The sequence below is a fragment of the Novosphingobium sp. AAP1 genome, from assembly GCF_001295765.1.
GTDB lineage: Bacteria > Pseudomonadota > Alphaproteobacteria > Sphingomonadales > Sphingomonadaceae > Novosphingobium > Novosphingobium capsulatum.
Genome location: NZ_LJHO01000009.1, coordinates 1 through 108,663 on the forward strand (window position 1 = coordinate 1; position 108,663 = coordinate 108,663).

The 108,663-nt window shown below is 65.2% G+C and carries 103 protein-coding genes, 1 tRNA gene and 3 pseudogenes; 38 read left to right on the forward strand and 69 right to left on the reverse strand.

Translation table 11 applies throughout. From position 1 onward, the window contains the following. Positions 1-504 precede the first annotated feature (504 nt). From IP65_RS15480 to IP65_RS15505, 6 genes are all read right to left on the reverse strand, one after another. Positions 505-1,164: a response regulator transcription factor gene (locus IP65_RS15480; RefSeq protein ID WP_022678114.1), complete on the reverse strand. Its 660-nt coding sequence runs from the start codon at positions 1,162-1,164 to the stop codon at positions 505-507. A 260-nt stretch (positions 1,165-1,424) separates the two neighbouring features. Continuing rightward, the gene (locus IP65_RS15485; RefSeq protein ID WP_022678113.1) at positions 1,425-2,162 is read right to left on the reverse strand and encodes a proteasome-type protease; all 738 of its coding nucleotides are present in this window, start codon (positions 2,160-2,162) and stop codon (positions 1,425-1,427) included. A 106-nt stretch (positions 2,163-2,268) separates the two neighbouring features. Next, positions 2,269-3,084, reverse strand: coding sequence for a transglutaminase family protein (locus IP65_RS15490; protein WP_054132255.1), 816 nt, complete (start codon positions 3,082-3,084; stop codon positions 2,269-2,271). A 19-nt stretch (positions 3,085-3,103) separates the two neighbouring features. Then, entirely contained in the window at positions 3,104-4,051 is a 948-nt protein-coding gene (locus tag IP65_RS15495; protein WP_054132256.1) for an alpha-E domain-containing protein, read from the reverse strand. Positions 4,052-4,072: 21 nt separating this feature from the next. After that, the gene (locus IP65_RS15500; RefSeq protein ID WP_054132257.1) at positions 4,073-5,506 is read right to left on the reverse strand and encodes a circularly permuted type 2 ATP-grasp protein; all 1,434 of its coding nucleotides are present in this window, start codon (positions 5,504-5,506) and stop codon (positions 4,073-4,075) included. A gap of 222 nt (positions 5,507-5,728) precedes the next feature. After that, a complete protein-coding gene (locus tag IP65_RS15505) occupies positions 5,729-6,517 on the reverse strand; it encodes a triacylglycerol lipase (protein ID WP_156306639.1) in 789 nt (262 codons plus the stop codon). A 143-nt stretch (positions 6,518-6,660) separates the two neighbouring features. Here IP65_RS15505 and IP65_RS15510 point away from each other — a divergent pair, with 143 nt between their 5' ends. Further along, positions 6,661-7,284 carry a glutathione S-transferase family protein gene (locus tag IP65_RS15510; RefSeq protein WP_054132258.1) on the forward strand — a complete coding sequence of 208 codons (624 nt, stop codon included), beginning with the start codon at positions 6,661-6,663 and terminating at the stop codon, positions 7,282-7,284. Between the two features lie 312 nt (positions 7,285-7,596). Here the strand turns inward: IP65_RS15510 and IP65_RS15515 are convergent, their stop codons facing one another. The 3 genes from IP65_RS15515 to IP65_RS15525 all read right to left on the reverse strand — a co-directional run bounded on the left by IP65_RS15515 (position 7,597) and on the right by IP65_RS15525 (position 9,549). After that, positions 7,597-7,941, reverse strand: coding sequence for a GFA family protein (locus IP65_RS15515; RefSeq protein ID WP_054132259.1), 345 nt, complete (start codon positions 7,939-7,941; stop codon positions 7,597-7,599). Positions 7,942-8,052: 111 nt separating this feature from the next. Then, positions 8,053-8,810, reverse strand: a protein-coding gene (locus tag IP65_RS20930; RefSeq protein ID WP_156306641.1) for an IS5 family transposase whose coding sequence is annotated in 2 segments (ribosomal slippage) — positions 8,053-8,471 and positions 8,471-8,810 — 759 coding nt in all. Because the reading frame shifts where the segments join, the coding sequence is not laid out codon by codon here. A 145-nt stretch (positions 8,811-8,955) separates the two neighbouring features. Further along, on the reverse strand, positions 8,956-9,549 hold the full coding sequence (locus tag IP65_RS15525) for a DUF3617 domain-containing protein (RefSeq protein ID WP_022678108.1): 594 nt from the start codon (positions 9,547-9,549) through the stop codon (positions 8,956-8,958). A gap of 116 nt (positions 9,550-9,665) precedes the next feature. On the opposite strand from IP65_RS15525, the gene uvrB reads away from it, so the two are divergent. The 4 genes from uvrB to IP65_RS15540 all read left to right on the forward strand — a co-directional run bounded on the left by uvrB (position 9,666) and on the right by IP65_RS15540 (position 13,201). Then, the gene (uvrB, locus tag IP65_RS15530; RefSeq protein WP_028658340.1) at positions 9,666-11,852 is read left to right on the forward strand and encodes an excinuclease ABC subunit UvrB; all 2,187 of its coding nucleotides are present in this window, start codon (positions 9,666-9,668) and stop codon (positions 11,850-11,852) included. A gap of 176 nt (positions 11,853-12,028) precedes the next feature. Beyond that, on the forward strand, positions 12,029-12,334 hold the full coding sequence (locus IP65_RS20935; protein WP_082209289.1) for a type II toxin-antitoxin system RelE/ParE family toxin: 306 nt from the start codon (positions 12,029-12,031) through the stop codon (positions 12,332-12,334). Beyond that, positions 12,300-12,626: a HigA family addiction module antitoxin gene (locus tag IP65_RS15535; protein ID WP_022678106.1), complete on the forward strand. Its 327-nt coding sequence runs from the start codon at positions 12,300-12,302 to the stop codon at positions 12,624-12,626. Before IP65_RS20935 ends, IP65_RS15535 begins: the two co-directional genes overlap by 35 nt. After that, entirely contained in the window at positions 12,623-13,201 is a 579-nt protein-coding gene (locus IP65_RS15540; protein ID WP_054132261.1) for a hypothetical protein, read from the forward strand. The genes IP65_RS15535 and IP65_RS15540 overlap by 4 nt, the downstream gene beginning before the upstream one ends. Before the next feature lie 4 nt (positions 13,202-13,205). On the opposite strand, the gene IP65_RS15545 is transcribed toward IP65_RS15540, so the two are convergent. Both IP65_RS15545 and IP65_RS15550 read right to left on the reverse strand, forming a co-directional pair. Further along, complete coding sequence (locus IP65_RS15545; RefSeq protein ID WP_022678105.1) at positions 13,206-13,691, reverse strand: hypothetical protein; 486 nt, start codon at positions 13,689-13,691, stop codon at positions 13,206-13,208. A 105-nt stretch (positions 13,692-13,796) separates the two neighbouring features. Beyond that, positions 13,797-15,950, reverse strand: coding sequence for a malate synthase G (locus IP65_RS15550; RefSeq protein ID WP_054132313.1), 2,154 nt, complete (start codon positions 15,948-15,950; stop codon positions 13,797-13,799). Between the two features lie 188 nt (positions 15,951-16,138). Between IP65_RS15550 and IP65_RS15555 the strand changes: the two genes are divergently transcribed. The 4 genes from IP65_RS15555 (at position 16,139) to IP65_RS15570 (ending at position 20,115) form a co-directional block, all read left to right on the forward strand. Then, entirely contained in the window at positions 16,139-17,344 is a 1,206-nt protein-coding gene (locus IP65_RS15555; protein WP_022678103.1) for a hydrolase, read from the forward strand. A gap of 6 nt (positions 17,345-17,350) precedes the next feature. Beyond that, positions 17,351-18,388 carry an arginine N-succinyltransferase gene (locus IP65_RS15560; protein WP_054132262.1) on the forward strand — a complete coding sequence of 346 codons (1,038 nt, stop codon included), beginning with the start codon at positions 17,351-17,353 and terminating at the stop codon, positions 18,386-18,388. Between the two features lie 17 nt (positions 18,389-18,405). Continuing rightward, positions 18,406-19,671, forward strand: a complete 1,266-nt coding sequence (locus IP65_RS15565; RefSeq protein WP_054132263.1) for an N-succinylarginine dihydrolase — start codon at positions 18,406-18,408, stop codon at positions 19,669-19,671. Between the two features lie 183 nt (positions 19,672-19,854). Then, complete coding sequence (locus IP65_RS15570) at positions 19,855-20,115, forward strand: hypothetical protein (protein WP_022678100.1); 261 nt, start codon at positions 19,855-19,857, stop codon at positions 20,113-20,115. 80 nt (positions 20,116-20,195) lie between these two features. On the opposite strand, the gene IP65_RS15575 is transcribed toward IP65_RS15570, so the two are convergent. The 3 genes from IP65_RS15575 to rplU form a co-directional block, all read right to left on the reverse strand. Continuing rightward, positions 20,196-20,759: a GNAT family N-acetyltransferase gene (locus IP65_RS15575; protein WP_054132264.1), complete on the reverse strand. Its 564-nt coding sequence runs from the start codon at positions 20,757-20,759 to the stop codon at positions 20,196-20,198. A gap of 227 nt (positions 20,760-20,986) precedes the next feature. Next, the gene (gene rpmA / locus IP65_RS15580) at positions 20,987-21,256 is read right to left on the reverse strand and encodes a 50S ribosomal protein L27 (protein WP_022678099.1); all 270 of its coding nucleotides are present in this window, start codon (positions 21,254-21,256) and stop codon (positions 20,987-20,989) included. A 23-nt stretch (positions 21,257-21,279) separates the two neighbouring features. Next, a complete protein-coding gene (gene rplU / locus IP65_RS15585; protein ID WP_022678098.1) occupies positions 21,280-21,576 on the reverse strand; it encodes a 50S ribosomal protein L21 in 297 nt (98 codons plus the stop codon). Between the two features lie 227 nt (positions 21,577-21,803). On the opposite strand from rplU, the gene IP65_RS15590 reads away from it, so the two are divergent. Beyond that, a complete protein-coding gene (locus IP65_RS15590; RefSeq protein ID WP_022678097.1) occupies positions 21,804-22,358 on the forward strand; it encodes a hypothetical protein in 555 nt (184 codons plus the stop codon). Positions 22,359-22,362: 4 nt separating this feature from the next. On the opposite strand, the gene IP65_RS15595 is transcribed toward IP65_RS15590, so the two are convergent. The 10 genes from IP65_RS15595 to IP65_RS21730 form a co-directional block, all read right to left on the reverse strand. Further along, the gene (locus IP65_RS15595; protein WP_022678096.1) at positions 22,363-22,812 is read right to left on the reverse strand and encodes a molybdenum cofactor biosynthesis protein MoaE; all 450 of its coding nucleotides are present in this window, start codon (positions 22,810-22,812) and stop codon (positions 22,363-22,365) included. A gap of 5 nt (positions 22,813-22,817) precedes the next feature. After that, the gene (locus IP65_RS15600; protein ID WP_028658335.1) at positions 22,818-23,633 is read right to left on the reverse strand and encodes a ferredoxin--NADP reductase; all 816 of its coding nucleotides are present in this window, start codon (positions 23,631-23,633) and stop codon (positions 22,818-22,820) included. 267 nt (positions 23,634-23,900) lie between these two features. Continuing rightward, on the reverse strand, positions 23,901-24,137 hold the full coding sequence (locus IP65_RS15605) for a MoaD/ThiS family protein (protein ID WP_022678094.1): 237 nt from the start codon (positions 24,135-24,137) through the stop codon (positions 23,901-23,903). 5 nt (positions 24,138-24,142) lie between these two features. Beyond that, on the reverse strand, positions 24,143-25,150 hold the full coding sequence (gene moaA, locus IP65_RS15610) for a GTP 3',8-cyclase MoaA (RefSeq protein WP_054132265.1): 1,008 nt from the start codon (positions 25,148-25,150) through the stop codon (positions 24,143-24,145). Then, a complete protein-coding gene (locus IP65_RS15615; RefSeq protein WP_022678092.1) occupies positions 25,147-25,911 on the reverse strand; it encodes an SDR family oxidoreductase in 765 nt (254 codons plus the stop codon). Before IP65_RS15615 ends, moaA begins: the two co-directional genes overlap by 4 nt. After that, on the reverse strand, positions 25,908-26,282 hold the full coding sequence (locus tag IP65_RS15620) for a dihydroneopterin aldolase (RefSeq protein ID WP_022678091.1): 375 nt from the start codon (positions 26,280-26,282) through the stop codon (positions 25,908-25,910). Before IP65_RS15620 ends, IP65_RS15615 begins: the two co-directional genes overlap by 4 nt. Positions 26,283-26,331: 49 nt before the next feature. Beyond that, entirely contained in the window at positions 26,332-27,222 is an 891-nt protein-coding gene (locus IP65_RS15625) for a class I SAM-dependent methyltransferase (protein WP_054132266.1), read from the reverse strand. Continuing rightward, complete coding sequence (gene thrC / locus IP65_RS15630; protein ID WP_054132267.1) at positions 27,222-28,652, reverse strand: threonine synthase; 1,431 nt, start codon at positions 28,650-28,652, stop codon at positions 27,222-27,224. The genes IP65_RS15625 and thrC overlap by 1 nt, the downstream gene beginning before the upstream one ends. Before the next feature lie 88 nt (positions 28,653-28,740). After that, positions 28,741-29,346, reverse strand: a complete 606-nt coding sequence (locus IP65_RS15635) for an SURF1 family protein (protein ID WP_054132268.1) — start codon at positions 29,344-29,346, stop codon at positions 28,741-28,743. Further along, on the reverse strand, positions 29,346-29,735 hold the full coding sequence (locus IP65_RS21730) for a DUF983 domain-containing protein (RefSeq protein WP_231627740.1): 390 nt from the start codon (positions 29,733-29,735) through the stop codon (positions 29,346-29,348). The genes IP65_RS15635 and IP65_RS21730 overlap by 1 nt, the downstream gene beginning before the upstream one ends. Positions 29,736-29,834: 99 nt before the next feature. Here IP65_RS21730 and IP65_RS15645 point away from each other — a divergent pair, with 99 nt between their 5' ends. Further along, positions 29,835-31,610, forward strand: a complete 1,776-nt coding sequence (locus IP65_RS15645; protein WP_231627741.1) for a DUF885 family protein — start codon at positions 29,835-29,837, stop codon at positions 31,608-31,610. A 21-nt stretch (positions 31,611-31,631) separates the two neighbouring features. Here the strand turns inward: IP65_RS15645 and IP65_RS15650 are convergent, their stop codons facing one another. The 5 genes from IP65_RS15650 to IP65_RS15670 form a co-directional block, all read right to left on the reverse strand. After that, a complete protein-coding gene (locus IP65_RS15650; RefSeq protein WP_231627742.1) occupies positions 31,632-33,065 on the reverse strand; it encodes a HAMP domain-containing sensor histidine kinase in 1,434 nt (477 codons plus the stop codon). Beyond that, entirely contained in the window at positions 33,065-33,796 is a 732-nt protein-coding gene (locus tag IP65_RS15655) for a response regulator (protein WP_054132270.1), read from the reverse strand. The genes IP65_RS15650 and IP65_RS15655 overlap by 1 nt, the downstream gene beginning before the upstream one ends. 18 nt (positions 33,797-33,814) lie before the next feature. Further along, entirely contained in the window at positions 33,815-34,501 is a 687-nt protein-coding gene (locus IP65_RS21735) for an EF-hand domain-containing protein (RefSeq protein WP_082350198.1), read from the reverse strand. Between the two features lie 468 nt (positions 34,502-34,969). Next, positions 34,970-35,347: a VOC family protein gene (locus IP65_RS15665; protein ID WP_028658330.1), complete on the reverse strand. Its 378-nt coding sequence runs from the start codon at positions 35,345-35,347 to the stop codon at positions 34,970-34,972. Between the two features lie 64 nt (positions 35,348-35,411). Beyond that, positions 35,412-37,211, reverse strand: coding sequence for an aminopeptidase P family protein (locus IP65_RS15670; RefSeq protein WP_054132315.1), 1,800 nt, complete (start codon positions 37,209-37,211; stop codon positions 35,412-35,414). Between the two features lie 113 nt (positions 37,212-37,324). Between IP65_RS15670 and IP65_RS15675 the strand changes: the two genes are divergently transcribed. After that, complete coding sequence (locus IP65_RS15675; protein ID WP_054132272.1) at positions 37,325-39,415, forward strand: S9 family peptidase; 2,091 nt, start codon at positions 37,325-37,327, stop codon at positions 39,413-39,415. Positions 39,416-39,662: 247 nt separating this feature from the next. On the opposite strand, the gene clpX is transcribed toward IP65_RS15675, so the two are convergent. From clpX to IP65_RS15700, 5 genes are all read right to left on the reverse strand, one after another. Next, positions 39,663-40,919, reverse strand: a complete 1,257-nt coding sequence (gene clpX, locus IP65_RS15680; RefSeq protein WP_022678079.1) for an ATP-dependent Clp protease ATP-binding subunit ClpX — start codon at positions 40,917-40,919, stop codon at positions 39,663-39,665. A 148-nt stretch (positions 40,920-41,067) separates the two neighbouring features. Continuing rightward, on the reverse strand, positions 41,068-41,763 hold the full coding sequence (clpP, locus tag IP65_RS15685; protein WP_022678078.1) for an ATP-dependent Clp endopeptidase proteolytic subunit ClpP: 696 nt from the start codon (positions 41,761-41,763) through the stop codon (positions 41,068-41,070). Between the two features lie 125 nt (positions 41,764-41,888). Beyond that, positions 41,889-42,728, reverse strand: coding sequence for a hypothetical protein (locus tag IP65_RS15690; RefSeq protein WP_054132273.1), 840 nt, complete (start codon positions 42,726-42,728; stop codon positions 41,889-41,891). A 162-nt stretch (positions 42,729-42,890) separates the two neighbouring features. Continuing rightward, the gene (tig, locus tag IP65_RS15695) at positions 42,891-44,453 is read right to left on the reverse strand and encodes a trigger factor (RefSeq protein WP_054132274.1); all 1,563 of its coding nucleotides are present in this window, start codon (positions 44,451-44,453) and stop codon (positions 42,891-42,893) included. Between the two features lie 71 nt (positions 44,454-44,524). Further along, positions 44,525-44,609, reverse strand: a tRNA-Leu gene (locus IP65_RS15700). A 190-nt stretch (positions 44,610-44,799) separates the two neighbouring features. Here IP65_RS15700 and IP65_RS21740 point away from each other — a divergent pair. Beyond that, complete coding sequence (locus IP65_RS21740) at positions 44,800-44,967, forward strand: hypothetical protein (protein WP_022676538.1); 168 nt, start codon at positions 44,800-44,802, stop codon at positions 44,965-44,967. 19 nt (positions 44,968-44,986) lie between these two features. Here the strand turns inward: IP65_RS21740 and sppA are convergent, their stop codons facing one another. Continuing rightward, a complete protein-coding gene (sppA, locus tag IP65_RS15705) occupies positions 44,987-46,876 on the reverse strand; it encodes a signal peptide peptidase SppA (protein WP_054132275.1) in 1,890 nt (629 codons plus the stop codon). A gap of 84 nt (positions 46,877-46,960) precedes the next feature. Here sppA and IP65_RS15710 point away from each other — a divergent pair, with 84 nt between their 5' ends. The 3 genes from IP65_RS15710 to galE all read left to right on the forward strand — a co-directional run bounded on the left by IP65_RS15710 (position 46,961) and on the right by galE (position 50,330). Beyond that, on the forward strand, positions 46,961-48,004 hold the full coding sequence (locus tag IP65_RS15710; RefSeq protein ID WP_054132276.1) for an aspartate carbamoyltransferase catalytic subunit: 1,044 nt from the start codon (positions 46,961-46,963) through the stop codon (positions 48,002-48,004). Continuing rightward, entirely contained in the window at positions 48,001-49,233 is a 1,233-nt protein-coding gene (locus IP65_RS15715; protein WP_054132277.1) for a dihydroorotase family protein, read from the forward strand. The genes IP65_RS15710 and IP65_RS15715 overlap by 4 nt, the downstream gene beginning before the upstream one ends. Positions 49,234-49,316: 83 nt before the next feature. Further along, positions 49,317-50,330 carry a UDP-glucose 4-epimerase GalE gene (gene galE / locus IP65_RS15720; RefSeq protein WP_054132278.1) on the forward strand — a complete coding sequence of 338 codons (1,014 nt, stop codon included), beginning with the start codon at positions 49,317-49,319 and terminating at the stop codon, positions 50,328-50,330. A gap of 27 nt (positions 50,331-50,357) precedes the next feature. On the opposite strand, the gene IP65_RS15725 is transcribed toward galE, so the two are convergent. From IP65_RS15725 to IP65_RS15735, 3 genes are all read right to left on the reverse strand, one after another. Further along, on the reverse strand, positions 50,358-50,606 hold the full coding sequence (locus IP65_RS15725) for a ribbon-helix-helix domain-containing protein (RefSeq protein ID WP_028657920.1): 249 nt from the start codon (positions 50,604-50,606) through the stop codon (positions 50,358-50,360). Between the two features lie 43 nt (positions 50,607-50,649). After that, entirely contained in the window at positions 50,650-51,372 is a 723-nt protein-coding gene (phbB, locus tag IP65_RS15730; protein ID WP_022676532.1) for an acetoacetyl-CoA reductase, read from the reverse strand. A 296-nt stretch (positions 51,373-51,668) separates the two neighbouring features. Then, complete coding sequence (locus tag IP65_RS15735; protein WP_231627743.1) at positions 51,669-52,463, reverse strand: hypothetical protein; 795 nt, start codon at positions 52,461-52,463, stop codon at positions 51,669-51,671. Between the two features lie 713 nt (positions 52,464-53,176). Here IP65_RS15735 and IP65_RS15745 point away from each other — a divergent pair. From IP65_RS15745 to IP65_RS15805, 13 genes are all read left to right on the forward strand, one after another. Continuing rightward, a complete protein-coding gene (locus IP65_RS15745) occupies positions 53,177-53,593 on the forward strand; it encodes a DUF3576 domain-containing protein (RefSeq protein ID WP_369801301.1) in 417 nt (138 codons plus the stop codon). 89 nt (positions 53,594-53,682) lie between these two features. Continuing rightward, positions 53,683-56,223: a leucine--tRNA ligase gene (leuS, locus tag IP65_RS15750; RefSeq protein ID WP_054132280.1), complete on the forward strand. Its 2,541-nt coding sequence runs from the start codon at positions 53,683-53,685 to the stop codon at positions 56,221-56,223. A gap of 64 nt (positions 56,224-56,287) precedes the next feature. Further along, entirely contained in the window at positions 56,288-56,779 is a 492-nt protein-coding gene (lptE, locus tag IP65_RS15755) for an LPS assembly lipoprotein LptE (RefSeq protein WP_022676528.1), read from the forward strand. Between the two features lie 10 nt (positions 56,780-56,789). Then, positions 56,790-57,812 (forward strand): DNA polymerase III subunit delta, encoded by a 1,023-nt coding sequence (gene holA / locus IP65_RS15760; protein WP_054132281.1) that lies wholly within the window; start codon positions 56,790-56,792, stop codon positions 57,810-57,812. Between the two features lie 220 nt (positions 57,813-58,032). After that, the gene (locus IP65_RS15765; RefSeq protein WP_231627744.1) at positions 58,033-59,454 is read left to right on the forward strand and encodes an exopolysaccharide biosynthesis polyprenyl glycosylphosphotransferase; all 1,422 of its coding nucleotides are present in this window, start codon (positions 58,033-58,035) and stop codon (positions 59,452-59,454) included. A gap of 828 nt (positions 59,455-60,282) precedes the next feature. After that, positions 60,283-61,050: a LuxR family transcriptional regulator gene (locus tag IP65_RS15770; RefSeq protein ID WP_028657915.1), complete on the forward strand. Its 768-nt coding sequence runs from the start codon at positions 60,283-60,285 to the stop codon at positions 61,048-61,050. Positions 61,051-61,135: 85 nt separating this feature from the next. After that, positions 61,136-61,795 carry an acyl-homoserine-lactone synthase gene (locus tag IP65_RS15775; protein ID WP_022676524.1) on the forward strand — a complete coding sequence of 220 codons (660 nt, stop codon included), beginning with the start codon at positions 61,136-61,138 and terminating at the stop codon, positions 61,793-61,795. After that, positions 61,792-62,649: a phytanoyl-CoA dioxygenase family protein gene (locus IP65_RS15780; RefSeq protein ID WP_054132282.1), complete on the forward strand. Its 858-nt coding sequence runs from the start codon at positions 61,792-61,794 to the stop codon at positions 62,647-62,649. The genes IP65_RS15775 and IP65_RS15780 overlap by 4 nt, the downstream gene beginning before the upstream one ends. Continuing rightward, the gene (locus IP65_RS15785; RefSeq protein ID WP_054132283.1) at positions 62,646-63,269 is read left to right on the forward strand and encodes a GntR family transcriptional regulator; all 624 of its coding nucleotides are present in this window, start codon (positions 62,646-62,648) and stop codon (positions 63,267-63,269) included. The genes IP65_RS15780 and IP65_RS15785 overlap by 4 nt, the downstream gene beginning before the upstream one ends. Before the next feature lie 225 nt (positions 63,270-63,494). Beyond that, on the forward strand, positions 63,495-64,016 hold the full coding sequence (locus IP65_RS15790) for an RNA polymerase sigma factor (protein WP_174544788.1): 522 nt from the start codon (positions 63,495-63,497) through the stop codon (positions 64,014-64,016). Then, on the forward strand, positions 64,013-65,014 hold the full coding sequence (locus tag IP65_RS15795) for a FecR domain-containing protein (protein ID WP_054132284.1): 1,002 nt from the start codon (positions 64,013-64,015) through the stop codon (positions 65,012-65,014). The genes IP65_RS15790 and IP65_RS15795 overlap by 4 nt, the downstream gene beginning before the upstream one ends. 91 nt (positions 65,015-65,105) lie before the next feature. Beyond that, positions 65,106-67,664, forward strand: a complete 2,559-nt coding sequence (locus IP65_RS15800) for a TonB-dependent receptor (RefSeq protein WP_054132285.1) — start codon at positions 65,106-65,108, stop codon at positions 67,662-67,664. After that, entirely contained in the window at positions 67,664-69,820 is a 2,157-nt protein-coding gene (locus IP65_RS15805; protein ID WP_054132286.1) for an Atxe2 family lasso peptide isopeptidase, read from the forward strand. The genes IP65_RS15800 and IP65_RS15805 overlap by 1 nt, the downstream gene beginning before the upstream one ends. Here IP65_RS15805 and IP65_RS15810 read toward each other — a convergent pair. The 4 genes from IP65_RS15810 to IP65_RS20940 all read right to left on the reverse strand — a co-directional run bounded on the left by IP65_RS15810 (position 69,809) and on the right by IP65_RS20940 (position 72,756). Further along, positions 69,809-71,545 carry an asparagine synthase-related protein gene (locus tag IP65_RS15810; protein WP_082350188.1) on the reverse strand — a complete coding sequence of 579 codons (1,737 nt, stop codon included), beginning with the start codon at positions 71,543-71,545 and terminating at the stop codon, positions 69,809-69,811. The genes IP65_RS15805 and IP65_RS15810 overlap by 12 nt on opposite strands. Next, positions 71,518-72,162 carry a lasso peptide biosynthesis B2 protein gene (locus tag IP65_RS15815; protein ID WP_171792861.1) on the reverse strand — a complete coding sequence of 215 codons (645 nt, stop codon included), beginning with the start codon at positions 72,160-72,162 and terminating at the stop codon, positions 71,518-71,520. Before IP65_RS15815 ends, IP65_RS15810 begins: the two co-directional genes overlap by 28 nt. Before the next feature lie 80 nt (positions 72,163-72,242). After that, a complete protein-coding gene (locus tag IP65_RS21410; RefSeq protein WP_156306644.1) occupies positions 72,243-72,380 on the reverse strand; it encodes a hypothetical protein in 138 nt (45 codons plus the stop codon). Between the two features lie 196 nt (positions 72,381-72,576). Continuing rightward, positions 72,577-72,756: a hypothetical protein gene (locus tag IP65_RS20940; RefSeq protein WP_197279266.1), complete on the reverse strand. Its 180-nt coding sequence runs from the start codon at positions 72,754-72,756 to the stop codon at positions 72,577-72,579. A gap of 754 nt (positions 72,757-73,510) precedes the next feature. On the opposite strand from IP65_RS20940, the pseudogene IP65_RS22235 reads away from it, so the two are divergent. Continuing rightward, positions 73,511-73,651, forward strand: a pseudogene (locus tag IP65_RS22235) (transcriptional regulator domain-containing protein); the annotation flags it as partial. Positions 73,652-73,835: 184 nt separating this feature from the next. Continuing rightward, a complete protein-coding gene (locus tag IP65_RS21745; protein ID WP_158441975.1) occupies positions 73,836-74,264 on the forward strand; it encodes a DNA -binding domain-containing protein in 429 nt (142 codons plus the stop codon). A 168-nt stretch (positions 74,265-74,432) separates the two neighbouring features. Here IP65_RS21745 and IP65_RS15825 read toward each other — a convergent pair whose 3' ends face one another. The 10 genes from IP65_RS15825 to trbB are packed head-to-tail and all read right to left on the reverse strand — an operon-like array spanning position 74,433 to position 83,875. Further along, positions 74,433-75,797, reverse strand: a complete 1,365-nt coding sequence (locus IP65_RS15825; protein ID WP_082350191.1) for a TrbI/VirB10 family protein — start codon at positions 75,795-75,797, stop codon at positions 74,433-74,435. After that, positions 75,794-76,660, reverse strand: a complete 867-nt coding sequence (gene trbG, locus IP65_RS15830) for a P-type conjugative transfer protein TrbG (RefSeq protein ID WP_054132289.1) — start codon at positions 76,658-76,660, stop codon at positions 75,794-75,796. Before trbG ends, IP65_RS15825 begins: the two co-directional genes overlap by 4 nt. A 53-nt stretch (positions 76,661-76,713) precedes the next feature. Beyond that, on the reverse strand, positions 76,714-77,397 hold the full coding sequence (gene trbF, locus IP65_RS15835; protein ID WP_054132290.1) for a conjugal transfer protein TrbF: 684 nt from the start codon (positions 77,395-77,397) through the stop codon (positions 76,714-76,716). 3 nt (positions 77,398-77,400) lie between these two features. Continuing rightward, a complete protein-coding gene (gene trbL / locus IP65_RS15840) occupies positions 77,401-78,666 on the reverse strand; it encodes a P-type conjugative transfer protein TrbL (protein ID WP_054132291.1) in 1,266 nt (421 codons plus the stop codon). 1 nt (position 78,667) lies between these two features. Further along, complete coding sequence (gene trbK-alt, locus IP65_RS20945) at positions 78,668-78,991, reverse strand: putative entry exclusion protein TrbK-alt (protein WP_082350193.1); 324 nt, start codon at positions 78,989-78,991, stop codon at positions 78,668-78,670. Positions 78,992-78,996: 5 nt separating this feature from the next. Further along, positions 78,997-79,752, reverse strand: a complete 756-nt coding sequence (gene trbJ, locus IP65_RS15845) for a P-type conjugative transfer protein TrbJ (protein ID WP_054132292.1) — start codon at positions 79,750-79,752, stop codon at positions 78,997-78,999. Further along, complete coding sequence (trbE, locus tag IP65_RS15850) at positions 79,749-82,229, reverse strand: conjugal transfer protein TrbE (RefSeq protein WP_054132293.1); 2,481 nt, start codon at positions 82,227-82,229, stop codon at positions 79,749-79,751. Before trbE ends, trbJ begins: the two co-directional genes overlap by 4 nt. A gap of 7 nt (positions 82,230-82,236) precedes the next feature. Next, complete coding sequence (locus IP65_RS15855) at positions 82,237-82,518, reverse strand: VirB3 family type IV secretion system protein (RefSeq protein WP_054132294.1); 282 nt, start codon at positions 82,516-82,518, stop codon at positions 82,237-82,239. Further along, on the reverse strand, positions 82,515-82,847 hold the full coding sequence (locus tag IP65_RS15860) for a TrbC/VirB2 family protein (protein WP_054132295.1): 333 nt from the start codon (positions 82,845-82,847) through the stop codon (positions 82,515-82,517). Before IP65_RS15860 ends, IP65_RS15855 begins: the two co-directional genes overlap by 4 nt. Next, positions 82,844-83,875, reverse strand: coding sequence for a P-type conjugative transfer ATPase TrbB (trbB, locus tag IP65_RS15865; RefSeq protein ID WP_054132296.1), 1,032 nt, complete (start codon positions 83,873-83,875; stop codon positions 82,844-82,846). The genes IP65_RS15860 and trbB overlap by 4 nt, the downstream gene beginning before the upstream one ends. 321 nt (positions 83,876-84,196) lie before the next feature. Between trbB and IP65_RS15870 the strand changes: the two genes are divergently transcribed. Both IP65_RS15870 and IP65_RS15875 read left to right on the forward strand, forming a co-directional pair. Continuing rightward, positions 84,197-84,973, forward strand: coding sequence for a S1/P1 nuclease (locus tag IP65_RS15870; RefSeq protein ID WP_054132297.1), 777 nt, complete (start codon positions 84,197-84,199; stop codon positions 84,971-84,973). Between the two features lie 230 nt (positions 84,974-85,203). Continuing rightward, positions 85,204-85,656, forward strand: a complete 453-nt coding sequence (locus IP65_RS15875) for a YaiI/YqxD family protein (protein WP_054132318.1) — start codon at positions 85,204-85,206, stop codon at positions 85,654-85,656. 336 nt (positions 85,657-85,992) lie between these two features. On the opposite strand, the pseudogene IP65_RS15880 reads toward IP65_RS15875, so the two are convergent. Then, positions 85,993-86,693 (reverse strand): annotated as a pseudogene (locus tag IP65_RS15880) (SDR family oxidoreductase). Between IP65_RS15880 and IP65_RS22140 the strand changes: the two are divergent. Next, positions 86,641-86,766, forward strand: coding sequence for a hypothetical protein (locus tag IP65_RS22140; protein ID WP_255352221.1), 126 nt, complete (start codon positions 86,641-86,643; stop codon positions 86,764-86,766). The pseudogene IP65_RS15880 and the gene IP65_RS22140 overlap by 53 nt on opposite strands. A gap of 332 nt (positions 86,767-87,098) precedes the next feature. Here IP65_RS22140 and IP65_RS15890 read toward each other — a convergent pair whose 3' ends face one another. Together IP65_RS15890 and IP65_RS15895 are read right to left on the reverse strand one after the other, a co-directional pair. After that, positions 87,099-88,589, reverse strand: coding sequence for a PepSY domain-containing protein (locus IP65_RS15890; RefSeq protein ID WP_054132299.1), 1,491 nt, complete (start codon positions 88,587-88,589; stop codon positions 87,099-87,101). After that, positions 88,586-89,152: a hypothetical protein gene (locus IP65_RS15895; RefSeq protein WP_054132319.1), complete on the reverse strand. Its 567-nt coding sequence runs from the start codon at positions 89,150-89,152 to the stop codon at positions 88,586-88,588. Before IP65_RS15895 ends, IP65_RS15890 begins: the two co-directional genes overlap by 4 nt. A gap of 150 nt (positions 89,153-89,302) precedes the next feature. Between IP65_RS15895 and IP65_RS15900 the strand changes: the two genes are divergently transcribed. Then, complete coding sequence (locus tag IP65_RS15900) at positions 89,303-91,648, forward strand: TonB-dependent receptor (protein WP_231627745.1); 2,346 nt, start codon at positions 89,303-89,305, stop codon at positions 91,646-91,648. A 189-nt stretch (positions 91,649-91,837) separates the two neighbouring features. On the opposite strand, the gene IP65_RS15905 is transcribed toward IP65_RS15900, so the two are convergent. Then, the gene (locus tag IP65_RS15905) at positions 91,838-92,116 is read right to left on the reverse strand and encodes a hypothetical protein (protein WP_156306646.1); all 279 of its coding nucleotides are present in this window, start codon (positions 92,114-92,116) and stop codon (positions 91,838-91,840) included. A gap of 58 nt (positions 92,117-92,174) precedes the next feature. After that, complete coding sequence (locus IP65_RS20950) at positions 92,175-93,047, reverse strand: helix-turn-helix domain-containing protein (RefSeq protein WP_231627746.1); 873 nt, start codon at positions 93,045-93,047, stop codon at positions 92,175-92,177. Here IP65_RS20950 and IP65_RS15910 point away from each other — a divergent pair. Beyond that, on the forward strand, positions 93,046-94,251 hold the full coding sequence (locus IP65_RS15910; RefSeq protein ID WP_054132301.1) for an MFS transporter: 1,206 nt from the start codon (positions 93,046-93,048) through the stop codon (positions 94,249-94,251). The two genes, IP65_RS20950 and IP65_RS15910, sit on opposite strands and share 2 nt — an antisense overlap. A 348-nt stretch (positions 94,252-94,599) precedes the next feature. On the opposite strand, the gene IP65_RS20960 is transcribed toward IP65_RS15910, so the two are convergent. The 11 genes from IP65_RS20960 to IP65_RS15955 form a co-directional block, all read right to left on the reverse strand. Further along, positions 94,600-94,881: a transposase domain-containing protein gene (locus tag IP65_RS20960; RefSeq protein ID WP_082350201.1), complete on the reverse strand. Its 282-nt coding sequence runs from the start codon at positions 94,879-94,881 to the stop codon at positions 94,600-94,602. Between the two features lie 150 nt (positions 94,882-95,031). Further along, positions 95,032-97,797, reverse strand: coding sequence for a MobF family relaxase (gene mobF, locus IP65_RS15915; RefSeq protein ID WP_054132302.1), 2,766 nt, complete (start codon positions 97,795-97,797; stop codon positions 95,032-95,034). Beyond that, complete coding sequence (locus tag IP65_RS15920; protein ID WP_054132303.1) at positions 97,797-99,695, reverse strand: type IV secretion system DNA-binding domain-containing protein; 1,899 nt, start codon at positions 99,693-99,695, stop codon at positions 97,797-97,799. Before IP65_RS15920 ends, mobF begins: the two co-directional genes overlap by 1 nt. Beyond that, positions 99,692-100,063: a hypothetical protein gene (locus IP65_RS15925; RefSeq protein ID WP_054132304.1), complete on the reverse strand. Its 372-nt coding sequence runs from the start codon at positions 100,061-100,063 to the stop codon at positions 99,692-99,694. The genes IP65_RS15920 and IP65_RS15925 overlap by 4 nt, the downstream gene beginning before the upstream one ends. Before the next feature lie 793 nt (positions 100,064-100,856). After that, on the reverse strand, positions 100,857-101,810 hold the full coding sequence (locus tag IP65_RS22240; RefSeq protein ID WP_369801300.1) for a lytic transglycosylase domain-containing protein: 954 nt from the start codon (positions 101,808-101,810) through the stop codon (positions 100,857-100,859). Continuing rightward, positions 101,807-102,388: a S26 family signal peptidase gene (locus tag IP65_RS15935; protein ID WP_054132306.1), complete on the reverse strand. Its 582-nt coding sequence runs from the start codon at positions 102,386-102,388 to the stop codon at positions 101,807-101,809. The genes IP65_RS22240 and IP65_RS15935 overlap by 4 nt, the downstream gene beginning before the upstream one ends. Beyond that, the gene (locus IP65_RS21415) at positions 102,385-102,909 is read right to left on the reverse strand and encodes a DUF2840 domain-containing protein (RefSeq protein WP_197279268.1); all 525 of its coding nucleotides are present in this window, start codon (positions 102,907-102,909) and stop codon (positions 102,385-102,387) included. Before IP65_RS21415 ends, IP65_RS15935 begins: the two co-directional genes overlap by 4 nt. Positions 102,910-103,100: 191 nt before the next feature. After that, the gene (locus tag IP65_RS15945; RefSeq protein ID WP_369801304.1) at positions 103,101-103,988 is read right to left on the reverse strand and encodes a replication initiator protein A; all 888 of its coding nucleotides are present in this window, start codon (positions 103,986-103,988) and stop codon (positions 103,101-103,103) included. A gap of 5 nt (positions 103,989-103,993) precedes the next feature. Beyond that, positions 103,994-104,263 (reverse strand): AlpA family transcriptional regulator, encoded by a 270-nt coding sequence (locus IP65_RS20965; RefSeq protein WP_082350196.1) that lies wholly within the window; start codon positions 104,261-104,263, stop codon positions 103,994-103,996. A gap of 396 nt (positions 104,264-104,659) precedes the next feature. Further along, the gene (locus IP65_RS15950; RefSeq protein ID WP_054132308.1) at positions 104,660-104,989 is read right to left on the reverse strand and encodes a single-stranded DNA-binding protein; all 330 of its coding nucleotides are present in this window, start codon (positions 104,987-104,989) and stop codon (positions 104,660-104,662) included. 391 nt (positions 104,990-105,380) lie between these two features. Further along, positions 105,381-105,980 carry an SOS response-associated peptidase gene (locus tag IP65_RS15955; RefSeq protein ID WP_054132309.1) on the reverse strand — a complete coding sequence of 200 codons (600 nt, stop codon included), beginning with the start codon at positions 105,978-105,980 and terminating at the stop codon, positions 105,381-105,383. A gap of 83 nt (positions 105,981-106,063) precedes the next feature. Here IP65_RS15955 and IP65_RS15960 point away from each other — a divergent pair, with 83 nt between their 5' ends. Next, positions 106,064-106,249, forward strand: coding sequence for a DUF6771 family protein (locus IP65_RS15960; RefSeq protein WP_054132310.1), 186 nt, complete (start codon positions 106,064-106,066; stop codon positions 106,247-106,249). Between the two features lie 6 nt (positions 106,250-106,255). Then, positions 106,256-106,582, forward strand: coding sequence for a hypothetical protein (locus IP65_RS15965; protein WP_054132311.1), 327 nt, complete (start codon positions 106,256-106,258; stop codon positions 106,580-106,582). Between the two features lie 1,903 nt (positions 106,583-108,485). Here IP65_RS15965 and IP65_RS20970 read toward each other — a convergent pair. Next, positions 108,486-108,663, reverse strand: a pseudogene (locus tag IP65_RS20970) (nucleotidyltransferase); the annotation flags it as partial.

The window sequence follows — 108,663 nt, forward strand, 5'->3', positions numbered from 1 at the left end:
TGATGAATAAGACGGGTTAGGCCAATATGTGCCAGAGCTTGCCGATCTACGCGATCCAACTCTTCCAGCGATACTGCAAAGCAAACTCTGTAAACGTTCCATTTTTGTGTGGCGCTGACATATACTTCCCCTTTCATTTGCTGAACCTCCTAGAATCACGCAGTAAAACGCGTGTGCAGCCAATTCACAAAATGACTGATTTCGCGCAGAGGCGCAGAGGCGCAGAGATTCTAGCTTCTCCGCGCCTCTGCGCCTCTGCGCGACAAAGCTTTTATTGTATTCAGTTCATTGCCTGGCGGCGCGTGACGTCGCAGTGCCCGGCCCGGCATTTTCGTGGCGGGTTCGGGCTAACATGCCACCTCCGACAGCCCTGCGGGCTGCCACCTCCCCCACGGTGTGAGGGAGGATCTTGGTGGGCCTGCCAGAATCCAGAAAGGCGGGAGATCACGTTGCCCGCCTTCCTGCAGCCCCCCTCATGGCCGATGTCGTGTGTCTACGGCGGTGTCAGGCGGCGTCGCCCAAGCCGGTCGCCTCGATCCGCAGGCGGACGGCTTCGGCGGCGTGGCGGGCGCCGAGTTTGCCCATCATCTTCATGCGATGGATTTCCACGGTGCGCGGGCTGATATCCAGGTCACGCGCGATGGCCTTGTTGCTGCAGCCTTCGGCCAGGCGATCGAGCACCTCGCGTTCGCGCAGCGAGAGGCGGGCGATGCGCTGGCGTGCCTCCGCGGCGCGGGCGCGTTGTACGCGGTGCGATTCGGCTTCGTGCGCGGCGCGGCTGATCGCCTCGTTGAGCGGACCGATCTGGTTGGGAATCGCCAGGTAATCCAGCGCCCCCGCCTTGATCGTGCGCACCACCGCCCAGGTTTCCGGAGCATTGCCAATGGCGATAACTGGCAGCCAGTGCCCGGCCCGCATCATCGCCGCGATCAGCGCCGGCACCGCCTCTCCGGGCGGATCGTCATGCGCCAATAGCAGGCCGGTACTGGGCGCGTGCGCCAGCAACTCGTCCGTACTGCCGTAAATTTCCGCATGATGCCCGGCGGCAAAGGCGAGACGAGCAAGCTGTGCCCGGCGGGCAGAGTCGCTATCGAGGATGTGGAGTGTGACACGTTCGACCATGGTGCCGAAGTAACCACTACGGGCTGCTTCCACGCCACGCATGAATGCTTCGAACTGAACGCTTCCTTCGGACTCAAGACCGGTTAGCTGCCCATATTCCTTAGGGAATTCGGCTCCGAAGCGGAGCCAACTATTTGGCTGAAGATCGCCGAGATATGACAACTTTGTTGACCTGCCCCTGAGTGTCCGCCGCACCCCAAGCGGTGGCGTTTCCCGAGGTTTGTTAATGACATATTGCGTTTCGAAACGTGAATTTTCGCCATTAACGCGACAGTAATGATCCAGAGTGGCACATTATCCGATTAATCGAACCGATAGTCTGGCAGCTGATGGAAAGCGTTGCGCAGCGCCTCGCTCCAACTGGACGAAATCGCGTTGAAATAGGGATCGTCGGCGCGGATGCGGCGCTGGTGCAGCGGCTCGAACTGGTCGCGCGCGATGACCGTCAGATCGAACGGCAAGCCCACCGACAGATTGGCCGCCACGGTCGAATCGAACGAGACCATCAGCAGCTTGACCGCCTGTTCGAAATCCATGCCCTTGTCATAGCCGCGCAGCAGGATCGGCCGGCCATACTTGGTTTCACCGATCTGGAAAAACGGCGTATCGAAGCTCGCCTCGATGAAGTTGCCTTCGGGATAGATCATGAACAGGCGCGGCTCCATGTCCCTGATCTGGCCCGCTACGATCATCGTCGCGGTAAAGCGCGCGCCCTCGCCCTGCACCGGGCCGGACTGGCGCCCCTCGATCACGCCGCGCAGCAGATTGCCAACATGCGTGGCAACCTGGAACATGGTGGGTTCTTCGAGGATCGACGGGCGCCGCTCGCTGGGCGCCTTGTTGCGCTCCTCAAGCTGGCTGATCACCGCCTGAGTCGTCGCGAGGTTGCCCGCCGTCATGATCGTGATGACCCGCTCGCCCGGCACCGACCAGGTAAAGCTCTTGCGGAATACCGAAATGTTGTCGACGCCCGAATTGGTGCGGGTGTCACTCATCAGGACGAGCCCCTTGTCGAGCATCATCCCCACGCAATAGGTCATTGTCCGTCCCCGTCCGGCCGGCGCGCGCCGGCCGGTTCCCCACTATCCTACACCTGCGATGCCTGCCGCAACGCCCTTGGCGGCACCGTGGCCTTCACGCAGGGTCTTATTGTTCCATGCGCTGTTGTTCAACGGCCAGGCTGACATGCATCGCTTCGTCACGCGCGCCATAGCGGATGCCGGTGATCGGCGCGCAGGCGGTGTAATCACAGCCGGTCGCCAGGTGGACATAGCGCGCATCGGGGCAGATCGCGTTGGCGATATCGAAGCCGACCCAGCCCAGCCCCGGCACATGGGCCTGCGCCCAGGCATGGCCGGCATCCTGTTCCACCCGATCGTCCATCATCAGGTAGCCGCTGGCATAGCGCGCGGGAACGCCGAGCAGCCGCGCAGCGGCGATGAACACGTGGGCCTGGTCCTGGCACACCCCGCGCCCGGCGGCGAGCACCTGCTCGGCCGAAGTGGCAACATCGGTGTGCCCGCTTTCATAGGCCACCGCCTCGCGCACCAGGGCACTGAGCGCGTGGAGCCGGGCCAGCACGTCTTCCGCCTCTTCGGGCAGGGCATCGACCAGTGCGCGCACGCGCGGGCCGCCCCGCGTCAATGCGGTCTGCTCGGTAAAATGCCACAGCGGCAGATGGCCGGGCTGCTTGCCCATCACCCCTGCATTGTCGGCTGTCTGGACCACGCCCTGGCCGCGAATCACCACCTCGCGCGCGCCGGGCACGAACGAGATCAGCGTGACGCGGTTGCCGTTTTCGTCGTCGTACGACACCTCGGGCCGCGCGCCTTCCAGTTCGATCTCCCAGAACTCTGCGCTTTGCCCGCGGCAGGCCAGCGGGGTGAGGCGCAGGCGTTGCAGCCCGTGGGCCACCGGCGTGGAAAAGGTGTAGCGCGTGGTGTGGCTGATCGCGAGGCGCATGGGCGGCCTTCCCCTTTCCTTATTCGGTAAAGCGATAGTCGCGCTGGATCTGCTGCGCGAGGTGGTTGTTGGCGGCGATGAACTGGCCGATCACCTGGTGGAGCCCGTGCTCGAACACGCCATCGATCGTCTGACTCTTGAGCTGCTCGTGCGTGCGCGCGGCAATCTCGTGCGTTTCCAGCCGATCGCCGTATTCGACCGCCAGCCGATCGAGATAGTCGCGCAACTGGGCATAGCAGAACGCCAGGCTGCGCGGAAAACGCCCGTCGAGCATGAGGAACTCGGCAATGCCGCGCGCCTCCATCCGCCCGGCGTTGAGCCAGCGATAGGCACGGTCCCCGGCCACGGCCCGCAGCACGTTGTCCCACTGCACGTTGTCGAGGCTGGAGCCGACATAGGACAGCGAAGGCAGCAGCACATAGTACTTCACATCGAGCAGGCGCGCGGTGTTGTCTGCCCGCTCGATAAAGCTGCCGGCGCGGGCAAAGTAATAGATGTCGTTGCGCAGCATCGTGCCTTCCATCGCCCCACGCACCAGGGTGGACTGGCGGCGAATCAGGTCGAGCACGCCGCCCAGGCGCGTTTCGGTGACAGTGCGGGCCAGTTCCTGCTTGAGGATCATCCAGCTTTCGTTGACCGCCTCCCACACCTCGCGCGTGATGCCGGTGCGAACCATGCGCGCGTTGTGGCGCGCCTGTTCGACCATGCTCAGCACGTTGCCGGGGTTGTCGCGATCGCGCAGGATGAAGTTGAACACGGTGCTGCCGGCATAGTCGTTGCCGAACTTGGCCTGATAGGCCCCCTGCAATCCCAGCGTGACGATGACCGAGCGCCATTCGTCGCTGGCATCGGCGGCGTCGCGGGTCAGCGCCATGCGAAAGCCGGCCTCGACCAGCCGCGCGGTGTTTTCCGCGCGCTCGAGATAGCGGAACAGCCAGAAGATGCCGTTGGCGGAACGTCCAAGCATTTTATCGTTTTCCCTTCCGCCTCAATCGTCCAGCACCCAGCTGTCCTTGGTGCCGCCCCCTTGCGACGAATTGACCACCAGCGATCCTTTCTTGAGCGCAACCCGCGTCAGGCCGCCCGGCGTGATGTCGATCCCCTGCGGCGAGACCAGCACGAACGGGCGCAGGTCGACATGGCGCGGCGCCAGGCCGGCCTTGGTGAAGATCGGCACGGTGGAGAGCGAAAGCGTGGGCTGGGCGATGTAGTTATCGGGATTGGCGCGCAGCTTTTCGGCAAACATCGCAATTTCCCGCTGCGACGAGGTGGGCCCGATCAGCATGCCGTAGCCGCCCGAGCCATGCACTTCCTTGACCACCAGATCCGCCAGATTGTCGAGCACGTAGGCCAGCGAATCGCTTTCCGAACAGCGCCAGGTGGGCACGTTGGCCAGGATCGGCTTTTCCCCGGTATAGAATTCGATGATCTCGGGCATGAAGCTGTAGATCGCCTTGTCATCGGCAATCCCGGTGCCCGGCGCATTGGCGATGGTGATGCCGCCAGCGCGATAGACGTCCATGATCCCCGAAACGCCCAGCACGCTTTCAGGCTTGAACGACAGCGGATCGAGGTAATCGTCGTCGACCCGGCGATAGAGCACGTCGATCGCCTGCCAGCCGCGCGTGGTGCGCATGGCGACGCGGCCGTTCTCCACCTTGAGGTCGCTGCCTTCGACCAGTTCTGCGCCCATCTGGTCTGCCAGGAAGGCATGCTCGTAATAGGCGCTGTTGAACGTGCCCGGCGTCAGCACCGCCACCACCGGCTTGTGCCCGCTTGCCGCCGGCGGGGCGCAGGCCGCCAGGCTGCGTGCCAGGCGGCGGGGATAATCGGAAACCTCGCGCACCCGCACCTTGGTGAACAGTTCGGGGAACATGGCCATCATGGTTTCGCGGTTTTCGAGCATGTAGGACACGCCCGAAGGGGTGCGGGCGTTGTCTTCCAGCACCATGAAATCATCTTCGCCGGTGCGGACAAGGTCGATGCCGACGATATGGGTATAGACGCCGCCGGGCGGGGTAAAACCAGCCATCTGCGGCAGAAAGGCCTTGTTACCCTTGAGCACGCGTTCGGGCAGGCGCCCGGACCGGACGATTTCCTGGCGATGATAGAGATCGTGGAGGAAAGCGTTGAGCGCGCGCACCCGCTGCTCGATGCCCTTCGACAGGCGGCGCCACTGCGCGGCGTTGATGATCCGGGGGACCATGTCGAAGGGGATGAGGCGCTCTTCGGCGTCCTCGTTGCCGTAAACGTTGAAGGTAATCCCGGTCTTGCGGAAAAAGGCTTCGGCTTCGCCCGATTTTCGCCGCAGCAATTCGGGTGGTTGCTCTTTCAGCCACTCGCAATACCCGCTGTAGGCAGGGCGTGTGGAGCCATCGGCTTCAAGCATCTCGTCATAGGACGAGAGCGAGGATTTGGTCATGCAGAACCTCCCGTCTGGCCCATTGCTTGCACACGATTCGGCCGGCCGCAAGCGCCGATGCTGCGCGTGCGAAACAATTGAATCCATCGTGGCGCAGGCCCTTGCACAGGGCGATGTGGCGTGGCAGCATCCGCGCCGCGCCGGTTCGCGCCAGTTTTCGTGCGTTTACTGGCAGGAAAACCGACCAGACAGCCCGGAACGGCGGAATCTGCCCCGACAGATTCAGTAGCGCGCGACGAGATCGACAAGCGTGCGGGCCACCTGCGGATGGGCGGCAAAGCCCAGGTGCGTCACGCGCAGCGGCACGGCCAGATCGCGCTCGCCCGGCCAGCCGGCCGCGCTGCGCGGCGCGATGATCCCGTCACGCGGGCTCCACAACGCGATCGTCGGCACCGGCGGCTTGGTGGCCAGGTCCTGGGCCATCGGTGCCTCGTCCACACTGTGGCCCGCAACGATCTGATAGGCGCGCCAGGCATTGTTGGCGCGGCGGTCACCCGAAAATGGCGTACCCATGGTGATCACCAGGCCGACATGGTCCGGACAGGTCTTGGCCAGCTGGCGCGCGAACAGTCCGCCAAGGCTCCAGCCTACCAGGACCAGCGGCTCGCCCTCCCGCCGGGCCATTGTCTCCACCCGCTCGGCCAGTCGCTCAAAGCGGTCCTCGCTCGATCCGAAATTGAAGCCCAGGCCCCAGTCGCTCACGCGATGGCCCGCGCTTTCCAGTGCAGTGGCCAGCGGCTTCATGCGCACCGGATGCGTGCCGAACCCGGGCAGCAGCATCACCGGCCGGGCATGGCGCGCGGGTGGATAGGACGGCAGCGGCGCGCCGCGCGCGGCCTGCCAATGGTCGATCGGGGTGGCCAGTTCGCCGATCAGCCGCGGCCAGGCCGGGCCGCGCACGCCCTCGGGCCGGGGCGCAAATGCCAACGCACGCCGTCGCGCCAGGGCAGCACCCAGCGTTTCGAGTTGTGCCCACGCGCTGCGTGGCGGAGAGGAAGGTTGCGTGGCCATGGGAATCACCGGCAAACAGCTATCGGACGCCGGGAAGGAACGCCAGAAAGACGGAATTGTTTCAAATTCATGTCACATTCGCCCGATAGGCTTGCGTGGCAGCCAGCTTCGCCAGCCCGGCGCGCGCCGTTCAAGGAGGCCCCATGATCACTGTCCACCACCTCAACAATTCGCGCTCGCAACGCGTGCTCTGGCTGCTGGAGGAACTGGGCTTTCCCTACACGGTGAAACGCTATGAGCGCGACGCCAGGACGATGCTGGCACCGCCCGAACTGCGCGCGGTCCACCCGCTCGGCAAGTCCCCGGTGATCGAGGACGAGGGCCGCATCCTGGCCGAAAGCGGCGCGATCGTGGAATACCTGGTGGACAAGGCCGGCGGGCAGCTGGGCGCCCCTAGAGATGAGCAGGATGCGCTGCGCTATCGCATGTTCCTGCACTATGCCGAAGGGTCGCTGATGCCGCCGCTGCTGCTCAAGCTGGTGCTGTCGCGCGTGCCGATCATGGGCAAGATCGCCTTGAAGCGCATCCAGCCGATGATCGATGTGCATCTCGATTTCGTCGAGCGCGAACTGGCCAGCCGGCCCTGGTTTGCCGGCCCCGCCATGACCGCGGCCGACGTGATGATGAGCTTCCCGATCGAGGCCGCCCGCGCCCGTGCCGGCCTTGACCAAACCCGGCCCCACACGATCGCCTGGCTGGACAAGATCCAGGCCCTCCCCGCCTATCGCCGCGCGATCGAAGTGGGCGGACCTTACGCCTATGATTGAATGCGGCCGGCCGTGTTTCGCCTGAAATGCACACGATAGCACGAAGAGGTAGGTGCAGGTGCGTGGGCTTCGTGGCTTAGTGTGCGAACCAACAGGCCTGATTGGGCGCGATTACGGCAAGAAGCAGGCTACCCCCACCTGCGGCCACGCTGGCGTTTTGCACAAACAGAACAGCTGGACCCCGGATCAAGTCCGGGGTGACGAGAAAATATAGATAAAGTAAAAACTTATCGTCACCCCGGACTTGATCCGGGGTCCAGCTTGCTAGGGTTGAGACTCAATCATGGCTGAGGGTATAGGCATCCCACGACCTCACACCTTTGATCCTTCGATCAGTATCGGGCGGAGAGCGAACATATCAATGCCCTCGATGCAGCCAGCATTGATGCCATATTTATCAGGAAATTTCCGCATCTTGTGGAATGTGTAGACGCCACAATGGCGGCAGAAATAATGGACCGCTACCCGAGTGTTGAACTGATAGGTAGTTAGCGCGGCCTGCCCGGAGATGATTTTCAAGTCGTTCTCATCACAGCGCAGCATGACCGAGACATGTCGCCGGCACAGCGAGCAGTCGCAGCGCACCGAATAGTCTGGATCAGTTACAATCGAAAACTGCACCGCGCCGCAATGGCACGCGCCCCGATATGCCGTCATGAAAATCCCCACCCCCCTCGCGATCGGCCATTGCCACCGAATATGCTGACTATGCCCACATAGGCTTGGTCGCGCAACGAATGAGGGCCAACGTGGCTGCTCGATCCACAATCACAGCCAGAAGGCGAGCGCGGTTGCGAGGGCGACGCCTGACAGAAAATTTGCGGCGAGCTTGTCGTAGCGAGTGGCTACGCGGCGAAAGTCCTTGATTCTGCAGAAGGCATTTTCAATGAGATGGCGATCGCGGTAGCGCTTCTGATCATAGCGAACGGCGCGCTTGCGGTTCCGCCTGCCAGGGATGACAGGACTGGTGCCGCCCTCACGCAGGATCTTGCGCAAACTGTTGGAATCATACCCTTTGTCGCCGAGCAAGTAACGCATGCGACCAGCGCGTTCGAGCAATGTCGGAGCAGCCTTCACGTCGCTGATATTGCCTGCAGTGAGCATCAAGGCATAGGGCCGCCCCAGAACATCTGTCAGGGCATGGACCTTGGTTGTCCAGCCACCGCGAGAACGTCCGATCGCTTGCGCCTGGTGCCCCCTTTTCCACCGAAGGCCGAGCGCTGGACCTTGATGTAGGTGCTATCGATCGAGGTGCTCTTCGTGACTGCGCCCGCCTCTACCAAAGCGTCGAGCAATTTCGTCCAGAAACCGCGCCGCGACCAGCGGTTGAAGCGGTTGTATACTGTGGTCGAGGGGCCGTAATCCGCCGGACAATCGCACCAGCGACAGCCTGACTTTAACACATGGAAAATGCCGGAGATCACTCGCCGATCATCGACGCGCTGAGCTCCGGGTTGATTTTTCGGCAAATGCGGCACGATCGCCGACCAAGCTTCATCTGACAACCAGAACAATGAACGAGACATCGCGTAGGGCTTCCATCTGCCGTGGAAGCCCATTGAATCAACCTCTCATCCAATTTTCAATAGGTTGATTGGGTTTTCACCCTAACGTGCACCTGGGCTGCCGTCATCGCGCATGCGGCAGCCAGCCACCCGAAATCCCCCTTCCCTAGATCGCCGCGGCCTTTTCATCGGCGTCGGCCTGGGTCTTTTCCTGCGGGGTGCATTCGCCCACGCGGTTGGACTGGGTGGCCACGTGCATGCGCATCTGCTTGCCGCCCGGGCCGCTGCCGGTCATGTCCATGTCCATGGTGAAGTGATCACTGCCATAGGTGCCTTTGAGCGTGATCGTCTGCGTGCTGCCGTTGTGGCCGCAGTTGAGCACGCCATCGATCTTGCCATCGGCCATGGTGAAGGTCTTGTAGCGGCAGCTCTTGTCGGCTTGGCCGAAGAAATCGCCATCGGGGCGTGCGGCCTTTTCCTTGGTCAGGCATGACCGCTCGGCGCGGGCGTGGCCCATCGCGTCCTTCATTCCCGCCACCATTTCCGGCGGCATGCCGGGCATGTCGATATCGATCGCCTTGACCTGGGTGCTCCAGGCGCCCGGCTGAAACTTCACCCCTGCGCCCGCCACTTTGGCCGCCACTTCACCGGCATCGGCATCCTTGGCCACCACGGTCGGCTCTTTCTTGCAGCCCGGCAGCAGAACAGCCAGGGTCAGCAGGACAGGCCCGAGCAAGGCGGATGGGGTCTTGGCAATCATCGTCACTCTCCCGTTTGGGGACATGACGCTATCACGCTCGCCGGGCCATGGCCATGGCGCGATCGGGCGCTTTGGGGCCGATTGCATCTGGGCCTGGTGTTCCCCATATGTTGCCCATGGCCGAAATCATCATCCGCAGGGGGCTGGAAGAGCCCGATACGTCTGGCAACTTTGTCCCGCACAAGCCGCAGCGGCCCGAGAAGCTGGAGCCGGGCCGCCCATTCAAGGTGGTGTCGGAGTATCAGCCAGCTGGCGACCAGCCCACCGCGATTGCCGACCTGGTCGCCAGCGCGCGCGAGGGCGAGCGCACGCAGGTGCTGCTGGGCGTGACCGGCTCGGGCAAGACGTTCACCATGGCCAAGGTGATCGAGGAATTGCAGCGCCCCGCCCTGATCCTGGCGCCCAACAAGATCTTGGCGGCGCAGCTTTATGGCGAGATGAAGAGCTTTTTCCCCGAAAACGCGGTGGAATATTTCGTCTCGTACTACGATTATTACCAGCCCGAAGCCTATGTGCCGCGCTCCGACACCTACATCGAGAAGGAAAGCTCGGTGAACGAGGCGATCGACCGCATGCGCCACTCAGCCACGCGCGCCTTGCTCGAACGCGACGACGTGATCATCGTCGCCTCGGTCTCGTGCCTCTATGGCATCGGCTCGGTCGAAACCTATTCGGCCATGGTGTTCGACCTCAAGAAGGGCGAAAGCGTCGACCAAGGGGAGATCGTGCGCAAGCTGGTCGCCCTACAATACAAGCGCAACGACCATGCCTTTCAGCGCGGCACGTTCCGCGTGCGCGGCGACAACCTCGAAATCTTCCCCTCGCACTATGAAGACACCGCCTGGCGCGTGACATTCTTTGGCGACGAGATCGAGGAGATTGCCGAGTTCGATCCCCTCACCGGCAAGGCCGACACGCGCCTTTCCCAGGTGCGGGTCTATGCCAATTCGCACCACGTCACGCCCGGCCCCACGCTGATGCAGGCGCGCGAGGCGATCAAGTTCGAACTGGCCGAACGGCTCAAGGAGCTTCATGCCGAGGGCAAGCTGCTGGAGGCGCAGCGGCTGGAACAGCGCACCCATTTCGACCTGGAAATGATGGCCGCCACCGGTTCGTGCGCGGGGATCGAGAACTATTCCCGCTTCCTCACCGGCCGCCTGCCGGGCGAGCCGCCGCCAACCCTGTTCGAATACCTGCCCGACAACGCGCTGCTGTTCGTGGACGAAAGCCACCAGACTGTGCCGCAGATCGGCGCGATGGCGCGCGGGGACCATCGCCGCAAGATGACCCTGGCCGAATACGGCTTTCGCCTGCCCAGTTGCATCGACAACCGCCCGCTGCGCTTCAACGAATGGGAGGCGATGCGCCCGCAGACCTTCGCCGTTTCGGCAACGCCCGGCAATTGGGAGATGGAACAGGCCGGCGGCGTGTTTGCCGAGCAGGTCATCCGCCCGACCGGGCTGATCGATCCGCCGGTGCTCATCCGACCGGTGGAAGACCAGGTGCAGGACTGCATCAACGAATGCCGCCTCACAGCCCAGAACGGCTATCGCACGCTGGTGACCACGCTGACCAAGCGCATGGCCGAAGACCTGACCGAGTTCATGCACGAGGCGGGCCTGCGCGTGCGCTACATGCATTCCGACGTCGAGACGCTGGAGCGCATCGAGCTGATCCGCGACCTTCGTCTGGGCGTTTATGACGTGCTGGTGGGCATCAACCTGCTGCGCGAAGGCCTCGATATTCCCGAATGCGGGCTGGTGTGCATTCTCGATGCCGACAAGGAAGGCTTCCTGCGTTCGGAAACCTCGCTGATCCAGACTATCGGCCGGGCCGCGCGCAACGTCGATGGGCGCGTTATCCTCTATGCCGATCGCATGACCGGATCGATGGAGCGCGCGATTGCCGAAACCGATCGCCGCCGCGAAAAGCAGAACGCCTATAACGAGTTGCACGGGATCACCCCGGCCACGATCAAGCGCCAGATCGCCGATATCATCGCCGATACTGCCAGCCGCGACGGCGTGCTGGTGGACCTGGACGACGACAGCACCAACAACCTCGTCGGCCACAACCTGCGCAGCCACATCGAAGACCTAGAAAAGCGCATGCGCAATGCCGCAGCCGACCTGGAATTCGAAGAAGCCGGCCGCCTGCGCGACGAAATCCGCCGCCTGGAATCGACCGAGCTTGGCCTGCCCGAAGGCGATCGCAAAGCACCCGTGGTCGGCCGCAGCAACGAAGGCAAGCCGGGCACCCGCAAGACACGCTACGGCAAGTCTCAAAAGAAGTGGGGGAAGTGAGCGGCTGCTAACACGCCCTCCCCAACCCCTCCCGCAAGCGGGAGGGGCTAAATCCTCCCTCCGCACAGCGGGGGGAGGTGGCGGCCGCAGGCCGTCGGAGGGGGGAGGCGCAGCTACATCAGCGCAACCATGTAATCTCTCGTGCGCGGAAGATAAAAAACAACAAGGCTGGTTCTATAGAGAGAACCAGCGCAGATAGCAGGCATGCTTCATTCGCCTGCCGTGAAACCGAAACCGTCTGGAATGGCCTGCGTAGCCGCAAGCTGCCGGCAGATATCCAGAACCGGGCACTCGACAAGCTGCGCATGCTACACCGTGCCCGCACGATCGACGATCTGCGCAACCCGCCGTCCAACCGCCTTCATGCGCTGGGCGGCGATCGTGCGGGGCAACATTCCATTTCCATTAACATGCAATGGCGCATATGTTTCGTCTGGAAGGACGGAAATGCCCACGATGTCGAAATCACCGACTACCACTGACCAGGACTGGCTGCACAACAGCCATGCCGGCGACCTGTTGGCCCGCGAGTTCATGGAACCGCTCGGTCTGGCAACGACTGCGCTGGCTGCAAATGTGGGCGTCGAAACCTCGCGCATCGCAGACATGATCGCCGGTTCTCATCCGATCGATGCCGAACTGGACCTGCGGCTTTCGCGCTACTTTGGCATGTCAGAGGGGTTCTTTCTCGGTCTCCAGGCAGATTTCGAATTGCTGGAGGCCAAGCGCGCCCATCACGACGCCATCGACCGGATCGTTCCACGCGCCGCATGAAAACCGACCGTTTTGCGCGCGTCTGCGCCTCGCTGCTCGCCCTGTCCATCCTCACCGCCTGCTCGCAGCAAGCCCCGGCCCCGCAGGACAGCGGCACCCCGCTCAACGCCGTGCGTGTGCCTTTGCCGGAAAGCCAGCCTTTGCCGGCGGCCCCGGCGGGCAACGACAAGCCGGTCTGGGCCGGCGCGCCGGGCGGAGACAGCGTGCGCTTTGGCGCGCCCGGTGCTGCTCCCGATCTTTCGCTATCGTGCCGCCAGGGCGTTCTGGTGGTAACCCGGCATGTGCCCGCCGAAGTGGGCGCGCAGGCGCTGTTTGCGCTGCAGGGACGCAAGCGCATCGTGCGCCTGGCAGTGGATGCCACTTCGGTGCCGGGTTCGCCGGGCTATCTGTGGCAGGGCAGCCTGCCGGCGGGCGATCCGGCGGCCGAAGTGTTCGAAGGGCCGTTTATCGGCACCCTGCCCGATGCGGGCAAGATCAGCGTGCCGGGCAGCGACCTGGTGCGCGCGCTGATCCGCCGTTGCGGCGCGCGCCCGGCCACGGGGGCGACACCGGCCGCGCCCCAGGCCCAGGAATGAAGCTTTAGAGCTTCCCGAACTTGTCCTCATAGGCAGCGGTATCGCCGCTGCTCAGAAGCTTGGCCTGCTCCACCCAATTGTCGCGCGTGGGGCGGCCGGCAAAGGCGCCAAGCTGCGCATCGATGCGGGCCACGTCCTCGTCGGTCCAGGCAGCAATCTGCGCAAACTGCGTCACGCCCAGGCTGGCCAGCAGCGTCTTGAGCTTGGGCCCCAGGCCCTTGATGCGGGTCAGGTCATCGCCATCGGCAGTTGCCACGGCATCGGCCGGGGGCGCAGTGGGTGGCGGCGGCACCGGAATGGCCGCGGCGGGCGGCGTATCGATCAGCGCGGTATTGCGCTGCGCAGGCGCCGCGCCTTCGGACAGGACATCGTTGAATTCGCGGCGTTCGGGTGCCTTGCCACCCCGGCGCAGCAGGAGGAACGCCACCACCAGCAGCAGCGCTACGGCGCCTGCCACCAGTTGCCAGTTGGCCTCGATCAGTTGCAGCATCGTCTAAAGTTCCATGTCAGCAAAGCGAATGGAACCGCCATGGCAACAAGCGCGCCGGGGAGCAAGCGGGGGCAGCGTGCGTCATGCTGCCCCCGCCGGTCCGGTTCAGGCCGGCTCGGCCACCAGAAGCGCCGCCTTCTTGCGGCGGCGCCACGCGTGGAGCAGCGGCTCGGTATAGCCGCTGGGCTGGGCCACACCTTCGAACACCAGGTCGCAGGCGGCGCGGAAGGCAAAGCTCGTATCCCAGTTGCCCGCCATCGGCTCATAGGCCGGATCTCCGGCGTTCTGCGCATCGACCTTGGCCGCCATGCGCTGCAGCGCATCCATCACCTGCTCTTGCGTGCAGACCCCGTGCAGCAGCCAGTTGGCCAGGTGCTGGCTGGAAATGCGCAGAGTGGCGCGGTCTTCCATCAAGCCGACATCGTCGATGTCGGGCACCTTGGAACAGCCCACGCCCTGGTCGATCCAGCGCACGACATAGCCGAGCAACCCTTGCGCGTTGTTGTCCAACTCGGCGCGGATTTCCTCTTCCGACCAGTTGGCGCCATCGGCCAGTGGGATCGCCAGCAGAGCATCGAGCGCCGGAATGGGCCGCGCGGCGATCTCGGGGCGCAGGCCGAACACGTCCACCTGGTGATAATGCGTGGCGTGCAGCGTGGCGGCCGTAGGCGAAGGTACCCAGGCCGTATTGGCACCGGTGCGCGGATGGGCGATTTTTTCGACAACCATGGCGCGCATGCGATCGGGCGCAGCCCACATGCCCTTGCCGATCTGCGCCTTGCCGGACAGCCCGCAGGCCAGGCCGGTGCCGACATTGCGCGCTTCATAGGCGGCGATCCAGCCGGCCTGCTTCATCGCGCCTTTGCGGATCATCGGGCCGGCCTGCATCGCGGTGTGGATTTCATCACCCGTGCGATCGAGGAAGCCGGTGTTGATGAACACCACGCGATCCTTCACGGCAGCGATGCAGGCCGCCAGGTTGGCGCTGGTGCGGCGCTCCTCGTCCATCACGCCGACTTTCACGGTATGGCGCGGCAGGCTGAGCAGGTCTTCCACGGCATCGAACAGGTCATTGGCAAAGGCCACTTCTTCGGGCCCGTGCATCTTGGGCTTGACGATGTAGATCGCGCCCTGGCGGCTGTTGCGGTGCTGGCCCAGGCGCATCACGTCGTGCATGGCAATGGCGCTGGTGATCACCGCATCCATGATGCCCTCGGGAATTTCCGATCCATCGGGCAGCAGGATGGCGGGGTTGGTCATCAGATGGCCAACGTTGCGCACGAACAGCAGGCTGCGCCCCGGCAGGGCAAAGGCGGTGCCATCCGGCGCAGTCCAATCGCGATCGGGTTCCAGCGCGCGATGCATGGTCTGGCCGCCCTTGGCGAACCGCGCGGTCAGATCACCGCGCATCAGGCCGAGCCAGTGGCGATAGGCCACCAGCTTGTCTTCCGCGTCGACCGCCGCGATCGAATCCTCCAGATCGACAATCGTGGTCAGCGCCGCTTCCAGCACGATATCGGCCAGGCCCGCCGCATCGCTGGCGCCGACCGGATGGGCCCGATCGAGCACCAGTTCGATGTGCAGGCCGTTGTGGCGGAACAGCAGGCCGCCGGGCTTGTGCCCGACCCATTGCGCCGGATCAGCCAGGGCGGGCACGCCCTGCCCGTCCCAATCAGTCCACGATCCCTGCGCCAGCGGCAGGGTGGCGTCCAGAAAAGCGCGCCCCGCCGCGATCACCGCCGCGCCGCGCGCCGCGTCATAGCCACCCGGCCGGGCGGGCGCGGCATCCAATGCGTCCGTGCCATACCAGGCATCATAGAGGCTGCCCCAGCGCGCGTTGGCGGCGTTGAGCAGGAAGCGATCGTTGAGCACGGGAACGACGAGTTGCGGCCCAGCCATGGTAGCGATTTCAGGATCGACGTCCTGCGTGCCCACGGCAAAGGGCGCAGGTTCGGGCACGATATAGCCGATCTCTTCCAGAAAGGCGCGATAGGCAGCAGGATCATGCGGCTGGCCCCGGCGCGCCACGTGCCAGGCATCGATCGCGGCCTGGATCGTCTCGCGCGTTTCCAGAAGCGCGCGGTTTACCGGGGTGAAACGCGCCACCAACCCGGCAAAACCCGCCCAAAACGCCCCGGCATCCAGCCCCAGCGGCGCCAGCACGTCGTTTTCCAGGAATGCGGCCAGCGCGGCATCCACCTGCAACCCGTCCCGCGTGATACGGGGGCGCAGGTCGGCAATTTCGGTAAACTCACCCATGGTCATCTGCCTTTGTCATCAAAACGGGCATGGCAATGCCGGCCATCGAACCGCATCCCTATCGGATACCGGATCTGTGCCGACCTGCCTATTGAACCTGGGGAGGAACACCCCCGTTCTGCCCGATTCGCACCGGCTTGGCAACAGGGGTTCACCCGGCCTGCGCGAACGGCTAGGTGTGGTTTCCGATGCAACAGCTTTCCGCCACCGAGCAGGCCCTGCTCGCCCCGATCGACGGCGCCCCCCTGCTCGACCAGGTTCTGGCATGGAGCGCGATCAACACCGGCACGCGCCATCTTGCCGGCCTTGCCCGCCAGGCCGCGCTCCTGGCCGATGCCTTTGCCGCGCTGCCCGGCACGGTGGAACTGGTGGCGCCGGCCCCCGTGGAAACCGTGGCCGCCGATGGCACCGTGGGCCAGCTTGACCACGGCGCCCACCTGCTGGTGCGGGTACGGCCCGATGCGCCCCGGCGCTATCTGCTGACCGGGCACATGGACACCGTGTTCCCGCCAGGCGATCCGTTCCAGACCACGACTTGGCTCGACGACACCACGCTGGGCGGGCCGGGCGTGGCCGACATGAAAGGCGGCATCGCCGTCATGCTCGCCGCCCTCAGCGCGTTCGAGCGCAGTGCGGTGGCGCGCCAGGTCGGCTATGACGTGCTGATCAATTCCGACGAGGAAACCGGCAGCCTGTCATCCGCGACGCTGATCGCCCAGGTTGCAGCCGGCAAGGCCGCGGCACTGACCTATGAACCATCGGCCCTGCCCGATGGCACGCTGGCGGGCGCGCGGGCAGGCAGCGGCAACTATGCCGCCGTGATCACCGGCCGATCCGCCCATGCCGGGCGCAACCCGGACGATGGCCGCAACGCCATCGTCGCGGCGGCAGACCTGGCGCTGCGGCTCAAAGCCCTGCACCGCCCCGGCCTGTCGGTGAACCCGGCACGGATCGACGGTGGCAGCGCCAACAACGTGGTGCCCGACAAGGCCGTGCTGCGCTGGAACATCCGCCCTGCGGCCGAGGCCGATGCACAAGGCTTTGCCGTGGCGCTGGGCGCGGCGGTGACAGAGGTGGAGCGCGCGCACGAGGTGGCGATCCACGTGCATGGTGGCATCAGCCGCCCGCCCAAGCCATTGACCGAACCAGCGCTGGCGCTGTTCACCCTGGTACGCGACTGCGGCGCGGCGCTGGGGCAGCCGATCGCCTGGAAAGATACCGGCGGCGTCTGCGATGGCAACAACATCGCCGCACTGGGGGTGCCGGTGGTGGATACGATGGGGGTGCGTGGCGGATCGATCCATTCGCCGCACGAATTCCTGATCGTGCCCTCGCTGGCAGAGCGCGCGGCGCTGTCGGCACTGGTGTTGCATCGGCTTTCCGGGGGAGAATAGCGCACCATGACGTTTCGCATTCGCGCCGCCCGCCCCACCGATGTGGAGGCCATGTACGAGATGGCCAAGCTCGGCGGCAGTGGCTTTACCAACCTGCCAGCTGATCGCGCCACTTTGCGCGCCAAACTCGAGCGTGCCGCCGCCTGCCTGGCCGACCCGCGCGAAAGCCTGCCCGACGGGCCGGGCGATGAACTGTTCGTGGTGGTGCTGGAAAACGTGGCAACCGGCGAACTGCGCGGCACGGCGCAGATCTTTGCCTGCGTCGGGCGCGGCGGGCCGTTCTATTCCTATCGCCTCACCACGCTGACCCAGCATTCCAAGGAACTGAACCGCACCTTCCGCGCCGAAATGCTGCACCTGGCCACCGATCTCGAAGGATCGAGCGAAGTGGGTGGGCTGTTCCTCCATCCGGCCGAGCGCGCCGGCGGGCTGGGCATGCTGCTGGCGCGCAGCCGCTATCTGTTCATTGCCATGCACCGCGCCCGCTTTGCCCCGCGTATTCTGGCCGAACTGCGCGGTGTGATCGACGAGCGCGGCGGATCGGCGTTCTGGGACGCGGTGGGCGGCAAGTTCTTTGGCATGGGCTTTCAGGAAGCCGATCATTTCAACGCGTTGAACGGCAACCAGTTCATCGCCGACCTGATGCCCAAGCACCCGGTCTATGTGGCGATGCTGCCGGAAAACGCGCGCACGGCCATCGGCATGCCGCATCTCAACGGCCGGCCGGCCATGCGGATGCTGGAGGCCGAAGGGTTCGCCTATGAAGGCTATGTCGACATTTTCGACGGGGGCCCGACGATGACCGCCCGCACCGACCAGGTACGCTCCATCGCCGGGGCCAAGGCGGAAACCGTGGCCCACATCGCCGCTCCCGAAGGCCATGGGCCGGTGCGCCGCGTGCTGGCCGCCACCGGCCGCCTCGCCACGTTCCGCTGCACGCTGGGCGAAGTGACGCAAGGCGCCGATGGCCTGGTGATCGATCCTGTCGCCGCCGCCGCGCTGGATGTGCGGCCCGGTGACACTGTGTGGCATGTGGACCGCTGAAGAACGGAACGAACAAGATGGCACTGCTGGAAATAAATTTCGACGGGCTGGTCGGCCCCAGCCACAACTACGCCGGACTCAGCCTGGGCAACCTGGCCTCGGCCAACCATGCCGGCCAGGTCTCCTATCCCCGCGCGGCCGCGCTGCAGGGGCTGGCCAAGATGCGCCACAACCTTGATCTTGGCTTGGTCCAGGGCCTGTTTGCGCCGTTGCCGCGCCCCAATCCGGGGCTCCTGGCGGCGCTGGGTCTTGCCGGACAAGAGCCGGCGGACGAGGCCGAACGCCGCCTGCGCGCGGCGGCCTGGTCGGCCAGCGCGATGTGGACGGCCAATGCCGCCACTGTCAGCCCCGCGCCCGATACCGCCGACGGGCGCTGCCATCTGTCTGCGGCCAACCTGGTGACCATGCCCCACCGAGCGCAGGAATGGCCCGACACGGTGCGCCAGTTGCGCCTGGCCTTTGGTGATGCCGCGCACTTTGCCGTGCACGACGCCGTGCCGCCCTGCTTTGGTGATGAGGGCGCCGCCAACCACATGCGCATGGCCACCAGCCATGGCGCCGCGGGCCTGGAAATCTTTGTTTATGGCCGCCCGGGCGGCGCCTTTCCGGCACGGCAGCACGAACAGGCCAGCCGCGCGATCGCCCGCGTCCATGGGCTCGATCCGGCGCGCTGCCTGTTCGTGGAACAGGCGCCAGAGGCGATCGCCGCCGGGGCTTTCCACAACGATGTCGTGGCCGTGGCCAACGAGCGCGTACTGTTCACCCACGAACAGGCCTTTGCCGATCCCGAGGGCACCTATGCCGCGATTCGCGACCGCCTGCCCGAGGCCGAAATCGTCGTCGTGCCGGCCAGCGCGGTAAGCCTGGCCGATGCCATCAAATCCTACCTGTTCAATGCCCAGCTGCTGACCCTACCGGGCGGAGAAATGGCGCTGGTGATCCCTCTGGAAGCCTGGGAAACACCATCGGTGCGCGGCTGGCTGGATACGATGCTGGCCGGCAATGGGCCGATTCGCCAGGTCTTGCCGGTGGACGTGCGCCAATCCATGGCCAATGGCGGCGGCCCGGCGTGCCTGCGGCTGCGCGTAGTGGCCGATCCGGCCACGGTCGATCCGCGCTTCCTGCTCGACAACGGGCGGATAGACCAGCTGGAACAAGTGGTTGCTGCGCATTGGCCCGAACAGATCGATGCTGCGGACCTGGGCCAGCAGGCCTTGGCAAACAGCGTGATCGCCGCCCGCGCGGCCCTGCTCGATGCCTTGGGCCTGACCGAACTGCACTGAGTGGAACTGCACGTAACCGACAGGCGTTGTCCTGCTGTCTGCGGAATTGTCGCCCCCCTTTACAATGAAGGGCGCGTTAAGCTTTAATGCGCCCGTATTCATTGGATTGGCACGAAGGTTGCTGATCGGGGTGGCGAGAGGTCCGGCGGATCGCAAACCCAGCATGGAGACAAGGGACAACGCATGCTCCGCAAGATTGGCCGCCTCTTCCTGATCAAGAATCGCTTTGAGGCGTTTGCAGTGATCTATGCGTTGGCCCTGGGCGCGGTAGAACGCGGGCAGGCCTACCTCACGCGGTTTCCCGGTTTTGGTGGCAAGCTGCTGTTCCTGGCTACGACCTGCGCGGTGTTCATGGCCGGGGCCAAGATTCTCGATTGCCTCAAGTTTGAACAGGCCCGCGCGGCGGAAAAGACTCCCGAGCCAGAGGCTGCTCCGCCCGGCTGATCACTCTCACGCGGCTGGCGGCACGCGCTGCAACGAAAAAGCCCCTTCGGCCGATGGCAGAAGGGGCTTTTCCTTTTCCGTCAGGCGGCCAGGCGACGATCCCCATCGCAATTGCCAGGCGGATCGAGATCCAGGGCATAGCCGAGCGTGGGCGCCACACCGTCGCGGGCCCGGCTGGCGCCAGGGCGAATCTCGCCGGTGGAGCGGAAGCCCAGCTTGGCCAGGACCCGGCCCGAGGCGGGATTGTCGAGGAAGTGGCGCGCCGCCACGCGGCGATGGCCCAGCGTGGCCGCCAGCGTCAGCACTGCCCGCGCCGCCTCGGTGGCAAAGCCACGCCCCCAATGGGCACGGGCCACCCAATAACCGAGCAGCGGCGCCGCGCCGGGCGGGCCGTGCTCATCGGGCATCAGGCCCACGCTGCCAATCAGTTGCGCGCCTTCGGGCCCCGGCAGGGTAACGAAGAAATGCGGATAGCGGCCGTCCTGCGCCAGGGCAGCAAAGGCCCGCGCATCATCGGCACGATAGGGCCAGGGCGCCCGCGCCAGATGGCGCACCACCGCCTCGTCATCGATCAGGGCATAGAGTTCGGCCCAATCCTCGGGCCAACCCGGCCGCAGGAACAGCCGCTCGCTGCGAATGAACATCGGTAATCTCCAGTCAACCGCTCCCTTTCGCCGGATGCTTATGCACTTTCCGATGACAGGGATATTGCGTGCTGCGCCAAGTGCTTCGGTTTTCGAGGCAAATGGCGCCGTTGCGGATGAGGGAGACAAAGAAAAAGGGAGATGGGGCAAGGCCCCTCTCCCTCGTTCAGCCGGCGCGAAACCGGCGGGGCCATCCCATCAGGATGGCCCTTGGCATGACCATCCGCTTATTCGGCTGCTTCGGCCATCAGGTCGACCGACACGTACTTGCGGCCAAGCTTGCCGGCGTGGAAACGCACGCGGCCGTTGGCTAGCGCAAACAGGGTGTGGTCCTTGCCGAGGCCAACATTGGCGCCGGGGTACACGCGGGTGCCGCGCTGACGGATGATGATGTTGCCGCCGACCACGTCCTGGCCGCCGAACTTCTTCACGCCAAGGCGCTTGGACTGCGAGTCGCGACCGTTGCGCGACGAGCCGCCTGCTTTCTTATGTGCCATCTCTGCTTACTCCGAACTGGCGCTCAGGCGACCGACACGATGCGCAGCAGAGTCATCTGCTGGCGGTGGCCGTTCTTGCGGCGATAGTTGTGACGGCGGCGCTTCTTGAACACCACGACCTTTTCCGACTTGGCCTGGGCGATGATTTCCGCCGAAACGGTAATGGCCGAAGCGTCGGCCAGTTCGCCATCCTTGCCAGCCAGCAGGACGTCACCGAGGGTGATGGTTTCACCGGCTTCGCCAGCCAGCTTTTCCACCGCGATCTTATCTCCGGCGGCCACCCGATACTGCTTGCCGCCCGTGCGCACAATTGCGAACATGGTTCTGCTATCCGTTTCAAATGCCTGACCCACCAAGCACCCCGATCGGCCAATTCCGAATCGCGGACAGCGGGCAATGTGCCGGTTCCCCGCAATCATGCGAAGCCCCGGAAAGAGCGGCGCGGATAGTCCAAGCGGGCCGGCATGTCAACGCCGGGGAAGTGGGAAATGCGCGAAGCAGGGCCCCTACCGCTGGCCATTGGCCGCCCACGTGCTATGGCACCGCCATGGCTTGCCTGTCCACTCGCTTCCTCGCCCTGCAACGGCTTTGCCTTGTTGGCCTGATCGCCGCCCCTGCCCTGGTCCTGGGCGGCTGCTCGCCCGATCGCGGGCGTTTTCCCTCGCTGGCGATTCGCCCTGCGGAACGCGCGTTTGGCCAGGCCAAGGCCGCGCCAGCCGATGCGGCGGCAGCAGCGCCGGCACCGATTCCCGCCGATGCCACGCTGCCCCAGCGCCTGGCCGCACTGGAAGAGCGTGCACGCGAGGCGGATGCCCGATTCATCGCTTTGGTGCCCGAAGCCACCCGCGCTGCCGCGCGTGCGCACAATGCCGCCAATGGCAGTGAGACCTGGAACCTGGCCCAAGTGGCGCTGGCCCGCCTCGAATCGGCGCGTAGCGACACCGCGATCGCTCTGGCTGATCTCGATCAGATGGCGACGGAAGCTGAAATCGCCGCTGTCGACCATCCCGGCCCCGATGCGGCGCATGTGATCAATACCCGCGATTCGGTTGCCGCGCGCGTGGCGCAGCAGGATAGCGTGCTGGCGCAGTTGAAGGGCTGACGCCCTACCAGCGCGCGCGGTCGGCCAAATCCTGGGTGCGCGGTTCGATCCAGCGCCAGCCGGACGCGGTCTTTTCCCGCTTCCAGAACCAGCTGTCGCTCTTGAGGTGGTCCATCACGAAATCGGTGGCGGCAAACGCCTCGCGCCGGTGGCGGGCGGCGGCGGCAACCATTACGATCGGATCGCCCGGCAGCATCACGCCATGGCGGTGGATCACCAGCAACCCTTCCAGGCTCCAGCGCGCCAGGGCCGTGGCCGCCAGCGCTTCCATCCCCGGCAGGGTAAGCGGGGCATAGTGGCGCAACTCCAGCGCCTCCACACCATCCCCATCGCCATCGCGCACCTGGCCCAGAAAACTGACAACCCCGCCAGCGCCGCCAAACCGCCCGGTAAAGGCAGCAAGCAGCGCGGCGGGGTCAAACGCCGCATCGGTGAGACGGACGTCTGCCGTCATGCCGATCAGCCGACGAACGCGCGTTCGATCACGAAATCGCCCGGCTTGGCGTTGGAACCTTCGACAAAGCCCATGCCTTCGAGCAGCGCGGCGAAGTCCTTGATCATGTCCATCGAGCCGCACAGCATGACGCGGTCGGTGGCGGGATCGAGGCGCGCCTCGCCGGGAATGCCCTCGAACAGCGCGCCGCTTTCGATCAGCTTGTCGATGCGCACGTTGTTCTTGAACGGCTCGCGTGTGACGGTGGGCACATAGTGCAGCTGCTGCGCGGCCTGTTCGCCCACCAGCGGGTCTTCCGCAAAGCCGCTCGACAGCTCTTCGTTGAACGCCAGCTCGCTGACCTTGCGCACCGAATGCACCACGACGACCTGTTCATAGTATTCATAGACATCGGGATCGCGCGCCAGCGACAGGAACGGCGCCAGGCCGGTGCCGGTCGACAGCATGAACAGGCGCTTGCCCGGCAGCAGAGCATCGGTCACCAGGGTGCCGGTCGGCTTCTTGCCAAGATAGATCTGGTCGCCCGGCTGAATCTTCTGCAGGCGCGAGGTCAGCGGACCATCGGGCACCTTGATCGAGAGGAATTCCAGTTCCTCGGCCCAGGCCGGGCTGGCCACCGAATAGGCGCGCAGCAGGGGGCGGCCGTTGTCGCCCTGCAGGCCGATCATCACGAATTCGCCCGAGCGGAAGCGGAACGAGGCCGGACGGGTCACGGTGAAGCTGAACAGACGCTCGTCCCAGTGCTTGACCGTGAGCACGGTTTCCACCGTGGCTGCGGCCGTGGGTTCGAGCGTGGCGACTTCCACCTGGGGCTGAGACATCGAAATGGCTTTCCTTGGCAATCGGCCCCGCACCCGCGATGGGATCAGGCCATGGGGCCGGGCAAGCTGGCCCGGCAAGCGCCGTTCCCATACGGATGCCGGGGCGCGCTGTCAAAAACCTGCCCTGCGAAAATAGCTTTCAGGGTCTAAAGTGGGTGGCGTTGCGCTTGGCGCCCTTCGACAGGCTCAGGGCGAACGGGGGGTAAGCCAACCAGCCGGAAGTCCGTTCGGGCTGAGCTTGTCGAAGCCCCCAAAGCCCCCGCCGCCTCAGCCGCCGCTCACCGGTGGCAGGAACGCAATTTCGTCATCCTCGCCCAGCACCATCGCTTCGCTTTCGCCCACCAGCTTGCCATTGAGCGCCCAGCGCACCCGCTCGCCCAACAAGTCGAGCGCCAGCGCAGGGTCGAGCCCGGCGAGGATATCGGCAAGCGGGCCAGGCGTGACAGCCATTTCCGCACAGCCGGCGCGGTCTTCCAGGCGGCCGAGAAACACGAGCTTGGCCATGGCGATCAGCCCCCGGTCGTCGACATATGGCGCGAAACCGCTGGGGCAGCACCAGCGCGGTCGATGGCAAAGGCGTGGCGTTCCTGCTTTTCGCCCATGGCGCGGGCAAAGGCATCGGTCAGCGCGGCATCGGGATCGTCAGAGCGCAGCGCGGCGCGCAGGTCGACACGCCCTTCCCCGCCCAGGCACATGTAGAGCTGGCCCGTGGCCGTAACCCGTACGCGGTTGCAGGTGGCACAGAAATTGCCCGTCAAAGGCGTGATGAAACCCAGCCGACCGCCGGTTTCGGCAATATCGACATAGCGCGCCGGCCCACCCGTGCTCACTGCGTTGGGCACCAGCGTCCAGCGCTGTTCCAGATCGCGGCGCACGGCATCGAGCGGGAGGTAATGATCGAGGCGATCTTCCTCGACATCGCCCAGCGGCATCACTTCAATCAGCGTCACGTCATGACCCTGGCCATGGGCCCAGGCGATCAGATCGGGCAATTCGTCCTGGTTCACGCCCTTGAGCGCCACGGCGTTGAGCTTGACCTTGAGGCCAGCCGCCCGCGCGGCCGCCAGGCCTTCTAGCACCTGGGGCAGGCTATCGCGCCGAGCCAGCGCGGCAAAGCGGCTGCGGTCGAGCGTATCAAGCGACACGTTGATGCGGCGCACGCCGGCTGCCACCAAATCGTCGGCAAATTCGGCCAGCCGGGTGCCATTGGTCGTCAGCGTCAGTTCCTGGAGCCCGCCCCCGCCCAGGTGGCGGCCCAGCGCGCGTACCAGATCGACCATGTCGCGCCGCACCAGCGGCTCTCCGCCGGTCAGGCGCAGCTTGGTGACGCCGCGATCGATGAACGCACGCGACACCTTGTACAGCTCTTCCAGGCTCAACACGTCGGCACGCGGCAGGAACGTCATGCGTTCGGGCATGCAATAGGTGCAGCGCAGGTCGCAGCGGTCTGTCACCGACAGGCGAAGATAGGTTATGGCCCGCGCAAAGCGGTCAACCAGAGGCGCGGGCGCTGTCATCGCTCGAGATATACGAAGTCCCGAGGGTAGGATTCAAGGCTTGCGCCGGCATCGACGAAAAGAGTTTGTCCGGTCACCGCGCGCGCCGTCGCCAGATAGTGCACGGCATCGGCGATTTCATCGGCCCCAGGCAGCCGCTTCAAGGGCATGATCTCTTCCAGGCGGTGCCACTGATCGGCGTCATAATCCTGCGTCGGCAGGATCAGCCCTGGCGCCACGCCGTTGACCCGCACGCGCGGCGCCAGCGCGCGCGCCAGGGTGCGCACCGCGGCATGCAGCGCCTGCTTGGACAGGGTGTAGCTCAACTGGTCGGGCACCGGGTTCTGCACGCGCTGGTCGAGGATATTGACCACGGCGCCTTCGTCCTCACCCAGCGCCTCGGCAAAGGCACGGGTCAGCAGCAGTGGCGCAAACAGATTGACGCCGAAATGCTGATCCAGCGCCTCGGGTGCGAGGCTGGCGATCGTGTCGTCCTGAAACAGCGACGCGCAGTTGACCAGAAGGCGCGGTGCCTGGCCGGCGCGGGCGATGACATCCGCCAGCATCGCGGCCGGAAAGGCGCTATCGCCCAGATCGCCTGCCAGGGGATGCACTGTCGCGCCCAGCCACTGCAGCTGGGCGGTGAATTCGGGATCGAAGGTGTGCGCATGGTGCGCGTGCAGCGCCAGGTCCCAACCCTCCTGCGCCAGCTTGCGGGCAATCGCCGCCCCGATTCGGCGCCATCCGCCAGTGACCAGCGCCAGCGGGCGGGGCACGCTCATCCGCGGCGGGCGCGGGTAAGCGTCATGCCGATATCTTCTCCAGCCTCGCTGATGGCGAGCTTCACGATTTTCACTTCCACCTGGGTCACCCGCGCATCCTGTACGAACAACGTCTCACAGATGTGGTCTGCAACCGATTCGATCAGTTGGAAATGCACATCTTTGGGCAATCCGTCGCTCGCGGCGTGCTTGAGGTCCATGTAGTTCTTGCTCGCGGTCAGCGGGCAATCGGCCGTGTAGCGGTCTTGCGGACGCAGCCAGGCACGGATGGAAATCCGCAGGGGCTGCGGACGGCCGGTCTCTTCCGAATAGATCCCGGTCAGGACATCGGTTTCGACATTGGCGACTTCGAGGATCAGGCTGTCAGACACGCGCGCGCCATTGGCACTTGGCCGCGCGAATGTCCAGCATCAGCCGCGCTTATGCCGCGCGGTTCCACCGTGCGAAAATCGCCGTGGGCAGGACGCGCCCGCCCGGTCCTTCCTCGGCCAGGGCCAGATCGCCATGTTCGATCGTGCCGGGCAAGTGCGCCAAAGCCTCGGCCAGCAAGCCGCCAATGGCGAGCGAGGACATGCGCACGGCATAGACCGTCAGGAACAGGAAGCTGCTGTTGGCATCGAGCAGGCGGGCGCAATCGGCGATCAACCCCGGCAGGCTTTCTTCCAGGCGCCACACTTCGCCTTCCGGGCCACGACCGAACTTGGGCGGATCGAGGATGATGCCGTCATAGCGCTTGCCCCGGCGCACTTCGCGCGCGGTAAACTTGGCCGCATCGTCGACAATCCAGCGCACTGGGCGGCCATCCATGCCCGAAAGCGCCGCATTGGCGCGGGCCTGGGCGACCGACTTTTTCGAGGCGTCGACATGGGTAACCGGGCCAAAGCGCGACAGCGACAGCGTGCCGACACCGGTATAGCCGAACAGGTTGAGCGTGGCGGCATCGTCGCGCCCGGCCAGGCGTTCGCCCATCCAGTCCCACACCGGCGCCATGTCGGGGAAAAAGCCCAGGTGACGGAACGGCGTGCAGCTGGCGGTGAACTGCACCGCGTTCCACGCCAGCGGCCAGCCTTCGCGCGGCACCGGGCCATCAAACAGCCAGCGCCCGCCGCCATCCTCGTCGGAACCGGGCACGAATTCGCCGTCGGCGGCCCATTCGCCCAACGCCGGCGCCCACATCGCCTGGGGTTCGGGGCGGATGAAGCGATGCGGGCCATAGCGCTCAAGCTTGCGACCATGGCCCGAATCGATGAGGGCGAAATCCCCCCAGGGCGATCCCACCATCAACTGCGGCTGGAGCGTAAGCGCGGCCATCAGGCGTCCGTCCCGCCGATCTTGGGCCCGATCTTGGGTGTGGCGCGCTCGGTCACATAGGCTGCCACGGCCTCGTAGGTGCCAGGCAGATGGTCGCAGCGCTCGTGCCGCTCGAACAGATCGCCCACCCGCGCAGGCAGCGGCGGGCGCACGCCGGTGGCGCGCTCCACCGCATCGACGAACTTGGCGGGATGGGCGGTGGCCAGGGTCACCACCGGCACATCGGCCGGCAGCCCTTCGGCCACGCGCGCGGCATGCAGGCCGATCGCGGTATGCGGATCGAGCACTTCGCCGGCTGCCTCATAGGCCCAGCGCATGGCCTGGGCCATCTGTGCGGGATCGCAGCGCGCGCTGGTGAACAGGCCGCCGATCGCTGCACGCTGGGCATTGGTCAGTTGCAGCGCCTTGGTGGCATCGAACTGCTGCATCTGCGCAGCGAGGACCGCAGCATCGCGCCCGCAGGCATCGAACAGCAGGCGTTCGAAATTGGACGAGACCTGGATATCCATCGACGGCGCCGCCGTGGGCGTAACCGTGCTGGCCGAATAGTCCCCGGCCGACAGCGCGCGGTGGAGAATGTCGTTGATGTTGGTGGCGACGATCAGCCGCTCCATCGGCAGGCCCATCTGCGCCGCGACATAGCCGGCGAACACGTCGCCGAAATTGCCGGTCGGCACCGAGAACGCCACCTTGCGGTGCGGCGCGCCCAGTTGCAGCGCGGCGGCGAAATAATAGACCACCTGCGACATCAGCCGCGCCCAGTTGATCGAATTGACCGCGGCAATGCCATAAGTGCCAGTGATCGCGGCATCGTTGAACATGCGCTTCACCATCGCCTGGGCATCGTCAAAGCTGCCGTCGATGGCGATGTTATAGACGTTGGGCGCGATCACCGTGGTCATCTGCCGGCGCTGAACATCAGACACGCGGCCGTGGGGGTGCAGCATGAAGATATCGACCTTGGCGCGGCCGGCCACGGCGTCGATCGCGGCAGAGCCGGTATCGCCCGAGGTGGCGCCCACGATGGTCAGGTGATCCTCGCGCCGGGCCAGGAATTCCTCGAACAGCAGGCCCAGCATCTGCAAGGCCACGTCCTTGAATGCCAGGGTCGGGCCGTGGAACAGCTCGAGCACCCACTGCCGCTCGTCGAGCTGCTTGAGCGGGGTGACGGCGGCATGGGCAAAGCGGCCATAGGCCTGGCCGGTCAATTCGCGCAGGCGTTCGGGCGAAAGGCTGTCGCCCACGAAAGGCGCCATGATCCGCGCGGCCAGTTCGGCATAGGGCAGGCCGGCCATGGCGGCGATCTCATCATGGCTGAACTGCGGCCAGGCTTCGGGCACGTAGAGGCCACCGTCGGACGCGAGGCCCGCCAGCGTGACGCCTTCGAAATCGAGCGAGGCGGCCTGGCCCCGCGTGCTGACATACTTCATCGCCAATCCCCGTGTGCCGCGCCCACCGCAAGGGCAGCGCCCAATCATCACCGGCACGCCATCGCGCGCGTTGTCGTCAGCGCGGCGCCTAGCGCCCCGGGGGCATCGTGACAACCACCGCCGCGCCTTTCGCGCGCCGGCGCAGGGCCAGGGCATAGATCACCAGCGCTACGGCGGCGAAGAGGAACCACTGCACCGCGTAGGCCAGGTGGTTGTTGGGAATGTCAGACGGATCAGGCGCGGCATTGGCGCCCAAGCCGGCAAGCGGCGGATCGGCAACGAGGCGGGTAATCTTGTGGAATGGGGCGATTCGGCCCGTAACCCGCCCGCCATCCCATTGTGGCGGATGCGGATCGCGCGACCAGCCCAGTTGTACCAGCGCGGGCATGCCACCCGGCGCCTGGCAGTGGGCAATGTGCACATAGCCGCTTTCACCCGCAGCATTGCGGCCGCCCACCGAATCCCACAGGCCAGGCTGCACCTGGCAATCGAACGTGGCACGGCGATAGAGCACGGCCTTGCCATCGCCTGCCACGGGGAACCCAACAGGCGCAGGATTGACCAGCGCGGCGGCAAAGCGCGCCAGCAGCGCCTCTTTCTGCACCTTGCGCTGCAATTGCCAGAAGCCCAGGCCGATCATCATCGCCACGGCCAGCAGCACGATGCAGGTGGGCACAACGGGAATGCGCCGCATCAGCCCTGCCCTCGCGGTGCCACGCGCGCGGCCAGCACCGCAGCGCGCACCGCGCGCACCGCAAGGCCCACGATCAGCGCGCTCGCCGGGCCCCAGACCAGCGGATAGACCCACAAGGGCAGGCGCCAGATATCATCGACCCGCAGCGCGGAAAACACCAGCAGTGCCACCAGCGGGATGACGACCGGATAGAGCGCGCGCCCGCTTGCCTCGTGCACGGCCAGCGGCTCGCCACAGGCGCGGCAGTGGTCATTGAGCTTGGGCGGCTCCCACGCCCGCCCGGCCCAGACCATGCCGGGCGTATTGCAGGCCGGGCACATGCCATGGCGCGCCACCTGCCACCAGCCTGGCCCGGTGGCCGATCTGCTGCTCCCGCTGTTTTCGCTCATGATCATCGGGATAGCGCCCGCGCCCGGCCCGGTCCAGCTTGCACATGGGCCATTTCCCACGCTACCCGGTTGCATCTGCAACAGGAGTATTGTGCCGCCGTGACCGTTCATCGTCTCCCGCTGCTGGCCGCCCTCCTGCTTGGCGTAGTCCAGCCAGCCCATGCGCAGGCCCCTGTCCCCGCGGTTGCTGCCAGTACTTCCGCGGACGCCGCGTTCTATGCCCTGGCCGATGCCGAATGGACCTGGCGCCAGGCGCAGTTTGGCGATGACGAGAACGACGATCGCCCCAGCTATCGCCTGCCCGATGTGAGCGCTGCCGCCCAGGCCGCGCGCGAGGCGCGCTGGGCGCAGACGCTGAAAGCACTCGACGCCATCGACCAGGGCGCGCTCTCGCCGGCCGCGCGCGTCAACTATGCGATCTATCGCTACCAGATCGAAACGCTGCTTTCGGCGCAGCGCTTTCACGAGTGGGAAAAGCCGCTCAATTCAGACACCACGTTCTGGGGCAACCTGGCCGATACCGCACGCACGCCGTTCCGCAACGAAAGCGAAGCGCGCGCCTATATCACCATGCTGCATGCCGTGCCGCGCTATTTCGCGCAGCAGATGGCCAACATGAAGGCGGGGCTGGCACGCGGATTTACCGCGCCGCAAGTCACGCTCAAGGGCCGCGATCTGTCGCTGCTGCCGATAACGGACGCCAAGACGGCCGACGCCAACCCGTTCTTCGAGCCGTTCAAGGCCCTGCCCGCCACTATTCCGCCCGCCACGGCCAAGGCCCTGGCCGACGAGGCGCGCACGGCGATCACCACCGAAGTCGTGCCGGCGCACCGCGCGCTGTTCGCCTATCTGCGCAGCGATTATCTGCCCCATGCCCGCACCGCCCTTGCCGCGCAGGGCCTGCCCCAAGGGAAAGACTATTACCAGGCGCAGATCCGCGAATATACCACCACCGACCTGACGCCCGACGCGATCCATCAGATCGGCCTGGCCGAGGTGGCCAGGATCCGTGCGCAGATGCAGGAGATCATGGCCCAGGTCGGCTTTACCGGTGACCTGCCCGCGTTCCTGGCCAAGCTGCGCAGCGATCCGCAGTTCGTCGCGAGCAGCCCGCAAGATCTGCTCAACCGTGCGGCATGGATCGCCAAGACGTTCGACGGCAAGGCAGCCGACTGGTTTGGCCGCCTGCCGCGCAAGCGCTTTGCCATTCGCCCGGTGCCCGCCGACATTGCCCCTTTCTACACCGCCGGGCGCGGCGGGCCGGGGGTCTATCTGGTCAACACCTGGAATCTGCCGGCGCGTCAGCTCTATTCGCTGCCCGCCCTCACCCTGCACGAAAGCGCGCCGGGCCATGCGTTCCAGATGTCATTGGCATCGGAAAACAAGGGGCTGCCGGCCTGGCGCCAGCGCACCTACATTTCTGCCTATGGCGAAGGCTGGGCGCTCTATTGCGAAAAGCTGGGGGTGGAGATGGGCATCTACACCACGCCCTACGAACGCTTTGGCATGCTGTCGTACCAGATGTGGCGTGCGGCGCGGCTGGTGGTCGATACCGGAATCCACGCCAAGGGCTGGACGCGCGAACAGGCGCTGGCCTTCCTGCACGACAATACCGCGCTGTCGGATCACGAGATCGAGACCGAGACCGATCGCTATATCGCCTGGCCGGGCCAGGCGCTGAGCTATTACCTGGGCGAGATGGCCATCGTGGAGGATCGCGCCCGCGCGGAAAAGGCGCTGGGCGACAAGTTCAACATTCGCGCCTTCCACGATGCCGTGCTCGAACTGGGCTCGGTGCCGCTGCCCGTGTTGCACGCCCGGATCGATCGCTTCATCGCCGAGGGTGGCAAGGGCCCCTATCCCGACGAGGAGTGAGGCAAAACCGTGGCGGCGCGGTCAGGCTGCCAGCGGCAGGCGCAGCGTGGCAATCAGGCCCACGACCTGGCCCGCCTGCCAGCGGTTGGCAAGGACGAGCGAGCCGCCGTGCTGGTCGGCGATCGCGCGGGCCAGAGTCAGCCCGAGGCCCGTGCCGCCGGTGGCTGTGTTACGCGAGGCCTCCAGCCGGGTGAACGGCTCCAGCATGCGCAGGATATCGCCTTCTGGAATACCCGGGCCATCGTCCTCGATGCGCAGCACCGCCTCGCCGTCTTCGCGCGCCAGTGACACGCGCGCCCGCTGGCCATAACGCAGCGCGTTGGACACCAGATTGCGCATGGCCCGGCGCAGCCAGGTGGCGCGCAGCGGCAGAACGATGCGCACGGTGTCTTCCAGCGTCACATCCTCGCCCATATCCTCGTATTCGCCCATCACGTCGGTGACGAGGGCCGAAAGCTCGGTCGTCTCCAGCGGGTCAGAGGGGCGGCCGACGCGGGCGAGCGAGAGAATGTCGTCGAGCGAGCGGTTGATATCCTCGATCGTCGCGGCCATGCGCGCGCGCTCGTTCTCGTCCTCCACCGCCTCGATCCGCACGCGCAGCGCGGCCAGCGGCGTTTTCAGATCGTGGCCGATCGCGCCCAGCATCACGTCCTTTTCATCGAGCAGGCCAACAATGCGCGCTTCCATGGCATTGTGGGCCACGATCAGGCGGCGGATATCATCAGGCCCCTCGGGTTCGAGCTGGCCATCGGCATTGCGTTCGCGGGCAAAGGCTTCCACCCGCCCGGTCAAGGCCTTGAGCGGCCGCGCAATGCGCCGCAGGATCAGCGCCACCGCACCCACCAGCACGAAATAGAGCAGCACCGTCTGCATCAGCAGCGAAAGGATCACCTGGCGCTCATTGGCCGGGGCGAGGATACGCGCGGTGAGCCAGGTGCCATCGGGCCGCTGGATCGAGGCGATGATCAGGCGCGCTTGCGGCCGATGATCGCCAAAGCTTTCCAGCCGCTTGCTGACATCGCCAAACCACGCGCCGACAATCGCATCCGCCTCGGGATCGCGCTCAACCACCAAGACCTGGCGATGGACCAGACCCTGGGTTTCCAGCACATCATGCAACGCGCTCGCCACGTCGCTGCGCTGGCGGTCGCCCGGTTGTTCGGGCGAATTGACATCGACGCGCACGCGCAAGGGGCGTGGCAGGCGCCAGATATCGTCAGGCGGCGGTCCGTGTGGGCGGCCATCAGGCGGGTGATTTTCGCGCGGTGGCTGGCCGATCAGGCGAAATGCCGCCTCGTTCACGGTCAGTTGCACGCGCCGCTCGTTCTGTTCGCGCCAGATCAGTGCGGCCGAAAGACCCTGCGCCACCAGCAGCGCCAGCGCGATCGCCAGGAGCATCTGCCCCTGCAGGCTGCGCGGTGCGCGCGATATGGTCCAGGCAGGCCAGCGCAGCATCAGTCGCGGCCTGCCACCTTGCGCACTTCGGTGGCGAGCATGTAGCCGCCGCCCCACACGGTCTGGATCAGTTGCGGATTGCGGCTGTCTTCCTCGATCTTGCGGCGCAGGCGGCTGATCTGGTTGTCCACCGCGCGATCGAACAGATGCGCCTCGCGGCCCTGGACCATGTCGAGCAGGCGATCGCGATCGAGCACCTGGCGGGGATGATCGAGAAACGCCATGAGCAGGCGAAATTCGGCCGAGGAAATGGCGACGACCGCGCCTTCGCGATCGGTCAGCCGGCGCTTGAGCGGATCGAGCGTCCAGCCTTCGAATTCATAGACCAGCGCTTCGGGGGCATCGACGGCCACGCGCGCGCTGCGCCGCAGGACCGAGCGTATCCGCGCCACCAGTTCGCGCGGGTCGAACGGCTTGACCACGTAGTCGTCAGCGCCAATCTCGAGGCCGACGATGCGGTCGGTGGATTCGCCCTTGGCGGTGATGAAGATCACTGGAAGCGCCCGGCTTTCGGCCAGGTGCCGGCACAGCGACAGGCCATCCTCGCCCGGCATCATGATGTCGAGCAGCACGAGGTCGAACGTTTCTCCCGCGATCCGCGCGCGGGCTTCCGCCGCGTTGCCCGCCTGGACCACGGCAAAGCCCTGGCGAACCAGATAGTCCGCCAGCACTTCGCGCAGGGCTGCTTCGTCGTCGACCAGAAGGATGCGGGTTACCGCTGCCTCGCTCATACCTGCGCTGCCCGGTGATCAGTTGCCGGCCGGCGGGGGCGGCGGCGGGCCGTCCATGCGCTCGCCATCGCGCCAGCGCGGACCGCCAGGGCCGCCTTTCCCGCCCCAGCGGTGGCCCTCACGGCCAAATGCGGCGCGGATTTCTTCGCGGGTAAGCTTGCCATCATGGTTGGTATCGGCCCTGTCGAATTGCGATTTGACCGCCGCATCATACGCAGCGCGGGTCACCGCGCCATCCTTGTCACGCAGGGCAGCGTGCAAAACCGCGCCAAACCCGCCCATGCGCATGCCGTGCCAGCCGTGGCGCCCGCCTTCGGGGGCCATGCCGCCCGGTGGTGGTGGCGGCATGTCGCCATCACGGCCAGCCATGGGGGGCATGCCCGGCTTCATCATGTGATGCTGCGCCATGAATTCGGCGCGGCTGATCACACCATCGTGGTTGGTGTCGATCGCATCGAACCGCTGCGCGAGGCGCGCATCGCGGTCGGCCTGGTCGATCTTGCCGTCCTTGTTCACGTCCATCCTCTGCCACAGGGCATCGGCTTGCGCCTGGGCCTGCGCCCAGGTGATGCCACCATCGCCCATAGCGCGGCCAGGCGCAGCGGGATCGGCCTGTGCCGGCGCGGAGGCTGCGGCGGCATAGAGCGCGCCAGCCCCCGCGAGGGCGGCAAGGGCCCCACCAAGGCCAAGGACGCTTTTCTTCATCTGGGCAAACTCCGGACAGACAAGGGCACCGATCGCCATTGATGACGGTATCGGCACCGCAAAAGACCTGGGGGATGAGGAAGCTGCGGCGCCGCCATGCCGAAAGAGGCTAGGGACTAAGGGGGAGGGACACCCCTTCCGGCCGTGGGGACTGAAGTGGCGGGCACCGCAGCTTCCATGGCTCATTGTATAGGCCGTGGATGTCGCGCGATTATGTCGGGACAGGGGGTATTTTGTCGCCAATTGTCGCATCATTTCGGCAGGGGACCACGCTTCCCGCCTGACCCAACTATCTATCCAAACCAATAACTTGAAATAGTTAAATGCTCGGTGAAAACCGCCAAAGCCGCTGCATCTCCGGCAATTGTGGCGGGTTATTGTCCAGGCCGTGAAATAAGACCGATACATTCACGGCAAACGGCGCGAAGCCCCCTTCCCCGCCCGCGCCGCTGTGCCGGGTTGTGCGGCTCAGGACGTGCCCATCACGAAGGCATTGAGCTTGTTGCCATCGGGATCACGAAAATAGGCAGCATAGAACCCGCCATCACCGCGCGGGCCAGGAGCGCCTTCACAGCTGCCGCCATTTGCCAGGGCCAGGGCGTGCAGCCGATCGACCTGCGCCGGCTCCTTGGCTTCGAACGCGACCATGACGCCATTGCCCACGGTGGCCGGCTGCCCATCGAACGGCTTCATCAGCGCCACCCCGGCGGCGCCACCGGCCGTACCCCAGGCAATCGCCCCGGGCCATTCGAACATGCGCCCCGTGCCCAGTTCGGCCGCAAGCGCGTCGTAGAACGGTGCCGCCCGCTCCAGATCGTTGGTTCCCAGGGTGACATAACCGATCATCATCGCTCTCCTTGCAGCGAGTCGCCACCACAAGAACGTATCATGAACACAGCCGATCGCAAGATCAGATGGGCGCGCAGGCAGCCTCCAGCCAGGCGCGGTCTTCACCCTCGAGCAGCGGCGCCAGCAGCGCCTGGGTGCGCGCGTGATAGTCGTTCCACCACGCCCGCTCGGCCGGGGTCAGCAGGGCAACATCCACCAGTGCGCGGTCGATCGGGACGAAGGTAAGCGTTTCGAACCCGCAGAACGCGCCTTCCGCACCGGCGATCATGCGCTCTTCCACCAGGATCAGGTTCTCGATGCGGATGCCGTATTCGCCCGCCTTGTAATAGCCCGGCTCGTTGGACAGGATCATGCCGGGCAGCAGGCCCTGCCCGGTGCCGGCCTGCGCGCCCGATGCCTTGGCAATGCGCTGCGGCCCTTCATGCACCGCCAGGAAGCTGCCCACGCCATGGCCGGTGCCATGGGCATAATCGAGGCCGGCCGCCCACAGGAACTGGCGGGCAAAGCTGTCGAGCGCGCCACCAGGCGTGCCCTGCGGAAACACCGCCTGGTCCAGCGCGATATGGCCCTTGAGCACGCGGGTAAAGCGGTCCTTGACCTCGGCCGGCGCCTCGCCCGGCCCGATCCACACCGTGCGGGTGATATCGGTAGTGCCATCAAGGTACTGCCCGCCCGAATCGACCAGATAGACGCTGCCCGGCGCGATCGCGCGGTTGGACTGTTCGTCCACGTGATAGTGCGGGATCGCCGCATTGGGGCCGGCGCCCGAAATGGTGTCGAACGACAGGTCCTTGAGCAGGCCGGTCTTCTCCCGCTCGGCATGGAGGCGCGCGGCAGCGGAAAGTTCGGTTTCACCGCCCTTGGGCGCGGTCACCGACAGCCAGTGCAGGAACCGGCTTACCGCCGCGCCATCACGCGCCTGGGCGGCGCGGTGACCGGCCTGTTCCACCGGGTTCTTGCGCGCCTTGGGCAGCACGGTGGGATCGGTGAGCGTGAGAACCCGCGCTTCCGCCCCTTCCAGCGCGCGGAACACGGCCGCGACCGCGCGTTCCGGGTCGACCGCCACGGTCTTGCCCGCCAGCGCCGTCAGTGCCGGCACGAATGCCGCGCGATCCTGTACGCGCACGGCATTGCCCAGGTGCGCCACGAGCGCGGCATCAACCTTTTCGGGCGCAATGAACAGATCGACTGTGCCATCGGCATGGGCCACCACGAACGAGAGCGCCACCGGCGTGCGATCGACATCGGCGCCGCGCATGTTGAGCAACCAGGCCACGCCATCGAGCGCGGTGACCACTGCCGCGTCGGCGCCGTTGTCCGTCAGCCACTGTGCCAGCATGGCGCGCTTTTCAGCGACGCTTTGCCCGGCGTGGGCGTCGGCATGGGGCACGGCCAGCGCCGCCGAGGGCGCGGGCCGGTCCTGCCACACAGCGTCGATGGGATTGCTGTCCACGGCCACCAGGCTGGCGCCCTTGGCTTCCAGCGCCTTGGCCACGCCATCGGCCCAGGGCTTGGCATGCAGCCAGGCATCATAGCCGATCCGCGCGCCGCGCGCCGCATGCTCGCCCAGCCAGGCTGCCGGGCTGGTCTGCGGCACGGACTGGTATTCATAGAGCCGCCCGTCCACCTGCTCGCGCACCTGGATGGTATAGCGCCCATCGACGAAGATCGCCGCGCGATCCTTGAGCACCACCGCCGTGCCGGCCGATCCGCCAAACCCGGTGAGCCAGCCGAGCCGCTGCGCATAGCCGCCGACATATTCGCTCATGTGCTCGTCGGAAATCGGGATGACGAAGCCATCCAGCCCGCGTCGTCCCAGCTCGGCGCGCAGTGCTTCCAGGCGGGCTTCGTGGGTTTGCATCAACATGGCGGGGCGTCCTTGGGCGTAATGGGCAGGTAACTGGTTGGCATTGTAACCACCTGATGCGGCAGACGCCAGAGGCGCGCCTTGCAGGCCGGGCACAGGCACCATAGATGGCGGAGATGACCGCAGCCACCCCTATCGCCGCCCAGCCCCCCGTTGCCGCAAAAAAGCCGCACAGCATCAGCCATCATGGCGTGACGATCACCGACGATTACGCCTGGTTGCGCGATCCCGGCTATCCCGAGGTCAAGGATCCCGAAATCCTCGCGCACCTCGAGGCTGAGAACGCCTGGTTCCAGGCGCATATGGCCCCGCGCCAGCCGCTGATCGACCAGCTCTTTGCCGAAATGCGCGGACGCATCAAGGAAGCGGACAAGTCCGTGCCGCAGAAGGACGGCAACTGGGTCTATTGGATCGAGTACGAGGAGGGCGCGGAATACAAGAAGTGGTGGCGCCGGCCGGTCGACGCGGCCGACGACGGCAGTGCCGACGAGTTGCTTCTCGACGAAGTGGCCCTGGCGCAGGGCCATGACTATTTCCGCCTGGGTGCCATCTCGGTGTCCAACGATGGGCGCCTGCTGGCCTGGTCGGTGGACGATAACGGCTCGGAACGCTTCACCGCGCGGATCAAGGTGATCGCCAGCGGAGAAATCCTGCCCGACGAAATCCCCGGCACCAATTCAGGCCTGATCTGGGTCAAGGGCGATACGGGGCTGGTCTATAGCCTCGCCAACGAGAACTGGCGCACCGACAATGTGCGCCTGCACTGGCTGGGCCAACCGCTCGACCAGGACGTGGAACTCTACCATGAGGATGACGAAGGCTTTCGCGCCGGCGCCGCGCTTTCCGCCAACGAGAAGTGGCTGATCGTATCGACCGGCGACCATGAAACCAACGAAGTGCGCCTTATCCCGGCCGATGATCCGCTCCAGGCGCCGATCCTGGTGCGTCCGCGCGAAAAGGGCGTGGAATACGATGTGGACCTGCACGGGGAGACGCTGTTCGTCCACACCAACGACACCCACGAGAATTTCCGCCTCGCCACCGCGCCGCTGGCCGACCCTGCCAGCTGGACCACGCTGATCGCCGGCAGCGACGATTTCTATCTCACCGGGTTTGAACTGTTCCGCGATTTCTATGTCGTCGAAGGCCGCGTGCGCGGGCTCGATCGCATCGAGGTGCGCTATTACGACGATCCGGCGCGGATCGAGCCGATCGCCTTTCCCGAGGCGAGCTATGAAGCGAGCCTGGGCGACAACCCGGAATGGGCCACGCAGACGCTGCGCGTGGGCTATGAATCGATGGTCAGCCCGTCTTCGGTCTTTGACTATGACGTGCCCAGCCGCACGCTGACCCGGCTCAAGGTCCAGGAAATCCCGTCGGGCTATGACGCCAGCCGCTATGAGACGGCACGGCTCGATATCCCTGCCCGCGATGGCACGCTGGTGCCGGTCTCGGTGGTGTGGCGCAAGGACCGTCCGGCCGGCGGGCCGCTGCATCTCTATGGCTATGGCGCCTATGGCATTGCCATCGGGCCGGGCTTTTCCACCACGCGCCTCTCGCTGCTCGATCGCGGCATGGCCTATGCCATTGCCCACATTCGCGGCGGCGATGATCTGGGCCGGGGCTGGTACAAGGCCGGCAAGCTGGACGCGCGCACCAACACGTTCAACGACTTCATCGACGTGGCGCGCGGCCTGATCGACCATGACTTTACCACGGCGGGGCGGATTTCGGCCTCGGGCGGTTCCGCCGGCGGCGAGCTGATGGGCGCGGTGATCAACCAGGCGCCCGACCTGTTTGGCGCGGTCGTGGCCGATGTGCCGTTTGTCGACGTGCTCGCCACGATGCTCGACGAAAGCCTGCCGCTCACGCCGGGCGAATGGCCGGAATGGGGCAACCCGATCGACGATGCGGCCGCCTTTCACCTGATCCGGTCCTATTCGCCCTATGACCAGGTCAAGCCGCAGGCCTATCCGCCACTGATGGTCACCGCCGGCCTCAACGATCCACGCGTGACCTATTGGGAGCCGGCCAAGTGGGTCGCGCGCCTGCGCGAGCTGAAGACCGACAGCAATCCGCTGATCTTCAAGACCAACATGGGCGCGGGCCACGGCGGCAAATCCGGCCGCTTTGAAAGCCTCAAGGAAGCGGCCGAGGAATTCGCGTTCCTGCTGACCGAACTGGGCATCGAGGGCTAAAACCAAAGCCGTAGATGAACTCAGTCCATCAGATCCCGTTCGGGCTGAGCTTGGCGCAGCCCTCTGGCAGGGCGCGTCGTGCTGGCGCCCTTCGACAAGCTCAGGGCGAACGGGCGAGGTGTTTTGGGTTTGGCTCCCCTTTCCTCGCGTGTTCGGGCGCAAGCGCAACAAGCCTGCCAGGCTTGCCCCAAACAAAAACCCCCGCTGTCGCCAGCGGGGGTTTTTCATAGCTCCGAGACGGAAAGCCTCAGGCAGCCTGTTCCTTGCCCTTGAGGACCTGGACCGGCTCCTTGCGGCCATCGACCACGTCCTTGTCCACCACCACTTCGGTCACGCCGTCGAGCGTGGGCAGATCGAACATGGTATCGAGCAGCAGGCCTTCGACGATCGAGCGCAGGCCACGCGCGCCGGTCTTGCGCTCGATGGCCTTCTTGGCAATCGCTTCCAGTGCCTCGTCGGTGAAGGTCAGCGTCACGTCTTCGAGTTCAAACAGCTTGGCGTACTGCTTGACCAGCGCGTTCTTGGGTTCGCGCAGGATCTGCACCAGGGCCGCCACATCAAGATCGTTGAGCGTGGCGATGACCGGCAGACGGCCGATGAATTCGGGGATGAGGCCGAACTTCTGAAGATCTTCCGGCTCTGCCTTCTGCAGCAGTTCGCCCACGCGGCGCTTGTCGGGATCGGCGACATGGGCGCCGAAACCGATCGAACGCTTCTGCAGGCGATCGGCGATGATCTTTTCCAGGCCGGCAAAGGCGCCGCCGCAGATGAACAGGATGTTGGTCGTGTCCACCTGCAGGAATTCCTGCTGCGGATGCTTGCGCCCACCCTGCGGCGGCACCGAAGCCGTGGTGCCTTCCATCAGCTTGAGCAGCGCCTGCTGCACGCCTTCGCCCGACACGTCGCGCGTGATCGACGGGTTCTCGGCCTTGCGGCTGATCTTGTCGATCTCGTCGATGTAGACGATGCCGTGCTGGGCCTTCTCGACATTGTAGTCGCTGGCCTGCAGCAGCTTGAGGATGATGTTCTCCACGTCCTCGCCCACATAACCCGCTTCGGTCAGCGTGGTGGCGTCGGCCATGGTGAACGGCACGTCGAACGTCTTGGCGAGCGTCTGGGCCAGCAGCGTCTTGCCCGAGCCGGTGGGGCCAACGAGCAGGATGTTGGACTTCGACAGCTCGATGTCGCCACCCTTGCCGCTGTGCTTCAGGCGCTTGTAGTGATTGTGCACCGCCACCGAGAGCACGCGCTTGGCGCGGTCCTGGCCGATCACATAATCATTGAGCGTCTCGAAGATATCGCGCGGCGTGGGAACGCCACCGTCCTTCTTGCCGGCGATGCCCTGCTTGGTCTCTTCCCGGATGATGTCGTTGCACAGCTCGACACACTCATCGCAGATAAAGACCGTCGGCCCGGCAATGAGCTTGCGCACCTCATGCTGCGATTTGCCGCAGAAGCTGCAGTAGAGCGTGCTTTTAGAGTCCGATCCGGAAAGCTTTGTCATTCTTCAATCCCAGGCGCCCCTCCACGAGGGGCGGGCCCGGCTATCCTACTACCCCAAGGGTATTAATCAACCGGACACGAAACGAGGTGATGGTATCTGCCACGCGGCTCCTTTCGCAACGCTTAAGGAGCCGGGGCAGAAGAGAAAATCAGGCCGAAGGCGCCCCGCCGGTGCCGCTTTCGACGCCGACCTGTTCAGATTGGGGACGCGATTCGAACACCTTGTCGACCAGACCGAAGGCCAGAGCCTCGTCCGCTTCGAGGAAGGTATCGCGGTCCATCGCCTTCTCGACCTCTTCCAGGCTCTTGCCGGTGTACTTCACATAGAGGTCGTTCATGCGCTTCTTGATGCGCAGGATTTCACGGGCCTGGATCTCGATATCCGAAGCCATGCCCTGCGCCCCGCCCGAAGGCTGGTGGATCATGATTCGCGCATGCGGCAGCGCGATGCGCATGCCCGGTTCGCCCGCGGCGAGCAGGAAGCTGCCCATCGAGCAGGCCTGGCCGATGCACACGGTCGACACGCGCGGGCGGATGTACTGCATGGTATCATGGATCGCCATGCCCGCCGTCACCACGCCACCGGGCGAGTTGATGTACATCGAGATGTCCTTCGAGGGATTTTCCGACTCGAGGAACAGAAGCTGGGCGACGATCAGCGACGCCATGTGGTCTTCCACCTGGCCGGTCACGAAGACGATGCGTTCGCGCAGCAGGCGGCTGAAAATGTCGAAGCTGCGTTCGCCACGGCTGGTCTGCTCGACGACGACCGGGACGAGCGCGCCAGTCACCGGATCAGCGTGGAACTTTCCTTGGGCAGAGCTGCTGCCGAACACGTCGAGCATGGGAATCCTCATCTGGTTGCGATGGCCTATGTCGCGTGCCAGCAAAGGATGTTCAAGGGCATTAACCGCGAATGCGCGGGAATGCGTGGATATTGGACCAGATTCGGGCGCCTTTCGCCGCGTGGTCAGACCTGCACCCGCGCCCGCAGGGCTTCGAGTGCAGCCAGTTGCGCTTCCATCGCCCGCAGGCGGGCCTCGGTTCGGGCCACCCGCTCGCGCAACTCGCGGCTGCGCCTGCTACCTGGCAGCAGCCGTGCCAGGAATCGACCCGCGTCGCCCAGACTGGCGGCCATGGCATCGAGCAGGCCCTGGCGCGGCACGACCGGCGCGCGGTGGCGCGGCAGGGGGCTGCGATCATCGGGCGCAACCCAGTGCACGCCAGGCGGCGAAGGCTGCAGCAGTGGCGGCGCGGCATGCATCTCGGCCGGCGGCGCACAAGCGGCCGCGACTTCACGTGTGGTAGCCGCGGAACGGCGCGCGTGTTCGGCGGCGATCATCGCGCGGCGCTGCGCCTTGCGCGCGGTGCGGGTGCCCGGACGGGGCGGCAGATCGCGATGCGGCGCCTTGCGCAGCGGCTCTTGGCGACGCGAATCGTGACCTGGCCGATCACGATCGGGCTGCCCTTGCGGTATGGTGGCCGGCCCGCGCGGCGCGATGAACGGCGCGCGCAGCGGCGGCGTGGCGGGCAGTGCGGGCGGAATCATCCCCGCCGGCCAGGCCGCCGTGGTGATGATCGCGCCACGATGGGGCGGCAGGATGAGATCGGACGGAAAGGCCGGCGTGGCAGCCTGGGCCAGCAGGAATGGCCGGGTAAAATCGGCCTTGGCCCGCTTGCTGGCGGCCTTGGCGGCAGGCGGACTGACTGCTGGCGGACCGGCAGTTGGCGGAACGGCAGATGAAACTGGCGCCTTGGCCGGCACACGCTGGCCGGATCGAGCGCCCTTGCGATTGCGCACGGTATGCATCGGCAGATCCCCCCGGGTTCCGATGTGACCGATTCTCTCATGCCAGGAATCACCGCGCCAATCCGCATGATGCCTGAGGGCAAACACCTAAAAGCAAACGGGGCGCCACCGTTGCCGGCAGCGCCCCATTTTTGTTTCTTGATCAGGCCGTGTGGCGCTGGATCAGGCGTCTTCGCCTTCGGCGGTCGCCTTCTTGGCGGCCTTCTTCTTGGCGGGCTTGGCTTCGCCTTCAGCGGCGGGTTCCGCCTCGGCGTCGGCCGCAGCCTTCTTCTTGGCCGGAGCCTTCTTGGCGGGCTTGGCCTCTTCGGCTTCGCCAGCCGCTTCGGTTTCGGCTTCGGCCTTCTTGGCCGCCTTCTTCTTGGCGGGCTTGGCTTCGGCCGGAGCGGCAGCGGCGCCTTCCTCGGCTTCAATCGCGGCCTGGAGCTCTTCGCGGGTCACTTCGCGCTCGCTGACTTCGGCCTTGTCGAACAGGAAGTCGACGACCTTGTCTTCATAGAGCGGGGCGCGCAGCTGGGCAGCGGCCAGGGGCTCGGAGCGCACATAGTCGATGAAGCGCTGACGATCCTGTTCGCGGTACTGCTGGGCCGCCTGGCGGATCAGCATTTCCATTTCCTGCGCAGTGACCACCACACCGTTGGCCTGGCCGATTTCCGACAGGAGCAGGCCCAGACGCACGCGACGCTCGGCGATCTTGCGGTAATCGTCCTTCTCGGCTTCGATTTCCTTGAGCGCTTCCTCGGGGTTTTCCTCGTTCTGCGCTTCCTGGGTCAGCTGCTGCCAGATCTGCTCGAATTCGGCTTCCACCATCGAGGGCGGCACGTCGAAGTCATGGCCGGCAGCCAGCTGGTCGAGCAGGGCGCGCTTCATCTGGGTGCGGGTCAGGCCGGCAGTTTCCTGCTCCAGCTGGCCCTTGAGCAGGCCACGCAGCTGTTCCAGGCTTTCCAGGCCCAGCGCCTTGGCGAAATCGTCGTCAGCAACGAATTCACCCGGATTCTTCACCGCCTTGACCGTGATGTCAAAGGTGGTTTCCTTGCCGGCCAGGTTGGCGGCGGGATAGTCCTCGGGGAAGGTCACGGTAATGACCTTTTCGTCGCCGGCCTTGGCGCCAACGAGCTGTTCCTCGAAACCGGGGATGAAGCGGCCAGCGCCGATTTCCAGCGCCTGGTCTTCAGCCGCGCCACCTTCGAAGGGTTCGCCGTCCAGCTTGCCGAGGAAGTCGATGATCAGCTGGTCGCCGTCCTTGGCTTCCGCGCCTTCGGCAGCGTCGCTGAACTTCTTCTGGCCGGCGGCGATGCGGTTCACCGCTTCGTCCACCTGGTCTTCGGTCACGGGCACGACCAGCTTGTCGAGCTTGAGCCCATCGAGCGCGGGCGCTTCGACCTTGGGCAGCACTTCGAGGCTGACGGTCAGCTTTGCGTCCTGGCCTTCTTCATAGCCTTCGCCCAGCGACACGTCCGGCTGCATCGCGGGACGCAGCTGGTGGTCGGCCACCAGCTTGTCCATCGCTTCGCGAATCGTGGTCTGCAGGGCTTCCTGGTGCAGGGCCGGGCCGTGCATCTTCTTGACCAGGTTGGCCGGCACCTTGCCCGGGCGGAAGCCCGGCATGCGCACCTGGGGGGCGATCTTCTTGATTTCACCTTCCACGCGCGCGGCAATGTCCGCCGCCGGAATGGTCACGGCGTAGGCGCGCTTCAGGCCCTCGTTGCTGGTTTCGACGATCTGCATCCTGATCCAACTTTCTCGACTGACGCCGTGACAGGCGCCTCAAAATCCGTGCAAAGCCGGGGGGTGAACCCTGGTGCGGGCGAAGGGACTCGAACCCCCACATCTTGCGATACTGGAACCTAAATCCAGCGCGTCTACCAGTTCCGCCACGCCCGCATCCGGCAAAAAGCGAGCGGTGCCCCTATCGCAGCCGGGTGAAAAGCACAAGCCCGGCGCGCTTTCCCCCTGGAACAAGCGCGCCCACGCGGGGAACAAGCACCCTGGCGCGCGGTTGCCCGTTCATGCCCGCGCGATTTTCGCGTGGCAAAGGTCCGGCAAAACAGACCGGTCGCAAGGAGCATCTGCCATGGCCAGCACACCCCCGCCCGATCGCATCGACCCGCAATCGCCGCCCGACGTTCCGCCGGCGATCACCCCGCAGGAAACCCCCGAACCGGCGCCCAGCGAAACCCCGCCGGTAACACCCGACCGGATCGACCCGATCAGCCCGGACGAATTCCCCGCGCCCGACTGACCGGCTTTCCAGCAGGCGTTCAGAGCAGCTTGCCCAGCAAGGCCAGCCATGACGCCTGCGCCACCAGGCCCTGGGCTGCGGGCGGCGGCGCCATGGCCGCGGTGCCGCCGCATTCCAGGCAATAGACTTGCGCACCTGCGGTGCTGTTGAGCCGGCCCAGATCGGCCAGCACGCGCCAACCCAGTGCCTGCTGCCGCTGGGCGAGCAGCCCGGTGACATCGCCCGCCGCGCGGCTATCGGTGCTGCCATCATCGCCCATCAGGCCCGACAGGAAGCCTTGCCAGCCCCCGGGATTGCTGCCCAAAAATTCGGCGTGCCAGCTTTCCGCCTTGGCGGCCTTGGCCGCCCAGGCCACCGCATCTTCCAGTTCACCGAATTGATCGACCAGGCCGATCTGGCGCGCGGTGCCACCATCCCACACCCGGCCCTGCGCGATCTTGTCGATGTCCTGCGGGCTCTTGTGCCGGGCATCGGCCACCAGGCGCAGGAACCGCGCGTAATAGCTTTCTACCGAAGCCTGCGAGAGCGCCTCGAACTGCGGGCTGAGGCCGCCAACCACATCGGGCTGGCCCGAGAGCGGCGTGGTGCGCACACCGTCCGCGGTCACGCCATAGCTCGCCAGCGTGTCCTCAAAGCTCGGGATAACGGCAAATACGCCGATCGAACCAGTGATCGTCGCCGGTTCGGCAAACACCCGCTGCGCCGGGGTGGAGACCCAATAGCCCCCGCTTGCCGCAAGGTTGGCCATCGAGACCGCGACCGGCAGCCCCTTGGCGCGGGCCCGGGCAATCGCCGCACGGATGCGCTCTGCTGCCGTGACCGAGCCGCCGGGCGAATCCACCCGCACCACCAGCGCGGCGTAGTTGCCGCTGGCCACGGCCTGGTCGATCAGGTTGGCAATGCGCGTGCCGCCAGCCGAGCCCGGCCCGGCATCGCCATCGACGATCGTGCCGGCCACGGTGACCACGGCAATCGCCTTGCCAGTCGTCGGGGCGGGCTTGTCGGCGAGATATTGCGCCAGGGTAGAGCCCTTGTAGCCGCCCTCGCCCGCCGCCGGATCATGGCCGACCAGGTCGCCCACGCGCTTGCCGAAGGCGATCTTGTCACCCACCTTGTCGACCAGCCCGGCCTTGACCGCGGCCTGGGCCATGTCGCCACCGCTCTGCGCCAGCCATTGCGGCGGATCACGCGTGACCAAGTCGATATTGGCCTTGGGCCGCGCCTTGGTCACTTCCGCCTTCCAAGCCGACCACAGCGCGCCATAGATCGCGGAGAGGTTCTCCTTGGCCTCGGGTGAGGCATCGCTGCGGGCATAGGGTTCCACCGCAGACTTGTAGGTGCCCACCTTGAAGATGTGCGCCTTGACCTTGAAGCGGTCCATCAAGGCCTTGTAATAGAGTTGCGAACCGCCTGGCCCGGTGACCACTGCCCCGCCGATCGGATCGACCCATGCCTCGCTGGCGTGGGCCGCCAGCTGCACCGCATCGTCGGTATAGAGCAGCGCGCGCACCAGCACCGGCTTATGCGCGGCGCGCACCTTGTCCATCGCCGCGCCGATTCGGCTCATGTGCACCTGACGGCCGCCGGTGAACTGCTCCAGATCGATCACCACGGCCTTGATGCGGCTGTCATCGGCCGCCGTCTCGATTGCGCGGGCCACGTCGCGAGCCTGGAATTCGTGGGCGGGCGCCTCTCCCGACAGCAGCAGCTGCGCCGGTGCCAGCGCGCTGCGTTCTTCCACCACGCTGCCGTCCAGCGTGATGGTCAGGGCGCCATCGCGGACCTGGCCGGGCGTGGGCCGCAGCGTCAGCGCGGCATAGAGCGCCCAGAAGAACAGCAGGAGGAACAGGAGGACAAGGCCATCCTTGATCGCGACGAGGACTTTCCAGACCGAGCGGGCAAATTTCATGGGGGATATCTAGCCAGCCGGCGCGGCCCGCGCCAGTCGAAACACTTGTCGGGAAGGCCGCGCAGGTCTAGGGCGTGGTCTTCGATGCACCCATCGAGCCAATCCCCCTCGTCAGCCAGCCCGGCGCGCAGCTATCCTGCGGGCGGCCTTGCCTTTCCCCACCGCGATCTGACTGGAATCGGTCAGCTTGCCCGGCACGAGATCCTCTACCTGCTGGACGAGGCGGAGCAGTGGGTGGAACTCAACCGCCAGTCGCAAAAGCGCGCCGACCTGCTTTCGGGCCTGACCATCATCAACGCCTTTTTCGAAAACAGCACGCGCACACTGCTGTCGTTCGAAATCGCCGGCAAGCGGCTGGGCGCCGACGTGGTCAACATGCACGCGGCCACGTCCAGCGTGAAGAAGGGCGAAACGCTGATCGATACGGCGATGACGCTCAACGCGATGCGGGCAGACGCCATCGTCATCCGCCATGCCAGCTCGGGCGCGGTGCGGCTGATCGCCGAAAAGGTCGATTGCCCGGTGCTCAATGCGGGTGATGGCCAGCACGAACACCCCACCCAGGCGCTGCTCGATGCGCTGACCATCCGCCATGCGCTGGGCCTTCCCAAAGGCAGCGATCTCAACGGTCTGCGCGTGACGATCTGCGGTGATATCCTGCACAGCCGGGTGGCGCGGTCCAACATCCTGTCGCTGACCGCGCTGGGCTGCGAGGTCAGCGTTTGCGCCCCGCCCGCGCTGATGCCGTCGGAAATCGAGGTGATGGGCGTCAAGGTATTCCACGATTTCGACGCCGCGCTCAAAGGTGCCCAGGTGGTGATGATGCTGCGCCTGCAGATGGAGCGGATGCAGGGCCAGTTCATCCCCTCCCCGCGTGAATATCGCCACCTCTATGGCCTGTCGCTCGATCGCCTGGCCCAGGCCGAGGCCGGCGCGCTGGTCATGCATCCCGGGCCGATGAACCGGGGGATCGAAATCGACAGCCAGGTGGCCGATCATGTCGAACGCAGCCTGATCACCCGCCAGGTGGAAAGCGGCGTGGCGATCCGCATGGCCTGTCTGGAAGTGCTCACCCGGCGCGCCCGGCAATTGCCCGGCTGGGAACCGCTGGGCGGAGAAAACGCATGACGCCGCAACCCCTTGTCATCACCAATGGGCGCCTGGTCCTGCCCACCGGAGAGCCGATGGCCGCCGATCTGCGCTGCCAGGGCGGGCGCATCGTGGCGCTCGGTGCCGAGGCCGTGGCCCAGGATGGCGATGCCGTGTTCGATGCGCGCGGCGCGCTGGTTGCGCCGGGCCTGGTCGATCTGGGCGTGTTCGCGATCGACAAGCCGGCGTTTCATTTTGGCGGAATTACCCGCGCCGCGCTGATGCCGGATCAGGGCCCGCCGCTCGATCACCCGGCGCGGGTGCGGTTTGCCGCGCAATCGGGCAAGCCCGATTTCTGGGTCCACCCCCTCGCCGCCGCGACCCGCGGGCTTGAAGGTGCCGAACTTGCCGAACTGGCGCTGATGCGTGATGCCGGGGCGCGCGCGGTCAGCACCGGTCGCCGCTGGATTGCCGATTCGGGCGTGATGCTGAGGCTCCTGTCCTACTGCGCGATGCTCGACCTTGTCGTGGTAACCCATGCCGAGGACGATGGCATCACTGGCCATGCCGTCGCCACCGCCGGCGAAGTGGCGACGCGGCTGGGCCTGCCCTCTGCCCCAGCCGAGGCGGAAAGCCTGGCTGTGGCGCGCGATATCGCGCTGGCCGAAATGACCGGCGCGCGCCTGCACATCCGCCAGGTGACCACCGCCAAGGCGCTCGATCTGGTGCGCGCCGCCAAGCTGCGCGGCGTGCAGGTGACGGCAGGCGTTACCCCGGCCCACTTCATGTTGTCGGACCTCGAACTGGTCGATTTCCGCACGTTTTGCCGCTTTTCCCCACCGCTGCGTGCCGATGCCGATCGCAAGGCCGTGATCGCGGCCATCGGCGATGGCACGATCGACGTGATCGCCTCGGGCCACGACCCGCGCGGGCCGGAAGACAAGCGCCTGCCCTTTGCCGATGCCGAGCCGGGGATGGCCGGCGCAGAAACCCTGCTGCCGCTGACGCTGACCCTGGTGCGCGATGGCGTGATCGACATGGCCCGCGCCTTTGCCCTGCTGGCCGGCAATCCCGCCGCGCTGCTCGGCATCAACGCCGGGCGCCTGGCGGTGGGCGCAGAGGCCGATCTGGCCGTGATCCATCCCACCCGGCCCTGGGTGGTCAATTCCGACAAGATGGCCGCAAGCGCTGGCAACACCCCGTTCGACCGCCGCCCGGTCGAAGGGCGCGTGCTGGCGCTGTGGAAAGGTGGCGCCCGGATCGATTAGGGCGGTCGCACGCCCACAACTTTTGCATCTTCCTCTTTCATGGCCTCGGCAGCGGGGCTGCAGCGCCAGAAAAGGTACGCATCATGTCGAAAGTTCCAGTCCTTGTTACCGGCGGCGCAGGCTATATCGGCAGCCACGCCGTGCTGGCCCTCAAGGATGCCGGCTGGCCGGTTACGGTGATCGACAATCTGGTGACCGGATTTCGCTTTGCCATTCCCGATGGCGTGGCGTTCTACCAGGGTGACATTGCCGACCAGGACCTGCTGGCTCGCATCATCGCCGAACAGAATATCGGCGCGATCATGCACTTTGCCGGCTCGATCATCGTGCCGGAATCCGTGAGCGATCCGCTCAAGTATTACCACAACAACACGGCCAAGACCCGCAGCCTGATCGAGGCGGCGGTGACCGGCGGCGTAAAGCATTTCATCTTTTCCTCCACCGCCGCCACCTATGGCGTGCCCGAAGTGTCGCCGGTGACCGAGGACAGCGCCAAGCAGCCGATCAATCCCTATGGCATGTCCAAGCTGATGAGCGAGATCATGCTGGCCGACACGGCGCGCGCGCATCCGCTCAACTTTTGCGTGCTGCGCTATTTCAACGTTGCCGGCGCCGATCCGCAGGCGCGCACCGGCCAGTCGACCGCCGGAGCCACGCATCTCATCAAGGTCGCGGTGGAAGCGGCCCTGGGCAAGCGTGAGAGCGTTGGCGTATTCGGCACCGACTTTGCCACGCCCGATGGCACCGGCGTGCGCGATTACATCCACGTCTCCGACCTTGCCAATGCGCATGTCCTGGCGCTCGATGCGCTGATCGCCGATCCGGCCCGCTCGCTTACCATGAACTGCGGCTATGGCCGGGGCTTCTCGGTGCTGGAGGTGCTCGACGCGGTGGACCGGGTGACCAACCGCAAGATCAACCGCGTGCTGCAGGGCCGCCGCGCCGGCGATCCCGACTCGCTGATTTCCGACAACAGCCGCATCAAGGCGACGCTGCCCTGGGTGCCGCGTTATGCCGATCTCGATACGATCATTGCCCATGCCATTGCCTGGGAACGCAAGCTGACCGAGATTCGCGGCGAAAACTCGGCCGGCTGACCGGAAACGTAGTGAAGCTGCGCGCGCTCAATCGCTGCGCGCAGCTGCCACGGCTTGCGCCGCCAGCCACAGGCGAATCGCCCCGGCGAGGCCGGGCGGCGTCGGGCTGGCGATGCGTTCGGCATCGATTCGCGCGACCAGCGCATTCAGCGGCAGGCCTTCAGCCTCTGCCGCGCGGCGCAGCCAATCCCAGAACAGCGGTTCCAGGCTGATCGAGGTCTTGTGCCCGGCGATTTCGACCGAGCGCTTGACCGGGGGATGATAGGGACTGGTCATGCCGCAGGTGACGGGCGGCACGCGCGGTGCCACCCGCCAAACATCAGTACATGTGCTGGCCACCATTGATCGACATCGTCGATCCGGTAACGAAGCCGCCCTCTTCCGAAGTCAGGAAGGCAACGCCACGCGCAATTTCGCTGGCCTGGCCAAGGCGGCCGGTGGGAATGCGGGCAACGATCTTTTCCAGCACAGCAGGCGGCACCGCCGCGACCATGTCGGTATCGATATAGCCCGGCGCGATGGCATTAACCGTCACACCATACTTGGCGCCTTCCTGGGCCAGGGCCTTGGTAAAGCCATGAATGCCGGATTTGGCTGCGGCATAGTTGACCTGGCCATACTGGCCGGCCTGGCCATTGATCGAGCCGATGTTGACGATACGGCCCCAACCACGATCGCGCATGCCCTGGAACGTGGCCTTGGCCATGTTGAAGCAACCGCCCAGGTTGATGCGCATGACCTCGTTCCAGTCATCGAAGCTCATCTTGTGCAGCACGCCATCGCGGGTGATGCCGGCGTTGTTGACCACGATGTCGATCGCGCCCACTTCGGCCGCTACGCGGGCGCAGCCTTCCATCGTCGCTTCGTGATCGCCCACGTCCCAACGGTAGGCCTTGATTCCGGTCCGTTCGGTAAAGGCCTTGGCCTTTTCCTCGTTGCCCGCATAATTCGCAACGACGGTTCGTCCCTGTTCCTGCAAGGCAAGGCAGATCGCTTCGCCGATACCCCGGGTTCCGCCCGTTACGATGGCCACTCGCGTCATTCTTGTACTCCCGTACTTCACCAGCTTGGAGAGCGGCTAGGCTAGGGTGATGACACCCGCGCGACAAGCCGGCTTGCGTCCAAACCGATAAATTTCTTCGACGAATATCGATAAGCAATGGCGCAGGATTGAGGCAGTGATGCTGCGGCCGGCAAACGCAGCAAATGCGCCTGCTCGCCCCATGCGGACCGCGGCCACGCGCAGGATGGTGCTGGCGCAGCTTGCAACAAAAAGGCCCGCCGAAGCGAGCCTGTTGTTCCACCGAAATGGAGAAGATCGCGGGGGCAATGCGGCGATCAGAAGCGGAACTGCGTTCCGAGGTAAACCGCTTGGCTGTCCTGGCGCGCATCGGTCAGCGGATGCAGGCGATCGCGGTCCGAGGAGTAGCGAACACCCGCAGTCACATCGAGATTGCGGGTCAGGCGATAGCTGCCGCCGAAATCGACCTGGTAATCGCCCTGGGTTTCCAGCGTGCGCGGGGCGCGGCCGGCGCGCTCCTTCTCGTCCAGCGCGATGCGCGGCGCGAGACGGCCAGTGCTGCCCGTGGTGGCAGCGGCCGACGGCGTGGCCACGGCAAAGTGATTGAGATCGGGCATGTCGAGGCGCTGCGTATCACGGTCGAAGCCGTCGCCGGTGCCAAGACCGCTGGTCACGGCAAAGCTTTGGTAGCCGCGCGCCATGCCCAGGTTGAAGGCATTGGGCACGATGCGCAGCGGGGTGCCGTTGCCGGCAGCGCCGCCAATGTTGCCGAGCACGCCACGCACCGAGATCGCCCGGGCAACTTCCGGGTTGACCCGCACCGCCACGGTGATGGCGCGGTCCGCACGCGAATCTGCGCCGGCCGGGGTGAAGCGGAACATATGGCTGTTGCCAAGGCCACGCACGGTGATCGCGGCAGCCAGCTTGGGATCGCCCGAAGCCGGGGTGAACGAACCGATGCCGCCGCGCGCCGCCAGGCTGACCTGGGCAAGCGGCTTGAACGAGCCGGTGACGGCACTGCTGACCGTGGGGGCGATGACCAGGCCAGCGGCAATGCAGGTGGCGGCGAGCAGCGGCGCCCGCAGCGCGCGCGGCAGCACGGAACGGCGCAAGCCCTGCGCGTTCGCCTTTTTGCTGCCCCTGCCGCTCATGTTCCTGCCTGCTTCCTGTCTTTGGTCGTTGCGAATCACATTATGCATCATGCGATCGATGTGGCCGGTAAAACGACGCTAACATGACGAAGGCATGACACTCCACTTCGATGTACTCCTTCGCCCCGGTGATTTCCAGATTGGAAACGTCGGAACCGCCAAGGATTTCCCGCGCTGTGGCCAAGTGGTGACACCAATGCCGGACCACCTGCCCAAACACCACGGATTGCGGGCCAAAGTGCATCCACCCACGCTTGCTGCAATCGGTTTTGGTTGCCCGGTCATTCACCACGCGTTCACCGCCGCAACCGCTTCAACCGTCAGTGCCCCACGCCCTTGTACGCCGGGGATTTGCCAGCTCAGATGAAACAATGCGCGTGTCCTGGCAACGCGGCTTGCCGGGCAGCGTACCAGGGTGATAGAGGCGTGGCCAAAGCAACCGTGCGAGGCCACGGAAAATTTTTCTCTGCCGTGCGCCAGCACGGTTTTATCATCGCCGCGGGGATGACCGCCGCTGCGCCAGACAGGACAGGATTGACGTGACGATCAGCGCCATCGCCCGCCACAACACCACCGCGGCCTCTGACACTGCACCGGCTGATGCCGCCGGCCAGATCCGTGGCGCCAGCCGGACGATCGGCCGCGCGCTTGCCGTCGGCATCCTGGCCGTGGCGATTGCCGGCTGCGCAAGCCATGGCCACAAGAAGCTCGGCAAGCTCGAGCGCATGCGCACTGACATGGCGTCGAGCAAAGTGACCACGATCGGCGTGAATGCCTACCTGTGGCGCGCCACCCTCGATTCGCTGTCGTTCATGCCGCTGCTGCAGACCGACAGCAACGGCGGCGTGATCGTCACCGATTGGTACACCAGCCCGCGCAACCCGGGCGAACGCATCAAGGTGACCGTGTCGATCCTCGACCAGGATCTGCGCGCCGACGCTCTGCGCGTCGCAGCGAGCCGCCAGGTCTCCCAGAACGGTGTGTGGGTCGATGCGCCGGTCCAGGCCGCCACCGTCCAGAAGCTGGAAGACGTCATCCTGACCAAGGCGCGCGACCTGCGCCGCCAGGCGCTGCCTTCGGGCATCAACTGACCGACCCCACCCGTATCGACCGAAACGGTGGCACGCCCGGCAGCGGCACGCGCTTGCGATAAGGCGTGCCGCTTCCTAAAGAGCGCGCCATGACTTCCGCCCCGTCTTCAGAACCCACCCGTTTCGATTCCGCAACCGCCGATCTGCGCTGGCAGAAGGCGTGGGACGATGCCCAGTCCTTCCGCGCCGACGATACGAGCGCGAAGCCGCGCAGCTATGTGCTCGAGATGTTCCCCTATCCGTCGGGGCGCATCCACATCGGCCACGTGCGCAACTATACCATGGGTGACGTGCTGGCGCGCTACAAGCGCATGATCGGGCACGAAGTCTTGCATCCCATGGGCTGGGACGCGTTCGGCATGCCGGCGGAAAACGCCGCCATGGAAAAGGGCGTACATCCGGGCGGCTGGACGCGCGAAAACATCGCCAACATGAAGGCGCAATTGAAGCGCCTGGGCTTTGCGCTCGACTGGAGCCGCGAAATCGCCACGTGCGAGCCGGAATATTACGGGCATGAACAGGCCCTGTTCCTCGATCTCTATGCGGCAGGCCTGGTCTATCGCAAGGAATCGGCGGTCAACTGGGACCCGATCGACCACACCGTGCTCGCCAACGAGCAGGTGATCGACGGGCGCGGCTGGCGCAGCGGCGCGCTGGTCGAAAAGCGCAAGCTGAACCAGTGGTTCCTGAAGATTACGGACTTCGCCGACGAACTGCTCGAGGGGCTGTCCACCCTCGACAAGTGGCCGGAAAAGGTGCGGCTGATGCAGGAAAACTGGATCGGCAAGAGCCAGGGCCTGCAATTCGCGTTCGACCTGTCGAACGGGGACAGCCTGGAGGTCTATACCACCCGCCCCGACACGATCTTTGGCGCCAGCTTCGTCGCCGTGGCCGCCGATCATCCGGTGGCGCAGGGCGTGGCCGCCGGCAATCCTGCTGCGCAGGATTTCATCGCCCTGTGCAAGCAGGGCGGCACCACTGCGGCCGAGCTGGAAACGGCGGAAAAGCTGGGCTTTGACACCGGCATCACCGCGCGCCATCCGCTCACCGGGGCGGCGCTGCCTGTCTACATCGCCAACTTCGTGCTGATGGATTATGGCACCGGCGCGATCATGGCCGTGCCCGGACACGACCAGCGCGACTTCGATTTCGCCACCAAGTATGGCCTGCCGATCCTGCGCGTGGTCGCTACCGATCCCGCCGACGCCGATAAGCCGTTCGGTGTCGAAGCAGAGGCCGGCGATGGCGTGCTGGTCAACTCGCAGTTCCTCGACGGGATGAGCGTGGCGCAGGCCAAGAAGGCCGTGATCGACCGCGCCCAGGGCGAAGGCTGGGGCCAGGGCCAGACCGTGTGGCGCCTGCGCGACTGGGGTGTGAGTCGCCAGCGCTATTGGGGCACGCCGATCCCCTTCGTGCACTGCGAAGTGTGCGGCGTGGTGCCGGTGCCCAAGAAGCAGCTGCCGGTCACCCTGCCCGACGACGTGGATTTCTCGGTGCCGGGCAATCCGCTCGACCGCCATCCCACCTGGAAGCATGTGCCCTGCCCGCAATGCGGCCACGCCGCGCGGCGCGAGACCGACACACTCGACACGTTCGTCGACAGTTCGTGGTATTTCCTGCGCTTTGCCAGCCAGCCGGCCGATCGCCCGTTCGATCCCGACGTGATCAAGCAGTGGCTGCCGGTGGAACAGTATATCGGCGGCATCGAGCATGCGATTCTGCACCTGCTCTATGCCCGTTTCTGGACCCGTGCGCTGGCCCGGATCGGCAAGATCGAGGTGACCGAGCCGTTCGGCAGCCTGTTCACGCAAGGCATGGTCACGCACGAGACCTATTCCCGCGTCGATCCCGCCAATGGCCAGCCGATCTGGTACGCACCGGGCGAGGTGGAGCGCACCGGCGACGGGGCAACGCTCAAGGCTGATGGCCAGCTGGTGGAAATCGGCCGCGTCATCAAGATGTCGAAGTCCAAGAAGAACGTGGTGGACCCCGACGATATCGTGGCCCGCTATGGCGCCGACGCGATCCGCTGGTTCATGCTGTCAGACAGCCCACCCGAGCGTGACCTGCCTTGGTCGGAAGCCGGAATCGAGGGCTGCGCGCGCTTCGTGCAGCGGTTGTGGCGCCTGTTTGCCCAGGCCGATGCCAGCGCCACGGGCGAGGACAAGGCGCTCGATCGCAAGGTCCACCAGACGGTGCATGCCGTCGCACTGGATATCGAGGCACTCGGCTTCAACAAGGCCGTTGCGCGCATCTATGAGCTGACCGGCGCCACCGAAAAGGCCGCGCCCTCGGCCAGCCGCACCCAGGCGATCCGCACGCTGCTGCTGCTCGTGGCGCCGATGATGCCGCATCTGGCCGAAGAAGCCTTTGCCACGCACGGCAGCGGCCTGGTGGCCGACGCCGCCTGGCCGACGGTCGATCCGGCTCTGCTGGTCGACGACGAAGTGACCGTCGCCGTTCAGGTCAAGGGGAAGCTGCGTGATACGCTGACCGTCGCCAAGGGCACCGCGCGCGAGGAACTGGAAGCCCTTGCGCTGGCATCCGACAAGGTGCAGCGTGCACTCGACGGGGCAGCTGTGAAGAAGGTAATCGTGGTGCCCGATCGATTGGTGAACCTCGTTGTCTAAGTCCCGCATCACGCTCTGTTTGGCCTTGTTCTGTCTGCCGCTGGCCGGCTGCGGGTTGCAGCCGATGTATGCCGGCGGCGGATCGGGCGCCGTGGCACGGGCGGTGTCTGCGGTGGACGTGGCGCCGATCGCCGGCAAGTCTGGCTGGCTGGTGCGCCACGCCCTCACCGACCGGTTGGGCAGCGGGGGCAAGCAGCCGCAGTACCGCCTAGACGTGCGCCTTGACGAAAAGCTTCAGGGCCTGGGCCAGCTGTCGGACGACACCATCACGCGCGAACGGCGCACCATGCGTGCGCGCTATCAGCTGGTCGATCTAGGCAACGGGGCAATCGTGCTCGATGCCACGGCATCGGCCGACGCCGGGCTTGACGTGGTATCGAGCGAGTATTCCGTGATCGCGGCAGAACAGACCGCGCAGGAAAACCTCTCGCGCGAGATTGCCGACCAGATCATCACCCGCGTCGCCACCCGGCTGCGCGAAAAGACCCAGGGCACTGCGCCTGTCGCCGTGCCTGCCGCCCCCGCGCCTTCGCCCTCTCCTGCCCCCGGCCAATAGGCCGATCGCCGTGAAGGTTACGCAAAAGACCTTTGCCGGCGCGGCTGCCCGCGCCGCGCAGGATTGCCGGATCTTCTATTTCTGCGGCCCCGACGAAGCCGGGGCAGCCGATGCCGCCGCTCGCATCGCCGGCCTCCTGGGCGAGGCGGAGCGGGTGGAACTGGCCGGGGCGGAACTGCGCCGCGATCCTGTACGCCTGGCCGACGAAGCGCGCTCGGTTTCCCTGTTTGGTGACCGCCGCCAGATCCACGTGCGCACCGCCGGCGATGAAGTGTTCGATGCCGTCGAAACCCTGCTGGCTAGCCCGGTAGACGGCTGGCCGGTGCTGATCGTTGCCAGCGCGGCCACCGACAAGTCACGCGTAGCCAAGTTGCTGGGCGATCGCGGTGATACCCTGGTCGGCATGTTCCATCCGCCCGATCTGCGTTCGGTCGTCGATGCCGTGCGCGACATGGCCGGCGCGGCCGGCTTGCGCATGACCGGAGATCTCGCCGAGCGCATCGCCCGCGCCACCGCGCTCGATACCCGGATGGCGCGCAGCGAGGTGGAAAAGCTCGCGCTCTATCTCGATGCCAGCCCGCAATCGCCGCGCACGGCCGACGCCGCCGCGCTTGATGCCATCGGCGCATCGACCGAAGACGATGGCATGATGCCGGTGGTCAATGCGGTGCTGTCTGGCGACAGCCGTCGAGTCGGCTCCGAACTGGCGCGCGCGCGGGAAATGGGAATTAACCCCGTCGGTTTGCTGCTTGCGTTCGAACGACGGGCCGCACAACTGGCGCAACTTTGCGGGCGCATGGGAAGCCGCAGCGATATCAATAGTTTCCTGGAACAGGAAATGGCCGCGCGGCGAGTTTTCTTTCGGGACAAACCCGATCTGGCAAATCAGCTCAAGCGCTGGCGGGGCCGTCGCCTGGAGCGACTTCTGCAACGACTTATTTCGTTACATCGCAGTTTGTTGGCCGATAGCCGCAACGCCGATCTGGCACTTTGGCAGGCCCTGGCGGAAATTGCGCGGGCTGCAGCACGCTAGGCACGGCCGATCGCTGCCGTAGTGCATGCTGCGGAACCATGCTAAGCATAGATACTTGCCATTATGGAGCAAGCATGTAGATATTGCAGCGCAACAAAGACCTGTTCGGACGCAGCGGCGGCCACAAGTCGACCGGATGGGGCACGATTCGCCTTACCTGCGCCCTAAAACGAAGGCTGCTTCATTGCGGCACCGGCATCGAAGGACAGTGAGAGCGGCAATGACCACGCTAGATCTCCCGGCCCAGACGGCCCAAGCCAAGCAGAGTGAGCAGCGTTCGACTAACGCCGCGCGCCTCAAGCTACCGCTTGCCGCTTCGCTCGAACATCGCCGCCTGCAGTGCTACATGATGCTGATCCTGCTCGACGTGCTGATGATCATCGTCGCCATGCTGGGCGCCAGCGAGGCACAATACGGGATGACGCCCGCTTCGCAGCTGCGGCAACTGGCGTTGCTGGTGCCGTTCTACGTGATCGCCGCGCTGGCCTTCAACGCCTACTCGCTCTCCGCGCTCACCTCGTCGCGCTTCAGCCGGCATCGGGCCTTTGCCTCGCTGCTCGCTGCATTCGCGATGCTGATCTTCATCGCCTTTTTCGCCAAGGTTTCCGACCAGATCTCGCGCGTGTCGACCGGCGCCAGTTTCCTGGCCTGCGCCATCGCGTTGATCCTGGGGCGTACCGCGGTGCAGCCGCTGATCCGCAAGATGTGCGGCCCCACGGCGCAGAACGTTCTCATCCTCGATGATGGCGGCCTGCCGGTGCGCATTCCCCACGCCTGGCATATCGATGCCCGCCAGCACCGCCTGGTGCCCAATCGCAACGATCCGCACATGCTCGACCGCCTGGCCATGTTCATGACCAACATGGACCGGGTGCTGGTCAGCTGCCCGCCAGAGCGGCAGATGGAATGGGCCATGGTGCTCAAGGGCGCCAACATTACCGGTGAACTAATCGACGAAACGGTAGTGGCCATGGGCGTACTCGGTGCACGCCGCGTTGATGACACTGGCTCTTTAGTAGTATCGGCAGGGCCGCTGGGCATGCGCGGTCGCGCAGCCAAACGTGCGATGGATCTGGCTATTGCCGGACCGGCCGTCTTGTTCTTAACGCCCCTGCTGCTGACCGTGGCCTTACTGATCTATCTGGAAGATCGCGGCCCGGTCTTCTTCAAGCAACAGCGCCAGGGTCGCAATAACCGGCTGTTCTGGATCTACAAGTTCCGCTCTATGCGCGTGGCGCAGCTTGATTCAGCTGGTGCCCGCTCAGCCAGTAAGGATGACGACCGTATCACCCGCATCGGCCGCCTGATCCGCCGCACCAGTATCGATGAATTACCCCAGTTGCTCAACGTATTGCGCGGCGACATGAGCATTGTGGGCCCACGCCCGCATGCCTTGGGTTCGCTTGCTGGGACCAAGCGCTTCTGGGAAGTCGATCCGCGCTACAATCAGCGCCATTCGCTCAAGCCAGGCCTGACCGGGCTGGCTCAGGTTCGCGGCTTCCGCGGCGCTACCGATACAGAGGCGGACCTGTCTGGCCGCCTCCAGGCTGATCTCGAATACCTGGACGGCTGGACTATCTGGCGCGACGTGCAGATCATGTTCGCCACGTTCACCGTGCTCGTACACGACCGGGCCTTTTAGCCTCGCAACCTGACCGGAAACCAAATGGGGCCTTGCCGTCAGGCTAGCTTAATGGCCTGCGCCGGCTTTAGTCAGTCGGATGGACCAACAATAATGCTGAGCCCCGACGTTATGACCGCCTCTGCCGTTGTGCACTGAGCCACCGGGCTATCAAATTCCAGTCTAACCGAGCGTCGGCGGTTCGAGCCTCTTTTGCAACGCTGTGACGCTCGATTAGCCGAGCGAGTTGATGACGCGCCGGGGCATCGAGACAACATCCCACCTGCTTCAACGAGGGCTTCCGCGACGGGTTGCTGACGCGCCGCACTTTCTCGGTCTCAACAACGCGGACGTGGTTCTGTGTCCAGTGGGTGGCAGGTTTTTGCACGCCTTGTACGATGGGCTGTTCAGGCTTACCCGCGAGTCATAGCGGGAGCGGGGGGGCGCGCGACGCAGCTGCGATCGGCAGCTGGAGCGTCAAAATTACCGAAAGCGGTGCGCCCAACGTACCATCCTGAATCTGACTGTAAGGTGGGGCGGTGAGTCAGAAGGAAAATTGAATGGCGGCAAGGGCCGTCGTCGAACAACAACCAGACCGCTTCAAGATATCCTGCCATTGCAAGCCTTCGTTTGTACGACATAATGATACGCGCACGTCTGCATATTTCGAAGGACCACCCCAGTGCTGCGCCAAAGTGTTCGCCCACCGTAAGACGCCAAATTGAAGGCGGAACGACATATAGCTCAACTGGGCGCCGTGGCAGTGTGGAACTTAGCCGACGACACCCACCTTAAGGCGATCACGATTGGAGCTTGGGTAGCCGATCCGTGCCATCGCACGGCCTTGCCATGCCTTTGTATCTCACCGAGGAATTGTCACACGACATCGCCCAAGCGTTTGATCTGTCGAACTTGCATAGGGCTCTGCAGCGCGCCAGCAGACGCATGGGCTTCGACCATTTTGCGCTCAATTTCGATTTGCATCATCACGGCGCATCGCCCGATGGTGTGCTTCTGCACGACTATCCCGACGCCTGGGCGAAGGTCTATGTGGCGTTCGACCTTGCCGGCCGGGATCCTGTCAGGCGGGCGTGCGACAAGAGCCTGACCGGTTTTGCCTGGCGAGACTTGTCCCGTCTCATCCCCATGACCAAAGGCGATCGCCAGATGCTGGACATTGGCCGTGAGGTCGGTCTTGCCGATGGCTATACTATTGGCAGGCATCTTCCTGGCGAATCGAGCGGCTCCTGCAGTTTCGTCATGCGTGCCGAACGAAGCTTGCCACAGGGCATGCTGATGGTTGCCGAACTGATCGGCGCGATCGCCCTCGCCGCGGCACGCCGCCTGACCGTCGGACCAACCACGCCGCCGCAGGTCCAGTTCACCGATCGCCAGCGCGAGTGCGTGCTGTGGGCAGCGCGCGGCAAGACAGCCTACGAAACCAGCATCATTCTCGGGATCAGCGAGGAAACGGTCATCCAGCATCTCAAGATGGCGCGCGAACGCAGTGCCCTGCATTCGCGCCATGAGCTGACGACCTTCGCCCTGCTCTGTGGCTTCATCGGCTACCAGGACATTTTCCCGTGGTGGTGGCGTGCGGGTCAACGATCGGGCTGACCGAAGAACCGGCTGCAGCATCCCCATTCCTTGGTATGGTCGGCTGCGCTGCGACGTGATGGGATCTGGTCATGCCACAACGGGGATGACCACCATGCTACCCAACCCGATGCTGTCGCGGGCCCGCCCACAGCCAAGCGCCCCGGCGCCGGTGGATGTTGAGACCAAAGCCCTGCGCGCGATGTTTGCCGCCCGCAAGCGCGTCTTCGTCGATCTGCTGGGGTGGGATCTGCCGGTTCTCGCCGGTCGATTCGAAGTCGATCAGTTCGACAATCCGTGCGCCGAATACCTGGTTCTGGCCGACACGGACGGAACCCATTGTGGCTCGGCGCGGCTGCTGCGCAGCGATGGTCCGCACCTGCTGGGTGACCTCTATGCCCACCTGTGCCCCGCTGGCGTTCCCTGCGGGCCGGGTATCCGCGAGATTACGCGTTTTTGTCTGGATCCCGCTCTGGGCGCCGTCGCACGACGCAAGACCCGCAACCAGCTGGTTACGGCGCTCGCCGAACACGCGCTGGCCCACGGCATTGCCGCCTATACCGGCATCGCCACCTACGCCTGGTTCGAGCAGATTGCCCGGTTCGGTTGGGTTTGCCGCAAGCTCGGGCCCGCCGGCAACCTGCGCGCCAGCGATCTCGTCGCGCTGCACATCACGATTGACGACCAGACGCTGCCCGGCCTGATCGCTGGCGGCGTCTACGACCGGGCTGCCCGTGTCCTGCATCGTGCAGGAGACCTGGCATGACCAGCACGCGGCTCGCAGCCGATCTCGCCGTGCTGGATCGCGACGGCTTCGTGATCGTCCACGATGCCGTGCCGCGCGCCTGGATCCGAGCACTGGATCGCGAACTGGCCGATGATTTCGCGGCAACGCCTTATGCCAGAGGCGACTTCTACGGCCACAGGACCAAGCGCTTTGGGCGACTGCTGACCCGCGCCGATCAGGTGCAGGACCTGGTGCTCTGTCCGCATATCCTGGCGCTGGCCGAAGCCGTGCTGGGCACAGCCTGCGAACGCATCCAGCTCAATGTTGCCCAGGCCATTGCAATCCATCCTGGCGAGCGCGCGCAATTTCCCCATGCCGACCAGGACATGTGGGGCGGCGTCAAAGGCACCCACGAATTCCTGCTCAATGTCATGTGGCCGCTCACCACGTTCACCGCAAACAATGGTGCGACGCGGCTCTATCCCGGCACCCATCGCCGTCCGCCACAAGCGCTCGATGATCTGCCCGCCCCGGTGGTCGCGGCCTGCCAGGCCGGAGCGGCGATCTGCTTCCTCGGGTCCACCGTCCATGGTGGCGGTGCCAACATCACGACAAGACCGCGCCGGGGTATCGTTATCGGTTACAGCCTGGGCTGGCTCAAGCCTTATGAAAACCCGTTCCTCGCCTACCCGCCGGCCGTAGCGCGGCAGTTTCCGCGTCCACTGACCGAACTCCTCGGCTATGTTCAGCATCGGCCCAACCTCGGCAATTTCGAAGGGCAATGCCCGTCGCTGCTGCTCGAGGACACTGTTCCGGCAGCGCTCGGCGCCGTCGATGCGCTGCGCCCCGATCAGGCGAGCGCGCTGGCGGCATTTGCGAGGCATGACGCTTGAGCCCGGCCCATGTCTTCGAGCCGACCTATCGCGCCTTGCGCGAGCGCTTGCTGACGGCCACCTGGCCACCAGGCACGCGACTGGAGAGCGCCCGCCTGGCCGCCCAATTGATGGTCAGCGCCACGCCGGTGCGCGACAGCCTCAACCGCCTCCTTGGCGAAGGGCTGGTCGTGCTACATCCCGGCCTGGGGTTTCTCGTGCCGCGCCTGCTCGAGCAGGATGTGCGCGATCTTCTCACCTGCCAACACCACATAATCCTGCACGCGCTTGAAGACGCAACACCTAGCGGACTGGACCTCAGTGTTGCGGCTGCGGACAACATGGCCGACACGCAACTGACAACGCGTCGGCGCGCGCTGATCACCGATCTTGCGCAGGCCTGCCGCAACCGGGCCTGGGGCGATCTTGCGCAGCAGATCGACGATCGCCTTGCCCCGGTGCTTCATCACGAAGCGGAGGTGCTGGAGGATGTCGCAGCCGAACTGGACAGCCTGGAGGAGACCTGGTCGCGGGCCCGAGACGGTGGCGCGCCATTGGCGTCGCTGATTCCGCTGCTGGGCCGCTTTGCGCAGCGACGCATTGCTGCAGCAAGCGCTCTGCTCGTCCGCCTTGCCGGCTAAGCGCTTGTCAGTCCTGGCACGCTGCGCCATGATGGCGCTGGTTGCCGATCGCTGGCGCGGCAACCTGGGAATGGCTCCCGCCAGACATCATGCACGCCTGACCAAGCGGTCGGGCGGCTGCCGCACCACCGGGAACGGCTTCCCTGCGGTGCCTTGGCAGCACAGTCCTGAACCAAGCGACGTGCCTTCCGGCGCGTTGTTGGGTATGCCGGCACGGAAACGGCCGTGTCTTCATCCTCGGGGCGCCCCGCTCCGACCGAAACCCTGCTTGGCCGCGCCTATCGCGCGGAGCGGCCCGGATTGCTGCGTTTCCTGCGCCGCAAGGTCGATCCGGATCTGGCAACCGACCTGCTCCACGATGTCTTCGTGCGCGCGCTGGGTAGCGCCGACGCGGATCGCCTGGCCAACCCCGCAGCATTCCTGCGCAAGGTTGCGGGCAATCTGCTGATCGACCGGGCCCGCCGCGCAGCGCGCCACCCTGCCCCGCTGGCTCTGGCAGAAACCGAGGAACCCGCCGTTGCACCAGAGCAGGGACTGGCGCTCGAAGCTGCCGAACTGCTCGCCTTGTACGAGGCCGCCGTACAAGCCCTTTCACCACGCACCCGCGAAGTTTTCCTGATGCACCGGGTCGATGGCCAGACTTATCGCGAAATCCATGAAGCGCTTGGCATTTCCGTGGCAACAGTCGAATATCACATGATGAAAGCCCTTGCTGCAATTGCCCGGGCCGTGGAACCGGCGCGATGACCACTGTGCCGCCAACCGGCCCAGAGATCGACCTGATCGAGGAAGAGGCGATCGCCTGGTTCGTGGTGCGCCAGGATACCGAAGGATTCACCCGGCAGGAAGAATTCGAAGGCTGGATTGCGCGCAGCGCCGCCCATGCCTCGAGCTACGCGCGCATCGAGCGCCTGTATCGCGATGCCGCCATCCTGCAGATTTCGGACCGCTATGGTGCTGACCGCCACGAACCGACGATCGCCGTGGCGCAATCCCGGCGCTGGCGCGGGCTGCTCATTGCCGGGCTCGCTGCTGTCGCCGTTGCAAGCCTCGGTTTGCTCCTGCATGCATGGTCCGGGAGCGAGCCGCCATCCTCGCCAGCACAAGTGCTCGCCAGCGACAACGGCGCGATCCGCAGCATCCATCTGGCTGACGGCTCGACCATTACCCTCGATGCGGCCAGCCGCGTGGATGTCCACCTGAGCGGAAGCCAGCGGCGCTTCGCGCTGGTCAACGGTCGTGCGCGTCTCGATCTGGTCAAGGACGGCCGCCCGTTCATCGTTACTGCGGCGAAAGAAGAAATTGCCGGCGACACAGCGCTGCTCGATGTCGAGACCAGCGGCGAAGCAGGGCAGGCCGTGCTGTGGCGTGGCGCAGCCCAGGCCAGGCCCCTCTGGCATGACGCGGCACTGCGGTCCGATGCTGCCCCCCTGCGACCGTCAACCGCACGCGCCCTTGGTCCCCACGCCGGACACCAGGTATCCCCGCGTGATGCGGTCGGCAGCCGCGACTGGCCGAGCGGATGGGCCGAATATCGTGCGCTGCCGCTCGGTACCCTCGTGGAAGTCGTCAACAGCTATGGCCACACCCCGTTGCGGATCGACGATCCCGCTGTCGCCAGCGCGCTTGTCTCCGGCCGCTTCCGCCTGACCGATCCGGATGCCGTGGCACAGCGCCTGGCCGACGTGTTCAATCTCGTGATCACGCGACGCGCAGACGGCATTCATCTCGCTGCACGAAAATAATTTTGCTCGACCCTAAGGTACCACCCGTCGCCGGCGTCGAACCCTGCATCGCACACGCATCAAGCGTGGCCAACGATGAGGGAATGCAACGATGTCGAGACGCCCCGGACTCCAGTCCTTCCTGCTGGCAAGCGCAGCGCTGCTGCTGATCCAGCCTGCCGTGGCTCTCGCAGCCCCGGCGCCGCGCTATAGTTTCGATCTGCCAGCGCAGGATCTGGGCGAGGCGCTGCGCGCGGCCGCCGCGCGCGCCGGCTGGCAAATCTATGCGCCCGCGCAAGCGGTGAATGGCCGTATTGCGCCGCCGCTGCATGGCACGATGTCGCTGCCCGAAGCGGTCGCTACTCTGCTCGCCAGCAGCGGTCTGGTGGCGCACTTTTCCGGCCAGACCGTGACGATCCGGGCCGCGGGCACAGCCGATGCGGCAACCCAGGCCACGAGCGATGCGCCGATCGTGGTGACCGGCACCCGCATTCGTGGCGCGGCGGTGGCCGCACCGGTGATCCAGGTCTCGCGCGCCGATATCGTCGCTGCAGGCCAGACCGATCTGGGCCAGGCGCTGCGCGCGCTGCCGCAGAACTTCGGCGGCGGCCAGAACCCGGGCGTGGGTGCCGGCGCCGGCGGCACCAATGAGAATGTCAACATGGCAAGCAGCGTCAACTTGCGTGGCCTCGGCGCCGATGCCACGCTGACCCTGCTCAACGGCCATCGCCTGCCCTATGATTCCGCTTACGGTGGCGTCGACATATCCGCGATCCCGGTTGCCGCGGTCGAGCGGATCGATGTCGTCGCCGACGGTTCCTCGGCCCTCTACGGCTCGGATGCCGTGGCCGGCGTGGTCAATGTCGTGCTGCGCCCCGACTATGTCGGACTCGCCACGTCGACCCAGATCGGCACGAGCACCCAGGGTGGTGATTTCCAGCAGCAGGCCGATCTGGTCACGGGTGCGCGGTGGGCCTCCGGCGGCATGATGCTCGCCTATGATTTTGCTCACAATTCGGCGATTGTGGCACGCCAGCGTGACTTTGCCGGGACCTTGTCAGCAGACAACACGCTCTACGGTGAACAACGGCGCCACGCTGTGACTGCCACGTTGCACCAGGATCTCGCGCCAGGGCTGACGCTGCGCCTCGACGGGTCTTACAGCACGCGCGCCTCGCAGACCGCCGGCGGCACCGATGCCTCGCGCATCCTCTACCGGCCGCGCGTGACGATGCTGTCGCTCGCCCCCGAGTTGACCGCCGCACTGGGTCGTGACTGGACCGCGCGTATCCTCGGCACCTGGGGCCAGGACCATACCCGGCTCAGCTCGGACTTCGATATCACCAGCAGCAATCCCTCGATCAACAGCGGGTGCGTCTGCAACCGCGCCTGGTCGGCCGAAACCAATGTCGAGGGTCCGCTGTTCCGGACCCCCGGCGGCACCGCGCGTCTGGCGCTGGGCGGCGGCGTGCGGCGCAATGGCTTTGCCTATTCAGTCGTGAGCAATGGCGTGACAACGCAGGATTACAATGTCGCCCGCTCGAGCCGCTATGCCTTCGGTGAACTGAACCTGCCTATCATTGCTCCGGGCAACGCCGTCCCCGGCGTCACGCGTCTCAACCTTTCGGCGGCACTGCGGTACGAAGATTATCCTGGCATGGCGCGCATGACGACGCCGCGCCTGGGCCTGATCTATGCGCCGGCTCGCGCCATCACCATCAAGGCCTCATGGGGGCGCTCGTTCAAGGCGCCCACGCTCTACCAGCAATACATGGGCTACCAGACCTATCTGCTGCCCGGCAACTGGTATGGTTTGCCGAGCGGCAACCTGCTGCTGGTCAGCGGCGGCAATACCCATCTCACCCCCGAGCGGGCACGGACCTGGCAAGCTGGAGTCACGGTCGAGCCGGCAGCCGTGCCGGGCCTGCGCGTCGAAGCCAGCTATTTCGATGTCCAGTACCGCGACCGGGTTGCCGAACCTTTTCCCGGCAGCATTGCCAATGCGTTGAGCAATCCCGGCAACGCCGGGCTGGTCACCTTTTCGCCCTCCGCACCAGCATTGACCACGCTGGTCGCTGGCTCGCGGCCCGCCCTGGTCAACTACACCGGTGCGGCGTTCGATCCTGCGGGCGTCGCGGTGCTGGTCGACGATCGCTACGTCAATATCGCGCGCCAGGCCATCCGCGGGATCGACTTGCGCGCGACCTGGAAAAAGCCGCTGGACGATCGGCGCACATTGGCTTTCGACCTCGCCGGGGCCTGGCTGGACAGCGACCAGATCCTTTCGGCCGGTCAGCCGCAGACCCGCCTTGCCGGCGTGATTTTCCAGCCCGCCAATCTGCGGGCACGCGGCGGCGTCAGCTATGAAGACACGCGGTTCAGCGGCGCCGTGCATGTCAATTACATCGGTGCCCTGCGCGACCAACGCTTTGCCACGCCCGCGCGCTTGTCGCCGCAGGCCACGGCCGATCTTGCGTTGCGTTATACGCTACTGCCAGCCCGCCGGTCGGGCGAGGATCCGGGCCTGGTCGTGTCGCTGACGGTCAACAACCTATTCGACACGCAGCCGCCAGCGATCGGTCAGACCGGACCGACCGACACCCCATTCGATTCGACCAATTACTCAGCCATCGGTCGCTTCATCGCGCTTGGCCTGGCGAGGCGCTGGTAATGGCCCTCGCGCTTGCCCTCCTCCTGGCCGAAGCCACCATTGCCTGGCCCGTCAGTCCAGCGCCGGTAGCCGATCGCTGCGATCCGCCAGCCGCCCCGGCTTCGGCTGCGCCGGCATCGCGTCTGGTCACGGCCCAGGATCTGGCCCGGCTGATCGATATCGGACGATCCGATCCCTATGATGCGCCGCCGCCGTTCGGCCTGTCACCGGATGGCAAGACTATCGCAGTGATCTTGCGCCAAGCTGATCCGGCCCACAACGCCTATTGCCAGCGCCTGGTACTGGTACCCGCCGTGCCGTCGGATGGATCGCCGGCGGCACCCAGAGAAATCGACCGTGGCGGCACATTCATCCGGGCGACCTACCCGTTGCGCACGTTTCCGGCGCTGCGGGCCGGCTATGGCCAGGTGATCACGCCGCACTGGTCGCCCGATGGCCGGACGATTGCCTATATCAAGCAGACTGCCGGGCCACCCCAGGCCTGGCTGGTGCCCCGCGACGGTGGCCCGGCGCGGGCGCTGACCGCGCTGCCCGACGCGGTCGAGAACCTCGCCTGGAACGCCGAGGGCACGGCCCTGATCATCGCGACCCGCCCTGCCCTGCGTCAGCAGAGCGAAGCAATCGCCGCGACAGCGGGCGAAGGCTATCTCTACGACGATCGCTTTGCGCCCGAACTGGCCGACCATCCCATTCCCTCGGCACCGATGCCCCTGGTCTTCAGCCGTGTCGACATCGCCAGCGGCACGATCCAGCCGGCAACGTCGGCCGAACGGGCAATCCTGGTGCCGCCCCCTGCACCAGGCCAACCCTCACAGGCCAGCGGCGCGACGCCCAGTGCCGATGGGCGCTGGGCCTGGATCGAGCCGGTCCATCCCGCATGGGTGGTCAACGCGCGCCAGGTGGTGATCGAAGTGCCGGCACGACGGGGGCCGCCGCGCCGATGGCTGTGCCCCGAGGCACTGTGCGAGGGCACTATGCATCTCTGGTGGTCGCGCGACGGCGCCACGCTCTACCTCCTGCAGCGCACCGGCTGGGGCCGCAGCCAGACCCGACTGCTGCGCTGGCACAGCGGCGCGCCGCGCCCGGAAGCCGTGCTCACCACCGACGACGTGCTGGTCGGGTGCGTCCCCAGACCCGATGCGCTGTACTGCGCGCGGGAAAGCAGCGCGCATCCACGCGTGCTGGTGCGTATCGACTGGCGCAGCGGGGCATCGCGTACCGTGTTCGATCCCAATCCGCAATGGGCCCAGTTCCGGCTCGGCACGATCCAGCGGCTCAAGGTGCGCAATGCCTACGGCGTCGAAAGCCATGCCGACCTCGTCTTGCCGCCCGACCATCGCCCCGGCGAGCACCATCCCCTGGTCGTCGTGCAATATCTCAGCGAAGGCTTCCTGCGCGGTGGCACCGGCGACGAAAATCCGATCCAGCCGCTGGCCGCACGCGGGTTCGCGGTGCTCAGCTTTGCGCGTCCCGGCGCAGTGCCGAGCGTGCGCGACGCGCCCGATGAAACCGAACTGATGCGCCGTGAGCACGTCGACTGGCTCGATCGCCGCAGCGTCCAGTCGGCGCTGGAAGAAGCGCTCCGCCAGGCCGTGGCCACCGGCACGGTCGATCCCGCGCGCATGGGCATTACCGGGATGAGCGAAGGCACGTCGATGACACAGTGGGCGCTGCTCAACAGCAAGCTGTTCAAGGCCGCCGAACTGGGCGTGTGCTGCGAAGGCCCGACGATCTACCCGCTGGTCGCTGGGCCGGTGTTCGAGCGGCTCGGGCGCCAGCTGGGCACGGCCTGGTTCGAGCCCCAATCGGCGCAAGTGTGGAAGCCGATGGACCTTGCCGCCAACGCCGAGCGGATCACGGCGCCGATTCTGATCCAATCGGACGACAGCGAATATACCAACGCGCTCGATGTCGTCGCGCAGTTCCGCCTGCACGGCAAACCGATCGAAATGTGGGTCATGCCCGGCGAACCGCATTTCAAGTGGCAACCGGCGCATCGCCTGGCGATGTACGAACGCACGATGGACTGGTTCAGCTTCTGGTTGCAGCGCCAGCGCGATTGCGACCCGAACAAGGCCACACAGTACCAGCGCTGGCTGGCCATGCCTGGCGCTCCCCGCAAAGACGAGGTCACCTGCCTCCCATCACGACCATGAGCGTGCCCAGGCCTCGGCTTCGACCAGATCGAGCAAGCGATAGATCCGGTCGTCGTCCGCCTGGGGATCGAGCGCAAGGGCCGCATTGATGGCGGCAAGGTCGAGCAGCCCCTGCCCGGCCAGCAGGCCATCGTGCAGCATCGCCCGCAACCGGACGCGGCCCCGCGCGAAGACCGCGCGCATGACCGTATCCGGTCCGGCCTTGGCGACCCGCCCGGTGATCGCGGCCGGCAGCTCAGCGGCGAACGCCGCACGCGCCGGCGCGCGATTGATGCCGCCCTGACACCAGACCCAGGTCGGAATGCCCAGGCAGGTCTCGACCAGCGGCTGGCTGAACAAGGGCGAAAAGCGCAAGGGATCGTCCAGGCCATGGACGTGATGCTGGGCCGCCTCGATCAAGCGCAAGTGCGCCCGCGCCCCTGTCGCCGTCATCGGCACCTGCGCCTCCCAGTCCGTCAGCGGCAGCGAGGGGGCAGTCTCGCCCGGGCCAGCCAGAAGACCAAGGTTCGGTGCGCATCTCGCATAGCGCTGGCGCCGCCACCATTGCCGCAGAATGGCGCGCACCAGGGTCGGGGCGTCGGCGCCGGTCAGTCGGCACAGGTCGACAAAGACCTCTGCCAACTGGCGCGACGGCCCCAGTGTGCGCCACGCATCAAGAAACGGCGCTGCCGAGTGGAGGAAGCAGAACACATTGTCACCGCCATTGCCGTCGAACACGCGCGCCGCGCCGACTGCGGCACAGGCTTCCCCGAGCTGACGCCGCAACTCACCGACGAACATCTTGCCCACGGGCCGCGCACTGTGCGCAAAACTTGCCGCACCCGGATCGATCGCGGCGATTTCGTAGTGCGCCGCACGCCACGAGACGTCCAGTCGCGCTGCAAGACGGGCGACATAGGCGGTTTCGTCGCCGCTGGGATCGGGTGTGGAGACGGTCGCACAGGAGAACGGCCGCTGTTCGACAGCCAGGGCCGCGCAGACCAGCGAGGAATCGACGCCACCGGACGCCGCGACGACAACCTGCCCGAAATGTCCCGACCAGGCGCGCATGACCATGCGCGCACAGTCCCGCACACGCTGCGCTGCGACCGCCAGCGTGACGTCGCCCGATGCCGGCACATGGAGCGCCGGTTGCCAGATTGCCACCTGATGCGCTCCCTGCTCGAGGGGGTAGAGCACGCCGGGCGACAGTTCGTCGACACCAACCAAGCATGTCGCACGCTGCCGGCGCTCGGGATCCTGCAGAAACTGCCGCACGTGAGGCCAGGAGACACTCATCGCCATGCCCGCCTGCGCGAACAATGCTGGGGCCGTTGCCAGCAGACAGCGACCAGCGTCGATACGCCGATAGAGCGGCAGCAGGCCGGAAGGATCGCGCAGGATCGCCACCGACTCACTTCGCGGATCGACCAGGACAGCGAACCAGGCGCCCCAGGTGTGGCGCACCAACCAGTGCGCCACGGCCGATCGGTCGGCCAGGGCCGGAGCGCCGGCCAGGGGGTCCACCAAGACATTGCCGTCCCGATCGAAACTGCACCCCACCAGCCAGCCCCAGGCTCCCAGGGAACGGACGGACCAGCCCTCCCCCAGCCATAGGCCGCTGCGTGCCGCGCGCAGGTCGCGCAACTGGCGCAGCGGGACAAGCCCCTCGCCAAGCCCGCCGTGCAGCTGTAAGGCCAGTGCTGCGTCGAGGGGCTTCACTGCGCCAGAATCGGGGTGAAGCATGCCACGGCCTCAGGCGTGTCGTTGAGCACCATGCGTCCGGCCTGGACCCAGCAATGGGCGGCAAAAGGGCCCTGCCGGACACCCAGCACGGCATGGGCGCGCCAGCCGCGCCGGGCGAGCAGGTCGACCAGCGCGAGGGAACGCGGCAGGCAGCGATCGGCCGCCGTTCGCAAAAAGCAGGCAAACTGAAACCCGCGGACCAGCCGCCCGGCGGCATCATCGATGCCGATCGGGCGTGGTGTCGCCTTCACCGTCAAGACCGCGAGTTCATCGCAGAGCGGAGCGAGACCGCGGCGCGCCAGAGCCCGCTCGTAGCTCCGTTGCTGGCGCAACGCCCGGGCGGTCTCTGCCAACGGCAACCCGCCATGGTTCAAGGCGTCACAGGCCTGATCGGGCAAGGTCCAGCGGCAGGGTTCCAACACCAGCGGCTTATCAGCGACGCCAGCCAGATCGCCAAGGCCCGCAGCCTGCAGCGCGATGCGATCGACCATTCCTGATGCGACAAGCGCACAAAATGCCTTGGCCTGGTGATCGGGAAGTCGAAAATAGCGGCCGCTGACGAGATCGAGAAATATGGGGTCGTCGCCGACAAGGCAGAAGTGCAGGCCCGGCCGCAAGAGTGATGGTGCCATTGCACGATCCTCCGGGCATGAGGGCGCGAGCCGGTCAGGTTCCGGCCCGCGCCCAAGTGGGAGGATCAGTCTTCGACGATGCCGAGCGCGAAGCTCTGCTGGCCGATGCTGGCATCCTGCCGGGCCACCGCTTGGCCGCGGGTCACGGTGGCGACATCGCCGAGGTCGATCAGGGCGGTGTCGGTCTGGTCACGGTCATTCATGGTTCAGTCCTTTCCGGTTGGTGCGACTCCTTGTGTCGCCCGGACAGGATGCGAGGCCCAACCTCGCATAACCATTTTATAATCGATTTATTTTCAGTCAGAAGCGCGCCGCGAAAGCTGGCCATTCACAGAGCATGAATGACGGAACCGACACGTCGGCCCCCCGGCGCGACCTAGCGCGCCGGGACCATGTTAGTTAACGCGGGCATTTGATGAATTTGCCCTTGGCATCCCTGCACGGCTTCTTGGGGGCTGGCTTGGCAGCCGGACACTTGACGAAGCGCCCCTTGGCGTCCTTGCAGGGGGCTGCGTAGGCAGTGAGCGGCGTAGCAGCCATAGCCATGGCTGCGGTCAAAGCGATTGCAAGCTTGCGCATGAAGACACTCCTAGTTTGCACCCCAAATGCGATAGATACTCGATTTTGGCAGGACCGCGAGCTTGCAAATGTCAACAAGGGTCAAAACCGCGTCCAGCAGATGCCTGCGACCGAAATTGCGGCCATGACCCTTGGCGTCGCTGCAAAACTGCTGGTCTCGCAACACGAAGTCGGCCGCGCACCAAGGTTTAGATTGGCGCGCCCTGCGCCACGCAGCCCTGGAAGAGGGCGGAATTACCTTTAGATTGCAGATCGGTCGAATTCAGCACGTTTTCGCGCTCAAGGTCCACGATCACGATATTCGCCTCAAATCCAGGCAGCAGCCCGCCGTTGCGCGAAAGGAGCGCTTTCTCGTGCCGTCATTTCGGTCCGCGCTCGGATCAGGATGAGCTTATCAGCCTGGCAAAAAAGACGGCAACATCTCCAATCTCGCTGCCGTACGACGAAGCGGCAAGACAGCCGGGCGGTGGAAGAGCGTTCTTGGGACGTCTTGTCGGCACCTTTAGCATCACGCCTGGACATGCGCGCCGACCACCCGGCTGATTATCGACTATACGGCAAGCGACCGCGCGCACGATACCAGACCTTTGCGATTTTGCCGTGCGAATTGAACGGCTTGTCTTTTCGCCGATCCGCGACCCTCGTGGGCATGCCCTGTCTATACCAAGAACAGGGGAGCCCCCCTCCTCGCCCGGGGAATGGCTGCGCACGATAGCGATGACCATGCTGCGTCTCCGAGACAAGGAGCGCCACAATGGTCGTGCCCGATCCAGCCTGTGACTTTGCCAGCTATGCCCAGGAATTCCTGCGCAGGAACGAAGCCTATCGCGCGGCCTGGCTGGGCATGCAGCGCCACAATCGCGCGCGAAGAAGGGGGTGGGCCCAAGCATGGGGCCTGGCGTTTTCCGTTCAATCCCGATGCTACAGTCCACGCCATGCCGGCACTCTGGCAACCGACATGGCATCCCGCCACACTGGTCCTGGTCGCGGCGCCGCCCGGCACGCCCGGCCTGTCACGCGCTGCGCTCAGCGCCAGCCTTTATGCTGCATCGCCAGCGCCGACCAGTTGGCCCCATCATATGGCCGTACGCGCCGGCAATGGCTGGTTGCGCTTACTTTTGCCGGAAAGCGACGATTGGCTGCACTTGACATGCTTTGCCACGCCCGATCGCCATTGGCGACTGCGCCGCTGCGCACTGGGACGCCTCCACAACCTGCTCAATGACGGACGCACTGCTGGCTGGGATACGATTGACAGGCCTAGCGCGTACCAGCGTCATCGCCTCGATCTGTTGCTGCGCCTGCTCGATGCCCGCCGGGCGCAGCCCGCCACCAGCATGCGCGAGCTCGCCGAAGCCGTGGTATTCCCCGGTGGGCGCTTCGATCGCGCGATTGACTGGACAACGAGCGCGGAGCGTCGTCAGGTTCATCGCTTGCTGAGCACCGCCGAAGCCCTGGTTGCCGGCGGCTATCGGCAGCTGTTGCATGCCACATCCAACAAGGGCTGAGGCGCAATGTCTCCAGTGGCTTGCCAGGGGCAACGATACTCGTCGGCAAAGATCCAATCCGTTTTGGCAATTGGGCATGGCGCCGCCGCCGGTACGCCTGACGTTGCACAAGCGTCAGGCACAGATGATACCATTGTCCGTTGGCAATGGCAGCCAGGACCCGGCGCCTCACGGCGTCGCTCCGCTGGCCTCGAACACGAGATCACGCGTCACCAGGACGCGCACCGGATAGCCGGGGCGGATCGTCAAGGTGGGCGGCACGTCGAGCGCCCGCGCCACGATCTGCGTGCCGGCGCGGTTGACGCTGTCCTGTCCGCCCTGGCGCAGAGCGCGGACCAGCGCATTGTCGCTATCGCTGCCCCATTCTGCCCCGACTGCGAGGAGCGTCGAGACCGCAGCCGCGCGCATGATGCCACCCCAGTGAAAATCCGTGCGATCCTCAAGGCCGGCCTGCCCGGCCGGATCCGTGCCGGGCAACCGGGCAAGGTCGAGCGAGCGACCATCGGGCAGGATCAGGCGCGTCCAGACCAGCAAGGCGCGGCGCTGTCCGGCTGCAATGGCGGCGTCGTATTCGCCGATCAGACGCGCGCCTTGCGGAACGAGCAGTTGCGTGCCGGACAGGCTGTCATAAACGTTCTGAGTCACTTGCGCGGTGATCTGGCCGGGCAGGTCGGAGCGCAGCCCGGTGATCAGCGCAGCCGGAATGACACTGCCGGCCTGCAGCACCGCCTGGCCACCCGGCGGCACGAGGCGCGCGGCCGAGATGGTCGACGCCGAGCCCGGGCGATCCAGGAAGGCCTGGCGCGCGTCCGTCACCGATGGCGGCGCGGAACCCGGCTGAGCGGCAGGGAGTATCACACCGGCAGCGGGTTGGCTGCTGACGCCACCCGTCTCTGCCAAGTTGTCGCCGTGATGGACCGCTTCGCTGGCAAACAGGCGGCTCTGGCGCGCGGCATCACGCTCGGCCTGGCGGCGCTGCCGTGCCGCGGCAAGGCTATCACCGCTCGGTCCAGCCGGCGGTGCGGCTGGCCCGCTTCCCTGCTTTTCCGCCATGGGCTGCTCATGGGGCCTGGTCGAACCGCTGGGCGGGTCCGACTGGTCACCAGCTTGCGCCTGATCACCGGGCAGGACGGAAGCAAGCCGGGGAACTTCGGTGTAATCGCGCGGTGCCTTGGCCAACACATTGCCAGGCTGGGCAGACGCGACCGGTGGCGTGTCCGCCTCTGACGATGCACGCCCACCTTGCAGCCCGAAGGCAAAAGCCAGAGCAACAAGAGCGGCGCCCGTCGCCGTCAGAGCGAGGACTGCCTTGGACGACAGGCGCTCGACGACAGGCCAAGCGGGACGCAGGCGGACCATGGCTGCGGCCGCCGCTTGTATGCCACCGCGCCGATCATGGGGCGCGGCGCCGTCGGACGCCTGCTGGTTCTGTGCAGCGGGGCTTTCGCCATCGGGTTCGCCGGCGGACTCGCCGTCGGGCCCCGTGGCGCCATGATCTGCAACAGCGCGTTGCGATCGCTTCCGAGCGGTCATGACCGTGCCTTCCTGGCAAGAGCGGTGATCGTCACGCGCTGCGCCGATTTGCGGTCGCCCAACCGCATTTCGGCGCGATCGAACAGGCGATCGACCACCAGAAAACGACCAGCCACGCGGTAATTGACCAGTTCGACTTGGTCCCCAGCCCCAGTGACAAACAGCGGCGGCATGTCGCCCGCGGCAATGTCTGCAGGGAAGGCGATGTAGACCCGGTGGCCATCGTCGAAGACCCGATCAGGCCGCCAGCGCGGCTTATCCCCGCCGATCCTGTAGCGGAAATCGAGTGCATCCGGATCGATACCCGCTGCAATGGGTGTGGACTGCTGCGCGGCCTGGGCACGGGCGCGCAGGGCAACGAGCTCGTCCTCGGGATAAGTCCACGACACCGCAGCGAGCCAGCTCGAGGGTGTCGCGCGCAACTCGAGATAATAGGTGCGCCGATCGGTATTGATGACCAGGTTTGTGGTGATGTCGTTGCGGGTTGGCTTGATCAGAATGTGCACCCGTTGGGCTACCCCGGCGCCACTGGTGGTATCGCCGATGAGCCAGCGCACCGTGTCGCCGGCCGCGACTGGCCCACTGCCCACCAGGTGCTCGCCATCCTGCAGGGCAATATCGGTCACATGGCCGGGGCTGGCATAGACCTGGTACAGCGCACCGGTCGCAAATGCATAGCGCTGGATAGCATTGGCAAAACCCTGCGGGTCGGGCTCGACGCGCGCCGCGCCAGTGGCCGCGGCCACGCGCACGGATGCTGCCGACTGCGCCGCAACGCCATGATGGGCTGCGGCAACACGCGCTGCTTGGCTCGCGGCGCCAAGCGGCGCAATGGCCAGTAGCGACACCAAAGGCGTGATCATAGAGCGGCGCAGACGCGCGCAAAGGGCAGACCAGGCAAAGTCAGGCAGACAGGTCATGGCGTAAGCTCCCTCGACCAGTTGATAGCGGTGATGAACAGCCCGAGCGGGTTCTTGCGCAGCGCATCGGCCGAACGCGGCGCCTGGAGCGTGATGGTCAGGATCGCGCTCCATTGCTCGGTATCGGCCAGGCCGCCATCGCGATAATGGCGCTCGCGCCAGGCGACGCGAAAGCTGTCGGGTGAAGCGCGCAGCACGCTGGTCACGTCGACCGCGACCTGCTCCTTGCCGATCCGCGCGAAGGGATCGTTGCTGCGCGCATCGGCGCCAAGCGCCTGCCCGCCGCTGTCGCTCACGAAATCATAGGCCCGCAGCCAGTTCTGCCGAACAACCACCGGGTCGGCCGGGAGGCTGCGCACATCCTCGATGAAACGGGCAAGCTGGTAGGCAATCTGGGGATCGGTCGGCCGGTACCCGGCCTGAGCGGGCGCCACCGCGCGGACTTCGCCGAGCCGGTCCACTTCGACAACCCATGGCACGATCGTGCCGCGGACACCTTGCCAGACAAGACCCGCAGCAAGCAGACCGGACAGGCCAAGCGCGGCCAGACAGGCGTAGCGCCAGTTGCGCGCCTGCACGCGGGCCGAGCCGAGACGTTCGTCCCAGACCTGCGCGGCGCGCTGGTAGGGCGTGACCGGCTCTGGGGTCATGGCATAGCGGATCGAGGAACGCCGAAACATGGATCAATCCTCCTTCTGCGAAGTGTCGATGCTGGTACCGGCGCCCTGGCTGTCGCCGCTGCGCAGCGTGTGGGCGGCCATCATCGCGCCCTGCCCCAGCGCCTGGCGTCGGCGCAGCGCGCGCGCCCAGGCCGGTGGACTGGCCGGTTCGGCAGATGCGCCCGCGCCCTTGGCCAGAGCAGGTTCACTCCGCCCACCCTCGCCTGATCCGACGCCGGCCTTGCGCAGCGGTGCCGTGGCCCCGCGCGCAGCCGTGCTGCCAATCTGGCCAAGCCCGTGTGCGACGCCAGAAAGCCCGGCATGCCCAGCCGCGCCTTCGCGGTAGGCGGTCCCGGCCGCGCTGACGCCGCGCAGCGTGCCCATGGTCGCGGCGGCTGCCGCGCCGCCGGCAAGGCCAACGGCAGCAGCGCCACCCGCAGCAAGCCCGCCGGCACCTAGCACAGTGGCTGCCGCCGCACCGGCGCCGAGCTGCGGGCCACCCGACACCAGCCCACTGGCAATGCCTGGGCCGAAGACCGCGAGCGCCAGGAGCGTCAGGCTGGCCAACACCAGCGTCATCGCGTCCTCGAGCGTTGGCGTGCCCGAGATGGCGGCGGTAAACTCACCGAAGATCGTCGAGCCGATCCCGACGATGACGGCCATGACCAGGACCTTGATCCCGGAAGCCACGACGTTGCCGAGCACGCGTTCCGCCAGGAATGCAGTCTTGCCGAACAGCCCGAACGGCACGAGCACGAAGCCGGCCAGTGTGCTGAGCTTGAATTCGACAAGCGTCACGAACAGCTGGATGGCGAGGACGAAGAAAGCGAGCACTACCAAGACCCAGCAACCGAGCAGGACGACGATCTGCACAAAGTTCTCGAAGAAGCTGACATAGCCCATGAGGTCGGAAATCGCCTGGAGCAGCGGGCGGCCGGCATCGAGCCCGACCTGGGCGATGCGGCCGGGCTGGAGCAGTTGCGCGGTGGTCGTGGCCGTGCCGCTGGCCTTGAGGCCCAGTCCGGCAAAGCTGGAGAAGACCACGCTGGCGAGATGGTTCCAATTGCCGATGAGCCAGGCAAACATGCCGACAAACAAGGTCTTGCGCACCAGACGGGCGAGAATATCTTCGTGCTCGCCCCAGGCCCAGAACAGCGCGGCGAGCGTGATGTCGATCGCGACCAGCGTGCTGGCGATAAAGGCTACATCGCCATGGAGCAGGCCAAAACCGCTGTCGATATAGCGCGAGAAGACCGCGAGAAAGCGGTCGATGATGCCGGTGCCGTTCATGTCACCAGGGCTCCTTCACGTGCGACGGGGCGGCAGCCGGTCCTGCCCCGGCGGATTGGCGCGTGGGCAGACCAAAAAAGCGGCGACGGCTTGCGTCCCACAACGCCGCGCAGGATGCCATGGCCGGATCGTTCGGCGCGATCGTGGTACAACGCCGCTCAGATGGATCACCAAGCGGAGGCGCTACGACAACGGGTCGCGGATCGGGCAAAGCGCCCGGTTCGTCGTTGTGCGGTCCCGGCAAAAGTGCCGCAATCAGCGCCATCACCGCGGCGAGGCCGAGCAAACCGAGCAGCAGGATGCGATGGATACGGGGGTGCGCCATGGCCGTTACTCGTGAAACAGCGTGACTGGCTCAGCGACATAGCCGTGGCCGGGAGCCAGGAAGCGACGCAACTGCTCACGCGCCTGGGCCTTGGCTGCAGCTGCCGCCGCCGCGTCGAGAGTCTGGGCACGCCCCTGGGCAACCAGCGTAGCTGCAAGGTCGGCAAGCTGCTGCGATTGCACCGCCAGGATCTGGTTGCCCGCTTCGATCGCCTGCAGCGCGCCTGTGGCATCGTGACTCGCCTGCATCAGACTGGTCAGCGACTGACGCGTCGTATCGAGATGGCCGACCGTCAGGGCCTGAGTCTTGAGCGCATCCTCGAATGCCGCGACACTGTCCTGCCAGCGGCTTTGCGCACCGCTGACGAGCGCCTGGTCAGACGCCGACAGGTCGATCGCGCGATAGCGGGCGGAAAAGCCCGACTGAACCGTATCGACATTGTAGCTCAGCCGCTGCGCCTGGCGGAGCAGTTGCCGGGTCTGGTCGAGCTGCTGCTGGATCGGCGCGACCAACGACAGTGGCAGGCTGGTGAGATTGCGCGCCTCGTTGAGCAGCGACTGGGTCTGGTTCTCGATCTGGCGCAACTGGTTGTTGACCTGCTGCAAGGCGCGCGCGGCCGTGAGCACGTTCTGCGCGTAGTTGGACGGGTCATAGACAATGCCGCTGAACTGGGCCTGGGCTGGCCCAGGCAAGACGGCCAGCAGACTGGCTCCCAGCCATGCGGTGACAGCGCGCAGCGCGCGCCCCAGATGAACACTCATCGCAGCAGGTTCTCCGCAGCAGGTGGCAGAATTTCAGGGAGCAGTTCGGCTGCCCAGTCGAGGCCGCGGGCGCGCAGCCAGGCGAGCGCAAAAGGCGTGCCTGCCCCGGCCTCGGCCAATGCGGTGATCGCCTGCTGATCGCGCGGCCCCCCGGCTGCGGCAAAGGCCAGGGCAATCTCACCCAGCCCGAGTTCGAACAGGCGGTTGCCGCTCCGCGACTGGCAGTAGTAGTCGCGCTTGGGCGTGGCTTCGCTGAGGATCGCGATCTGGCGATCGTTGAGGCCGAAACGGCGGTAGAGCCCGAGGATCTGGGGCTCGCGGGCCCGGGCATTGGGCAGGAACAGCCGCGTCGGGCAGCTTTCGATAATGGCCGGCGCGATGGTCGATCCGGCGATATCGGCGAGGCTCTGCGTGGCAAAGACCACGCAGGCATTCTTCTTGCGCAAGGTCTTGAGCCAGGCGCGCAGCTGGGCGGCAAAGGCCGGACTGTCGAGTGCCAGCCAGCCTTCGTCGATGATGATCAGCGTCGGCGCACCGTCGAGCCGGCGATCGATGCAGTGGAAGAGATAGGCCAGAACCACCGGTGCTGCCGCCGAACCGGCGAGCCCCTCGGTCTCGAAAGACTGGAACGTCGCTTCGCCAAGGTCTTCGTGCTCGCCATCGAGCAGGGAGCCAAACGCCCCGCCCAGGCACCAGGGCGCGAGCGCCTGCTTGAGGTCCTGGCGCTGGAGCAGAATAGTGAGCCCGGTGAGCGTGCGTTCGACCGGCGGGGCCGAGGCCAGCGAGACCAGCGCGCTCCAGACATGGGCCTTGATGGCAGGATCGACGACAATGCCTTCGCCGCCGAGGATGGCCAGCAGCCAATCGAGCGCCCAGGCCCGTTCGGCTGCATCGTCGATCCGCGCCAGCGGCTGCAGCGCGAGGCCAAGACGCTCGGGAGGCTCCATGCTTTTGGTGCTGGCCGGGGCTTGGCCCACGATGGTCTGGCCCAGGTCCTGCCAGGTGCCGCCACACGCCAGGGTGGTTGCACGGATCGCTCCGCCAAAATCGAACGCAAAGATCCGCGCCTCGGGATAACGGCGAAATTGCAGGGCCATAAACGCCAGCAGCACCGACTTGCCCGCACCGGTCGGGCCGATCACCAGGCAATGGCCGACATCGCCGACATGGAGCGCGAAGCGGAATGGCGTCGTGCCCTCGGTCCGGGCATGGAACAGTGGCGGAGCGTGCCAGTGCGGATCTTCGTCGGGCCCGGCCCAGACCGCCGACAACGGGATCATGTGGGCGAGATTGAGCGTCGAGACCGGCGGCTGGCGGACATTGGCATAGACTTGGCCGGGCAGCGTGCCGAGCCACGCCTCTAGCGCATTCATTGTCTCGCTGATCACGGTGAAATCGCGGCCCTGCAGCACTTTCTCGACCTGCCGCAGCTTCTCGGTGGCCAGGGTCGGATCCTCGTCCCACACAGTGACCGTCGCTGTGACATAGGCGGCGCCGGCATGATCGGCTCCGAGTTCCTGTAGCGCCAGGTCGGCATCGAGCGCCTTGTTGGCAGCATCGTTATCGACCAGGACAGCCGCTTCGTTGGTCATGACTTCCTTGATGATCGCGCCCAGCGACTTGCGCTTGGCAAACCACTGGCGGCGAATGCGGGTGAGCAGGCGCGTCGCATCAGTCTTGTCGAGCATGATCGCGCGGGTCACCCAGCGGTAGGCAAACGCCAGGCGATTGAGCTCGTCGAGAATGCCGGGAAAGGTCGCCGACGGAAATCCGATTACGCTCAATGAACGCAAGTGCGCTGCGCCCAGGCGCGGCGCGAGGCCACCGACCAGCGGCTCGTCGGCGAGCAGCGCGTCGAGATAGACCGGGATCTCGGGGACGCGGACGGCGTGGCGACGAGTCGAAACGCAGGCATGGAGGTAGCGCAGCGTTGCCGCATCATCGAGCCAGGCGACTTCGGGGAGGAACCCCTCGACCAGACGCAGCAGGCGCTCAGTGCGATCAGCAAAACCCTGCAGCCAGTCACCGGCATTGCCGCTTTGCCCTACGCGGCCTTCGAACAGCCAGCTTTCAGCGCGCGCGGCGTCCTCGGCCGGCGGCAGCCAGGTGAGCGTCAGGTAATAGCGGCTTTCAAAATGGGCGCCATGCTCGGCAAACTGGGCCGCTCGCTCGCGCTCGACCAGCGCGGAGACGGGATCGGGAAAGGCATCGTCGGGATAGCCACGCGCCGGATCGCGGGCAGCCTCGACAAAGATCGCCCAGCCCGACCCGAGGCGGCGCAGCGCGGCATTGAGCCGGGCCGTGACGGCGACAAGTTCGGCCGGGGTGGCAGAATCGAGATCGGGACCGCGGAAGCGCGCTGTGCGCTGGAAACTGCCGTCCTTGTTGAGCACGATACCGGGCGCGACCAGCGCGGCCCAGGGCAGGAAGTCGGCAAGGCGGCTGGCACCCGAGCGATATTCGCGCAGCGACATCATGACACCCTCACACCGCAAAATAGGCCGGGAAGCGCAGATGGCGCCGCGCGACGTCCACGAATTGGGGATCGCGGCGTCCAGCCCAAACGCCAAGCCCATGGCCCACCGCCAGCAGGGCCAGACCGACCAGCCACAGCCGCAAGCCCAGCCCGACCGCACCGGCCAGCGTGGCATTGACGATCGCCAGGCCACGCGGTGCGCCGGCGAGCAGGATCGGTTCGACCAGGGCGCGGTGCACCGGCACGGCAAAGCCTGGCACGATGGCGGGATCGAGACCGTCCTCGCTCACAGCACGGCCCCGCCGCCAAACGAGAAGAACGAGAGGAAGAAGGACGAGGAGGCGAACGCAATTGAGAGGCCGAAGACGATCTGGATCAGACGCCGGAAGCCGCCCGAGGTATCGCCGAATGCCAGCGAGAGCCCGGCAGCGATGATGATGATCACGGCAATGATCTTGGCAACCGGCCCCTGGATCGATTCCAGGATCGACTGCAGCGGCGCCTCCCAGGGCATCGAGGCACCTGAAGCATGAGCCGTGCCCGCCGATACCGTCAACACGGCAGGGAGGAGCAGCGGAACGAGGCAGCGCCGGCGGAAAAGATGGCAACGCGCATTCATAGCAGGGTTCCTTCAGGTAGGATGGAAGGGGCATGCCCCGCGGACGCAGCGAGCGGGGCGAACTGGTAATCGCCGTTGGCAGCAAGGCCAGTGACTGCGACGAGGTCGGCAAGGTGGCGGGCCGGCCCGTCGCGAACGAGCACCGCGATGACATCGATGGTTTCGGCAATCAGGGCGCGCGGCACCGTCACGACGCGTTCCTGGATGAGCTGTTCGAGGCGGCGCAAAGCCGCGAGCGCGGATCCGGCATGGATCGTGCTGATGCCACCGGGATGACCGGTGCCCCAGGCCTTGACGAGATCGAGCGCTTCGCCGCCGCGCACTTCGCCGATGGGAATGCGATCTGGCCGCAGCCGTAGCGCCGAACGGACCAATTCGGACAGCGTGGCGATACCATCGCCCGTGCGCAGGGCGACGAGATTGGGCGCGGTGCACTGCAGCTCGCGGGTGTCCTCGATCAACACGACCCGGTCGGGCGAGCGCGCCACTTCGGCGAGCAGGGCATTGACCAGCGTGGTCTTGCCGCTCGAAGTCCCACCCGCCACGAGAATGTTGGCACGTGATGCCACCGCGTTGCGCAGCGCCTCGGCCTGGTCGGGGCGACAAATGCCGGCCGCGACATAATCGCCCAGCGTAAAGACCGCGCTGGCGGGCTTGCGAAGGGCAAAGCTCGGCGCGGCCACCACCGGCGGCAGCAGGCCTTCGAAACGGGCTCCGCTTTCCGGCAGCTCCGCCGAGATACGCGGAGCCCGGCCATGAACTTCAGCACCGACATGGTGCGCCACAAGCCGTACGATGCGCTCGGCATCCTCGCCTGAAAGGGTTTCGGTCGTTGCCACCAGCCCCTCACCAAGCCGGTCGAGCCACAGCCGGCCATCAGGGTTAAGCATGACTTCAACCACCACGGGATCATCGAGCCAGGCGCAAATGCGCGGCCCGAATGCAGTGCGCAGCATGCGCGTACCACGCGATGCACCAGGAGCATGCTCGGGCGACGCGCTGCGGGAAAGGGAAGAGGGACTGGACATCACGCGCCTTGCTCAATCCGCGCGGCCCGATGCCAGCGCGGCAAGGCCTCTTAAGAAGGCAGCAATTTCACCAAAGGCAACAGCTACTTGCCGCTCTCGCAGGCTGGCGTACAATCGGCCAGTCTGGCGCAGATTCTCTGCCGCACGCTCTTCTGTGACGACGAGGTTGACCTCCCCAGCAGCAGTCGCATCAGTGGTCTCAGCGCGGTCCATCCGACGAGCGACCAAGCCCGTAGCGCTGCGCCCCGTCGCAGCGCCGTTGTCCCCATCGCGGCGCCCCGCTAACGACGCTCGATCGCAATCTCCTTGGAGAACAGACGCATGCGCCGATCCTTGATGGTTGTTCTCTCGCTGGCGCTGGCTTCGCCCGCCCACGCCTGGGGTCCCGAAGGCCATCGCATCACCGGCGCGATCGCCGATGCCAACCTCAGTGGCCTGGCGCGCGCGCAAGTCCACCTCCTGCTCGGCTCGGAAGACCTGGCCCAGGCGGCAACCTGGCCCGACGAGATGAAATCCGATCCCGACCCGTTCTGGCAGAGGCAGGCCAGCCCGTGGCACTATGTCACGGTCAAGGGAGACGACTATGTCGCCAGTGACGCCCCGCCCGAAGGCGATGCGATGACAGCCCTCGCCCGGTTTACCGCGACCTTGCGCGACCCGTCAGTGCCGATCGAACAGCGGCGCATGGCCCTGCGCTTCATCGTCCATATCATCGGCGATCTGCACCAGCCTCTGCACGCCGGCGCCGGCACCGATCGTGGCGGCAATACCGTCCAGGTCACCTGGTTCGGCAAGCCGACAAACCTCCACAGCGTGTGGGACTCGGCCCTGATCGAGCAGCAGGGCCTGTCCTATTCCGAATATGCCGGCTGGCTCGCCCGCGCGATCACCCCGGCCCAGGTGGTGGCCTGGAACCAGCGCGATCCGCACGTCTGGATCCGCGAGAGCGTGGCCCTGCGCAAGACCATCTACCCCACCGACCCGGCACTGTCGTGGAGCTACGCCTACCAGCACCGTCCCGAGATCGAGGACCGCCTCAAGCGCGCCGGGGTGCGGATCGCGGCCTATCTCAATGCGGTGTTCGAACCGGCGCTTTGAGACCGACCTCAACGGCGCGGTGCGCGGTCTGATGCGGCAATGTCGGGGGCTTGCCGCGGCACCGCCATGCGATCGCTGCGCCACTGCTGGCGAGCGCCGGCGGCCATTGCGCGGCAGCGTTAGCAGCGCGCTTGGCAACCATACCGCAGGGCCCAGGATGATGGTGTCGCAGCATTTTTGGCAAAAAACCGGTTCCCCCTCTTTCGTGCGATGCTCTACGGTAGGTCATGATGCAGATACTGATCGACGCCGACGCCTGCCCGGTGAAAGAGGAAACCTACAAGGTAGCGCTCCGCTACAAGGTTCCTGTGGTTGTCGTCAGCAACAGCCCGATTCGGGTGCCGCACGACGCGCTCATATCGCGCAAGGTCGTGAGCGACGCATTCGACGCGGCCGACGATTGGATCGTCGAGAACACCCTCGCCGACACGTTGGTAGTCACCGCCGACATTCTGCTGGCCGATCGTTGCCTGAAATTGGGCGCCACGGTCATCGCACCAACTGGCAAACCCTTCACGAGCGCCTCAATCGGTAGCGCCATCGCCATGCGGGCAATCATGTCCGATCTGCGCGCCGGTGGCGAGCAGTTGGGCGGCCCCGCCCCGTTCAGCAAGGCCGATCGCTCACGCTTTCTCTCCGCGCTTGATGAGGCGCTGACCAAGCTGCAGCAATGGAGCAGATGACGCTGAGTTGGCCGATTTCGCCACACAGAGAGACGATTGGGGTCAAATCAGGGGAGCACGCCTAGCTTTGATCGGTCAGGCTGCGATCCGCACCAAATGTGCTTGCGGCGCTGGCCCGGCAATGCCGGGCGATGTCTCAAGCACGCTAATTTCGCTTAAGGTCTGGCAACGGCCCTGCGACGGCGCGTATCGTCACCATAGCCGAAAACTTGCCCAAGTTTGCGAGCGCACATTGCGCTGACCCAGCCGACGCAATCGGGCGCCTGTATCATGATGGTCCAGCGACAAGGAGGGACGGCGCTTCCGGCTAAGCTGGGCGGCGCCGTCCTGTCCGGATCAGATCTGGGCCATGCCTCCATCAACGAACAGTTCGATGCCATTGACATAGCTCGACTGGTCGGAGGCAAGAAACAGCACTACTTTGGCGACTTCTTCGGGCTGGCCCACGCGGCCGAGCGGCACCTGCCCAGCCGTGAAATCGAGTAGGCCCTGCTGGGCTGCGGCGTCAGAGCCCGCCAGTTCAACCAGGCCCGCCGTCTCGATCGGCCCCGGGCTGACGGTGTTGACGCGGATTTTGCGGTCCTTGAGGTCAAGGATTCAGCTGCGGGCGAAATTGCGCACCGCCGCCTTGGTGGCCGAATAGACGCTGAAGGCCGCCGCGCCGGTGATCGCGGTGACCGAGCTGGTGAGCACCACCGAGGCGCCATCGCGCAGCAGTGGCAAAGCCTTTTGCACGGTGAACAGAACGCCCTTCACATTGGTGTCGAACGTCTGCTGATAGTGTTCCTCGCTGTTGCGTCCAACGGGGCAAAGCCGCCACCACCCGCATTGGCGAAGATCACATCGATCTGGCTATGGCGCTGCTGAACCGCATCGTAGAGGCAGTCGATATCGGCAAGCTTCGACATATCGCCACGCACGGCGGTTACCCGGCCGCCGATCACTTTCACCGCCGCATCCAGTGCGTCCTGGCGGCGTCCGGTGATGAACACCGAGGCTCCCGCTGCGGCGAACGACCGCGCGGTGGCAAGGCCGATGCCCGAGGTGCCACTGGTGACCCCTGCGGTGCGCGCGCTGATCGACCAACTGGCGGCAACGTTTCCGAAGTAACGAACGCGGCAGATGCTGCAAATTCCGCAATGTTTTTTGCACGATCGCCTGAAGCCAAAGCACCTTTCACGCATTCGGGCACAGGATAGCAGCCAACAGCAGGAACAGCGTATGACCGCCGATAATAGTACCGCCCACAGCATGAAGTGAGTAGGTTTTTACCTGCAAGACCCTGCTCATTTGATGCAGGAGGATGGTTGTTATGGCGCCGTAGTCCAGCGATTGACCAGTTGGACTGCGCCGAAGGTGCATGCTTGACCTTCCGGCGCACCAGAATTCTTTCCTGGAAATGGGCGCAAAGATTGCCGCGACCCATTCCCATGATTTGACCCTCAGAGCAGCCCACGCGGCCAGCTTGATCGCAGCAGCCCAATTGCAGTGATGACGATGACGCCATCTACAACAAAACCCGCGAAGTCTGTCGCGCCGTGCATGAACTGCGTCGCATGTATTCCCGCTGAGGCCAGCAGCAGCACACCGGTGGCAATGCGTCCCGCACTGGCCAAGTCGGCTGCGGAGCTCGCCGTTAGCGCAGACGCGATGATCGCTGAGAGAAGCGTGACCGTTACCCAGACCGCTACCAAGGTCCCGTCCGGCATCCGGCCATGGAGCAGCAGCGCAAGCAGCACCGTCGTGGCTATTGCGACCGGTTGTCCCCAACTGATCGCCGCCCACAGCCGCTCCCATCCTGGTGCCGCTCGCCCTTTGTCGCGCCGCCGCGCCAGCCAAATGGTGATCCCCGATGCAGTGACGACGCAGAGCGCCAGACCCAACAACCCATAGGCGATGCGAACGGCCATCCCACCGAACCAGCCAAAATGCAGCCGGCCCAGCGCGCCAAGTATCCGTTCACCGACGGTCAGGCCCGCGGGATGCTTTTCGGCAACTATCCTGCCGGTGGCATCAAAGGTGATATTGTCCTGCTGCGCGATCAACCGGCGCCGCGATGCCGACAGTTCCAGCCGCATATCGCGGCGGCTCCAGTGGCTGACCTCGATCTGGCGCAGTTGCGCACCGGGCGCACGGTCGCGCGCTACGGCAATCAGCGTCGCTACATCGGGCATGGGTGCTGGCCGGGCGTCTTCCTTCGCCTGCGGCGGTGCCAGCAACGCATATATCTGCTGACTGTCGCCACGAAACAACAGGAGCGCAAGAATGCCGACGATCACGGTGCTCAGTCCCAAGAGTGCGCCGGTGAGTGAGACGATGATATGAAAAGGCAGCGGCCAGACACCGAGACGGTTATGCAAATCCGCCTGCTCCAGCCGCAGCGACCCGCCAAGCCGCAAGTAAAAGGCGTCCCGGAAGATACGGGGATGGGCAAGAATACCGGAAATCAGCGACGAAAGGAGCGCAACTCCCGTCAGGCCGACCAGAAAGCGCCCCAAGGTCTGCGGCAGGTGCAACCGCGTGTGCAGATCGACCAGAAAGTCAGTCCAGGGCGATTTCGCGCGCATGGCGAGATGGCCATTGGCATCGGCGTACCAAGCCTCGTCATCCGCGTCATTGCCCGACGAGAGCAGAAGACGCGGGAAGTCGTCACTTGGCAGCAGAACGTAGAAATTCTTGTCGGTCCCAGCCCTGCTTCCCATCTCGACGACAGCGCGTCCGATCGCCGCATCGCTGGCGACCGGGAAGGTCGGGGCGGCCGGTTGCTCCCACCGCTGAAAATCACGCACGAAGACGCTGAGCGTGCCACTCAGGCAGACGATGTAAATCACGGCGGCAAAGGCGATGCCCAGCACAGAATGGCCGTTCAGCACGGCGCGCACGATCTCGCTACGCCAAAGGCCGCCACGTGGGCGTTCGGCAGGACGGCTCATGCGATGCCTCCCAGAAAGGCGAGGCCAAAACCGAGGATGGTTGTGCCCCCCAGCACGGCCGTCGCCCGGATAATCCGCTGGTCAGCGAGAGTCCAAGTCATGGCCAGCCCCCAGAGCGCCGGGACTAGCAGGGCGGCGATTAACAGGCGGGTTTGAATCGCACCGGGCGCCCAGGCGGCATAGCAGAAAGCAAGCCCCATGGCCGCGAGCATCCCGAGGGGCCCGGCCAGAAGGGCCTTGAGCCAACCGCGCCATGCGCGCGACGTGCCGTCCAGCGACTCAGGGGCAAGCTGCGCTCGCCGGGATTCGCGCGCCGCGCGTCTGGTTGCGCCGTGCACCACAACCAGCAGACTGCCCACAGGCAACAGCGTCAGGGCGTAGGCGAGGCCGAGCATCGGCCCGATCCAGACCGCTGATGCGAGCAGAGCACCGACCAATATGCCCCAGCCGGCAAGCCTGAAGTCAGGGCGCTCCCGCTCCCGGTCTGTCCAAGCGCATCGCAGGAACCAGCTTCCGCCAATACCTGCACCCACGAACAGGGCGGACGTCAGAAACGGAATCACCAGGCCCCTCGCCACCCAGGGTATGCCTGGTTGATGCCAGTGCCGCCAACCGGCGCGAATGTATCTCCAAACAAGCTCATTGTCGCCCCATCTCGATGTTTTCGAGAGTTAATTAATGCAATTGACTCTCAAGAGCAACATTAATAGTCGATGCGCAGCCAACTCGGGGGAATAGCCATGTCCAATATCGGCACGCGCTTCGGCGCGCTTGCAATGCTTCTGACAGCCGCGGGAACGGCCCATGGTGCCACACCGGAGATGGTTCCAGCGAATAGCCCGGCAGATCAGTCTGCTGGTCAGCAAGGCGCGGCAGAAATCATCGTTACCGGGCAGAAATCGAACCGGACGCTGCAGGACACACCGGCGAGCGTCGCGGTGACGACCAATCAGGCGATTACCAGCCAGAATTTGCTGAGCGTCTATGACGTCCTCGAGCGCACCCCCAACCTGTCGATCAGCGGCAATCGCACCACCTTTTCGATCCGCGGCATTGACGCGTCCAACGTATCGGGCAGCGGCGACGGCGCACTGGCAAGCGTATATCTGGATGGCGCCGTTCTCCCGCAGGTCGCGCTCAGTGTCGGGCCACTCGATCTCTATGATATCGCGCAGGTCGAGGTGTTCCGTGGGCCGCAATCGACCGTGCAGGGGCGTAACGCGTTAGCCGGAGCCGTCATCATTCGGACGACCGATCCGACCTATCAATGGAGCGGCAAGGCGCGGCTGCTCATGACCGACAAGGACGGCCAACGCCGTGCGGGCGCGGCGATCGGCGGTCCGCTTATCGATGGGCAACTCGCGTTCCGGATTGCTGGCGAGATTGCCCGCGCCGATGGCCTCGTCCAAAACGTCACGTTGCACACCGATGGCGACCGACGCGAATCCGAGACCATCCGCGGCAAGCTGCTGCTCACCCCCGCGGCATTGCCCCGACTGCGCATTGTCGCGACCTATCTGCATGACCGCCACCAACGCGGCACAGATTGGACGCAATTTGACGCACCCTATACGCTCACGCAGCGCGTTGCGACCGAAGACGTTCCCGACATCCTCACCGTCAAGAGCGACATCGCGACACTTGAGGCCGACTATGACCTTGGCGGTGGCTTCAAGCTCACTTCGGTCACCAATTACAGCAATATTCGCAGCCTCAATACCTACGATCAGGATCGCAGCGCCACGCCGGGCCAGGTCGGCATGATCCGTGATCCGAGCAAGACGTTTCAGCAGGAACTGCGCCTGAACGTCCAGAAAGGCTGGGTACAGGGCCTGGTCGGTGCCTATTACCTGCGGGACGACAATCGCGATTATCTCTTCCGCGCCACGCAAAATCTGGGATTACGCCGCCTTGGGATCGACCGGACATTGCTGGGGATGGGGATGCCGCAGGCGACGGTCGACACGGTCATCAATCTGTATGGCGGCACGGTGCCGATCGCCAACACACTCACCCAACCACGCCTCACCAAGAACCATGCCGCCTTTGCCGACCTGACGTTCCCCCTCACCAACAAGCTGCGCCTGATCGCCGGGCTGCGCTACGATCACGAAAGCCAGAATCGCGGTTCTGTCCAGACCGTTGCTATCACCCGCGCATTGCCAGATCCAAGCGCCTTACCCCCCGCACTCGCGCCCATCGTCACCCAGTTGAATGCCCTGTTGCAGGCGACCGCAGCGAACGCCACCAGCATTCTTCCCCAGCGCACAGTCACTTACCAGGCCTGGCTCCCCAAAGCGGGCATCACCTATGACCTGACCCGCGACGTGTCGCTTAGCCTGACGGCGCAGCGCGGTTATCGCGCCGGCGGGTCCGGCCTCAACCAGCAGCGCGGGCAGTATTATGAATACAATCCGGAATATACCTGGAACTATGAGTTCGCCGCGCGCTCGCAATGGTTCGACCGCAAGCTGACGGTCAACGCCAACGTCTATTATATCGCCTGGAAGGACCAGCAGGTCTCTGTGCAACTGACGCCGGGGTCGGTGTTCGACACACAGGTGGTCAACGCCGGCAAGTCACGTCTCTATGGTGCCGAACTCGAAATCAGCGGGCGGCCCACACCGGAACTCAATCTCTTCCTGGGGGCGGGTTACAGCAATACCCGCTTCGAGGATGCCGCATCCTCGACCGGGACACTCTTCCAGTTCGTGCCTGGCAACCAGTTCAGCAGGGCGCCCCACTGGACCGTATCAGGCAGCGCAACCTGGCAGCATCCCACGGGGCTCTTCGCCAACGTCAACGCGAACTATCGCAGCGGCTATTTCCAGGACATCGTCAATCAGCCTGCGATCCCGCCGGAGCAGGATATCCGCGGCCGCACGCTGGTAAACACCAAGCTGGGCTGGCAAGGCGACCATTTCGGGGCGTTCGTCATTGTCAGCAATATCTTCAACGTCCAGAAGCCGACCCAGAGCTTCGTTGATCTCGACGGTCACGTCCGCGGTGTCGTGAACGACCCCCGCATCATCGGCCTGTCGTTCGAAGGTCGATTCTGAATGAGATGGGGCCGCGTACAATAGCCATCACCGCCCATGGCCATCCCGGGCGAACTGCCGGGCAGACCAGGCATGCAGATGCACCATGGTCCGGGGGCCTTGCGAACGCCCCGGACCATGTGCCCAGATTCAGGCTGATGCCTGCCAGCCAACCTGATCATCCAATGCGCGCGCTGCTGGAACCGCGCATCACGCTAGAACGCCAGCCTTTTCGGCGCGGTTCGACCTAGCCGTTGACCGCGCGCCGACGGACTGTCTCACCTGTTGGTGCAGGGCGATTGCCAAGGATGCGCTGAGCGCGGCGGCGAATCGCTGGACCGGACCGCCGACGATATCGGTCATGAAACAGCAGACGCGTTCGATACCGCTTTCCGCAAACGCCTTCCGCATCCCACTGGCCCGCTTTGCCAGAATGGTGGGAGGAGCATAATCCATCCAAAATTTCTGCCGTTCGGCTGCTTTTGCCACCGGCCAAAAGCTGTCCTTGGTTCACCGCAAGCCTGACCAGTCGCGGCCCGGGGTTGCGTTAGCTATTCGATCGGTAATGACTCGGCGCCACTCCGATCAGGCGTTTGAACATTGTCGTAAAGGCAGCCGGGCTTTCATAGCCCAGGTCAAAAGCAATGGTTGTCACGGCATCTCCAGCAGCCAAGCGCGGCAGCGCGATGAGCAGGCAGGCTTGCTGTCGCCAGGCACCGAAGCTAAGCCCGGTTTCACGTCGAAATGCACGCGTGAATGCGCGGCGTCCCATCCCCAAATCGGAACTCCACTGGTCGATCGTATCGTGGGCACTAGGCGCTTCCAGGAAAGTTCGGCATTTTCGCGCGATTTCGACATGCTGGGGAAAGGGGACGGCCAACGGCATTGTCGGTGCTCGGGCAAGTTCAGCGAGCAGAAGCGACATGACCAAACCATCGCGCCCATCGACATCATATTCGGGAGGTATGTCGCATGCGGCTTCCAGCAGGTGGCGGAGTAGCGGCGAGACTGGGATGACCTTGTTGGCATTTCCCAGCGAGCCGGGCACATCCGGTTCGATTAGAACGCTGCGCGTGCTCACTTCACCGACCATCCGCACAGCATGGCTGACACCGCCAGGCGTCCAGATGGCGCGTTCGGGCGGAGCGACCCAAGCGCCGTGTGGCGTGCTGACGACTACCACACCTCGAGCCGCATAAAGCAGCTGGCCGCGGCGATGCTGATGCCAATCTAGCTCGAATGCAGGAGGGTATTCGTTGCTGATAGCGACAATGGGGCGGTCGATATGCTCAACCAAAGCTGGATCGGACCAAGGCATTTGGATGTCCCACATGAAGAAGTGAATGGCCCATACCGGAATGCGGGACAGCTTGTAACGCTCTAAGGAATGGCGCGACCACCAACAACGAGAGCCAGCCATGAACGCTACGAAAGCCGCCGCGCAATCAGCCGATACTACCGTGTATGGCGTGATCGTGGCGATCAGCTTCTGTCATTTGCTCAACGACATGATGCAGTCGCTGCTCCCGGCTATCTATCCCAATCTCAAGACGGAGCTCGGCCTATCGTTCAGCCAGATCGGCCTTGTCACCCTCGTTTACCAAATGACGGCATCGATTCTGCAGCCCCTGGTGGGACTCTACGCGGACAAGCACCCTACCCCCAATGCTTTGCCCGGCGGTACCTTGTTCTCATTGGCCGGGCTTCTCTTGCTTTCCGCTGCGCACAGCTACGGGCTCTTGCTGGTCGGCGCGGCCCTGCTGGGCATGGGCTCCTCGGTATTTCATCCTGAGTCGTCTCGCGTGGCGCGAATGGCCGCAGGTGGCCGCCATGGTCTGGCCCAGTCGATGTTCCAGGTGGGCGGAAATGCTGGCTCTGCGCTGGGCCCGCTGGCTGCCGCGATCGTGGTGATGCACTGGGGCCAGTCGAGCCTCGCGTTCTTCGCAATGCTTGCGCTACTGTCCTGTGCAATCTTGTGGAACGTCGGCCAATGGTACAGGCATCAAGGCCTTGCACGTCTCTCGCTCAGTGTCGCTGGCAAGCGGGCTGCGCCACCTCTGCCTAGGAAAAAGGCTCTCGGCGGGATTGCGATCCTGCTTGCCCTGATCTTCTCGAAATATGTCTATCTGGCCAGCCTCACCAGCTACTTCACGTTCTACCTGATCCATCGTTTCGGAGTGAGCGTGCAGGTGGCCCAGTTGCACCTGTTTGTCTTTCTTGGAGCGGTCGCGGTCGGAACCATCGCAGGTGGACCGCTGGGAGACAGGTTCGGTCGGAAACATGTGATCTGGTTCTCGATCCTGGGCGCGCTGCCGTTCACGCTGCTGTTGCCACATGCCAGCCTGTTCTGGACGGGGCCGCTGACGGTCATGATCGGCCTTATCCTGGCATCAGCCTTTCCCGCGATCGTCGTCTTCGCGCAGGAACTGGTGCCGGGGAAAATAGGGATGATTTCGGGATTGTTCTTCGGCTTCTCGTTCGGAATGGGCGGCATAGGTGCGGCAGTCCTGGGCGAGGTCGCTGACCGATCGGGCATCGACATGGTCTACGCGGTTTGCGCATTCCTTCCCGCGATCGGGTTATTGGCCGTCTTCCTGCCCAATCCCACAGAACGCAAAATCTAGAGGAAGCCGCGGGTTTCACCGCGAATATGGTGGCGGCACGCGGCGAAGATCCGCTGTTGGGTACTTCCATGTTGTGTTTACGGTGCCCGCCGAGATTGCTGCCATCGCTTGGGAAAACTGGCCGATGGTCTGACGCGCGTGGCGGCAAGCTGGGCGAGACGGCTGCGAGAGGCCAGCTCATCTACGATCACGATAAGAGGAGATTGATGATCACCCGACCGATTGACGGCCACCCGGCGACCACGGCCAATGGCGGAACTATCGGCATTGCCGCCATCGAAACTCCACCGTGTGAGCGTCCCAACGGTGCTTTCGCTGCCTATCTCCGGGGTCCGGACGCCACCAAACTCACCGCGCGGGCGAAAGCAGCGCGGTGACGCGCAGTGCTTGCGCTAATCGGGGCCTTGTCGGGATCCGGCGTGATTTGATGAATGCCCATCGGCTAGCTGGCGCGGAGCCGGCGGAATTCAGGCAGCAATTTCCTTGTATGTGTCGCTGCTGAGCAACCCTGCAGTGCCATGGAAGGAGTTCGTGAAGTCGGGTCTGGCGTATGTACGCAATTCTGGCGAGGACGTTGGTGAACCAGGTGAGCGGATTGGCGTCGTTGACGCGGGCGGTAAGTTCGCAAATGAGTGCAACCTCAAAACCGACATATCATCCAACCGGCAAGGCGCCGCTCAGCGGATGCCTACGCAGATGGCGCGACCTGAACACTCGGAAGACTACCAAAATCTCATGGCAGATTTCCGGGCAACGGTAGGTATCTACCCTCTTTGTCTTTCAGCCCAACCCAGCGCCTAGCGTCTTGGCCGCAGAGGGCGCCGGCATCGCGCTGGCAACGTGCGCCACAGCCGTCTGCACCTGCCCAGCCCGCTCGCTGATTGCCGCAATCAGGCGGTCACGATCATTGGTGAAGACCGTCGCAGTGGCCCTGGCCCGGGATAACCCGACGTAGAAGCTCTTTTGATCGACCAGGTTGGTTGCCTTGCTATCGGAATGGATCAGGACATGGTCGGCGGTGCGGCCCTGGGCTGCAAAGGCCGTGTCCACATAGGCATGCCGGATGTGCTGATCGCGTGCTGAATCAAGCTGCAGCGTCTCCTTTTTACCCCGCGCCGTTCGGATAGTCGCGCTGCGTGATTGCTCGTCCACGGCGATCACCTCGCCGCGGTCGCCGTTGATGCGCCCTGCCTCACGGTCATTGCGGGTGAACTGGATACGGTCGCCAACCTTCAAGTCCAACTTCTGCGGCACGAACGCCTGGCTGTTGGTTGCCCCCCATTGCCGCAGACGCCAATCCACCTCCCGCCCGTCCTCGGATTTGAGCGTGATGGCCGCCTTGTCAGGGTCGATCGACTCGACCCGATAGGCTTCACCCCGGACCACGCCTTTGTCGGCATAGTCGCGCGTGAAGCGCACAATATCACCCTTGTCGTAGGCCAAAGGGTCACGCGCATCGGCACGGGTTAGTCCTTTGTTCGCCAGGCTGCGCATTCTGACCGCCGGGCCGGACAATGCGCCTGCCCGGGTCAAGGCATCACGGATCTCGACAGTGAGCGCGTCACGGCCCTCGCGTGATGGCTCGATCACCAGCGTGCGTGCGCGTACTGCCTTGTCCAGCGCGGCATAGTGCGTGGCCATGGCGGCAAAGCGTTCGGCCCGGTCAGCGCTTTCAACGATGCGCCCGCCGCCCCGGTCCAGCGCGGCAAGTGCCCGTCTTGCATCGCCTTCGATGGAAGCCAGGACCGCTTCCTTGGTCGCCAAGTTGGTCTGACGGACGACGTCATGCAGCCTTGCCGTGTTCATGCCGGCGCCTTGCAACTGGGCGAAGGCTGCACCTGCTTCAACCGATCCCAACTGCTGGACGTCGCCGACAAGGATGACGCGCGCGTTGTCCTTTTCTGCTTGCGCGAACAAACGTGCCGTGTCGCGGGCAGAGAGCAAGGATGCCTCATCAACGATCCACACTGCCGGCTGGCCCGAGTTGGTGCGTTGCGGAGTTAGCAAATGGCGAGCGACCGTTTCGCTCCTGGCGCCAAGTGCTTCGCCCAGCACCATAGCCGCCGCTGCCGTTGGTGCCAGTGCCTTGACCGATGCGCCTTGCGCTTCGGCCTCACGCGCAAACGTCGCCAAGACAGTAGTCGTCTTGGCGGTGCCGGCATATCCTTGCAAAGCCGTAATCCGGCAACGGCTGGTGAGTAACTGCTGCGTCGCAGCACGCTGCTCTGCATTCCAGGCCATTCCTGCCCGCTCGGCCCGCATCGCAGCGTTGGCAACCGCCTTGGCAGCGGAGAGTGGAGAGGCGATCGGCGCCAATGCCCCGCGCCCCTTGGCTTCGATCTTGAGCATGCTGGTCTCGATCTCAACATTCTCGCGGGTGGTGAAACCGGAAAACGCCGCGCCGCGACGATCTACGAATGTCCGCTCGATCAGGTTGCCAGCGCTGGTGGCCGCTTTCACGGCTGCACTGATTTCGGCATACCCGATCTTGCCCAGTCCGATGCGTCCCGCTTCCTCATGCAAGGCGGCACTGGCGAACACCGATTGCCGCTCACCCAGCTTCTCGGCAGCCTGGGCGACAGCGCGATTGGCCACGGTCACATCTATCGCCAGTTCCCCTTGGTAAGCCGAACTTGCAGCCCTCTTCTGCGCCTGCTCGATCAGGCCTAATCGCGCCGCCGAGTCGAATCCGGCCCTGCTCGCCTTCTCCCGCCATTCCTCGACCAGAGCAGCAGGGTCGGCAGCCACCTTGGCGGGACGCGTGGCCAATGTGGCTATCTGCTTTTCGGCCGCGCTGGCCTCGATGCGGGAAGTGCCGCGCTCCGCCAGCTTGGCCTCAATGGCAGCACTGCGGGTGCTGAAGGTTGCAATGATCTCACTGGAGACACCTTTGATCTCAAACTGGGAATTCTTGCCTGCTTCGATCTCATAGCCGAGCTCGCGGACTTTGAGCGCCAGTTCCTGCCCATAGATGGCGCCGATCTGCTTCTGCAGCTGATAAATCGCGCGAGGCTCCAGGCTGCGCCACCTGCCATCTTCGTCGTGTGTCGCGTTCATCACCACATTGTGGGTATGAAGCTGCGGATCCTGGCCCCGGCTGGTACCATGCTGGAAGCTTGCGATCACCAGATTGCCGGTTGACTCGCGAACGGTTTGGCCGCCCTCCCGGACACGCGTTGCGGCCATATGCTGCTCGACGTGGGTCATGGCAATGTGCACAGCTTCCCGATGCGCGGCAATCAGCCGCTGGTCGCCTGCGACCTCGGCCATGATCGACACTGACTTGGGCGCGCTCAATGTGATGTCCCATCCAGGACGATGTTCGCGGTTGCCATCCCGCATGGTACCCAATTGCTGCCCAGCGATGTGGCCTTCGAGCATTGCCCGGAACTGCTCACGGTCCACTTCGCCCGAGAGGCCCAGTGCTGCGGCCCCCTGGCCTTGCCAATACGAGGGCGAAACTTCACTCTGGGAGCGGAAGTCGTCGGCCTCGTAGTAGCTGACGGCTTGCCCTGGATTGGTCAGCGCCGAGACGGAGGCGACCATCACACGGGACCCTGGCTTTTGGGTTCCTGGCGCTTGGGCGGCTGTCTTGGCGCGACGGGAGTCCCGGCAGCAGTTGCGGGCGTCGCAGGCGCCGGCGCAGGCAGTTGCTGTGGTGCCGCAGCAGTCGCTTTTTCCCATAGCGTATGGCTGGGGTCACCGGGCACGAAGCCCGGCACGCGGGCAGGTCCACGCTGGGAGATATGATCGGCGGTCAGCTTGATTCGGGCCAGCGGCAGTCCATTGGGGAAAAGCAGGTAACCCTCGAACTTGGGAAGGCGCAGTTCACTCGGCAAGACGCGAGGGTTGACCTTGCGCACGCTGCCCAACGTGGTACGCCAACCTGCCTCGCGCTTAGCCAGGGCATCGGTCATGGTTCGGATCTCGACCTCGCACTCGCCTATGGTGCGGCTCGCCCATTGCTGGGTTTCTCCGTCGATGGTTTGCAGGAACAGCTTGGTGTTGCAGCACCCCAGTATGGATTCGGCGAGCTGCGCCCCATAGCGATGCTGCATCTGTCCGAGCGCCTGGAAGGTGAGGATGACGGCAGCGCCGAACTTGCGGCCCTCGGGCAGCAGTCGCGCCAGATTGTCGACCCGGGGCAGATCGGCAAGCTCATCAAGCACAAACCAGATGCGGCGCTCCGGTGATGGCGCCAGGCCGAGCACCGCGCTAGCCGCGCACTCCAACCAGCAGGCCAGCAAAGGCTTCGAGGCCTCGAAGTAATCCTCCTTGCGCGGGACGAAGATCCAGGGACGGGCTCCCTCGCGCTTGTCGAGCCCGTGTATGAAATCGCGGAAAGCAAAGGGCACGCCCCCGCTGTCCTCGACACGCAGGAACTGGATCAGGTCGGCGGCTTTGGCGAGCATGAAGAGCACGCTGCCAGTCGCCCGGTCGGCATCGTCAGCGAAAGTCCGCGCTGACGAGGTGGCGGCAAGCCATGCTTTTAGATCGGCTTTGCTCCTGTTTTGGAGGGCATCCAGCAAGTCGGCCAATGTCCATTTCTTCTCGCGCCAGAGGGCCCGAAGCATGTTGGCAACCAGGATACGGCTGGTTTCGAGCCACACATCGCTGTCATGCGTACCAGTCTCGGTGATGAGCTGGCGGGCGATGCGGTCTGCGTCGGCAGGATGGGCGATCTCGGCAAAGGGCGACCAGAACGCGCAGCGGGCGTCGAAAGGATTGAGGACGATATCACCCCGCTCGGGACAGTAATAGTGGGCGATGAATTCCCCGCTGGTGTCGTAGACCAAGGCAGCCTCGCCGCGCGCCTCGATGGCGTCGAGCAACTGGCGCAGGGCAGTCGTCTTGCCCGAACCGGTCGTGCCGATCATTGCCATGTGGCGGGTTTCCAGCTCCGTCGGGATCGGCACGGTGCCGATCGACAAGGGCAAGCGTACCGCCTCCTTGGCCGTCCGCCGCGCGAGACGCGTTTCTGTGGTAATCGCCGTCCCGGCCATCCATCTGTCAGCCAGCAAGCGGCCATAGCGGCGCAACGCCATGTCGCGCCTGGCCAGCAGGATACCGAGCCAGGCTAAGCAGCCCAGCACACTCCCCCACACGGCGTAGGTCCGAACCTGCCGGGCGCTGCGGGCGAAATAAGGATGCGCGATGATCGCGCGCGCCGACCGGTCTTTATCGATCTGGTTACCCCGTCTGACATCGACCCCGGTATCTTCGGTCCAGGCCGAGACGGCCCAGGATTTGACACGCGCCCAATAATAGGTCTCGGCCGCGCCAACCACGTTCCGTTCTGTGAAAACGCTTGGCAAGGCCATCGCACCCAGGGCAACGCAAACCAGCAAGGCGATCGCTTGCCGCTTGAAGTATGTCAGACTTCGCCCCTGGTGCTGCTTGTACAGCGCATCAGCATGGATGCGGCGATCCGACGAGTCGATCATTGCTTGCCCTCCTGCGCTAGCAGCATTTGCCGACGGTGGGCCGCGTTAATCTCTGCGGTGATTGTCTCATCGCTTTCTGCCAGCCCCAAGGCGGCGGCGCGCGCATAACCATACGCTGCGCAGGCGGTGAACAGCACCCGCTCGAGCATCCGCTCGGCATCACTCAACCGCGTACTGGCCGTTGCCAGTTCCGTGATGATCTCCTGCACCGACGTGTCAGATCCTGGCGGCACGGCAAGGGTCTCCGCACCAACCTGCACACAGCGTTGGACGAGCGCGTAGACGCTGATTTCTTCGCGCTTGGCCAGAGCCCGAATAGCCTTGTCGACCTTGATTGGCACGCGCACGGTGTACTGCACCGGCCTCATCGTGCCGCCTCCTCAAGAGTGCCCGCAGCACTCCTGCAAACATCGCGCAGTGCGCTGCTCGGAACATCAGCCCAGACGGCGAAACCGCTAAACCCTCGGAAAAACTGGCGCCTAACCAGTATGCGCACGTGCGTGAGGTGTGGCGAACTATAATGGGCTCGATGCGAAGCATCGCACCCCCTCGCACCGGCGAGCATCGCGGAACGATCGGGCATCTTTGCATCCTTTGTGGTGAGGGATGAACGGCGGGGACGGGATACCGCGTGGCGACCCGAAGCGGCCGCAGACGCTCCCGCCGCATTGGTCGACAAGTCTGGTTCCTGTACGGCGGTCCACACCGGGATCAGCGCCTTGCGACCCTGGCGCGCAGCTTGGCGATCACCGTGTGCCGTTGGCCAAGGACAGACGAAGCGAAGGTGGCCCACGCGCCAAGGGAACATCGCCATGGCGGTCGCGTCCTGCCGGCAAATGCGGAGCAAATGCGTATCGGGCTGCGCTGCCTGATGCAGGCAGCAGGTCAGCCCCGGGCCCGGTGCCCGATCTGCAGTGACCAAGGCAGGCGCATGCGAGGCCGCGCCGCGGCTACTGCTGACCATTCTAATCCCGTCCCAGGCCTGCCTGTGACGGGCACCGCATGCCGGCGGCACAGCGACAACTCGGGCAATCGCTGCGCTCCAAGGCGAGAGCGCCACGTCTTTTCCGCCGCCTCCTGGCCTCCATGCCGACAGGCCGGTATCCGCAGGCAGCAATGCCTCTGGCCGCCAAAATGGCCGCAACGGTGCACGCTGCGCAGTCATGGCTGGCGGCTCCCCCATTCCCGAGGAAACAGGCCCGCGCTGGGTAGCCCAACGTCCGCATCCACCGTGACCGGGCTCATCGCAGCGGCTGCTGCGGCAGGCTGGTGCGGTGAGGAAAACAACGGGGCAGCACGCCAGTCCGGTAATGCCGGATGCGGCTCTGGCATCGTGGGGTCAGCGGCACCGACATTCCCCGGCACGGCAAGCCGGGGGGCGAGGCGTGTCACATAACGCATCGTCTCGGCGGGCAAGGGACGCCCGCTGCGGAGATAGGCTTCGTAGCGCCCCGGTCCGGCGTTGTAGGCGGCAAGAAAGCCCGGACTGCCGTAGCGATCATGCAAACTGCGCAGATAAGCCGCGCCAGCAAGAATATTGGCGCGAGGGGCGAAGGGATCGTCACCCAAGCCATGGGCGCGGGACAGCGCGCGCCAGGTAGCCGGCATGAGTTGCATCAAGCCCATCGCGCCGGCCGGCGAGACAGCGGCGGGATTGCCGCCGCTTTCGGCGGCCAGGATCGCCATCAGCCAGGCCTCAGGCAAGGCGAACCGCGCGGCCGCTTCAGCGACGAACGGTGCCCACGGCGATCGGCTAGCGGGGTCTGGCGCTGCCACACGCGGCACCGGCTTAGCGCAAGCCGGCACGGCAGGCAGTCCCAGACCACAGGCCCAGATTGCTGCCGGGACAGCCGCGAGATGTCGCATGGCGCAGCGCCACAGCAATGGCCACGCCGCCCCGGAACGTGCCGGACAAAACGGCCTGTCGCTGGCGCGCAATAGCCGTCTGCACTGCGCCGCGAACCCGGACACAATGGCCTCTAGCCGGTATTCGCCAGCCCACTTGCCATCTCCGCCCGCTGGCAAACCCGACAGCAGCGCGCCTGGCCAGAGCAACCTCGGTCCCGGGCGGCAAGCGCCCGCAGCCATTATGCGAAGTGGATCGCTCGGGCTCATGGCCGCATCCTTGGTAAAGGGGAAAGCGGAGGCAGGGACGCGCCAGCAGCGAACCACACACGTTGGCCGGTGCCACGCTCGTCGGTCCACACGGGGTGGGCAACGCCAAGCACCGCGCTGCGCGGCACTGGCCCGAAATAGCGGCTGTCGACACTGTCCCCGCGCGCTGGCGCGAGCAGGAACAACTGATCACGAGCGAGGTAGACGCAACCTGACCAAACCGGCAGCGGGCGGCCAATGCGATCTCTCGCGCGCGCCACTGCCACCGGGCGGCCGGCAATCGTGACCTCTGAGCCAAATCGGCAGACGCGCGTGCCTGCTGCCGCTGCCAAGGGCTTGATCAGCGGCACGCCGGCCGGCAAGTAGCCGCGCCGTGCCATCAGCGTGGACCACGGCGCCGGCAGGCGCACCACGAGCCGCTCGCCTGGCAGCAGCTGCGTGGCCGGCTCGATCCAGTAAAGCCCGGTTGGCACGCTGGACGACGCATTCCATACCAGGCGCGGCCGGGAAGGCAGCAGGGTCGGCACAACCAGAGCGGCCACGGCCAGCTCCATCGCAAGCAGGGTGCGCCGGTTCATGCTTGTCTCTCCCGCCGTGCGAGCCAGGCGACCTGGCACCGGGGGTCGTTGATCCGCGCTGTCCGGCGCGCGGCAAGGCGGTGGTGGATGAGCCGCCAGTGATCCGCAGCGACCTCCTCGGGCGCAACGCCCAGCGCCTCGATCGCAGCGATTACGGCAAAGACGCGGGCTACGCGGCGCCAGCCCTGGACGGCAAGGAGGATTTCGCCGCCCGGATCGACCGATGCGAGGCGCGAAACGGCGGTGCCGCGTGGCAGAGCGCGGACGATGGCAAGGTGCGAGAGGGCAGTGCCATGGTCATGGCCTGCCCAGCGCACCAGCGCGAAAATCTGGCCTGGCGCATAGCTCTCAACGCGGCGCCCCCTCTCGCCGCGGCTGGTGGCGACCGGCTTGCCGAAACGAAGCCAGTGCTCGCAGCGGCCGTGCGGCCAGAACAGCGTGACATGGGTCAGTGGATCATCGGTCGCGCCGCTAGCCGAGGCGTTGCTGGTCGCCGCCCCTGCGCACGCCGTTCTACCCAATCGGCCGCATTCAGCAGCGGATTGTCCACAGCATGACGGCGTTAGCAGGAATCCGGAGGATTCCTGGTTAGGTCGGTTAGGTGACGAATAAGCCTCTGAAAAAACGGCGCGATCCACGCCAATCGGTTCCCAATCGTCCGAGAAAGCGGTTCCCGATGGTCTGAATGTCGGGGTTCCTGATCGTCCGTGTGTCATGACGACTTATCCACAGGCGCCAGCCCGACCCGGCGCAGGGCGGTGGCGTAGCGATCTTCGGGAGAGCGCACGAAGCGCAGCCAGTGCCGGCCATGTTCCGCAAACAGCGTGAGCGTGTAGCCCGGCAGGGCCTGGCGACTGACGATACCGCGCAGCGCAAAGGCGAAGCGCTTGAGCGGCCAGAGCAGGCCCGAACGCATGTGAAGATGGGGCAGATCGAACGTCCAGCCGCCCGCCTGGCGACCACCATGCTTGCGCACCAGACGGTAGAGCCAGCGCTCGAGTCCGCCGGTGAGACCGAAATAGGCGCGATCAATCGTCAGGACCCACTGCGGCTGGAGTATGCCCTGATAGAACCACTCGGACACGATCAGCTCGATGCCACAAGCCCTGCCACGCGCATCGCTGCATTCGCGCCACGCGTCGATCCAGGAAAAGCATTGGCGGCGGCCGCGCTCGGGTTGGCGGAGGGTTGTTGCGATCATGGTCGACTGCAGGCGGCCGAGGGCGGCCTTCAAGCGCGCGTAGCTGGCCTTACCGGTGCCCCGCCGCGTGAAGGTGAGAATGTCGTGCGGGCGCGCTGCAATTATCCGCGAGGTCGGACGACCCGCATCGCGCGCCTCGACGATCTGGCTTGCGATCCAGATCAGCACGTCGGCATCCCAGATCGTGGCCATGCCGTGTTCGTGGGTAGCTTCCACCCGGATTGCGACGTCCCCCATGCGGAAATCAATCGGACGGATGCGGTGGTTCTTGGCGAGACTGAAGAACGGCCAGACCATGAGATCCTGGGCGTCGCGCGGTGCGATTGGACCACGCCGGGGCACGAACAGGTCAGGCTCCTCGCGCGTTGACGGCTTGGTGCGCGCCGACGCGGCTGACAGGGCGCTCACCGCCGCACCGGCCCGGTGCCGGGCTGGCGGCGAGCAGGATGGACTACGCCGCGTCCTGGATCACGGGTCGAGCGTCGCTGCCCCGGGTAGACCCAGGCATCGAGGTCAGCGAGCGCGTAGACAATCCGGCCGCCTAGCTTGTGGTAGACCGGGCCGGTGCCATAGCAGCGGTGCTTTTCGAGCGTGCGCGGCGACAGCCCGAGATGGACGGCTGCATCCGGTGTGCGCAAGTAGCGGGGATAGATCGGGGCAGGAATGGAGTGCACGGTCAGGCTCCTTCAAGATCCGAGGTACTGCGGCGTAGCGCAGTCGGGAGAGCCCAAGTCTGGCGTGGTTTTGGTGCCTTGGCGGAGTGACAAAAATGCCCCGTCTACTTTTGTCACACCGCCGGGTTCACCGGCGCGACAAACCGCAGCATTGGGGGCACGACGAGGTTTGACCTGACCAGGTCGCAGGCAGCGCACGCAGCGCTAGAACACGAGGGCCAGAACCGGCAGATCAGCAGCGCCGGTGGCCGCCCCGCTCGAGTATGATACCTTCGCACAATGGCTTACGGTCTTGTCCGGATGCGAGCAGGCAACGCTGTAGCATACGGGAGAGAGTTGCGTGGCTGAGCCTTGCCGATTGGGACCAGGACGGCCTGACAAGCCGCCCCGGCTTGGTCAGAGAAACACGATCTCGTCGGCGACAATTCCGGTGTTGTAGTATGTGCCGCCGGCCTTATCGTTGCGGCTGTAACGGATTTCGCCGCGGACGATCAGCTTGTCGCCCTTTTTCTTATGGTTGGCGACGGTGTTGCCGAGGCTGCTGAACGCCTTGACTGTGTGAAACTGGTCGTAGGTTTCAGGATAGCCGTCCTCGCCTTTGCGTACTTGGCCATCCTTGACCACCGGCCGCGAGGTTACGAGGGTAAAGCTGACGCCGCCTTTGCTGCCGGGGTTAAAGCGGGTGATGTCGGAGGTGATGCGGCCAGAAAGAAAGGCCGAGTTCATGGGCATTTACCCCAGGTCCTGCCGGCGTGCCGATCCCGCCGGGATGCGCCAAGACAAAGCCTGCGAACAAGAAGCCCGTGCACCGCGCAGCGCAAGGGAAACACCCCTTCCGTCCCGGAGGTGCGGGCACCGGCCGCATGCCGGTAACACGGCGGGCTGAAGGGGTATTGCAGGGGCTTTGCGCAGGCTCGGGACGGCATCCCGACGAGCGGGGCGCCCGCCAGCGAACCCGGTAAATCCGAACGATGCGTCGGCGCGCCACAGCCTTACCGCAGTGCCCTCGCCCGACATCGGGCATGACAAGCTTTCGCGGACTATGGTTCGCCCGCCCAGGGAATGCACGCGGGCAGCCCCCCTGCGCGACCGCCGATCGGGATGCGAGACTGCGCTGCTAACCGCCAGCCCAGCGATCTGCAGTGCGCTCGATCGACAGCACACCGGGCCAGGTACGGCACAACGCAAAGGCCGTTTCGGGGGCAGCATCCAGCCACGTGTTCCACTGCTCGGAGCGCAGCACCACCGGCATCCGATCGTGCACCTCGGCCATTGAGGCGCTGCTTTCGACCATGACCATGGCATAGGTCTGGCCCCATTCCGGCGTTTGCCGCCAGAGCCCACCGATCGCGAAGACCTCGCCGCCCGGCATGCCGTACCAGGTGCGCGTCATGCGACCCGGCTCGCCTTCGGGTTCGGCCCACTGGCTCACCGGGATCAGGCAGCGCCGCCGGGCGAAGCTGTCGCGCCAGAAGGGGGTGTGCAGCTTGTCATCGCGGGCATTGGTGACAGGCTTGGGCTTGAGCGGCTGGCCCTGCTTCCCCTTGAGCACCACGGGAAAGCCCCAATTCATCGCGCCTGCGCGTCCGTGCGCGACGACGAGGCCGGGATAGCCCGGATAGACTTCCTCGGCATGGTTCACGCCCGGCACCGCCTCGGCTGCGAAGATTTGGGCAACTTCAGCCTGATTGGCGCGCAGGCGGTAAAGATTGCACATCACCCAGATGTCTCCCGCCCGCCACGCAGAGTCAAATCTCGGTTCGGGTTGCACATATGTTCCTATTATGTTCCAATGCCGCCATGGAACGAATCGATCTCGACATCATGGCGGACGCGATCCTTGAGGCCCCAGGCTGGGTACGCATCGGCATTACCGCCCCTTCCCCCTCCTTGCGCGAGGACGCCGCGCGCGTGCTCGCTGGCGCCATCGCTGAACGCCTGCAGGCCGCCTCACCCAAAGCCGAGCAACTCGGCCTGAAACTGTGACACGCCATGCCGCGCTGGAACGCGGCGGGCCTGATGGAGCCCACCTCGCTCACCGATGCGGCCGCCCTGCGCCTGGTGGTGCGCCCGGTCTGTCGCTGCGGGCATTCCATGACCTTCGATCCTCATGGCCTGTGGTGGCATTTCCATCAGCGCGGCTGGGACGACCGTTTGTCGCAAGTGCGCAACCGTTTCTGGTGCATCTGCTGCCGGTCGCAATGGCACAAGAAAGTTCGGCCGCTGCGGATCGAGACGGTGACCGAGCGCAGCGCGGCTGTGGTGCTGCCGATGCCGCCGGAGCGGGAGTGGAAACGTCAATCGCGGGCTTTGCGATAAACAGCAGAATGTGGAATGCTGCGGGCTAATCGACGAATAGCACGATTCATGCGAGGAGAATTGCGATGGAAGATCGTCAAGCAAAATGGCGGATCATATTAGTCGCTCTCGCAACATTTGCGTGCATTGCCTATGTCACAATGTTTTTCTTCTCTCGCCATCCAATACCTTGAAAGTCAATATCATTATAATTTTTGGTCCGTATCGTAGGAATTAACCTCAGTGCCGGCTGCCGGAACTGAGGCGGGTATTATCGGCTGATAATCACCTCCCCCGCCATCTTGCTCTGCGCCATGCCGCCAACAGCATGGCGCACCGTCATGGCCTCGATCGCGAAGCCGGGAAAGCTTCGGCGCAAGTCTGGGGGGCCGTTTAACGAGAGAGTGATGCGACCTTCGAGGCCGCAGGGGTGCCGCCATGGCAACGCCTGCCGGGCAGGCGACAGGCTTTCCGCCTGGCGGAGCCGGCGAAGTCAGGTGGGGGATAACCCGATCCCCCAAACGGACCGATCATACCTATGAGAGCCTGAGCGACGCGGATAGAGCACCGACAATCGGCCAAGCCGCTGTCCTTTGCCTGCACCGGTCCCCTGGACGTGCCCTTGCTGCTCTGGCCGGAACAACCCCTAGGACACGCCGGCGTCTGCTCACCCGATGCCCCGCCGGATGTCTTATGGTCAGCTTGAAGTCTGCGTACGAAGCGGCGGGGCAAATGCCGATTTCAGGCTCACTGAAATGCGGTCGAATACCGGTCAGAGCTTTGCCGTCCTAGAAAACATCCCCTGATACGACGATGATAGCCGCTTACGAAAGGTTCTCGGCCAATCCCCGTCTAAAAAATCCAGCTGCGTTCAACGCTTTTTCGGCGGATACGGAAAATATCGAGTGATTTGGACAACGGGGAGGCGGAAAATTTTTTGGTTGCAAATTTCAGAAGAAAAAAGTTCAAACAGGCCTAAAATATGCTAAGACTTGTTGTGTACCGGCAGTGACAAGTTATGCGACACACTTGGCAAATGCCGGTACAACACCACTCAGACAGCAGTCCATCACGACATTCCCAACGATCGGTGGCGACGATCCTGGATGTTCGATCCGGACCTTTCAAATTGACATTTTCATGCGGTTTGTGCCGGCATTTTCTGCCGGCGCACGTTGCTGGCAATTCATGCGGGCATGTGGGGCGATGCCACCCCTATGGCACTGCTGATCGCGTCCCGCGTAGGCTCTGCGCCACCGGTTCGGCCGTCAGCCGCCGGCATGATCTACCCGCCGATTCTAACGTAGCGCCCGGTTTTGCCATCGGGCTAGATCCGCACGGGCTTGAACGCCCTCAGTCAGAGCGCCGCTGGGAAGCGCGGTACGGTCGAGGGCGCGGACAGGCGCCCTTGGAGGCATCAGGCCAGCAAGACAAAGGGTCTGGCTGGACAGGATGTAGCGCGACAAACTGGATGAGAATGTGTTTGTCGCGGCGCGTCGATCAATGCCAGATTAGATGGCGTAACGGTACAGGCGTTGGGTAGCTAATCGCCGATGCGGTGTCGGCGGCCTCCCGGTAGATGGCAGAAGGGCACGATGACCGGCGTTCGTGAAAGGCGAGCCAGCCGGATCGGTCCGGCTGGGTCGGCACCATCGGGCGCAATGACCCCGGTCTGACGGGGTGGCGGCCAGAACGGTCAAGTGGAACCGGGCGACAGGAGCCAGGAGACCATGCGAGCCCCGCCGTGGGGAGGCTCCGACCGGCATGCTAGTGCCGCAAGAAAGCGTAGATGGATGGCCTGGTCCAGCCGCGGCGCCATACCAGGCGGCAGCGGCAAGCGCGACGATGCGCCAGCGATCTGGCGCATCTCGCATGTTCAGTCCCGCATAGGGGAGCAACTCCCGAACGGCTGCGGTGCCAGCTGCTAGCCGGCGCGTCGCGCGGTTGCTTCCAGCTGGACAATCCGCTCGGAACAGATAGCGTGGACCACGCGACCGAGCTCTTCAACCTGCTCGCCCAACCAGGCCAGTTCCTCTTCGGTGATGCGGTAGTGTTTGGAATAGCGCGCCTTGACGTAGGCTTCCTTCAGTTTCTCGAACATC

Bases quoted from the DNA above. Each gene is read 5' to 3' on its own strand.
- IP65_RS15480 (WP_022678114.1), bottom strand. From the start codon at position 1,164: ATGCGTGGCGTGGAAGCAGCCCGTAGTGGTTACTTCGGCACCATGGTC.
- IP65_RS15485 (WP_022678113.1), bottom strand. From the start codon at position 2,162: ATGACCTATTGCGTGGGGATGATGCTCGACAAGGGGCTCGTCCTGATG.
- IP65_RS15490 (WP_054132255.1), bottom strand. From the start codon at position 3,084: ATGCGCCTCGCGATCAGCCACACCACGCGCTACACCTTTTCCACGCCG.
- IP65_RS15495 (WP_054132256.1), bottom strand. From the start codon at position 4,051: ATGCTTGGACGTTCCGCCAACGGCATCTTCTGGCTGTTCCGCTATCTC.
- IP65_RS15500 (WP_054132257.1), bottom strand. From the start codon at position 5,506: ATGACCAAATCCTCGCTCTCGTCCTATGACGAGATGCTTGAAGCCGAT.
- IP65_RS15505 (WP_156306639.1), bottom strand. From the start codon at position 6,517: ATGGCCACGCAACCTTCCTCTCCGCCACGCAGCGCGTGGGCACAACTC.
- IP65_RS15510 (WP_054132258.1), top strand. From the start codon at position 6,661: ATGATCACTGTCCACCACCTCAACAATTCGCGCTCGCAACGCGTGCTC.
- IP65_RS15515 (WP_054132259.1), bottom strand. From the start codon at position 7,941: ATGACGGCATATCGGGGCGCGTGCCATTGCGGCGCGGTGCAGTTTTCG.
- IP65_RS15525 (WP_022678108.1), bottom strand. From the start codon at position 9,549: ATGATTGCCAAGACCCCATCCGCCTTGCTCGGGCCTGTCCTGCTGACC.
- uvrB (WP_028658340.1), top strand. From the start codon at position 9,666: ATGGCCGAAATCATCATCCGCAGGGGGCTGGAAGAGCCCGATACGTCT.
- IP65_RS15535 (WP_022678106.1), top strand. From the start codon at position 12,300: ATGCCCACGATGTCGAAATCACCGACTACCACTGACCAGGACTGGCTG.
- IP65_RS15540 (WP_054132261.1), top strand. From the start codon at position 12,623: ATGAAAACCGACCGTTTTGCGCGCGTCTGCGCCTCGCTGCTCGCCCTG.
- IP65_RS15545 (WP_022678105.1), bottom strand. From the start codon at position 13,691: ATGCTGCAACTGATCGAGGCCAACTGGCAACTGGTGGCAGGCGCCGTA.
- IP65_RS15550 (WP_054132313.1), bottom strand. From the start codon at position 15,950: ATGGGTGAGTTTACCGAAATTGCCGACCTGCGCCCCCGTATCACGCGG.
- IP65_RS15555 (WP_022678103.1), top strand. From the start codon at position 16,139: ATGCAACAGCTTTCCGCCACCGAGCAGGCCCTGCTCGCCCCGATCGAC.
- IP65_RS15560 (WP_054132262.1), top strand. From the start codon at position 17,351: ATGACGTTTCGCATTCGCGCCGCCCGCCCCACCGATGTGGAGGCCATG.
- IP65_RS15565 (WP_054132263.1), top strand. From the start codon at position 18,406: ATGGCACTGCTGGAAATAAATTTCGACGGGCTGGTCGGCCCCAGCCAC.
- IP65_RS15570 (WP_022678100.1), top strand. From the start codon at position 19,855: ATGCTCCGCAAGATTGGCCGCCTCTTCCTGATCAAGAATCGCTTTGAG.
- IP65_RS15575 (WP_054132264.1), bottom strand. From the start codon at position 20,759: ATGTTCATTCGCAGCGAGCGGCTGTTCCTGCGGCCGGGTTGGCCCGAG.
- rpmA (WP_022678099.1), bottom strand. From the start codon at position 21,256: ATGGCACATAAGAAAGCAGGCGGCTCGTCGCGCAACGGTCGCGACTCG.
- rplU (WP_022678098.1), bottom strand. From the start codon at position 21,576: ATGTTCGCAATTGTGCGCACGGGCGGCAAGCAGTATCGGGTGGCCGCC.
- IP65_RS15590 (WP_022678097.1), top strand. From the start codon at position 21,804: ATGGCTTGCCTGTCCACTCGCTTCCTCGCCCTGCAACGGCTTTGCCTT.
- IP65_RS15595 (WP_022678096.1), bottom strand. From the start codon at position 22,812: ATGACGGCAGACGTCCGTCTCACCGATGCGGCGTTTGACCCCGCCGCG.
- IP65_RS15600 (WP_028658335.1), bottom strand. From the start codon at position 23,633: ATGTCTCAGCCCCAGGTGGAAGTCGCCACGCTCGAACCCACGGCCGCA.
- IP65_RS15605 (WP_022678094.1), bottom strand. From the start codon at position 24,137: ATGGCCAAGCTCGTGTTTCTCGGCCGCCTGGAAGACCGCGCCGGCTGT.
- moaA (WP_054132265.1), bottom strand. From the start codon at position 25,150: ATGACAGCGCCCGCGCCTCTGGTTGACCGCTTTGCGCGGGCCATAACC.
- IP65_RS15615 (WP_022678092.1), bottom strand. From the start codon at position 25,911: ATGAGCGTGCCCCGCCCGCTGGCGCTGGTCACTGGCGGATGGCGCCGA.
- IP65_RS15625 (WP_054132266.1), bottom strand. From the start codon at position 27,222: ATGGCCGCGCTTACGCTCCAGCCGCAGTTGATGGTGGGATCGCCCTGG.
- thrC (WP_054132267.1), bottom strand. From the start codon at position 28,652: ATGAAGTATGTCAGCACGCGGGGCCAGGCCGCCTCGCTCGATTTCGAA.
- IP65_RS15635 (WP_054132268.1), bottom strand. From the start codon at position 29,346: ATGCGGCGCATTCCCGTTGTGCCCACCTGCATCGTGCTGCTGGCCGTG.
- IP65_RS21730 (WP_231627740.1), bottom strand. From the start codon at position 29,735: ATGAGCGAAAACAGCGGGAGCAGCAGATCGGCCACCGGGCCAGGCTGG.
- IP65_RS15650 (WP_231627742.1), bottom strand. From the start codon at position 33,065: ATGCTGCGCTGGCCTGCCTGGACCATATCGCGCGCACCGCGCAGCCTG.
- IP65_RS15655 (WP_054132270.1), bottom strand. From the start codon at position 33,796: ATGAGCGAGGCAGCGGTAACCCGCATCCTTCTGGTCGACGACGAAGCA.
- IP65_RS21735 (WP_082350198.1), bottom strand. From the start codon at position 34,501: ATGAAGAAAAGCGTCCTTGGCCTTGGTGGGGCCCTTGCCGCCCTCGCG.
- IP65_RS15665 (WP_028658330.1), bottom strand. From the start codon at position 35,347: ATGATCGGTTATGTCACCCTGGGAACCAACGATCTGGAGCGGGCGGCA.
- IP65_RS15670 (WP_054132315.1), bottom strand. From the start codon at position 37,211: ATGCAAACCCACGAAGCCCGCCTGGAAGCACTGCGCGCCGAGCTGGGA.
- IP65_RS15675 (WP_054132272.1), top strand. From the start codon at position 37,325: ATGGCGGAGATGACCGCAGCCACCCCTATCGCCGCCCAGCCCCCCGTT.
- clpX (WP_022678079.1), bottom strand. From the start codon at position 40,919: ATGACAAAGCTTTCCGGATCGGACTCTAAAAGCACGCTCTACTGCAGC.
- clpP (WP_022678078.1), bottom strand. From the start codon at position 41,763: ATGCTCGACGTGTTCGGCAGCAGCTCTGCCCAAGGAAAGTTCCACGCT.
- IP65_RS15690 (WP_054132273.1), bottom strand. From the start codon at position 42,728: ATGCATACCGTGCGCAATCGCAAGGGCGCTCGATCCGGCCAGCGTGTG.
- tig (WP_054132274.1), bottom strand. From the start codon at position 44,453: ATGCAGATCGTCGAAACCAGCAACGAGGGCCTGAAGCGCGCCTACGCC.
- IP65_RS21740 (WP_022676538.1), top strand. From the start codon at position 44,800: ATGGCCAGCACACCCCCGCCCGATCGCATCGACCCGCAATCGCCGCCC.
- sppA (WP_054132275.1), bottom strand. From the start codon at position 46,876: ATGAAATTTGCCCGCTCGGTCTGGAAAGTCCTCGTCGCGATCAAGGAT.
- IP65_RS15710 (WP_054132276.1), top strand. From the start codon at position 46,961: ATGCACCCATCGAGCCAATCCCCCTCGTCAGCCAGCCCGGCGCGCAGC.
- IP65_RS15715 (WP_054132277.1), top strand. From the start codon at position 48,001: ATGACGCCGCAACCCCTTGTCATCACCAATGGGCGCCTGGTCCTGCCC.
- galE (WP_054132278.1), top strand. From the start codon at position 49,317: ATGTCGAAAGTTCCAGTCCTTGTTACCGGCGGCGCAGGCTATATCGGC.
- IP65_RS15725 (WP_028657920.1), bottom strand. From the start codon at position 50,606: ATGACCAGTCCCTATCATCCCCCGGTCAAGCGCTCGGTCGAAATCGCC.
- phbB (WP_022676532.1), bottom strand. From the start codon at position 51,372: ATGACGCGAGTGGCCATCGTAACGGGCGGAACCCGGGGTATCGGCGAA.
- leuS (WP_054132280.1), top strand. From the start codon at position 53,683: ATGACTTCCGCCCCGTCTTCAGAACCCACCCGTTTCGATTCCGCAACC.
- lptE (WP_022676528.1), top strand. From the start codon at position 56,288: ATGTATGCCGGCGGCGGATCGGGCGCCGTGGCACGGGCGGTGTCTGCG.
- IP65_RS15765 (WP_231627744.1), top strand. From the start codon at position 58,033: ATGACCACGCTAGATCTCCCGGCCCAGACGGCCCAAGCCAAGCAGAGT.
- IP65_RS15770 (WP_028657915.1), top strand. From the start codon at position 60,283: ATGCCTTTGTATCTCACCGAGGAATTGTCACACGACATCGCCCAAGCG.
- IP65_RS15775 (WP_022676524.1), top strand. From the start codon at position 61,136: ATGACCACCATGCTACCCAACCCGATGCTGTCGCGGGCCCGCCCACAG.
- IP65_RS15780 (WP_054132282.1), top strand. From the start codon at position 61,792: ATGACCAGCACGCGGCTCGCAGCCGATCTCGCCGTGCTGGATCGCGAC.
- IP65_RS15795 (WP_054132284.1), top strand. From the start codon at position 64,013: ATGACCACTGTGCCGCCAACCGGCCCAGAGATCGACCTGATCGAGGAA.
- IP65_RS15800 (WP_054132285.1), top strand. From the start codon at position 65,106: ATGTCGAGACGCCCCGGACTCCAGTCCTTCCTGCTGGCAAGCGCAGCG.
- IP65_RS15805 (WP_054132286.1), top strand. From the start codon at position 67,664: ATGGCCCTCGCGCTTGCCCTCCTCCTGGCCGAAGCCACCATTGCCTGG.
- IP65_RS15810 (WP_082350188.1), bottom strand. From the start codon at position 71,545: ATGCTTCACCCCGATTCTGGCGCAGTGAAGCCCCTCGACGCAGCACTG.
- IP65_RS21410 (WP_156306644.1), bottom strand. From the start codon at position 72,380: ATGAATGACCGTGACCAGACCGACACCGCCCTGATCGACCTCGGCGAT.
- IP65_RS20940 (WP_197279266.1), bottom strand. From the start codon at position 72,756: ATGCGCAAGCTTGCAATCGCTTTGACCGCAGCCATGGCTATGGCTGCT.
- IP65_RS21745 (WP_158441975.1), top strand. From the start codon at position 73,836: ATGGCCGTACGCGCCGGCAATGGCTGGTTGCGCTTACTTTTGCCGGAA.
- IP65_RS15825 (WP_082350191.1), bottom strand. From the start codon at position 75,797: ATGACCGCTCGGAAGCGATCGCAACGCGCTGTTGCAGATCATGGCGCC.
- trbG (WP_054132289.1), bottom strand. From the start codon at position 76,660: ATGATCACGCCTTTGGTGTCGCTACTGGCCATTGCGCCGCTTGGCGCC.
- trbF (WP_054132290.1), bottom strand. From the start codon at position 77,397: ATGTTTCGGCGTTCCTCGATCCGCTATGCCATGACCCCAGAGCCGGTC.
- trbL (WP_054132291.1), bottom strand. From the start codon at position 78,666: ATGAACGGCACCGGCATCATCGACCGCTTTCTCGCGGTCTTCTCGCGC.
- trbK-alt (WP_082350193.1), bottom strand. From the start codon at position 78,991: ATGGCGCACCCCCGTATCCATCGCATCCTGCTGCTCGGTTTGCTCGGC.
- trbJ (WP_054132292.1), bottom strand. From the start codon at position 79,752: ATGAGTGTTCATCTGGGGCGCGCGCTGCGCGCTGTCACCGCATGGCTG.
- trbE (WP_054132293.1), bottom strand. From the start codon at position 82,229: ATGATGTCGCTGCGCGAATATCGCTCGGGTGCCAGCCGCCTTGCCGAC.
- IP65_RS15860 (WP_054132295.1), bottom strand. From the start codon at position 82,847: ATGAATGCGCGTTGCCATCTTTTCCGCCGGCGCTGCCTCGTTCCGCTG.
- trbB (WP_054132296.1), bottom strand. From the start codon at position 83,875: ATGTCCAGTCCCTCTTCCCTTTCCCGCAGCGCGTCGCCCGAGCATGCT.
- IP65_RS15870 (WP_054132297.1), top strand. From the start codon at position 84,197: ATGCGCCGATCCTTGATGGTTGTTCTCTCGCTGGCGCTGGCTTCGCCC.
- IP65_RS15875 (WP_054132318.1), top strand. From the start codon at position 85,204: ATGCAGATACTGATCGACGCCGACGCCTGCCCGGTGAAAGAGGAAACC.
- IP65_RS22140 (WP_255352221.1), top strand. From the start codon at position 86,641: ATGAACACCGAGGCTCCCGCTGCGGCGAACGACCGCGCGGTGGCAAGG.
- IP65_RS15890 (WP_054132299.1), bottom strand. From the start codon at position 88,589: ATGAGCCGTCCTGCCGAACGCCCACGTGGCGGCCTTTGGCGTAGCGAG.
- IP65_RS15900 (WP_231627745.1), top strand. From the start codon at position 89,303: ATGCGCAGCCAACTCGGGGGAATAGCCATGTCCAATATCGGCACGCGC.
- IP65_RS15910 (WP_054132301.1), top strand. From the start codon at position 93,046: ATGAACGCTACGAAAGCCGCCGCGCAATCAGCCGATACTACCGTGTAT.
- IP65_RS20950 (WP_231627746.1), bottom strand. From the start codon at position 93,047: ATGGCTGGCTCTCGTTGTTGGTGGTCGCGCCATTCCTTAGAGCGTTAC.
- mobF (WP_054132302.1), bottom strand. From the start codon at position 97,797: ATGGTCGCCTCCGTCTCGGCGCTGACCAATCCAGGGCAAGCCGTCAGC.
- IP65_RS15920 (WP_054132303.1), bottom strand. From the start codon at position 99,695: ATGATCGACTCGTCGGATCGCCGCATCCATGCTGATGCGCTGTACAAG.
- IP65_RS15925 (WP_054132304.1), bottom strand. From the start codon at position 100,063: ATGAGGCCGGTGCAGTACACCGTGCGCGTGCCAATCAAGGTCGACAAG.
- IP65_RS22240 (WP_369801300.1), bottom strand. From the start codon at position 101,810: ATGAGCCCGAGCGATCCACTTCGCATAATGGCTGCGGGCGCTTGCCGC.
- IP65_RS15935 (WP_054132306.1), bottom strand. From the start codon at position 102,388: ATGAACCGGCGCACCCTGCTTGCGATGGAGCTGGCCGTGGCCGCTCTG.
- IP65_RS15950 (WP_054132308.1), bottom strand. From the start codon at position 104,989: ATGAACTCGGCCTTTCTTTCTGGCCGCATCACCTCCGACATCACCCGC.
- IP65_RS15955 (WP_054132309.1), bottom strand. From the start codon at position 105,980: ATGTGCAATCTTTACCGCCTGCGCGCCAATCAGGCTGAAGTTGCCCAA.
- IP65_RS15960 (WP_054132310.1), top strand. From the start codon at position 106,064: ATGGAACGAATCGATCTCGACATCATGGCGGACGCGATCCTTGAGGCC.
- IP65_RS15965 (WP_054132311.1), top strand. From the start codon at position 106,256: ATGCCGCGCTGGAACGCGGCGGGCCTGATGGAGCCCACCTCGCTCACC.